Raw genomic sequence first — 110,255 nt, 5'->3', positions numbered from 1 at the left:
GAAGGTCGCCGTCGTCGGCTACGGCAGCCAGGGGCACGCCCACTCGCTGAACCTGCGGGACTCCGGTGTGGACGTGCGCGTGGGTCTGCGCGAGGGGTCTGCCTCGCGGAAGAAGGCTGAGGACGAGGGCCTGCGCGTGCTCACCGTGGCCGAGGCCGTCAAGGAGGCGGACGTCGTCGTGGTGCTGGCACCGGACCAGGTGCAGCGGCACGTGTACACCGACGAGATCGCCCCGAACCTCGCCGACGGCGCCACGCTGGTGTTCGGTCACGGGTTCAACATCCGCTTCGGCTACATCAAGCCGAAGGAGTCGGTGGACGTGATCATGTGGCCCGAAGGGACCGGGCACCTGGTGCGTCGCGAGTACGCCGACGGTCGTGGCGTGCCGGTGATCGTGGCGGTCGAGCAGGATGCGTCCGGTTCCGCATGGCGCTGGCCCTCTCCTACGCCAAGGGATCGGCGGACTGCGCGCTGGCGGGATCAAGACCACCTTCACCGAGGAGACCGAGACCGACCTGTTCGGTGAGCAGAGCGTGCTCTGCGGTGGCGCTTCGCAGCTGGTGCAGTACGGCTTCGAGACCCTGACGAGCCGGCTACCAGCCGGAGGTTGCCTACTTCGAGTGCTGCACGAGCTCAAGCTCATCGTGGACCTGATGGTGGAGGGTGGTCTGGCGAAGCAGCGCTGGTCCATCTCCGACACGGCCGAGTACGGCGACTACGTCTCCGCCGCGGGTGATCGACCCGAACGTGAAGGAGAACATGAAGGCGGTGCTCGCGGACATCCAGTCCGGTGCCTTTGCGAGCGGTTCATCGCCGACCAGGACGCCGGAGCCCCGGAGTTCAAGGAGCTGCGTGCCAAGGGTGAGCAGCACCCGATCGAGGCCACCGGTCGCGAGCTGCGGAAGATGTTCTCCTGGATGAAGGAGACGGATGCCGACTATGTCGAGGGAAGTGCCGGACGCTGACCCTCGACTGACTCACTCTCGGCAGTCCGACCTACCACGCCACGGTAGGTCGGACTGCGAAGTCGTCTCAGGCGCCCTGCGGCTACGATCGCGCTATGACCGACCCTGCAGAACAGCCGGCCGAGATCGTCCCGGGCCGGTGTCCGAGCCTGGCGAGGCCCGCGAGACGCTGATCTCCCGCGGCACCCGGGCCTCGGTGGGCACGCTCGCCCCGGTGCTGCGGCGCGCGGTGCGCATCCTGCGGTTCCGGCCTACGCCGTCGGGCTGGTTCCGGTGCTCCCGCTGCTCGGCACGGCGGTGGTCGCCGCCACGGTGACGGGTGGGAGCGGATCGTGCTGCTCCTGCTCGTGGCAGCAGGCGTGGCGGTGGTGGTGCTGTGGTGGATCCGGATCCACCGCTACGTCAGCGCGTGGACGACCCGGACGCGCTCACCGCCGAATTCGTGCAGTTGGTGGATCTGCTGGAGATGCGCGACGAGGTGCTGGACCGCCTGAAGAACCTGGCGGAGAAGGGTGGTCTGCGGTTCTTCCGGCGGCTGCGGTCGCTGTGGCGGTGGTGACGATCCGGACTACTGACGGGCGGATCGAGGACCTCGGCCGGGCGCGCTGGTTCGTCCGCGCCGTGGGCACCACCGTGCTTCGAGCGACCGCCTTGCTCTGGACGGCGATCGTCTCCTGGCTCGTGTTCCTGCTGGTGCTGGGTTGCGCCTGTCCGGAGGCTTCTGAGCCGTTAGTGCAGGATCCGGATCTGGAACGGGTAGGAATAGACCTCGCCGCGCTGGCTCGCACCGCGCCGATGATCGAGAAGATCAGTTGGATCAGCCCGGGGATGAAGATCAGGAACAGCCCGAGCGGCAGCAGGATCACGGTGAAGACCATGATCCAGCGACCACCATCGCACCCAGACGGTGAGGTGGAAGTTGAACGAGCTGGCGCGGCGTTGCGCACCAGCGGCCCCGGTCGCGCCAGATCAGCCAGACGAGCAACGGGCCGGCGATCGAGACGAACCCGATGCTGACGATCATCGCGATGATGGGGGAGAGATGCGCCAGGATCGCGATGGTTCGGTCGTCGCCGCGCGCCTGCTGAGGTAGGGCTGCTGGGTCATAGTTCCTCCGAGGTGTGCGGATCGCAGCCTGGTCCGAACGCCGGAGTGCGAGAATGGGCTCATGGACTCCGATGAGGTAGCTGCCTTCTGGAAGCATGCCAGAGTGCGCGGGAAAGTGGCCTGGCTTGAGGCATTCATCGGCCAGCATCGGGAGAGCACCCTGCCGCCCCCGGCGTTCTCCTTCGCTCCCGAGCCCCACGTGGCTCAGGACATGGCCGAGGCGGTGCTGGACGGGCGACGGACCGCCGTCAGCACGCTCCGTTCTGAGTTTCCTTCCGATGATGACCTGCCCCGGGTCGGTGACCTCGCCATCGTGCTGGACGGGCACGAGCACCCGGTCGCGCTGATCCGCACGGTCGAGGTGCGCGTGCGGCCGTTCGCGGAGTGGACGAGCAGCACGCCGCGGGAGGTGAGGAAAGCGTGCAGGCCTGGCAACGGCGGTACTGGACGAGCCTCGGTGCGGACGAGGGGAGCGAGGTGGTGCTCGAGCGCATCGCCCTCGTCTTCCCGCAGGTGGCGGAAGCGACCGGTCAGGTGCACCAGTACACCTGACCCAGCCGCTCAACATTCGAGACTGGTTGTCCGTCAGGTGGGATCCGACGCTACGCTGCGAGGCATGGCACGCACGATCAAGCTCGCAGTCGTCGGTGGAGACGGAATCGGTCCGGAGGTGACCGCCGAAGGTCTCAAGGTGCTCGATGCCGTCCTGGTCGGCACCGACGTGACCGTGGAGCGCACCGACTTCGAGCTCGGGGCCGCCCGCTGGCACGCCACCGGTGAGACCCTCACTGACGACGATCTCGCCGCGATCAGCACCCACGACGCGATCCTGCTCGGCGCCGTCGGCGACCCGACCGTGCCCTCCGGGGTGCTGGAGCGTGGCCTGCTGCTGAAGCTGCGGTTCGCCCTGGATCACTACGTGAACCTGCGCCCTCCAAGCTCTTCCCGGGCGTGCCCAGCCCGTTGGCGAACCCCGGCGAGGTCGACTTCGTCGTCGTGCGTGAGGGTACCGAGGGCCCTACGTCGGCAACGGAGGTGCGCTGCGGGTGGGCACCCCGCACGAGATCGCCACCGAGGTCAGCGTGAACACCGCGCACGGGGTGGAGCGGGTGGTGCGGGACGCCTTCGCCCGCGCCCAGGCGCGTCCGCGCAAGAAGCTCACCTGGTGCACAAGCACAACGTGCTCGTCCACGCCGGGCACCTGTGGCGCCGTACGGTCGACGCCGTGGCGCCGGAGTTCCCCGATGTGAGCGTCGACTACCTGCACGTGGACGCGGCCACCATCTTCATGACCACGGACCCGTCCCGGTTCGACGTGATCGTCACCGACAACCTCTTCGGTGACATCATCACTGACCTGGCCGCCGCGATCACCGGTGGCATCGGCTGGCCGCCTCCGGCAACGTGAACCCGGACAAGACCTTCCCCTCGATGTTCGAGCCGGTGCACGGCTCGCCCCGGACATCGCCGGCCAGCAGAAGGCCGACCCGACTGCGGCGGTCCTGTCGGTGGGGCTGCTACTGGATCACCTGGGCCTCACCGAGCAGGCCCAGCGGATCGAGGCGGCCGTCGAGGCGGACATTGCTGAGCGCAGCGGCCCACGTTCCACCAGCGAGATCGGCGACGCCCTCGCTGCACGAGTAGCCGGCTGAGCGGGCGCCCGGCCAGCGAGACACCGCCAGCCCCAGCGCCCGTTCCCCACCTGCCCGCGAGGGCATCGGAATCGAAGACCAGGTGGAAGGGCCATGACCACAACAACGCACCCCCGCTCCGGCGCCACCCACGACGGCGTCCCGCACTACCCGTGCACCGGAACCTCTCCCCGTGCCCTGCTGAGCAACGCCAGCAGGTGCTCGATGCACCGAGATTCGGCACCCGGTTCACCGACCACATGGCGCGCGCCCGGTGGACACCGGACACCGGGTGGGCCGACCGCCGGGTGGAGGCGTACGGCCCGTTGCGGCTGGACCCTGCGGCCGCCGTGTTGCACTACGGCCAGGAGATCTTTGAAGGCTTGAAGGTCTACCGGCACGGGGACGGTTCGGTGTGGGCATTCCGGCCGGCGCTGAATGCCGCACGGTTCGCCGCCAGTGCCCGCCGGCTCGCCCTGCCGGAGCTCGACACGGACGACTTCTTGGCGTCGATCGCCGCGTTGGTGAACGCGGACGTGGACTGGGTTCCGACCCTTCCTGGCTCCAGCCTGTACCTGCGGCCGTTCATGATCGCCTCCGAGGCTTTCCTCGGGTGCGCCCCGCCGCCCAGGTCGACTACCTGGTGATCGCTTCCCCGGCGGCCTCGTACTTCGGCGGTGGTTTCGAGCCTGTCTCCATCTGGGTGGCCGACGGCCAGCACCGGGCGGGACCGGGCGGTACGGGCGCGGCCAAGTGCGGCGGCAACTACGCCGCCAGCCTGCTCCCGCAGCAGCAGGCCGCCGAGCATGGATGCGACCAGGTGTGCTTCCTGGATGCCGCCACGAACACCCTGCTGGAGGAGATCGGCAGCATGAACGTGCTGGTGGTCACCGACGACGGCACCGTGCACACGCCGGAGCTGTCCGGGACCATTCTGTCCGGGGTGACCAGGCGTTCGGTCCTGGACTTGTTGCGTGAGCAGGGCCGCACCGTCTCCGAGCGGCCGATCCCGCTGGCCGAGGTGCGGGAGGGACTGCGCGAGGGCACCGTGACCGAGGTGTTCGCCTGCGGCACGGCGGCGGTGATCACCCCGATCGGACGATTGGCCGGTGCCGGGTTCGACCTGACGGTCGGTGATGGTTCACCAGGCCCGATCACCAGTGCGCTGCATGCGACGCTCACCGGGATCCAGTACGGTACGTCGGCGGACGTGCACGGCTGGATGCGCCGGCTGGTGTGAGCAGGATCCGGTCCGTCCGTGCGCGTGCGGCGTGCCCGGGGCGGTACCGTCAGGGGAGACATCACGGTATGAGGGACATCACATGAGCAGCGATCTATCCAGTCCGTCGGGCGCTCCGACGTTCACGGTCCGCCCGTCCGCGCACCCGCGATCGCTGGCGGAGCGCGAGCAGGCGTTGACCGACCTGGCATTCGGCACTGTCTTCACCGATCACATGGTGCGGGCCACCTGGACGGCCGAGAACGGATGGCACGACGAGCGCGTCGTGGCGTATGAACCGATCAGCCTGGACCCGGCGGCGGCGGTGCTGCACTACGCCCAGGAGATCTTCGAGGGGTTGAAGGCCTACCGGCACGCCGACGGTTCCGTGTGGGCGTTCCGCCCGGACGCCAATGCGAGCCGGTTCGCCGCGAGCGCGCACCGGCTCGCTCTGCCGGAGCTGCCCGCCGAGCACTTCCTCGGCTCGATCGAGGCGCTGGTGAGTACGGACATGGAGTGGGTGCCGGACTCGTCCGGATCCTCGCTCTACCTGCGGCCGTTCATGTTCGCCTCCGAGCCGTTCCTCGGCGTCCGCCCGTCCAAGCAGGTCGACTACCTGCTGATCGCGTCCCCCTCCGGGCCGTACTTCACGTCCGGCTTCCAACCGGTGTCGATCTGGGTGGCCGAGGACTACCACCGGGCGGGACCCGGGGGTACGGGCGCGGCCAAGTGCGGTGGCAACTACGCCGCCAGCCTGCTCCCGCAGCAGCAGGCCGCCGAGCACGGATGCGCACAGGTGTGTTTCCTCGACGCGGCGACCAACACGTATCTCGAAGAACTCGGCGGGATGAACGTCTTCCTCGTGACCGATGACGGCGCCGTGCACACTCCCGAGCTGAGCGGCACGATCCTGGAGGGCGTCACCCGCCGATCGATTCTGCAGTTGCTGCGCGACGACGGTCGCGAGGTGCACGAGCGGCCGATCACCCTGGCCGAGATCAAGGAGCAGGTGGACTCGGGGCGGATCACTGAGATCTTCGCCTGTGGCACGGCTGCTGTGGTCACCCCGGTCGGCCATCTCAAGGGCACCGACTTTGATCTCACGGTGGCAGACGGTGAGTCAGGTGCGATCACGCAGTGGCTGTACCAGCATCTCACCGACCTGCAGTACGGGCGGGCGCCCGATCCGCACGGGTGGATGCGCCGCCTTGCTTAGATGGCGGCACCCGTGCCGTGGGCCACGCTTCTGACGCCGACATGCATCGCTCACTATGAGCGAATATCGCTCATAGTGAGCGCATATGTGTGTACAGTAGGGTGACCGTTGTCGAGGAGCAACAGCGTAGACGGGGAGGGTGCGGCTGACGTGGCACTCACCGGCGATGCCCCCGCGGTTCCGGAACACAGTTGTCGGACCGGCAGCGGGACGTGCTCGCTCTCGTCGAGCGGCGGGGCACCATCAGGGTCTCCGATCTGGCGCACGAGCTCGGTATCTCCTCAGCAACGGCCCGGCGAGACGTCACCGTACTGGCGGTCGCTCAGCTCGTTCAGCGCACTCACGGTGGGGCGCGTGTGCTCGAGCCTCAGCAGTCGCTGCGCCACGTCGAATCCCTCCGGCCCGGCGACGCCGGGGCGATCGGAATGCTTGTCCCGTCGCTCGAGTTCTACTGGCCCGACGTCGCTCGAGGCGCAGAAGCGGCCGCTCGCGAACGCGGATTCAGCATCATGCTCCGTGAGTCCGAGTATCGGGCCGTCGACGAGCTGGGCGATGTTGACCGTCTCATCGCAGCCGGAGCGCGCGGCCTGCTACTCGCGCCGACGCTGGACGGTTCCACTGGGGAGCGAATGCTCGCCTGGCTCGCCCGATCGCCCGTACCCATCGTTCTGCTCGAACGTGACGCCGCTGCGAGTGAGCTGCACGAGGGTATCGACACCGTCGTCACCGATCACACCCATGGCGTCCAGAAGGCCGCACGACATCTCGCTGATCGTGGGCACCGGAAGGTCGGCGTCGCGCTCTCACAGAACTCGCCGCACACCTCCGCGATCCGTCGCGCCTGGGTCGGTGCGTGCGAACGGCTCGGCCTCACACTGCCCGCCGTGGACGCGACCGTGCCCCCACGGACCGATCCCGATTACCACACAGTCATCGACCAGGTTCTCGACGCCACTCGTGCCAGCGGCACCTCCGCTCTGCTCGTCCATTCCGATATCGATGCGATCCAGCTGGTTCAGCATGCCGACGACCGCGGTGTCGCCATCCCCGGCGATCTGAGCGTGGTGTCCTATGACGACCAGGTCGCCGCCATGAACCACCCGGCACTCACCGCGATCCGTCCGCCTCGCGAGGCCATCGGACGCACGGCGTTCGAGCTGCTGGCCGCGCGTCTCGCGGACACCGAGAGGCCGGCGCATCGCGTCGCCATCGGCCCGGCGCTCTCTGTCCGCGAGACCAGCGGACCCGCGCCCACCTCTGCTGAAACAGATCAGCCCATCCCGTCACACGAATAGCTGAAGGCCCCGCCAGGCATCTGACGGATCCGCGATTCCGGCCGTCGGGGACCACATCGGGCAGGTCCCGCGTTCGCATGACCTGAGACGCCACCCGATTCCGCGCGTCGGTGGAGCGCGTCGATCCCTTGACAGGTGATCGACGCGTGCCCTATTTTGCTCATATAAGAGCGAACGGGCCCAATTGATCGACTTTCGCTCATATCGGACTCGAGGAGGAGTGGGACAGGGGGTCCCGGAGGCCGTGTGGGTGGAACTTTGTGGTTGTGATGCGTCGGCGGATGTGGATGCCGGTCGGCGCCGGGTCCCAGTTTGTTCGCATGATCGCCACGCTCAACGAGGAGGAACGTTCCATGACGTCACGCGATATCTCCAGGCGCAGCGTGCTTGCGCTCGCTGGAGCGGCGGCGGCCCTGTCAGGTGGCCTCGGCCACGTCAGAGCATTCGCCGATACGGGAAGCATCGTCGACCGGCTTCAACCGGCACACCCGCGACTCTGGCTCGGGCCGGGAGGATTCGCTTCTATTCAAGCATCGATCGACTCCGATCCTCGAGCGGCCGACTGGTATGAGAATCTCGTCGGACTGGGCCAGCGAATTCTCAACCAATCGCCCCAAGAATACGACCCAGATTCAAACCTTCTCTCGATCAGCCGGCGGGTGCGCAACAGCGTCTTCCGCATGTCGTTGCTGCATGGCCTGACCGGAGAGGACCGCTATGCAGAGCGGGGTATAGCGGAACTAGAAGCCGTGGCCAACTTCCCCGACTGGTCTGACACCTTCCTGAGTACTGCTGAATTGGCTCATGCCTGTGCGATGGGATATGACTGGCTGTATCATCGCCTCTCCCATGACCAGCGAGATCTGATTCGTGGTGCGATCGTTGAGCTGGGGCTCAAGCAAGGGCTGGTGGAGTATCGCGACTCGGACCGGCACGGCAACAGCCCGCCATGGTCAACGGTGACGGGCAACTGGAACTTCGTGGGCAATGCCGGCATGGCTGCGGGGGCTCTGGCGATCGGCGACGAGGAACCTGAGGTGGCCGAAGAGGTCCTGCGTAGCAGTCTCGACTCTGTGGCCATTGCCGCTGCTGAGTTCGCTCCCGATGGGGCCTGGCCGGAAGGGATGGGCTATTGGGGATACACCATGCGCTATTGGGTGTCCTACCTCAGGGCCTTTGAGTCCGCGGTCGGCACAAGCTTCGGCCTGTCCGACTCGCCCGGCTTCAGTGAGACGGGATACTTCCCGATCTACATGACCAGCCCGCTGGGGATGAACTTCAACTATTATGACACTGACCTCGTGGGGCGCCCGTATATTCCGGAGATGTTCTGGATGGCGAGCCGGTATGAGAAGCCGTCATTCTCGTGGTGGGGGAATCTCGACCAGTCGGTCAGCCCCGAGCGTAAGTTGCTCTACTTCGATCCGGAGGTCGAGGACAAGAACCCCATCGAGCAGGATTTGCCGTTCGACAAGTTGTTCCGCACGAGCGAAGCGGTGACACTGCGAGCAGCATGGGAACAGCCATTGACCACCTTTGCGGGATTCAAGGGAGGTTTCAATGACACCAGTCACGCCGATCTGGACCTGGGCACCTTCGTCTTCGATGCGTTGGGGCATCGCTGGGCCTCGGATCTCGGGAAGGACGACTACAGCCTTCCCGGCTACAACAATCGACGCGACGGCTCGCGCTGGACCTATTACCGCAAGCGGGCGGAGGGAAACAACACGCTGGTGGTCAACCCCGGTGCGGGTCCCGAGCAGGATCCGATGGCGAAAGCCGACATCGTGGAGCACGGGTTCGGCCCGCTGAGCGCGTTCGCCATCGCCGATCTGACGGCGGCGTACGCGAACCGTGGGGTCACCAGCTGGCGCCGGGGAGTCTCCCTGAGGGACCATCGGCGACAGTTGGTGGTCCGGGACGAGTTGCAGGCCTCAGAGCCGGCCGAGGTGTGGTGGTTCATGCACACCGAGGCTGAGGTCGACGTGGCGGCCGACGGCTTGTCGGCGGTGCTGAGCGTTGGTGATGACCGGGTCGCGGTCCAGATCGTCGAACCGGCCGAGGGTGTGCGTTTCTCGGTGCGCCCGGCGACTCCGCTCCCGTCATCGCCTGATCCGGAAGGTCAGAATCCCAACACCGGCGTGCAGAAGCTCACCATCGAGGCATCAGGTGTGACGGATCTGCAGTTGGCTGTGGTGTTCACGCCGCTGCGGCACTGGGAAGAGGTACCGGCCGGCACCGATCTGGATGAGATCGAGCCATTGGCGCAGTGGGCGATCCCGGCGTCCAAGCGTGAGGTGCCCATGCTTGCTGACCTGACGATCGACGGGGAACCGTTGACCGGCTTCGTTCCCGAGGTGTTCACGTACGACCTGCGCGGGATCGTCGCCGACGCCGTGGGGCAGCCGGTGCTCGAGGCACGCGCCGATGATGCTCGGACTCGTGTCAACGTGCGGCAGGCCAGTTCGGTCCCCGGGACCTCACGAATCGATCTGATTGCGCCCGGCTCGCCGCGGGTCCGCTATGAAGTCCACCTGGATTGGACGGTGCTGCAGCCGTTTGCGGATGCCTGGGACTTCCGGGACCAGGATCCCGCGCAGAGTGTGGCGGGGTCGGACAACGGAACGCTCGCAGTCCTGGGCCAGAGCACTGACGAGGAGCCGGGGGAGCCCGCATGGGTGAGCGCCGATCTCCCGGGCGGCGAGGCCACCGTCCTGTCACTTGAGCCTCGCGGACTGCCGGTGTCAGTGCCGGAGACGGCCGACGTGGACCTGTCGGCGGGCTTTGCCTTCGAGGCCATGATCTTTCAGCACAGGCGCACGACTCTGCCGCGGATCATGGCGAAGGGCGAGGGGGCGCAGCTGTGGATCTACGACGACGGCAGCCTGCGTGTTCGCGCGCACAGCGCCACTGGTGCGCGGTACGGGTGTACGTCAAACCCGGGGATGCTCCCGCTCGAGACCTGGGTCAACGTCCGGTTGACGTACTCGGCGGGTGAGTCCGGCGATCGGGAGTTCCGGATCTTCGTGGACGGTCAGGAGGTGAGCTATCAGTCGCAAGGAGACGCGGTACCTGCTCATGTGCTGCTCGGCGGCACGGGCAGTCCCTTGCTGATCGGGAATGCGGAATCGACGGTTCGCGGTCTCGATGGGCTCCTTGCCCAGGCGAGCCTGGCTGTTCCCGGAACTCCTTAGTCGGCGTCGCCGTAGTTCTCGACGATCGCCACGTCCAGCGGGAATGCCACCGGGGTCCGGCCGAACAACAACCGGCCGGCCTCGGTGGCGCTCGCCCGCACCTCCTCGGCAACATGTTCGGCCACGGGCTCCGGCGCGTGCACGATCACCTCGTCGTGCAGGAAGAACACCAGGTGCGGTCGCTCGCCGAGGTCGTCGTAGCGAATGAGCCGACGGCGGATCTCACCCATCCAGCACAGCGCCCACTCCGCGGCCGTGCCCTGCACCACGAAATTCCGGGTGAACCGACCCCAATCCCGTGCACCCTGGCGGGCACGGCGTTCGACGGCGTCCGTCGCCTCCGGCTGGCTCGCTGCGGCCTGGCGTTCGTGCCAGGACTCCGGGGGTGGGGGAGAGGTACGCCCCAACCAGGTGCGTACCGTGCCACCCTGCTCACCGGTGCGTGCTGCCTGCTCCACGACGCCCGTTGCCCGTGGATAGGCCCGCATCAGGCGCGGCATCAGCAATCCCGCCTCACCGGTGGTAGCCCCGTACAGGGCGCCGAGCATCGCCACCTTCGCCTCCGCGCGGGTGCCCATGACCCCGCGGTCGACAAGACCCTGATAGAGGTCGCCGGCCTGCCCCGCGGCGGCGAGTGCGTCGTCGGAGGCCACCGCGGCGAGCACCCGCGGTTCGATCTGCGCGGCGTCCGCCACGACGAGCCGCCAGCCGGGGTCGGCACGGACCGCCGCCCGGATCTGCTTGGGCAGCTGCAGCGCACCACCGCCGCTGGTGGCCCACCGCCCGGTGACCACCCCACCGGGGACGTAGTCCGGCCGGAATCGAGGACGCCGGCTCGCCGTCGCTGTGGGGTCCGGGTGCACCCAGGAGTCCAACCAGGCCCAGCCGTTCGCGCTGAGCAATCGGGCCAGTTTCTTGTATTGCAGCAACGGGCCCACCACCGGGTGCTCCAAACGACCGATCTCCCACTTCGAGGTGGTGGTCAGGTCGAGCCCGGCGCGGCGCAACGCACGCAGCAGCTCGACCGGGGAGTCCGGGTTGAGGGCCGGCGCGGCCAGGAGTTCGCGGATCTGTACGGCGAGTTCCTCCAGCCGCGCCGGCCGCGTGCCGGGTGCGGGTCGCGGGCCCAAGGCCTCGGTGAGCAGGTCCTCGTGCACTGCCCGGTCCCACGGCAGGCCGTCGGCCGCGATCTCGGCCGCGATCATGGCGCCGGCCGACTCGGCGGCGAGCAGCAGACGCATGCGAGCCGGCTCTGGGCATGCCGTCACCGCCACCTGCTGCCGCGTCCGTTCGGCCAACAGTGTCTCGAGCTCGTCCGAGGGTGCGTCGGGGACGTCGTCCCAGAGCGTCGGCACGGCCGGGTCCGCCGGGTGAGCTGCCACGACGGGGGCGGTGCGCCAGCCCAGGTCCGGCCAGTCGTGATCGGGAACGGCGTGCTGCAGGATGGCACGGCACAGCCGCAGGTCCAGGCAACGGTTCACCCGCACGCCCGCAGTGATGAGCTCTGGTGCGAGCGCAGCTGTGTCTGCCCACACCCAGCGTGGTGCGGAATCCTGGTACGCGGCCAGCACTTGCGGGAGCTCGGCGCGGGTGCAGGTGCGAGTGGCTCCCGGGGTGAGCTCCGCCGTCAGCTCGCACAGTTGCACCTGCTCGCCGTCGGCGCACACGAGGATCTCCACTCGCCGAGCGTACGGCTCGGGGCCGACAGCCAGGTGCGGTGAATTGTGCGATGATGGGGCCCATGACGCCCACCAGCGCTCTGATTATCGGCTAGCGCGTTCGCCACCACGGCGAACGCGCAGACCTCCCGAACCCGGGGGGTCTTTTTGTTGCCGGGCTCACCCCGCCCGACCGGTTGAGAACCCTGCTGCCAGGAAGTCACCACCATGAGCACCACCACCACACCCGCGGACAACCACGGCGACGACGCCGTGCACGTCTACGACACGACCCTGCGTGACGGCGCCCAGCAGGAGGGGATGAACCTCACTGTCGCCGACAAGCTCGCCATCGCACCGTTGCTGGACGAGCTCGGGGTCACGTTCATCGAGGGTGGCTGGCCGGGCGCGATCCCGAAGGACACCGAGTTCTTCGCACGCGCCACCAAGGACCTGGACCTGAAGCACGCCGAGCTGGCCGCCTTCGGGGCGACTCGCAAGCCCGGTACCAGCGCCCATCACGACACCCAGGTGCGTGCCCTGATCGACTCCGAAGCACCCACCGTCACCCTCGTGGCCAAGAGCGACATCCGGCACGTCGAGCGTGCCCTGCGCACCACCGGCGAGGAGAACCTCGCCATGATCGCCGACACGGTCTCTTACTTGGTCGGTGAGGGGCGCCGGGTGGTGCTCGATGCCGAGCACTTCTTCGACGGCTACCAGTACGACCCCGCGTACGCGCTGCGCGCCGTCACCACCGCTTTCGAGGCGGGCGCCGAGGTGGTGGCCCTGTGCGACACCAACGGGGGCATGCTGCCCGAGTGGGTGCACGAGATCGTCTCCGCCGTCCGCGCTGAGACCGACCCAGGCCGGCACGTGCTCGGCATGCACGCCCACAACGACTCGGGCTGCGCCGTGGCCAACTCGATGGCCGCCGTCAGTGCCGGCGCCCGGCACGTACAGGGCACCGTGAACGGCTACGGCGAGCGCACCGGTAATGCGGACCTGATGGCCGTCGTCGCGAACCTCGACCTCAAGCTCGGCCTGCGCACGCTCAGCAACGGGGGCCTGGAGGAGGTCACCCGGATCGCGCACGCGATCAGCGAGATCACGAACATCGCCCCGTTCGCCCGCCAGCCCTACATCGGTGCCAGCGCGTTCGCGCACAAGGCCGGGCTGCACGCCAGTGCCATCCGGATCGACCCGGACCTGTACCAGCACATCGACCCGCGCAAGGTCGGCAACGATATGCGAATGCTGGTCTCGGACATGGCCGGCCGGGCGAGCATCGAGCTCAAGGGGCGTGAGCTCGGCTTCGATCTCACCGGGCAGTCCGATGTGCTCGGCCGGGTGACCTCCCGGGTGAAGGACGCCGAGGCCAACGGGTACACCTACGACGCCGCGGACGCCTCCTTCGAGCTGCTGCTGCGCGAGGAGATCACCGGCGAGCGCCCCGCCTACTTCCGCACCGAGTCCTGGCGGGCCATCGTGGACCACTCCGCCGGCCCGGACGGGGTGATGCGGGATGTCGCCGAAGCCACGGTGAAGATCCACGCCGGGAACCAGCGGGTGGTCTCCACTGGCGAGGGCAACGGGCCGGTGAACGCCCTTGACCACGCCCTGCGTCAGGCGTTGGCCACTGCCTACCCGCAGATCGAGGACATCGAGCTGATCGACTACAAGGTGCGGCTGCTGGACTCCGCGCACGGCACCGACGCGATCACCCGGGTACTCATCGAGCTCACCGACGGTCACCACTCCTGGAGCACCGTCGGGGTCGGTGCGAACCTGCTCGAGGCCTCCTGGGAGGCGCTCGTGGACGGTTTGGTGTTCGGGCTCCTGCACGCGGGCGTCGAGGCGCTGTAGGTCTCGGCTGGTGCGGTTTGCCGGTCAGCCCTCCTGGGGGCTGTCACTGACAGAAGGCGGCCCGCCGCTGGTGGCCCTGGTGCTGCGGCAGATGCTCGCGCTCGACGTGGCACCGGAACCTGTGGTTCCGCCGGCCCTTGAGGCGGATGTGCCGATCCGGCACGGTGCAGCCCCCGACGGCGTCCGGGCGGCCTGGTCGAAGCAGTGGCCCCTGGTCTTCGCCGACGTCGTGCGACGTGAGGGAGACAGCTCCGGGCTCGGGAGCGAGGTCGTCCGCACCTGGGCGTCGACGATCGACGATGGCCTCTGGGAAGCCGCGGATCGTCAGGCGGACGTCATCGAGGCCGACGATCGGTTCCGGACCGACCCGGGCGCCACGCACACCCGCGCGATCGGAGAGGTGGCGCGCGAGATCATCGCGACCCGCGGCATCGACCCCGAGCGGGTGCAGGGTTCGCTGGTGGCGGTCCCCGTGCGGGGCCCGTGGTGGCACCTGATCGATCCCGGGCGGGTGGTGTGCTCCTGGGCGGCGCTCACGGAGCCGGAGTCCGCACGGGGCGTCATCCGGATGGCCGTCGAATCGGGCCTGGACGCAGAACCCGGCCCACCGACGTCGTAGGCTCCGACAGACCTACGACGGCGGCGGCGGGCGATCGCTCAGTGGAACGCGATGGTCTCCACCGCACGGATCTGGTCGCGGATGAAGCGGTTCGCGTGGGCAGCCAGGTCGGCCGGGTCGTCCCACAGGTTGCGCCAGATGCCGAGGGTGTTCGACAGCGAGGCACTCACCACCGCGCTGGAGAAGGACTCGAAGACGATCGGCCCGTCGTAGTCGATCCGGCCCAACGCCCGGAAGAACGAACCGAAGTCCACCGACCCGGTCCCCAGGTAGCCCCGGTGGCTCTCCCCGATGTGCACGTACCGGAGCCGGTCGGCCGAGTCGAGCACCGGTTCGACCATCCCGGACTCCTCGATGTTCATGTGATACGTGTCCAGGTGCAGGTGCACGTTGTCGTGCCCGATCTCGTCGAGGAAACCGAGCCCGGCGCGCGCGGTGTTCACGATGTTGGTCTCGTACCGGTTCACGATCTCGATCGCCAGCTCCACCCCGCTGGCCTGAGCATGGTCGGCCAACCGAGCCAGGGCGCGAGCCGAGTTCGCCCGACCGGCCGGGGTGGCCGGCGTCATGTACTTCTGCATCGCCGAGTAGATCACCCCGCACAGGTGCCTGCCCCCGGCCTCGGCCACCACGTCCACCGCCCGCCGCAACAGGTCCTCACCGCGAGCTGAGACGCCCGGCTCCTCGCTGGAGAGATCGTGCGCGGCGTCCAGCCCCAAGGAGGCGGTCATCGTGATGCCGTGATCGTCGAGGATCCGCTTCACCGCAGCTCCGTCGATGGAGAACGGGTCCATCAGCGGCAGCTCAAGGAAGTCGAACCCCGCCTGCTGGGTGCCGGAGATGGCTGTGACGAGGCCGGGTTCGTCGAACTCGCCGGTAAACACGAGCCCGTGGACGCCGATCTGCATGGATGCTCCTTCGTGGGGGATGGGTCGGAGGGACTACTGCGTGGTCGGGGTCTCCTCGGCGTCCGCGCCACCGGTCTCCTGGCGGCGGCGTCGCAGTGACACGCTGCCGAACAGCGAGGCACCGAGCAGAACAGCGCCGAGGGCGAGCAACTGCACCTGGGTGCCGACGTTGCCGGGGATCACGAGCAGGATCGAGGCGTTCAACCACACGATCAGCAGCGCGGAGAGCAGGATCCCGCTCAGCCTTCCGATTCCGCCGGTGATCGCCACCCCGCCGAGCACCGCAATCGTGATGGCCGGCAGCGCCATCCCGGAGCCGCTGGTGCCCGCATCGGGCCGGGCGGAGGCGAACTGGGCCACCGTGTACACGCCGACGAGGCCGCAGATCGCGCCCCCGTAGACGAACGCGAGTAGCCGGGTGCGTCGGGTGTTGATGCCCGCCCACCGTGCTGCTGTCTCGTTCGTGCCGAGTGCATAGTGCCGCCGCCCGTAGGTGCTGCGGTTCAGCACGAACCACGCGAGCACGGCTACCGGAAGCAGGAAGGTGAACACCCCGAGCGGCACCAGTGGCACGTACGCACCGATCAGGGGGAGCTCCACCTCGCTCGTGGCACTGTAGAACGCGCTGATCGACTCACCGGAGATCGGTCGCTGGCCGCTGACGACCAGGGCGATGGAGCGATAGGCGTAGTACGTGGCAAGGGTGGTGATCAGTGCCGGGAAGCCGGCATACGCCGTCAGGAGGCCGTTGATCGCGCCCAGCAGGGCGCCGAAGGCGACCGCCAGCACCACTGAGAGGAACAACGGCACGCCCCACTGCTGGTAGAGCATCCCGAACGCGATCCCGGTGAGGGAGACCATCGACCCCACCGAGAGGTCGATCGACCCGCGCCCGGACATGATCACCAGGAGTTCGGCGAGCGCCAGTAGCGCGAGCGGTACATAGGCGATCAACGCCGAGGCGAGATAGTCGGTGGTGAACCGGCCACTGGTGAGGCCGGCGGCGTCGAGCACCGTCATTGCCACGACCAGCACGATCAGCAGAGCGCCCAGCAACACGGCCCGGTCGCGTAGCCCGCCGGTCTCGATCCACCCGCGCACGCCGTCCACGATCCCGTTCTTCATGATCGCCTCCTCGCTCGCTCACGGACGAGGTCGGTGCCCACCGCCACCAGGATGAAGATCCCCACGAACAGGAAACCGACCTCGGAGGGCCACCCGAGCTGGGTGACCCCGGTGATCACGGTCTGGACGAGGATCGCGCCGAGCAGCGTGCCCACTACGCTGCCCCGGCCGCCGATGATGGAGGTTCCGCCGATCACGACGGCGGCGATCACCTGCAGCTCCTTGCCGGAGCCGACCGACTGGTCGAGCGTGGACGTGCCGGTGGCGATCACCATGCAGGCCGCCAACCCCGTGAGGGTGCCGGTGACGGCGTAGACGGTCATCAGCCGGGGCCGTACCTTGATCCCGGCGAGCCGCGCTGCGTGTGCGTTGCCACCGATCGCGTAGAGGTTGCGCCCGGCTCGGGTTCGGCGCAGGAACCACCAGGCGATCGCGACGGCGATCAGGGCGATCACGAACGAGTGCGGGATGCCGAGGGTCTGCCCGCCCGCGCCGCGACCGAAGAACGCCAGGGTGCCGGGGATGCCGTTCACCGTGGAGGAGTCGAACACCCGGTACCCGATGAACAGGAACACGTTCCAGGTGCCGAAGGTGATGATGATCGGGTGCACTCCGCCGTAGGCAACCAGCACGCCGTTCAGTGTGCCGAGGGCGAGCCCCACCACCATCGCGAGCAGCACCGCCACGATCGCCGGGATCTCTACCGCCACCAGCACGCGGGCGGTCACCACGGCGCACACCATCACCATGCCGGCCACGGAGACGTCGATACCGGCGGTGATGATCACGAAGGTCATCCCGACGCCGATCAGGGCGATCGGTGCCACCTGCACCAGCAGCGGGCCGATCGATCCCGCGCTGAGGAAGGCGGGCGTGGTCAGTCCGAGCAGCACCCAGAGCGCGGCGATCACAACGATCAGTACGGCCTCCTGGCCGGTGAGTACCGGGGGAAGGATCTTCCGGAGGGAGAGCTGATCGGCCCGTTCCGTGGTCGTGCTCATGAGGTGCCCTCACTGACGATGTCCCCGGCCGCCGCGGTGAGCACCTCGGCCTGGGTGGCCGTGGGTGGGAACTCCTCGGCGATCTTCCCGTTCCGGAACACGACCACCCGGTCGGCGATGCGCAGCACCTCGGCGAGGTCGGTGGTGATCACCAGAATCGCCGTCTCGGCGTCGGCCAGGTCGGAGACGATCTGGTGGATCTCCTCCTTGGCTCCGACGTCGACGCCCTGGGTGGGCTCGGCCAGCACCAGCAGGTCCGGTCGTTCCACGAGCTGGCGGGCGAGGACGACCTTCTGCGCGTTCCCACCGGACATCGCGCTGACCGGCTGTCGCTGACTGGGTGTCTTGACCGCGAGCCGGTCGATCAGCGAGCCGGCGATCGTGCGTTCCGCGGCGGGGGAGACCCACCCGGCCACCTTTCCGAGGAGGCCGAGCGAACCGATCGTGATGTTGAATGCGATGGACTGGAAGGAGAACGTGCCCTGGGCGGAACGGTTCGCGGGCAGCATCCGGATTCCGCGCTGCTTCGCCGCCTCGGGGGTGGACACCCGGGCATCGCTGCCCATGACCTCCATCCGGCCCGACGTCGGCTGGCGCATCCCGTAGATGGCGTCGCCCACCTCGGCGGCACCGCAGCCCACCAGCCCATACAGGCCGACGATCTCCCCGGCCCGCACACTGAGCGAGACGTTCTCGAAGTGTCCCTCCAGGCTGAGCGAGTCCAGCTGGAGGCGCACCTCACCCGGCGGGTTCGGTTCTCGAGCCCCTTCGGTGAGCTCTCCGCCGACCATGCGCTCCGCGATCTCGCGGACGGTAAGGTCGGCCAGCGGCTCGGTGTCCACCGTGCGACCGTCGCGCATGATGGTCACCTCGTCGGCGATCCGGAACAGTTCGTCCAGGCGGTGGCTGATGTAGATGATCGCCACCCCCTGCTCGGCGAGCCGCCGGACCACCCCGAAGAGCACCTCGATCTCGGTGTCGGTGAGGATCGCACTCGGTTCGTCCAGGATCAGGATCCGGGCGTCGTCCAGGAGGGCCTTGGCGATCGACACCTGCTGCTGGGTGGCGATCGAGAGGTGCCCGATCGGTGTGGCGGCGAGGTCGCGGTCCAGCCCGACGAGCTCGAGCAGCTCGAACATCCGGGGGGCCTGCCGGCGCCAGTCGATCACCGGACCGCTCGTGATCTCCCGCCCCACGAAGAAGTTCTCCGCCACCGTGAGCTCGCCGAAGAGTTGCGGCTCCTGGTACACGGTCTGCACGCCGAGGTCGAGGGCCGCGCCGGTGGATTCGATGGTCACCGGGTCGCCATCGATCTCGATCGTGCCGGAATCGGCGTGCTCGGCCCCGGCGAGGATCTTGATCAGGGTGGACTTCCCGGCACCGTTCTCGCCCACGAGGGCGTGCACGGTGCCGGGGCGGACCGTCAGGTCGGCGTGCCGGATCGCCCGCACACCGCCGTACCGCTTCGAGATGTCCCGCATCCGCAGACGCGGTGTGGACTCACTCATCAGTAGTCGTAGTCGCCGGCGTTCTCCGCGGTGAAGACCGTGGGCGGCCCGAGCAGCAGCACCCCGGTGCTGTCGTCGTACTCCACGGCCGTGAGGTCTTCGTTCACCGCGTTCGTCGCCTCGAACTCGACCTCGTTCTCCAGCTGAACCCCGGCCCACCCGGTCAGGTAGCCCAGGGCCTCCACGTCCCACAGCACCGAAGCGCTCGACGAACCGGTCTCCAGGTACGGCAGCATTGACTGCGGGGTCCCCAGGCCGACCGTGAACACCTCGCCGACGCGGTCGGCGTCCTCCACTGCCTGCGCCACACCGGGTGCACTGGAGGTGCACTCGCCTACGAGCCCGGTCAGGTCCGGGTTGGCGAGCATCAGGTCGGTGGCCATCTGCGTGGCGCGTGCCTGGTCCTCACCGGCGTAGACGATGTCGACGATTTCCGCGTCGGGGTACTCCGAGGCGGTGTAGGCCTCCTGCACCTCGATCCAGGCGTTCAGGTTGGCTGCCGTCTCACCGCAGGAGACGATCGCGTACTCGCCCTCGCCGCCCATCGCTTCCATCAGGGAGTCGGTGAGCTGCTGGCCGATGCCCTCCACGGAGGCCTGCGAGATGAACACCTCGCGGACCGAGTTGGGCGCGTCGGTGTCGGTGGTGGCCACGTGGATGCCGGCGTCCTGAGCTTCCTGCAGCAACGGCGCCATCGAGTCCGGGTCGTTCGGTGCCACGAACAGCACGTCGACCTCCTGCTGGATGAACGAGCGCACGATGTCGGCCTGGGCGGCGGCGTCGGCCGTGGTCGGCCCCTGGTAGAGCCACTCGAACCCGAGCTCCTCGGCGGCGGCCATCCCGCCGGTGTTCATCGCCTCGAAGTACGGGATGCCCTGGAGCTTGGGCACGAACGCGATGGTGATGTCATCGGCTGCGCCCTCGCCGCCCGTGCCCGGATCCGGGTCATCGTCGCGGGTGGTGCACCCGGCGAGAGCCAGGGTCGCAGCCAGGCCGAGGCTGAGTACGCCTGTGGTTGCCTTGGAGATCGTCATTGAATGCTCCTTCGTCGAGAGAATCCGATGGGTGGCCGGAACGTTGACACCCCCGTCGTGCAACGATTCAGCCATCCTGTCATTACACGTAGCGTCTGTCAGCCCCGTTGCCAGATTGAGACCTGACCGTCGGCGCATCGGCGTCGGGAGGGCAGCGCATAGGCTGAGACAGTGAGCAGAGGCGAGTACAAGGTGCCCGGCGGCAAGCTGGTGGCGGCCGAGGTGGAGGTGGCCGACGGCCGCCTCGCGCAGGTGCACATCAGTGGCGACTTTTTCCTGGAACCGGATGAGGCGCTGGAACGCATCGACGCCGCGTTGACCGGGCTGCCGGTGACGGCCAAAGTGCAGCAGATGGCCTCGCTGGTGGAGGCGGCAACGGCGGATGCGCACATGGTGGGCTTCACCCCGCAGGCGGTCGCGATCGCCGTCCGGCGTGCGCTGGGCAAGGCCACCGGCTGGCACGACCACACCTTCGAGGTGGTGCATCCGGGTCCGATGGAGCCCACGATGAACCTTGCCCTGGACCAGGTACTGCTCGAGGAGGTCGGGGCCGGTCGGCGCGGCCCGACGCTGCGCATCTGGGAGTGGTCCGGCCGGTGCCTGATCCTGGGCTCGTTCCAGTCCTTGCGCAACGAGGTGGACACGGCTGCTGCGCAGGAGCTCGGAATCCAGGTGGTGCGGCGCATCTCCGGCGGGGGAGCGATGTTCGTCGAGCCCGGGAACGCGATCACCTACTCGCTGTATGTGCCCGGTTCACTGGTGGAGGGCTTGAGTTTCGAGCAGTCGTACGCGTTCCTCGACGACTGGGTGATCGGCGCCCTGCGTGAGCTCGGCATCGAGGCCAAGTACGTACCGCTGAACGACATCGCCTCACCGGCCGGCAAGATCGGTGGAGCCGCACAGAAGCGGCTCGCGAACGGCACCGTGCTGCACCATGTGACGGCGAGCTACGACATCGACGCGGTGAAGATGCTCAAGGTGCTGCGGATCGGCCGGGAGAAGCTCTCCGACAAGGGCACCACCAGCGCGAACAAGCGAGTGGACCCGCTACGCAGCCAGACCGGCATGTCGCGCGAGGCCATCATCGAGTCGTTGAAGAACCACTTCCGGGCCCGCTACGCCACAGTCGACGGTGACCTGCATGAGGAGGAGATCGCGCGCGCCGGTGAGCTGGCCGTCGGCAAGTTCTCCGATCCGGACTGGATCGCCCGGGTGCCGTAACCCGGGCGATCCGTCCTGGGTGGTGGAGCTAGCCCTGCTCGGTGTGCCCCGCCTCGTGTGCGGCCTGTTGCTCGGCCACCTGAGCCTTGACCTCGTCCATGTTCAGGCCCTTGACGCCGTCGATGAGCTCCTCGAGGGACTTCGCGGGGAGCGCGCCGGCCTGGTTGAACACGAGCACGCCCTCACGGAACGCCATCAGGGTGGGGATCGCCTGGATCCCGGCCTGCCCGGCGAGCATCTGCTCGGCTTCGGTGTCCACCTTGGCAAAGGTCACGTCGCCGTGCTGCTCGGAGGCCTTCTCGTAGACGGGTGCGAACTGCTTGCACGGTCCGCACCACTCGGCCCAGAAGTCGATCAGCACGATGTCGTTCCCGGTGATCGTCTGCTCGAAGTTCTCGGCGGTGATGTCGATGGTGGGCACTGCTACTCCTTGATCGGGGGATGCTCTCCCAGGCCCAACACAGCATGTCGCCAGGTATTCCCGGGGGTCTCACACCGCCCGTGTGCCGAACACTCCGGTGCCCACCCGCACCATGGTCGCGCCGGCGGCGATCGCGATCTCCAGGTCGCCGGACATCCCCATGGAGAGCTCTCGTGCCTCGCCTGTACCTGCCTCACCCGAGCCCACGACAGCGCGGGCCACCTCAGCCAGCCCCGTGTAGCTGGCCCGCACCTCGCCGGCGTCCGAGGAGTTCGCCCCGATGGTCATGAAGCCACGCAGGTGCAGGTGCTCCAGCGAGCCCACGACGGCGGCCAGCTCGCCCGCTGCTTCGGGTGTCACTCCCGCTTTGGTTTCCTCGCCAGAGGTGTTGACTTGGATGAAGACGTCCAGATCCCGTTCCCGGGTCTCGGCGGCGCGGTCGAGCCGTCGGGCCAGCTTCGCCGAGTCCACGCTCTGCACGCAGTCGGCCCAGCGCATCACCTGGTTCACCTTGTTCGACTGTAGGTGCCCGATGAAGTGTGTCTCGTGGGGAACGTCGACGAGGTCGGGCTCGGTGGCGATCAGTTCCTGGGCACGGTTCTGTCCGATCAGGGTGGCACCCGCGGCGAACGCCTCCTGGATCCGCACTGCTTCCACCCGCTTCACCGCGAGCAATAGGCGCACATCGTCCGGATCGCGCCCAGCTGCCTCGGCGGCGGTGGCAGTACGGGACCGGACGGCCTCGAGGGAGGCCGCGACCGCCGTCATCGGCCCTCCTCGGTGAGCGTGATGCCGAGGTGCTCGGCGAACGAGCCGAGCCCACTCACCGCGTCCCCGTGGGTCATCGACACCCCGCGCAACGCGTCCACCCCGGAGATCCGTTCCAGACGGCAGCCGGTCATGGTCACCTGCTCGGCCCGCAACCCGGCGAAGCGCGCCTCGGACAGGTCGCAGTCGATGAATCGGACCCGCTGCAGCCGGGCGCCGCTGAGGTCGATCTGGCGCAGGGTCGCGTCGGTGAACGTCACATCGGTCCAGGTGGCGCTGTGCGCGGAGAGCAGGTCGGCGACGACCTCGGTGGCCCTCACCTCCCGCATCCGCGACCGCAACCAGGAGGACCCGGTGAGCCGGGCGCCGTCGAGGGTGCACCGGACCAGTCCGGTGTCCCGGGTGGTCAGTCCCGCGAGGTCGGCACCGGTGAGGTCGCAGTCGGTGAAGGTGCAGCGCTCCCAGGTGCCCTCGGCTGCCCGGAGCCGCCGCAACGAGGAGCTGTCCAGCTCGAGCTCGTCGATCTCGGCACCGATCCACACCTCGCCGGTGAGGTCGTGATTGGTCAACGTCGCGCCGCACAACTCCTCAGGTCCCACCGTGCCAGCGTAGCCCGCCGGCATGCACGGCTCAGGGCGGGCAGGTCGTGACCCGGAGCTGGGCCCCGTCGGTCAGTTCGAGGTGGCCACGCGTTGCTGTCGAGGTACGCAATGCCTCCTCGAGGTGGACGAGCAAGAGGTTCCATCCGGCATGGGAGCGTCCGAACGCCGCTCGCGCGCTTCGGTTCAGCCTGACGGCTGCGCGCGACAGGTCCGCAGGGTCGACATCCCAGGTCACGATCTGTGGCGGCGTGCCGACGATCGTGAAGGTGAAGCGGCCGCCGGCGTAGACAACCTCGATGCCGTCACACTCGTCGATGAACTCCAACACCCGGAGCGCGCTCGGGGGAGTCTGCGTTGCGGCCACCCTAGCCAGCCTAGACTGGAACCGTGCGCACCCTGCTGAATCTCATCTGGCTTGTCTTCGCGGGCTTCTGGCTGGCCGTCGGCTACGCAGTCGCTGGGGTGATCTGCTGCATCCTGATCGTCACCATCCCGTTCGGGATCGCCTCGTTCCGGATGGCCAACTATGTGCTGTGGCCGTTCGGACGTGAGGTCGTGCGCAGGCCGGACGCCGGTGCGGGGTCGACGATCGGGAACATCATCTGGTTCATCGTTGCCGGATGGTGGCTGGTGATCGAGCACATCGTCACGGCGATCCCGCTGTTCATCACCATCATCGGCATCCCGATGGGCTGGGCGAACCTCAAGCTCATCCCGATCTCACTCACCCCGTTCGGGCGCGAGATCGTGGAGACGCATCGGCCGTTCGCGAGCTGACTCGTCGCGCCGTTCAGTCCCAGCTGCCGTGCATCAGTAGGCTGAGGAACTGGGTATTGACGAAGAGCCGCTCACGACCGGCCTTGACGTCCCGGATCAACCCCGCATTCACCAGCTCGGTCAACCATCGGGTGGCGGTTGGTCTGGAGATGCCACACCTGTCCATGACGACTGCGATGCGGGTGTAGGGCTGTTCGAACAGCACCGCCAGCAGTTCTGCATCGGCGCCACCCTTCGATGCGCTGCGAGCCTGGGTTGCGAAACTCGCTTGCAGGTCCTGGATGGCGGCGATCTGCCGCGTGGTGGCGAGCGATGTTCGCTCGATGCCGGTGAGGATGTAGGTGATCCACTCCTCCCAACGGCCCTTCGTGGTCACGTCGAGCAGGAGCCGATAGTAGTCCTGCTTGGTGCCGATGAGGTATCGCGAGAGATAGAGCAGCGGCTGGTGCAGCAAGCCAGCCTCGACCAGCATCAGCACGTTCAGGATTCGCCCCGTGCGACCGTTCCCGTCGGCGAACGGGTGGATCGCCTCGAATTGATAGTGCGAAGCAGCCATGCGGACCAGTGGATCCATACCATCGTCTGTGTGGACGAAGGCTTCCCACTCTGCGAGTTTGTCCCGGATGAGGTCGTGACCTTCTGGAGGTGAGTAGATGACCTTCCGGGTCGAGGGGTTGGCGATGCGTGTCCCGGGCAGCGACCGGATCGTCACCTCGTGTCCCTGGACCACGCTGCATATCTTCTCGGCGGCACTGGCTGTCAGGCCGCGCTGCTGAACAAGTTCGGAGCCGACTCGTAGCGCGGTACGGTATCGGAGCGTTTCGCGAGTGGCGGGATCAGTGGCCGTATCGGCCACGTTGACCTGACGAAACAGTTCGTCCGTCGTGGTGACGATGTTCTCGATCTCCGAGCTTGCCTGAGCCTCAAGCAGTGGAATCGTGTTGATCAGGACCGCCGGGTTGGGCATCGAGCGCCCGGCTTGGTCGAGCTGAGCGAGGGCAGTTCGTGCGCCGATCGTCGACTTGAGGACCCGCCGGGTCTCGAGGCTGCCGGCGTCAGGCGGAGGGGGTAGCTCGTTGAAGGGGCGGTCTGCCTGCCAGTGCGTCATGACACAGAATTTGTCACATCGGGCTGACATGTAAAGATCACGACGAAAACTTTACATGTTCTCGTGGCTCATGGTGCCTCCGATCGGTCAGCGACCGGGCAGCTCGACCTCGCGCAGCGGGTCGCCGCCGTCGATAAAGAGTCGCCCGGTCGGCGTGAGCGCAGCCGCGATCCGCTCCTTGGCCAGTGCACCGGCCCGGGGGTGGCGGCCGTCGAGTGCTCCGACCCGGACGGCGAAGGCGAGGTCGAACGGTGCCTCGGACGTGAGCAACTCGAAGTGTTCGGCCGCGACCTGGCGTGTGCTGAGCACACCGGTCTCGATCTGTGCTGCGGCGTTGCGGCGAATCTGGGCCACACCGGTGGCGGAGCGGTCGATCACCAGGATGTGGCCGTTCCCGATCCGCTCGGCGACCGCTCGTGCCGCGGCGCCCGGCGCACCGCCGATCTCCAGGACCCGAAGCCCTGGCCGTAGCGGCAGCGCGGCAACGATTGCGGCGAGCCGGGGTGACAGCGCGTTCATGCTGCCCTGTGGCACCGACGGCACATCATCGGCTCCGGTTCAGGTGGGTGGTGATCGGCTCGAACCTCCCATGCGTCACCTGGGCCAGGTCCTGCGGCGCGAGGGAGATGTCGAACCCGCGGCGGCCGCCCGAGACGTACATAAGCGGCAACTCCTGGGCGGTGGCATCGATCACTGTGGGCAGGGCCGTGCGTTGACCGATGGGGGAGATGCCCCCGGTCACGTATCCGCTGGACCGTTGCGCCGCGGCCGGGTCAGCCATCGTTGCCTTCTTCTGCCCCAGCGCCTGGGCGAGCGCCTTGAGGTCGAGAGTCTCGGCCACCGGCAGGATGGCCACCGCGAGGCCCTGTCCGGGTAGGCCGTCCACCCGGGCCACCAGTGTCTTGAACACGACCTCCGCAGGCACCCCGAGCGCAGCCGCCGCTTCCAACCCGTAGCTCAGCTCGCTGGCCGGGTCGTGGGCGTAAGGGTGCGTGCCGAAGTCGATCCCAGCATTCGCCAGCGCCACGGTGGCCGGGGTGCCGCCGGAGGCGGTGCGCTTCCTGCCCATCAGGCCGGACCCGTCACGTCGATCGTCACCGTCGTCTGGTCGCCGTGCCACTCGGAGACGAGCAGCAGCAGGTCACCCGCGGGCAGGTCTGCCTCGATGAGTGGATCGAGCTCGTCGTTCTCGTAGTCCCGGTCGTCGTTGGAGCGGTCCCGGCCGTCCGAGTCCACGGACACGAGGGTGGGGTCTTTGCTGCCGGTGTCTCGCACGTCGATCGTGTACGCACCGTCCTCGGGGACCGTCGCTACCCCGACCCAGTACCCGTCGTCGGGCACCTCCGCCGTGTACCGCTCGCCGACTGTCACCGTCTCGGTGACTGCGGTCGCGATGAGCTCGAGGCCGCTCTGCTCGCCCCGCACCTCATTGACCAGCACGGTGTATTCGCCCTGCGGGAGCCGGACCATCGCCAACGGGTCCAGGGACGTGCCACCCACGACGTCGGCCAGCTCCCGGCCCCGGTCGTCCTGTTCGACGATCTCGGAACCGGAGGAGTCCTGCACGCTCAGAAAAAGGTCCTCGCCGTCCTCGGACCGCACGTCGAGCAGCACGACCGTTTCCGCGGACACGCTCACCGTGCCCTCCCACTGGCCGGCACGCTCGACCTCTCCCGTGGTCGACTCGTCCAGAGTCACCGTCCCGGTGGTGGTGGTGCCACCACCGGTCGGACCGCCGGTGGGATCGGGGTCGTCGCCGCGCAGGCCCGAGACTGCCCACCAGCCGAGCCCTGCCACCAGCAGCACGGCCAGGACCACGAGGGAAGCCACCGCAGCCACTCCGCCGGGAGTCTTGCGGACCCCGTCCCCGAACACTTTCGTGCCGGAGTCGTCCTTCCCCGGCGCAGGGGTGCCCCACGCCGTTGACGTGGACCAGGCCCCCGGCGTTCCGGGCGTGACCATCACATCGGGACGTTGGTGCGTGACGCCGGCCAGATACGGGTAGTCCTCGTGCGCGGTCTGCGGCCCGGTCGGCTCCTCAGCGGTGGGCAGTGCCGGGGCGTAGTAGTCGGTCCAGGAGTCCCCGTCCCAGTACCGTTGCTGGTTCTCCCCGGAGGGGTCCGGGTACCAGCCCGCCGCCTGATCGCTCACTCGATCATCGTAGAGGGCCCGACGGCGTGTGGCCGGGTGCCGGAGTGGGGAGCGCTCACCATCGACGTCACCCTTGAGCGGTGGCCGGTCCGAGCTCGAGTTCGGTGAGCACCACCCGGCCCGCCTCGGCGCTCGCGGCCAGGTCGACCCGCACTCGCAGCCGCCAGTCGCGGTCGCCCTCGGGATCGTCCAGCACCTGCTCCACCTGCCACTCCTGGTCGCCGGCGGTGATGCGCACCATGGAGCCAGACCGGGCCTCCGGCCCGATGCCCAGGTGGTCGTACTCGTCCCAGTACCCGTCCATCGCCTCGGCCCACCGGGACGCGGTCCAGCCGGCGGCACCGTCCAGCGCACCCAGGGAGTCGTACGCCTCCCTGGCAGCCAGTTCCACCCGATGGAAGACGGCGTTGCGCACCAGCGCGCGGAACGTACGTGGGTTCGCGGTGATCGGGGCGTCCGGGCCCGGACCGAAGCGCGCCTCCTCGCCCTCTGTTGCTTCGCCGTCGGGTGTGACGTCCGGATCGGGGGTGAGGCCCTGCTGCAACGCCTCCCACTCGGCCAGCAGGGACGAGTCCACCTGCCGCACGGCCGTCCCGAGCCACTCGATCAGCTCGGCGAGCTCCTCGGTGCGCATCGTCGCTGGGACTACTTGCCGGAGCGCCTTGTACGCGTCGGTCAGGTAGCGCAGCACGACCCCTTCGCTGCGGGCGAGCTGGTAGCGGGAGATCAGCTCGGAGAACGTCATCGCGTGCTCGGCCATGTCCCGGACCACAGACTTCGGCTTGAGCTCGTAGTCGTCCACCCACGGGTTCGTGGTCCGGAACTCGGCGAGGGCCGCGGTCAGGAGCTCGGCGAGCGGGCGCGGGTAGGTGACCTCCTCGAGGGCGTCCATCCGGTCGGGGTAGTCCATCCCCTCGGCCTTCATCGCCGCCACGGCCTCCCCACGGGCCGCCTTCTCCTGGGCGATCAGCACCGGCCGCGGGTCCTCCAGGGTCGCCTCGATCACCGAGACCACGTCGAGTGCGAAGTCCGGATGCTCCTGATCGAGCAGCTCGAGCGCGGCGAGCGCGAACGGGGACAGGGGCGCGTTCAGGGCGAAGTCGTCCGGCACCTCACCGACCAGCCGGACCATCGGCCCGTCCGCACCGTCCACCCGTTCCACCAGCCCCGCCTGGCGCAGCGTGCGGTAGATGGAAATGGCCCGGCGCACATGCGGGTTCCGCTCGGTGGGAGCGTCGTGGTTCTCGACGAGCAGACGGCGCATCGCGGCCAACGGGTCGCCCTCGCGGGCCAGCACCCCGAGCACCATGGCGTGCGAGACGGAGAACTGGGAGGTGAGTGGTTCGGGGTCGGCATCGCGGAGCCGCTCGAAGGTCTTGTCGGTCCAGTTGACCACCCCGGCCGGGGCCTTCTTGCGCACGATCTTGCGCTTCTTCTTCACGTCGTCGCCGGCCTTGGCGAGCGACTTCGCGTTCTCGATCACGTGCTCGGGCGCCTGCACGATGACCTCGCCGATGGTGTCGAAACCGGCCCGCCCGGCGCGTCCGGCGATCTGGTGCATCTCGCGGGCGCTCAGGTGCCGCGCGCGGACGCCGTCGAATTTGGTGAGCCCGGTGAGCACGACCGTCCGGATCGGCACGTTGATGCCCACGCCGAGGGTGTCGGTGCCGCAGATCACCGGCAACAGACCGGCCTGGGCGAGCCGTTCCACCAGCCGCCGGTACCGAGGCAGCATGCCGGCGTGGTGCACGCCGATCCCGCTGCGCAGCAGGCGGGAGAGGGTGGACCCGAACCCCTTCGCGAAGCTCACGTCTCCCAGGGCCTCGGCGATCCGTGCCTTCTGCGCCTTGCTCGCCACCGCGACCGAGGTGAGCGCCTGCGCCTGCGCGACGGCGGCCGCCTGGGTGAAGTGCACCAGGTAGGCAGGAGTACGGTGCGTGCCGAGCAGTTCGGTGATCAGCTCGTTCAGCGGCTCCACCGAGTAGGTGAAAGTCAGCGGCACCGGGCGTTCGGTGTTCGCGATTACCGCGACCGGGGCGCCGGTGCGGCGGGTGAGGTCCTCGGCGAAGAAGCTCACGTCACCGAGCGTGGCACTCATCAGCAGGAACTGAGCGCTGGTCAGCTCCAGCAACGGCACCTGCCACGCCCAGCCCCGTTGTGGGTCGGCATAGAAGTGGAACTCGTCCATCACCACCTGGCCGGCGTCGGTGTCCTCACCGGTGCGCAGGGCGCGGTTGGCGAGGATCTCGGCGGTGCAGCACACGATCGGGGCGTCGGCGTTGATCGAGGAGTCCCCGGTGACCATGCCCACCTGGTCGGCTCCGAAGATCTCCACCAGGTCGAAAAACTTCTCGCTCACCAGGGCTTTCAGCGGGGCGGTGTAGACAGTGCGGATCCCGCGGGCCAGCGCCACGTAGTGCGCGGCGACGGCGATCAACGACTTCCCCGAGCCGGTGGGCGTGGAGCAGATCACGTGCGCCCCGGTGACCAGCTCCAGGAGAGCCTCCTCCTGATGGGGGTAGAGGGGCAGCCCTCGCTCGGCGGCCCACTCCGTGAAGGTCTCGACGAGCGCGTCGTCGTCGGTCGGGTCCGTGGGCAGGGTGAGAGTCATTGCGCACCATTGTCTCCTGCCGTGGCTGGCGCAGACGACGGGTATGTGTACTCACCTGGGCCTATGCTGCGAGGCTCGACGCATGCCCGTCGATTGCGTAGGCGTTCGCACTCCGAGACGCTCTCGGCAATCCGGCCAGGGAGCCGATCGGGTGCTGAGATGATGCGGGCATGAATCGCCCGCTCTGTTTCCTCGCCTCACGTGCGGAGGACGTCGCCGCCGACGCCGAGTACGCGAGCGTGCTGGCGCACACCGGGCTGAGCGAGACCGAGCTGGTGCGGGTGCGCCTAGATCGCGGCGACCGGGTCGGCGATATCACCGGCTATGCCGGGGTGATCCTCGGCGGGAGCCCGTTCACGGTGAGCACACCCGAGCTCGAGAAGTCACCGGTACAGCGGGCCGTGGAGGCCACCCTGCTGGATGTGCTCGACGACGTCGCCCGCCACCAGGTTCCGTTCCTAGGGCTGTGCTACGGCGTTGGCGTCGTCGGCCGGTGGGCCGGCGGTGAGGTGGACTCCACCTACGCGGAGAACACCAGCGCCGTGGAGATCACCCTGACCGAGGCAGGCCGGACGGACCCGCTGCTGGCGGACCTGCCGGACCGTTTCGACGCCTATGTCGGGCACAAGGAGGCGTGCACGACCACGCCACCGGGCGCCGTCGTCCTGGCCTCTGCACCGGAGTGCCCGGTGCAGATGTACCGGTTCGGGCCCGGGCAGTATGTGACCCAGTTCCATCCGGAGATGGACGCCGACGCCGTCCGGCTCCGGATCGAGGTGTATGCGAACTCCGGGTACTTCGCCCCGGACGCGGTGGCCGAGGTGATCGAGCGCACCGCACAGGCGGATGTATCTGCCGCGCACCAGGTGCTGCGGGCCTTCGCGCAGTGGTGCGGTGCAGGTGCCGACTCAGGTCGCCGCGAGGATCTCGCTGTTCAAGCGCGGCCACAGCTGCCCGTGTAGGTCTGCCTGGAACGGCTTCTCACTGAGGAACGCCGCGACCAACTGAGCATCAGGATCGACCCACAGGAAGCTTCCGGATTGCCCGAAGTGGCCGAACGTGGCGGGGTTCGCCTCCGGGGCTGTCCAGTGCGGCGACTTGTCGCCGCGGATCTCATACCCCAGCCCCCAGTCGTTGTGCGACTGGTTCCCGAAGCCGGGCAGCACGCCGCTCAGTCCTGGGAAGTGCACGGTGCGTGCGATCCGGCCGAGCTCGGGGTCGATGAGGGTGGGGGTGAGTAGCTCCAGACCCAGGGCGAGCATGTCGAGCACGTTCCCGGACGCCGCGTGCGCAGCGCTCCCGTGGAACTCGACGGTGCTCATCTCCAACGGCTCCAGGATCACGTCGTGCACCCACACGGAGAAGTCGGTGTCCACCGCGTCGGAGACATGCCCGGCGAGGGTCTCGAACCCCACGTTGGAGTACACCCGCCGCTGGCCCGGGCGCTGCTCCGGACCGCCGTTCTCGAATGGGAGGCCGGAGGCGTGTGCCAGCAGGTGCCGCACCGTGGACCCCTCCGGACCGGCGGGGGAGTCGAAGCCCACGTACCCGCGGTCGACGGCGATCAGGGTCGCCAGCGCCGTCAAGGGTTTCGTCACCGACTTCCAATCGTGGACCGCCTCGGTGTCGCCGTCGAGGCTGGCCACCTCGGTGGAGGTGGAGACGGCGAGGGTCACCGGGAAGTCGAAGGAGTCCAGCGTGGGGTAGGTGCTCACCCGTCCAGCCTGCCAGAGTGCGGGCCCTGCCCGGGTGGCAAGACGGCGGTGGCGAGGAAGAACTTCCGGCGTGGGAAGTCTCGTACCTCGATCAGCGTGTGCGCCGGATCATGCTGCGCCGACACCGCCAGATACACCTGCGCGTGTGACCGTGGCAGCCATCCTCGATCCGATCCGGGGGCGGTCGACTCGACCATGAGCGGCCCGTCCGGGGCGTGCACCTGCGCGACGAGGCGAGTGGACGCGTGGTCCTGCCCTGCGGCATGGGCGGCCACGATCTGCCCCGTCAACCGCACTCCGGCCGGGCCGCTCCCCAGGCGGTACCTCCGGCCAACCTCCCTGAGGTGCGCGCGGCACTGCCCGATCCCGTGCCTACCGCGTAGCACCAGCACCAGACCGGTGGCAACGAGGGCCACCTGCAGCGCTGCCGGCGCGAGATAGGCCACCCACTGCACGCCGGTCCACGGCTCGCTGACGGTGCGCCCCACCACGATCGGGGTGTCCTGCAGCATCGCCCGGAGTGAGAACAACCCGAGCCCGAGCGCCAGGCCCAGGCACAGCGCGCCGTCGAACAGCGATTGCAGGGGTGGTCTGTCCAGGTTCGGTGTCATCGCATGTGCCAGCAGATGGGCGGAGAACACCCACAGCGCCGTCAGGAGAACAGCACCCACGAGGGCGATGGCAAGGATGGGCGCGGTGCCACCCGAGCCGGAGACGAGGAGGTGGTGGCGTGCATCTGCGGTGAGTGCTGCCACGCCTCCGGCGATGCCGCCACCGACGAACAGGATCAGCGCGCCGAGGCTGATCAGGACCGCGCTGTGGTCACGTGTAGGCATGCTGGCTCACCGCACGAGGGCACGCGCTGGCCATCAGGTACGTCGCATGCGGGAACCGGCGGGCCTCGATCAGGGTCTGCGCGGAGTCGTAGGGGGAGGAGGTGGACAGGAAGACCTGAGCCTTCGCGCCCGGCAGCCAGTCCCGACGGGTGCCCGGTACGGTCGCCTCGATGGTGCGCAGCCCGTCCGGCGCCTGGACCTGGGCGACGACCAGGGTCTGGTCGAGAGCGCTCGGGACGGCCTCGGCCCTGACGATCTGACCGGTCAGACGCATCCCTGCCGGGCCTTGGCCGTGTCGGCGCCTACGCCTCGTTTCTGCCACGAAGGCCAGATCGCCCTTCACGTCGCGCCCACCGCGAACCATCAGCATGATGCCACCGATGAACACGACGATCTGCACGACCGGCGGAGCGAGAAAGACGACCCATTGCAGCATGTCCCATGCTTGTTCGGCCGAGCCCCAGGACGGGTTGCTCATCCGCCCGACGGTCAGTTCGTCGGAGCCGATCATCGACCACAGGTAGACGCTGCACAGGCCGAGCGCGATACCGGCGCCGTGGGCGCCGTAGAAGAGCAGCCTGACACGCGGAGTCCCCAGTCGAGGTGTGATCTCCCCGGCCTTCGTGCGGGCATGAAGGACACTGAGCCCGATCAGGACGAGCGGCACGGCGAGCGCGACCACGATCGTGGGCGCCGTGTACGTGGCCTCCCCGCGTACGAGCAGATCGTGTCTCGGAAGGCCCCAGGAACCGATCAAGACGCCGGCGAAGGCCCCGCAGAAGAACAACCAGGTCGACCACAGCTCGACCGTCCTCATCGCTGTCTCCCACGTCGTTCGAATGGCATCAGAACCTGATAGCCACCCTAGTGACGCGCCGTGACATGTCGATGGGCAGAACTCACCTGGCCGGCGGAACGCCCTCGATCCCTACCTCGATGCCGTACAGGGTGCGCATCGCGGCGACCACCTCGTCCAGCCGTCCACCGGCGGCCGCCTCGCGGGCGCGCGTGGTGGGTGTGTGGATGAGTACGCTCGCGAAGTGCCGCAGGGCGCGCTCGGTCTCGTCGTCCTCGTCGCCGCGGGCGCGTGCCCGCGCCAGCTCGGCCTCCAGCACCTGCTCCACATGCGTGCGATAGGCCACGATCGCTGGGGCAGCGGCGTCCTCGGCGCTGCGCTGCTCGAAGTCCTTCGCCGCCTGGTCCACCAGGTCGAACGCCTCAGCACTCGCATTCAGCTCCTGCACCGGCGCGTGCAGGCTGATGGTCTCCAGGTCCAACAGGTCCACACCGGTCACGTGGGCCACGTCCTTGTCCACGTTGGCAGGCAGGCCCAGGTCGACCACGAGCAGCGGGTGCGCCGGGTCACGTCCCGCGGCGCTCAGGTCACTCGCATCGAGGGCGACCACGTTCGTGGAGGTGATCACCAGGTCTGCCGCGGCCAAGGCGTCCGGGCGCCCGTCGGCGGAGACCGGCCGGACGCCGTCACGGACCGCGAACCGCCGCTCGCGCCCGGAGGGGGAGGCCACGTCCACGACCCCCACGCCGCGATCGCGCAGCGCCGCGAGCGTGGTGCGTGCATAGGCGCCAGTGCCGATGATCAGCACCGACGTCTCCGACCACGCCGGTAGCCGGGTCTCGGCCAGGTCGAGCGCGAGCCGTACCATGGACCGCCCGGCCGCATTGATCCGGGTGGTGTTCTTCACCCCGCGGGAGGTGGCCGACGCCATCTGGAACAGCCGCTCCAGGGAAGCGGTGGTGGTGCCCTGCTTGCGGGCGTCCGCGAGCGAACGGCGCACCTGACCGGCGATCTCGTCCTCACCGAGCACCACCGAGTCGAGCCCGCTGGCCACGGCGAACAGGTGGGCGGCCACCCGGCTGGCTTTCATCGTGCGGGTCCGGGGCCGCAGCTCAGCCGCACTCACCCCGGTATCGGTGGCGATCCGGTCCAGCGCCCGGTCCATCGCGCCCTGCACGTCCTCGTCGGAGTCGGCGGCGACGTCGAGATAGGACTCGTACCGGTTGCAGGTGGCCACGACGACGGCGCCGCGCACCCCCGGGTCGGTCAGGTGCGTGGCCGCTCCACCGTGGGCGGCGGAGAGTCGTTCGAGGAGCGAGAAGTCAGCCGTACGGTGACTGGCGCTCACGCAGACAAGCACGCCGTCCATCGTAAGCGTGGCGCCGGGCGCGGGATCGGACGGGGCGTCAGTTCCCGAGTGCTGGACGCGGGGCAGGCCCGTGATGGTGCGGTTCGGTGAGTGGCCGGTCTCGCTGGGGTGTGGCGGAGGCCACGCCTGGAGGCGTGCCGTGGGACGTCGTCGTGGAAGCTCAGCGTCACCTGCCCGGTGCGGTAATCGGCCGTCGGCGGCCGCTGCGTGCCAAGATGAAAGGACGGCGACGGCAGGAGAGCGATGAGTACGCAGGACGAGGGTGTGCCCACCGTGGTGGCCTTGGCGATCGCGCCCGGGTCGCGACTGCCCACGAAGTACGTGGACTCGGTCCAGGTCGAGGCGGGGGCAGGAATCGTGGGCGATCGGTACCACGGCACCCGGCACCGCCACGTCACGGTGCAGTCGGCCGAGGCGCTCGCTGCGGCGTCGACGGACCTGGGCACACCGATCGAACCGGCGGGAACACGGCGGAACGTGACCATCTCCCACGGTGATGTGCCCGCCCGCCCCGGCGATCGCGTCTGCATCGGAGCTGTGGAGCTCGAGGTAGTCCGCATCGCCGCACCGTGCCGGTTGCTGGACGACTGGATCGGTGACGGCGCCCGGATCGTGCTGCGCGGCCGTGCCGGCTCGGTCTTCCGGGCGCTCACTTCGGGGTCGATCAGTGTGGGTGACCCGGTCCAGCTGTTCCCCGCGGACGGCGCGGACGCCTCCTAAGATCCGCCGCAAGGAGGACGCAGATCCGCCAGGCGGGCGATGCGGGAGGCCCCGGCGGCTCCCTACGGTGGAAGGACCGAGGGAGGAGACGGATCATGGCGGAACAGGACGCTGGGACGATCCAGGGGGCGAACGGACTGCCGGCAGCGAGCCCGGCGCCCGTGGCGCCGACCGGCACTGGGCACGGGACGCCGTCGGGGGATCGGGTGGCGCAGCAGCGCGAACGCAACGCACGGTTCGCCCCGATCACCCCTGAACGGGTGCCGTGGCGGGCGGTGGCGGTGTTCGTGGTGCTCGCGATGGGGCTCGCCTGGGCCGCGTGTGCCCCCCTGTGGGCGTCCGGCCTCGGTCTCGAGCACCCGCAGTTCGCTGTGCTCGTGGCCGCGATGATGTACAGCCCCACCGTGGCCGCCCTGGTGACGGTCTTCCTCGTGGACCGGCCGCGCAGCATCCCCCGGTTGCTGGGGCTCGGCCCGATCCGGCCGCTCGGCAGGACCATCGGATTCGGTGTGGCGGGGCTGGCCGGGTTCTGCGTGCTGCCGTTCCTCGCCCTCTTCCTCGGCAGCGCGATGGGGATGGTGGACCTCGACCTAGAGAATCTCTCCGGGATCGAGGCGACCCTGGATCCCGAGATGCTCGCCCAGATGAACGCGCAGACCTTCCTGATGGTGAGCATCCTCGCGCTGCCGGTGAACACGCTGGTGTCCGCGTTCGCGACCTTCGGGGAGGAGCTCGGTTGGCGGGGTTGGCTGCTGCCGAACCTGCTGCCCCTCGGGACGTGGCCGGCGCTGCTCGCCTCCGGCCTGATCTGGGCGCTCTGGCACGCGCCGATCATCCTGCTCGGCTACAACTACGGGTACACCGATCTGCGTGGGATGGCGCTGATGATCGGGTTCTGCGTGCCGCTCGGGATCGTGTTCGGGTGGTTGCGGCTGCGCACGGCGTCGGTGTGGCCGGCGGTGCTCGCCCACGCCGCGGTGAACACGGCCACGAATGTGACGGTGCTGATGATCCATGCTGACGCGTTGGACGACGTGCGCGCGCTTGGTCTCGGCACGTTCCTGGGAGCACCTGGCTGGATCGTGATGGGCGCGTTGATCCTGGCGCTCGTCCTGGCTCGCCAGTTCCGTCACCGGGCGCAGCCGGGGGTGCCGTCGGGGCAGGAGCAGGCGGACGAGGTGGGCGCTTCCGTCAGTCGATGACGGCGTCGGCCAGCTCTGCCGGGTGGCTCACCATGCCCATGTGCCCGCCGGGCACCTGTTGGACCGGGCCGGCGAGGCTACCCACCCGTTCTGTGGCCAGGCGGGCGACGAACGTGGGCGGGAACAGGCGGTCGTCGGCGAAGGCGAGCACCGTCGTCGGGGTGCTGGGCCAGGCCGTTCCGGGCCACGGCTGAGTGAAGGCGGCCTCCGCCTGGTCGCGGTCCCAGGCCGCTGCGGCTCGGCGCTGGTCGGAGGTGAAGTCGTTGTAGAAGAGGTCGTCCATCCCGAGCGGCAGGCTGAGGCCGGCGGACGTGGCGGCTTCCTGGTGTGCGGCTTGCTGCCCGGTGGCACCCCACCAGTCGGAGCCGGACTCGCCTGGGATCGGGATCATCGGGCTGATCAGGGTGAGGTGCTGTACCGGCAGGAGTTCCGGCACCAGGCCGGCGGTGAATGCGCCGAAGGAGTGGGCCAGGAGATGGAAGGGGCGCCCCTGGGCGGTGGGGTCGCGCTGCACGGCATCCACGACGGCGTTCGCGTAGTCCTCCAGGAGTGCTTGCTCGTCCGTGCACGCCAGATCGACGGCGGTGCTCGAGCAGCCGCGAGTAGTGAGCTCAGCGCGGAGAGCATCCCAGTAGGCCTGGTCGCTTCCTGCTCCCGGGATCAGGACGATATGGGGGCTGGGGGTGGCCATGAGGGCAGGCTACGCCCGCCTGAGTGAGGGCGGCCGACCCGGAACTCGGAACGTCACCAACAGTTCGACCGGGCAGTGATCGCCGACCCGCTGGCGGGCCACATCCGGTGGGCAGTGTCCGACGTTGCAGATCGGCCCGATTGATCCGGAATTGTCGTTGTTCACAGAGGCTGGCTCGGGAAGGTCGAATGTCAGTGGTGCCTGGGAGGATCTGGGTATGTCATCGATCGCCACCGGTTCCGTGTCCTCGGTCCCGGCTGGGATGTGGGTGGCAATGGTGCGGGGAGGTGTTCCTGTGTTGCGAATTGACCGGTCCCACATCGGCATTTCAGGTGCCTCTGGCCTATGTGCCGGTCAATGCGAGAGTTTTCCACAGGTGCCGATGCTGTCCTGCGCAATGTCAGTTCCTTCTGGGAGAATAAAGCCATGACCTCGACAGCTACTGGTTCCGCGTTCTCGGCTTCGGCCGGGAATGCGGTGTTGGCTGCGATGCGGGAGAACCGGACCGCTGCCCGGGCAGTGGATATCGAGTGCGCCGAGCTGGCGGTCGCATGGGTGGGTGAGCGGGCGATCGACCCGGCCACCCTGGACACCACGGCTGGTGGACCGGTGTTCGACCCTGATGAACACGCGGGCATGCCGGTTCCGGACGAGCACGCGGGCCTGCCGGGGACGGAGCACCCGATGCGGTTGGCTGGGGATGGTGCCCCGTTGGTCTCGGACCTGGAGTTCACTCGGTTGGCGACCGCGTTGGGGCAGTCGAACGAAGCAGCCCTGGCCTATGTGGGTGTGGTGGTCGAGCTCGCCTACCGGCTACCCCAGTTGTGGTCCCGGGTACGGGCCGGGCAGGTCAGCATCCACCGGGCCCGGACAGTGACCCGGATGAGCAAGAGACTCCCGTTCGCCGGTGCCGCCTGGGTGGACGCCCAGGTGGCCTGGACGATCGGGTCCTGCACGGTGGCGCAGATTGAGCGGACCGTGAGTGCGGCGATGGTGTCGTTTGATCCTGAGCAGGCTGCCAGGGATGAGGAAGCGGCGTTGGAGGGGCGCCATTTCGATATCCGTCTCGATGAGGCAGGCACCACCGCGGCACCAGGACCGGGACTGGGTGTGGGGTCGGTGGTGCGGGTCGAGGGCGGCCTCGACCAGGCTGACGCGTTGGATCTTGAGGCTGCGGTGTCCGACCAAGCACGTGCGCTGGCGGGGTTCCTTCCCGGCACCAGTGAGGATGTGCGTCGTTCCATCGCCGTCGGTGACCTCGCCCGCGGACACACCACCCTGCCCATCCCCACCGCTGACACCAGCAGCGGTGGCGGTGGCGGTGGAAGGGCTGCTGGCGCCGCCGGCGCACGGCCGACCGCGACCGCGGGGCCCAGCGCGACCGAGACCGGCGTGAGCGGCGCGGGTCTCGACCCGATGACCGGGCCTACCTCCCCGACGGGGGCACCCGGTGGTGCGGGTGGGATGGGTCGGACCGTGATGCTCTACCTGCACCTGCCCGCTGACGCCCTCAACGACCACGCCGGAACCGGCACGGGTGAGAGCTCCGGTACCGGTGAGGGTGCGGGTAACTCTGGTGAAACGGGCCCTGTGTTCGGATCCGGGATCGTGGGCCGGTGCGAAAACACCAAATCACCGGTCTCGAAAGAACAGGTTCGTCAATGGTGTTCCACCGCCGGCCGAATCCTGGTCCGCCCGGTGATCGATCTGGCCGGGCACACCGATGCCACCACGTATGAGGCCAGCCCGAAACTCCGCGAGCAGATCATTCTTCGTGATGGACGGTGCCGGTTTCCCTATTGCCGTCGCTCCGCTCGTTCTGCCGATCAGGATCATAGTGTTCCCTACGATCAGGGCGGCCGAACCAGTTCGGTGAATATGGCCGCTTTGTGCCGACGTCACCATCGGGCGAAAACCCATGCCGGGTGGTCGTATTCGATGATCACGCCGGGCGTGTATTACTGGGCTGCACCCGATGGTGTGCATTACCTGGTCACACCCACCGGCACGTATCCCATCCCGAGCGCTGGGACACCCCGTCAACCAGGGAGCAGTCCGCCCGGTGGTCACAGGCATCCCCCACATGGTGCGGCTGAACCTCCCGGTGGTCTCGGTGATGCCGGCCGTCACGCCGGCAACTCCACGCACTCGGAGCCACCCGGCCACACCGACCCACCACCGGTCTGACCACCCCGCCCCGAACCCCGCCGACACCACCCGTCGACGGGGACCTCGGCATGTCCGGATGCCTGGCGGGATGACGCCGCGGCTCCGTAGCGGGACCGTCGTATCGTCGGTCAATGATCACGATCGAGCGCGACCAGGACGCTGACGCGACCTGCACCATCCTGGAGAGCCTTCCGGACTGGTTCGGTGACCTCGAGGCGGTCGACTCCTACGTGGCGGACGCCTCCTCAACGCAGTTCACGCATCTGGTCGCGCGTTCCACGAATGCCCGCGCCACGGCGTCGCGCACCCGCGCTGACAACCATGGATCGGACCCGGACCCGGACCCGGACCCGGACCCGGACGCGACGGGAAGGACAGTCGGCATTGCCCAGATCGAACGACACTTTCCGGAGTCCGCCGAACTGCACCTCATCGCTGTGGCACCTCAGGCACGCGGTGAGGGAGTGGGCCGCGCCCTGGTCGAGAGTGCCTGCGCTGATCTCGTGGCCGACGGGTGCTCCATGCTGACCGTCCACACCGTCGGTCCGACGTTCGAGCATGAGCCCTATGCCCAGACTCGCGCGTTCTACCGCAGGCTCGGATTCGTCCCGCTCGAGGAACACACGAACCTCGACTGGCCCGGGCCCACGGTCATCATGGTCCGCCCCCTACGCGTGCAGGTGTCAGAATCGAGCGCGTGAGTCCCTCTTCCGCCCAGCCCGGATCCCCTGTCCCGCCCGCCGAGAACCACGTGCCGGCCGCGGACCACCAGTCCCTCCCGGAGCAGCACCCGCTCAACGGCCCGACCGCCCACGCTCCGCTGATCCGTGCCTACCGTGGCCAGCGCGCCGAGACCACGCCGGTCTGGTTCATGCGACAGGCAGGCAGGTCCCTGCCCGAATACCGCTCCCTGCGCACCGGCACCCGGATGCTGGACGCCTGCCTCGACCCCGCCCTGGTCACCGAGATCACCCTGCAACCGGTCCGCCGGCACGGCGTCGACGCCGCGATCTTCTTCAGCGACATCGTCGTCCCGCTCAGACTCGCTGGCGTCGAGGTGGACATCGTCCCCGGCAAGGGACCCGTGCTCGCGAACCCCGTCCGCACCGCAGCCGACGTCGCTGCTCTGCGGGAACGGACCCTCACCGACGACGCATTCGACCCGATCATCGAGTCCGTCCGGCTCCTCACCGCCGAGCTCGGCACCACCCCGCTCATCGGGTTCGCGGGTGCACCATTCACCCTCGCCGCGTACCTCGTCGAAGGTGGACCGTCGAAGGACCAGCTCGCCGCGCGGGCCCTGATGCACGCCCAGCCCGACGTCTGGGCGGACCTGATGGACTGGCTCGCCGACCTCACCGGCAGCTTCCTCACCGCCCAGATCCGCGCCGGAGCGTCCGCAGCGCAGCTCTTCGACTCCTGGGCCGGTGGCCTCTCGCTCGCCGACTACCGCGCCTCGGTCGCCCCCTACTCCGCTCAGGCCCTCACCGCCGTCCGTGCCCTCGGTGACGTCCCCACCGTGCACTTCGGCGTCGGCACCCGGCACCTCCTCGGCGCCATGCACGAGGTGGGCGTGGACGTCGTCGGCGTGGACTGGCGCACCCCCCTCGACGAGGCCGCGGCCGTCCTGCCCGACGTCCCCCTGCAGGGCAATATCGACCCCGCGCTGCTCTCCGCCGGCTGGTCGGCCCTCACGACGCATGCAACCGGGGTGCTGGAGGCCGGCCGGGCCGCTCCGGCGCATGTGCTGAACCTCGGCCACGGCGTCCCGCCCGACACCGACCCCGAGGTGCTCACCCGACTCGTCGCGTGGGTGCACGAGCAGCAGCCGTGACTGAGCCGTCCACCGTCGACGTCGTCGTGATCGGCGGGGGAGTGGCGGGCCTGGTGGCCGCCCGGGCAGCAGCGATTGCCGGTGCCGCGGTGACGCTCCTCGAGGCAGCCGACACCCTCGGGGGACTCGTCGGCAGCCACCTCCTCGCGGGCACCACCCTCGACTCCGGGGCGGAGAGCTTCGCCACCCGCGGAGGCGCCGTGGCTGCCCTCGCCGAGGACCTCGGCCTGCCCGTCGTCACACCAACCCCGGTGCCCGCCCGCGTGCTGCACCAGGGCACGCTTCACCCGCTCCCGGCAGCCGGCGTCCTCGGGATCCCCACCGATCTCGACGCCCCCGGTCTCGCCGATGTGCTCGGCACCGACGGCCTCGCCCGCGCCCGTGAGGACCTCACGCTCGGTGTCACCGAACCCCAGGCAGGGACCAGCCTCGCCGACCTCGTCCGCACCCGGATGGGCAGCGCCGTGCTGGACACACTCGTGCGCCCGATCGTGCGAGGCGTGCACTCCGTCGAGCCCGAGGACCTCACCGCCGAGGTGCTCCTGCCGCGCATCCACGAGCGCCTCGCCACCCACGGCTCCCTCGCCGCCGCCCTGGCGGACCTGCGCGCCGCCGCCCCCGCCGGCAGCGCCGTGGCGGGCATCGACGGCGGAATGCACCGCTTGGTCACAGCCCTCACCGAAGACCTGCGCTCGCGTGGTGTCACCCTCCTGACGGCGGCCCCCGCCCAGGCCGCGCACCGCACAACAGCTGGTGGGTCCGCTAGTCGGTGGCTGGTTCGCCACGGTGGTACGGGCACCGATGGCACCGGCAATGTCCTGACCGCCCGGCACGTGGTCCTCGCCACCACCCCGCCGACTTGGCACTTCCTCGCGCCCGCGGAGGAACCTGCCACGGACGCCGACGCAGACGTCGACCTCCTCGAGTTGCAGCGACTCGCCTCCACCTGGCCCCCGCGCACGAGGTCGACCTGCTCACCCTCGTCGTCCGCACGGCTGACCTGCCATCCCATGAACGAGCCGGCACCCTCGTGGCCGAACCCGGCCAGGGCGCCAAGGCGCTCACCTACGCCAGCGCCAAGTGGGACTGGGTGGCCCGGGCCGTGAACGAGGGGAGCCCACCGGAGGAGGCGAGGGCCGTCGTCAGGCTCTCCTACGGACCAGGCATCGTGCCCACCGGGGACGCCACCGCTCAGCGTGCCCTCGCCCTCCGTGACGCCGGCGTGCTCACCGGCACGGCCCCTTGGCCCGAGGCCGCACTCGAGGCACTCGCGCACACCCGCCTGCACCCACCCGCACCGGTGCTCTCGTGGGCAACGTCACACGCCGTCGGCCCGCTGCGTGAGGCGGTCCGCCGCACCGGGACGCTCAGTGTGACCGGCGCATGGATCTGCGGATCCGGGCTCGCCTCCGTGGTCCCCGATGCCACCACTGCCGGGCAGGAGGCAGCGGCCGGGCTGGCGAGGTGACGAGGCGTCGCAATCGGCGAGAGCGTGCCGGTTTATGGTGATGGGATGAACCCTGCGAACCCCGGCCACGACGAGAGCGCAGCACCCACCGCGACCTTCGAGCAGCCGCACGCCTACACGCTGTGGGCCGTGCTCCGCCGCGACGCCGGCGCCGCGCCTGCCGCACCGACCGCCGAGTCCGTCGCTGAGCTGGAGCAGACCCTGACCGCCACGCCCGGCGTGACGGTGCGCGGTCTCTACGACGTCTCCGGTTTCAAGGCCGACTCCGACGCGATGATCTGGCTGCACGGGCCCCGCGCCGAGGACCTCCAGGCCGCCCTGCGCACGTTGCGCCGCACCGCGCTGCTGCGCCCCCTGCTGCCCACCTTCAACCTGATGGGGATCCACCGGGAGGCCGAGTTCAACGCCCGGCACGTCCCCGCGTTCCTGCGGGACAAGGAGCCACAGCAGTGGCTCACCATCTACCCGTTCGTGCGCTCCTACGAGTGGTACCTGCTGCCTGAGGAGGAGCGGCGCGCCATGCTCGCCGACCACGGACGGCGTGGGGCCGCCTTCCGCGGCGTACTCGCCAACACCGTCGCCGCCTTCTCCCTCGGTGACTACGAGTGGATCCTTGCCCTCGAGGCCGACGAGCTCACCGAGCTCGTGGACCTCATGCGAGACCTGCGCTACACCGACGCTCGGATGCACGTTCGCGAGGAGGTGCCGTTCTACACCGGACGGCGCGTGAGCGCGGCCGAGCTGGCCGAGGTGCTCTCGTGAGTGTCGGCACCGGCCAGAAGCCACCGCCCGCCACCGACGTCTTCCTCGCCCCCGGTGCACTGGTCCCCGCCGCGACCCTCGCCGCCCAGCAGGGACCGGAGCACGTGGTCGAACCGGTGGCCTACGACGCGATCCTGCTCGCCGGGTTCGGCGGCCCGGAGGGGCAGGACGACGTGATCCCGTTCCTGCGCAACGTCACCGCCGGGCGTGGCATCCCCGACGAACGCCTCGAAGAGGTGGCGCACCACTACCGGCACTACGGCGGCATCAGCCCGATCAACGAGCACAACCGGCAGCTCCAGGCGGCCCTGCAGACCGAGCTCGCCGCCCGGGGCATCGATCTGCCGGTCCACTGGGGCAACCGGAACTGGGCCCCCTACGTTCCCGACGCCCTGGCCGCCGCGCACGCCGCCGGCCACCACCGCCTCCTCGCCATCCCGACCAGCGCCTATTCCTCCTACTCCAGCTGCCGTCAGTACCGCGAAGACATCGCCGACGCGCTCGAGGCCACCGGCCTGGGCGCTGAGCTGGTGGTGGACAAGGTGCGCCAGTACTTCGACCACCCCGGGTTCGTCACCCCGTTCTGCGACGGCCTCGCCGAGGGCCTCGCGGAACTGCGTGGCCGCGGCGCCACGGCGATCGAGGTGCTGTTCACCACGCACTCCATCCCGACCGTCGACGCGGAACGCTCCGGCCCGGCCGATCGTGACTTCGGCGACGGCGGAGCGTACGCCGCGCAGCACCATGCGGTGGCCGAGGTGGTCATGGAGGCGATCGGGGAGCAGGACACCCCTTGGCAGGTCGTCTACCAGTCGCGTTCCGGGCCGCCGAGCCAACCGTGGCTGGAACCTGACATCAATGATGCGATGGCGGAGCTGCCCGGTCAGGGGCGGGACGGCGTGGTGATCGTGCCGCTCGGCTTCCTCTCCGACCACATGGAGGTGCTCTGGGACCTCGACAACGAGGCCATGGAGACCGCCGCCGAGCACGGGTTGGCCGCGGTCCGGGTCCCCACCCCCGGGGTTCACCCGGCCTTCGTGGCCGGGCTGGTGGACCTGGTCGTGGAACGGCTGCAGGGCACCCCGGTGGCGCAGCGCCCCGCGAGGACCGGCCTCGGCCCCTGGTATGACGTGTGCCGGCCCGGCTGCTGCGAGAACGTCCGTCGCGGGTTCCGGCCCGCCGCTGCTGGGCTGCAGCCATGAGGATCGGCACTCGCGCCTCCGACCTGGCCCGCACGCAGGCCGGCACCGTCGCCGACGCCCTGATCGCCGTCGGGCTCGACTGTGAGCTGGTGCCGATGACGAGCGACGGGGACAAGACCCGCGCCTCCCTGGCCAGCCTCGGCGGCACCGGAGTGTTCGCCGCCGGGCTGCGCACCGCGCTGCTCGAGGGCCGCTGCGACGCCGTGGTGCACTCGCTCAAGGACCTGCCCACCACACCGCACCCCGGCCTGACCGTGGTGGCCGCGCCGGTGCGGGAGGACCCGCGCGACGCCCTGTGCGCTCGCGACGGCCTCACCCTCACCGAACTGCCCCACGGGGCACGGATCGGCACGGGCTCCCCGCGACGGGCCGCCCAGCTGCGCACCCGGCGCCCCGACCTGGACGTGGTGGACATCCGCGGCAACGTCGGCACCCGACTGGGGTTCGTCACCGACGGTGAGCTGGACGCTGTGGTGCTCGCCGCCGCCGGGCTGCACCGCCTCGGCCTGGACCACGTGGTCACCGAGCACCTCGATCTGGCCGACTGGCCCACCGCCCCGGGACAGGGCGTGCTCGCCGTCGAGATCCGCACCGACACGCCGCCGGACTCCCCGCTGCGAGGCGCCTTGGCCACGATTCACGACGACGCAGCCTGGGCATGCGCACAGGCCGAACGGTCCGTGCTGGCCACCCTGGAGGCCGGGTGCGCGGCACCCGTCGCCGCCTACGCCGACATCCGGCAGGACGGGGGCGCAGACATCCTCGAACTGCACGCCGTCGCCTACCGTCCCGGCGGAGGGGACCAGATCGAGCACCGAGCCAGTGGCGCATGCGTCGACGGCATCGACGGCGCCATTGCCCTCGGGGCCGAGGCAGCTCGCTACCTGCTCGACGCCGGTGCGTCCGCGTGGATCCATGACTGACCTCACCGGCACAACCGTGCTCGTTCCGCGCGGCGGCGCGTGGGGGGAGCGGGTCAGCGCCCGGGTGCGCGCGCGTGGCGGCACCCCGTGGGTGGTAGCCCTGCTGGAGACCACCCCGGTGACCGGGCCGGACGTCGTCACCGCGCAGCGCCGGCTGGCTACCGGTACCTACGACTGGCTCGTCGTCACCTCTGCTGCCACCGTAGACCTGGTGCGTGGCTGGGACCTGCAGGCGAAGGTGGCGGCTGTGGGGCCGGCCACGGCGAGCACCCTGACCGAGGCGGGGATCGTCGTCGATCTGGTGCCCGACCACACCTACTCGGCCACCGGTCTGCTGCAGGTGTGGCCGGACGAGCCAGCCGGATCCTCGGTGCTGCTGCTGCGTTCGGACCTGGCCCGTGCCTCCCTCGCGGACGGCCTGCGCGAACGCGGCTGCGAGGTGACTGACGTGATCGGCTACCGCACCACCGCCGCGCCCGTCGATGACACCGACGCCGCGCGGATCCGTGCCGGGCACGCCGATGCTGCGCTCGTCACGAGCGGCTCCATGGCGCGGGCTCTCGCTGCCCTGTGCCCTGCGCCCGATACGGTGGTCGCCAGTATCGGCCCGGTCACCACCGCCGATGCCCGCGATGCGGGCCTGCCGGTGCACGCCGAGGCGAGCGAACGCACGATCGATCACCTGCTGGACGCCCTGTGTGATGCGGTGGGCCAGGCAGCACGGGAGGAACAGTCATGAGGATCCGACCCCGCCGATTGCGGCAGACCCCCGCGGTGCGCCGCCTTGTCCGCCAGACCCGGTTGCACGCTGCCGAGCTGGTGCTGCCGATGTTTGTGCACGAGGGCGATGAGCCCCGCCCGATCGCGTCGATGCCCGGGATGGTGCAACACTCCCTGGACTCCTTTCGCGGGGCGCTCGCCGAGGCTGCCGGCGCCCGCGTCGGGGGAGTGATGCTCTTCGGCGTCCCCAGCCGTCGAGACGCCACCGGAACCGGCGCCACCGACCCGGACGGCATCCTGAACCGTGCGACCGAGATCGCCGCCGCCGAGGTCGGAGACGCCCTCGTGGTGCAGACCGACCTGTGCCTCGACGAGTTCACCGACCACGGGCACTGTGGCGTGCTCGACGCCGACGGCCGGATCGACAATGACGCCACCCTGGTCCGCTACGCCGAGATGGCACTCGCCCAGGCGCGAGCCGGGTCCGCGCTGCTGGGCCTGAGCGGCATGATGGACGGGCAGGTCGCTCACGTGCGGGACGCCCTGGACGCCGAGGGATTCACCGACGTCGCCCTGCTCGGCTACGCCGCCAAGTACGCCTCCGCCTACTACGGGCCGTTCCGCGAGGCCGTGGACTCCCAGCTCAGCGGTGACCGCCGCACCTACCAGCTCGACGCCGGCAACCGGCGCGAAGGACGGCGCGAAGCGGAGCTGGACGCGGCCGAGGGGGCGGACGTGGTGATGGTCAAGCCGGCCTCCTCCTATCTGGACGTGCTCGCCGACGTCGCCCGCACCAGCGAGGTGCCGGTGTGGGCCTACCAGGTCTCCGGGGAGTACGCCATGGTCGAGGCGGCCGCCGCGCAGGGCTGGCTGGACCGGGAAGCCGTGATCGCCGAGAGCGTGCTCGCCATCCGCCGCGCCGGCGCCGACGCCGTGCTGACCTACTGGGCCACCGAGCTGGCCCAGCGCCTGACCACCGAGGAGCTGTGATGACATCCCCGTACGAACGCGCGAGCACTGCTATTCCTGGCGGCGTGAACTCCCCGGTGCGGGCGTTCGCAGGCGTCGGTGGCGACCCGGTGTTCATCGACCGGGCCGCAGGCCCGTACGTCTACGCCGGCGACCGTGAGTACGTGGACCTGGTCGGCTCGTGGGGCCCGGCGATCCTCGGGCACGCCCACCCCGAGGTGGTCCGGGCCGTGCAAGAGGCCGCCGCCCGTGGACTCTCCTTCGGCGCGCCCACGCTCGCCGAGGTGGAGCTCGCCGAGCTGGTCCGGGAACGGGTCCCGGTGGCGGAACTCGTCCGGTTGGTCTCGACCGGCACCGAGGCCACCATGACGGCGTTGCGCCTCGCCCGCGGGGTGACAGGGCGTGACCTGATCATCAAGTTCGCCGGGCACTACCACGGCCATTCCGACGGGCTGCTGGCCGACGCCGGCTCGGGCGTGGCGACGCTGTCCCTGCCCGGCTCCGCCGGAGTGCCCGCCGCGTTCGCCGCCCAGACCATCGTGCTGCCCTACAACGACCTCGACGCCGTACGCGCTGCGTTCGAGGCGCACCCGGGCCAGATCGCCGCCGTCATCACCGAGGCCGCTGCCGCGAACATGGGCGTGGTGGCACCCGAGCCCGGCTTCAACGCCGCAGTCAGTGAGCTGGCGCGTGCGAACGGTGCGCTCTTCATCGCCGACGAGGTGCTCACCGGCTTCCGCACCGGCCCGGCCGGCTGGTGGGGCGTCGAAGCCGACTGGACCCCCGACCTGCTCACCTTCGGCAAAGTGATCGGCGGCGGTATGCCGGTGGCCGCGCTCGCCGGACGGGCCGAGGTGATGCGTGCTCTCGCACCGACCGGGCCCGTGTACCAGGCAGGAACCCTCTCCGGGAACCCGGTGGCCGTCGCCGCCGGACTGGCCACCCTGCGGCTCGCCGATGACGAGGTGTACGCCCGGCTGCAGCACGTGGCTGACACCATCGCGGCCGCGGTGGAAGAGGCGCTCGCGGCCGAGGGAGTCCCCGTGGCGGTGCAGCGGGCCGGGACACTGTTCTCCTTCGCCTTCGGGTCCGCCGACGCGTGCGGGTGGACGGCGGATCGCCCGCACAGCTACGCCGAGGTGCAGGCCGCGCAGGCCTGGCGGTACCCGCCGTTCTTCCACGCCATGCTGGAGGCGGGCGTCAGCCTGCCCCCGTCGGCGTTCGAGGCATGGTTCGTCTCCGCGGCGCACGACGATGCGGCCGTGCAGCGGATCCTCGACGCCCTGCCCGCAGCGGCGAGCGCGGCGGCGGCCGCGGAGCCGCCGGCCTAGTCCCGCGTCAGGACTCCGCAACCTTCTTGATCTGGGCCAGACGGCGATCCCAGCCGCGCCCGATCGTCTCCAGCTGCTCGGCCAGCCGGGAGAGCGGGGCGCCCAGGGCGCGGTACTCCACCGCACGTCCGGTGCGTCCCGCGCCCTCGGAGGTGGCCTCCACCAGGCCGACCGCCTCCAGCACGCTCAGGTGCCGGGCGATCGCCTGGCGAGTCACCGGCAGTTCCCGGGCGAGTCCGCTGGCCGACGCCTCGCGCGTGCCGAGCGCAGCGAGGATCTGCCAGCGGGTCTCATCCGCCAGTGCCGCGCACACGGCCACCAGCTCGCCCGGGGCAGTGCCGGCAGTCTCGGACGACCGGCTCACAGCTGCGCACCTGCCGCCTGTTCCGTGGGCGTGGTGACGAACGTGGTCAGCGAGTCCAGCACCGTGTTCCAGCCGCCGGTGTTCTCCGCCATCGCCGCCCGGCGCTGCGCGGCCGGCTTGTTCAGGAAACCGGACTCGTGCACACGAAGGCGCGTTCCGCCGTCGTGCTCGGTGAGGGTGAACTGGACGGTGGTGGAGGTGGCGTCGATCTCGCCACCCAGGTCACCCCAGGTGAAGGCGAGCTGCACCGGCGGATCCACCACGTCCAGCCGCACCGGGTATGGCGTGCCCTCCCAGAAGAACGAACCCAGCGAGCCGGCGTGCCACCCGTCCGGGAGCTGGACCGGATCCCACCAGATCCCGAGCTGCTCCGCGGTGGTCAGCGCTGCCCACACTCTTTCCCGGGGTGCGTCGATGGTGATCGTCCGGGTGATGGTGCCGGCGTCCGGATCGGCCACCGCTGCGTTCTCGCTCATCCCTACCTCCTGGTGCAATCGATGCGTTGCACCCACAGTAGGTCACCTGGCGTCGAGGTGCAACTAAACTGTTGCACCTCGCAGGGCAGGGACCACGTGCCGGACGAGCAGGGGAGCGAGATCGGTGGGAGTGTCCCTCAGGTCGGTCCAGCGCAGCTCGGCGATCTCCCGCGCCGCCCGCGGTTCACCGGGAAGCGCCGCGGTGAAGATCGTGGCGTCCACCCGGGTGTCCGCCTCATTGGCGGCCGCCTCCTGGTAGGCCCCGAGCGGGCGCAGCGCCGACTCGGGCACCTCCAGCCCGAGTTCCTCGGCCACCTCTCGCACCGCTGCCTGCGCGGCCGTCTCGCCGGGGTCTACCTTGCCGCCCGGGAGCATGAACCGGGTGGTGCCCTGCTTGCGCACGGTGAGCAGGTGCTGGTCGGCGCGGACGAAACAGACCGCGGAGATGATCAGGACGGTGGTCGACGTTGTCACGACTCGACGTTAGCCGCTGTCAGATGCCCGTCGTGCAGCTGCACCACCCGGTCTGCCCGCCCGATCAACAACGGGTCGTGCGTGGAGACCACGGCGGCGATGCCACGCTCGGACGTCAGCTCCGCCAGGAGATCCATGATCGTGGCCGCCGTCGCGGAGTCCAGCTGCCCCGTGGGCTCGTCGGCGATGAGCACCTGCGGGTCCGTGACGAGCGCCCGCGCGATCCCCACCCGCTGCTGCTGCCCGCCGGAGAGCTCGTACGGGCGCTGGTTCGCGTGCGGGGTGAGCCCGACCGCCGCCAGCGCCGCGGCCACCCGTTCCTCCCGCTCGCCTCCGGCAATCCGGCGCAGCCGCAACGGCACCTCCACGTTCTCGGCCGCCGAGAGCACCGGCACCAGCCCGAAGGACTGGAACACGAACGCCAGCGTCGCCTGGCGCAGCTCGAGGGCTTCCTTCTCGGCGAGGGCGCTGAGTTCGGTCTCGTCCAGGAACACCGCCCCCGACGACGGCCGGTCCAGTCCGCCGAGCAGGTTCAGCAGGGTGGTCTTGCCCGATCCGGACGGGCCGCGCACCACCACCAGCTCACCGTCGTGGACCTCCAGATCGGCCTCGACCAGCGCATGTACATCGCCTGAGCCGGTGGGGTAGGTGCGGGAGAGCCCGCGTGCGGTCAGCGTGGTCATCGCTCGCCTCCCTCGTGGCGCTGCCGTTCGCGCGTCTCGTCCCGCCAGACCCCGACGTGATCGGGCTCGAGCGCCAGGCGCACCCGGTCCTTGAGGTCGAGCGCGGCCACGAAGTCCTGCGGCAGCTGCATCCGGCCCACTCGGTCCAGTACGGCGAACTCCTCGGCCACGTGCCGCTCCGCTCCGTGCTCGTCGGTCTCCCGGCGGCGCAGCACCTCGGTGGAGGTGCGGCCGTCGCGGATCTGCACGGTGCGCCGCACGTGCTCGGACACGGTCGGGTCGTGGGTGACGATGAGCACCGTCATGCCTAGCTCGGCGTTCACGTGCCGCAGCGTCTCCAGCACCTCGGCGCTGGTCGCCTCGTCCAGCTCACCGGTGGGCTCGTCGGCGAGCAGCACCTGGGGGGTGTTCGCCGCCGCCACCGCGATCGCCACCCGCTGCTGCTCCCCGCCGGACATCTGCTCGGGGCGTTTGTCCCCGCAGTGGGCGACACCGAGCAGATCCAGCAGCTCCTCGGCGCGTGCCGAGTCCACCGGCCCGGCCAGCGCCATCGGCAGGCAGACGTTCTCCGCCCCGGTCAGGTAGGGGAGCAGGTTGCGTGAGGTCTGCTGCCACACGAACCCCACGGTGCGGCGTTGATAGTGCACCCGTTGCGCCTGGCTCATCGTGAGCAGGTCGGTCCCGGCCACCCGGGCGCGCCCCGCCGTCGGGGTGTCCAGACCGGAGAGGATGGTCAGCAACGTGGACTTGCCCGACCCGGAGGCGCCCACCACGGCCACCAGGTCCCCGGCCGCCACGTGCAACGTGAGGCCCTGCAACGCCTGGACCTCGATGCCCTCGGCGGAGTAGATCCGCACCAGGTCCTCGCACTCGATCGTGCCGCCCGGTACGCCGTCGACAGTGGATGTACTCATGATTCTCCGATCCGCAGCACGGATGTGGACAGACGGCGCGCGATCACGCCGGCGAGCAGGACACAGACGGTGAGCACCACGGCCAGAGCGGCCACCACACCAGTGATCAGGAGCGGATCGCTGCGGAGCTCAGGGGCGGTGTCGGCGCCCGTGAACGGGCGCAGATCGACGGTGCCCGCCACTAGGTACGGCAGCACCAGCCCGAGACCGGTGCCGACCACCAGCGCAGCAACCACCAGCGGCACGCTCTCCCACGCCACCAGGCGACCCGCCATCGCCCGGCTCACCCCGAGCGTGCGCAGCACCCCGAGCAACCGGCGGCGCTCCGGTGCCGCCAGCAGCAGCCCGAGGATGATCGCCAGGCACGCCAGCACCAGGCTCACCACGAGCGCGATCACGAACCCCGCCTGCAACGAGCGGGCGCTCGGAGATGCGAGGAACTCCGCTGTACTCTCGGCCGGGGAGACGATCGTGCCGCGCCCGGCCATCCACTCCGACAATGCTCTGACGGCGTCCGGCCCCGCACCATCGTCGAGGTCCACCAGCACATCGCGAGGCACGAGATTCTGCCCGGTGGCCTCCCGGACCAGTTGCAGGTCTACGATCACCCAGGCCCCCGGCCCGACCACGCCCGGCGCCGCAGCCGGCTCACCCACCACGTCGAGCACCACCGAGGAGTCCAGCACCAGGCGGACCTCCTCCGAGGTGTCCACCTCATGTCCGGACCAGACCAGCGCCGGGACCCCGGTGGGGGAAAGCTCAGAGAAGCCGCCCGGCACCGTCACGGCGCCCGGAACATCGGTCTGCACCTCAGGCAGCGTGGCAGAGTCCACGGCGTAGACGGTCACCCGCCGCGAGGTGTCGTCCTCGGCCAACGCGACAGCGGGAATCGTCGTCACTGCGCTCACCGCAGCCACCCCGTCCAGGCCGGCGATCTCGGTGAGGTCGCCTTCGGAGAACGTCGGGCCGTTCAGCCGGACGTCCGCCCCGGCGTCAGCGCGAGCGCCGTCGTCCACCCCGCCGCGCAGGGTGGTCAGCATCGTGGCGGCGAGCACCGCGATCGCCACCCCGGTCGCCAACGCGAGCACCGGGATCAGGGGAGTGGCTCCGGACCGGAGCAGCCGCGCGGAGCCGAGGAACGCCGTCAGGCCGCGACCCCGGCGAGCCGCACCATGGACCACATGCACGACCAGCGGAAACAGGCGCAGGGTCAGCAAGCTCACCGAGATGGCGAGCAACAGCGGCGCCGTCACCGCCAACGGGTCGGTGCCCCCACCCGCGCCGGTGACGCCTTGGCCGGTCACCAACCACAGGGAGGCGGCCGTGATCAGGAGCACCGCCACCTCGACGACCCAACGCCAGCGACTCCTCGACCGGATCGCCACGTCGTCCCGGCTCGGACGCAGCCGCGGGAGCGGCATCGCGGCCAGCAGCACCGCCGGCGCCAGTGCGGTGGCCGCAGGAAGCAGCAGGTTGGTCGGTGCCGGGGCAGCGCCGGGGACGGGCACCGCCAGGATCGCGACCGCTGCCCCCAGCACGGCCGCCGGGATCCCGAACGCCAGACCCTCCACGGCGAGCAGGGAGCGCAGTTGCCGACCCGAGCCTCCGCGCGCGGCCGCCAACGCCAAGGACGCCGCTCGCCGGGTCAGCGCGAGTCGGGCGCCGAGGGCGAGCACAGCGAACGTCACCCCGATCGGCCCTGCTGCCACCATCGCCAGGACGGTCGAGGTGCTCCGCCAGCGCCCGATCGCGCTGTGCAGCACCTCGGTCAGGCCGGTGTCGAACCGGACCTGCGGCGGGTCTGACGGTCCGGACAGCTCCAGGGGGTGCTCCACAGCGGTGAACGCGCGCAGATCGGCGAGCAGCCCGGCCGCCCCCTCGGCCTCGGCGCGCACCGGCACCCAGATCTCCGCCTCAGCGCTGCGGGCCATCCACGCAAGAGAAGCGGGATCGATGTACACGGTCGCGGTGGCCGCGTCGCCACGGTTGAAGTCGGAGTCGATCCGCGGCGTCAGGGTGTTCAGCTGGTGCTGCCACTGGTCGGCAGCCGGGTTCGTCGCCTCGAACACGCCGACCACGACGAACTCGGACCGCGTCGATGAACCGGCCGCGTACGAGTTGGTGGTCACCGGCGCGGTGAACCGCTCGCCCAGGCCGAGCTCCATCCGTTCCGCCGTCCCGGCAGCGAGCATCACCTCCACAGGTGCGAGCGCCCCGCCGTCGGACGCCTCCGCGGGCGGCCCGGGTGCCGTCCCCTCCACCATCTCGACGAGCGAGGAGATCCCCCGATCCACCCGGAACCGCACCGACGTCTCGAAGAAGTCGTCGCTACCTCTGTCCGCGGCGGACATCGAGACCCGCGTCGTGGTCACGGACACGCGAGGATCGCCCGTCGTCCGGGTCATGTGCTCCCCGGCGCCGGTGAACGTCTGCGCGAGGACACTCTCGAGCTCGGCCAGGCCTGCCTCGTCGCGGACCGGGGGATCGGGCAGCGTGGCCGTGAGTGCCCGCAGCGTGGGCGGGGTCTCGGCGATCGCGTAGTTCACCTCGTCGGTGAACGTCTGCCGCTCCAGGCGGGGCCAGGCAGTGAAGATCGCGGACGCGACCGCCACCAGCAGGGCCAGTGCCACCGTCGCCCCGATCGAGCTGCGCACCATACGCAGCAGCAGCCGAGTCTTCACCGCACCTCCTCCCGCCAGGTGGTATCGAGCACCTGAGCACGCACGCGGCGGCCGTACCAGAGGGCCACCCCCACCACGACCGCGATGATCACCGCGAGGAGGACGGCGGCGGTCGTGACGTGCAGACTCAGCGGCAACGGGATCGCCGAGGAGGTCTGGCCGGTGGCGGCCCGCACGAGGTCGGGCATCATCAGCAGCGCCGTCCCCAGCCCGGCAGCCACCCCGGCGACCACGGCGCCCAGCTGCAGCCACAGCAGCTCAGCCCGCCGGGACGCTGCTTGCTGCGCCGAGCCCACGCCGACCGCGCGCAGCACGACCACCTCACCGCGCCGGGCTGCTGCCTGGGCCACGGCCACCGCCACCACGGCCGGCACTGCGAGCAGCAGCGCCCCCACCGCCGCCAGCACGAACACCACCCGAGCCGGCGCCGCCACCGGGTCCGCGATGCTGCCGGTCTGCGCCGTGGTGACGACCGCACGTGGGCCGGCCAGCGCGGCGGCGGACTCAGCGATCGCCGGGGTCTCGGAACCATGCGCGGCCAGCCAGATCTCGGTGACCGCCACCGGTGAACCACCCTGGCGGAGCAGCGCTGCTTGCAGGGTGGCCAGGTCCACCAGCACCCCGCGCTGTAGTTGCGCCCCGGGAATCACGGCGATCTCGCCCGCCGCATGCATCCGCAGTTGTGTTCCCGCGATCGTCACGTCCGCCCCGGAAGGCAGCACCACCTCCGACCACGCCGGAGTCACCAGAGCAGGGATGCCCTCCTCGGGCGTGGCAGGCGGCGGTGGCATCGACCGAATCGTCTCCGTGCCCGCCATCACGAAGTTGCCGCTGTAGAGGAGACCGACCTGGGCGGAGATCTGCAGCGGGGTCGCCTCGGCATCGAGCTCGGAGCCGCCGGCGCGCATCGGAACCGTGTGCGGGTCCCACGAGGCGACAGCCTCGGTGAGGTCGGTCGCCCCAGCGTGAAGCGTACTGACCTCGACGTCGTAGCGCGTGTCCTCGAACCCGGTGTCGAGCTGCACATCGACCGCCACGAGCTGCCACGGACCATCCGGCAGGGGAACAGTCAGCTCGGCCGTGGTCGGGGGAGCACCGGGCTCCGAGGACACGTTCACCGGGTCCGATGCCACCGTCACCGCTTCGGCGCCGTTCCACAGGACGAACGCCATCGTGACCGTGCGCCCGGGCGGGCGCGCAAAGGTCGGCTGGGCAGCCGCCCAGTCGGCGGCGACCGACACCTCCGCCTCGATCGCCTCAGCCTCGATCTCCGGACCGGTGAGGACCTGCTGATCGGGAGCCAGCAGCCCGGCGACCGCGGCAGGATCCACGATCGCCTCAGGTGCGGACATCACACCCGTCTCTGCGGCCGGCAGTGCGGTGACCGACCCGGACGAGCCGTCCACACGAACCCCCGGTGTGGCCACCCCGGTCCCGCGTTCCACCCCGTCGAGCCCGACGTAGTCCGGCACCCCGGCCGGCTCACCAGTGATGCCTGGACCGAGACGCACGCGCACGTCCGCACCGTTGGCCACCCCGGCGGAGAGCGTGCGGAGCGACTCCGCCGTACCCGCGTACGCCGACGCCAGCGTGCTCACGGCGCTCGCGAGCATCACCAGAACCACGGGCACGGCGAGGACCGGCAGGTGCCGAGAGACCTGCCGGGCCTCCGTCACCGGCGAGTAGCCAGGGCCGCGAGCGGTGCTCCGGGCCCACCACCGGGTGAACGGAACAGCCAGCGCGATGGCGAGCAGCGCCGTCGCCACCAGCACCAGTGCCGGTGCACTCACCGCCAACGGGTCCACCCGTGCGGTGCCCGGCACCAGGGGAGAGCCGTTCCGGGTGATTCGCCACGTGCTGAACGCGGCAGCGGCGAGAAGCAGGATGACGGCACTACCAGCCAGCACGGGTCGACGGCGACCGCTGACGGCAGCGGTGTCGTCCGTGGCGATCTGCGGAACCGCGCGCAGCTGCACGCTGGTGAGCACCGCCGTCAGGACGATGATCACTCCCGCGGCGACGACCGCCACCAGCGCCGGCGCGGCGCCAGGTCGACCGGCGGAGAGGGCGATGGTTCCCAGGGCGCCCACCACCCCGCCGATGCCTGCCAGGGCGACCGATTCGGTGGTCGCCGCCCGGCGGAACTGACGCCTGGACGCGCCGCGGGAGAGGAGGATGCGGGTCTCCCGGGCGCGGAGCAGGGTGAGCAGGCGAGCGATCTGCCACGTGGCCACCAGGGACACCACAGCGACGATCACCAGCGGCACCGCGGCGGCTGCGCGGACCGACGCCAGCCCTGCCGAGGTGCTCGCGACCGTCTCGGCCAGCGTGCCCTCGATGATCAGGCCGCGCACCGGCACGTTCGCGGCTTCCACTGCCTCGGGCAGCGCGGCCAGTCCAGACTCCCAGACGGGCAGGTCGGCCGGGGCGAGGTCGGCCGGTGGTTCGATCACCCAGCGGGCGAAGGGCGCCAGGTCGAGACCGTCCCACGTCGTCACCAGCAGAGGGCCGACCGTGCTCGGCTGGAACGGATCCATCCCCTCGGCGGCGAGCGGGCTCCCCGTCCACCGCGGTGCCGTGGCGTCGTCGGGCCGCCACAGCCCCGTGATCTGAATGTCCAGGCCGTCGTCGCCGATCGTGAGCCGATCCCCGGCGTCCACGCCCAACGCCTCGGCCGCGGCGGCGTGCAGGGCCCCCTCACCGGGGCCGGCCGGCCACGCACCGTCCGCGAGGGTGGCCGCCTCCTCGACGTCGGCATCGCGCAGGAGAACCACGGCGGCACCGTCGAGCGCCGTGGCGTCCTGCAGATCGAGGGCAGGAGTGGTCTGGCGCCCGTGCACGGTGACTCCGGGGAGCAGATCTGCCACGATCTCGCGGAGTGCACGGTCTTGTGCTGCGGGGTCGTCGGCGACCCGGGTCTGCACCACCACGGTCGCTGCCTCGGCCGGGGCGTCGGCCAGCACGGTACGGACCGCCGTGGTCGACGCGAGGGAGAGGTAGCTCAGCGTGCCGGCGATTGCGACGGTGACCAGTGCCGCCATGGCAGCCAGCAGGATGACCAACGGTGCCTGAGCACGCGTGCGTCGCCGCACCCAGGATGCGCGCTGCACCGATCGGCCCCCCCTCGTTGGACGTGGCGTCACTCTACTCAGGCGGCATACAGGCCGTGAGCGTTGCGGTCACGGCGAGCAGCCGGTCCCGCAGACTGTTCGCCCGCTCGGCAAACTCCCGCTGTGCCGCCACATAGGTGGCCTTGCCCTCCGCCGTCTCGATCGGCACCGGGGTGTACCCCCACGCGGTGAGGTCGTAGGGGGAGGCGCGCATGTCCAGCTCACGGATGTCCCGGGCCAGCTCGAACGCGTCCAGCAGCAGCTCGCCGGGCACCGCCGGCCCGAGCTTGCTCGCCCACTTGTACACATCCATTCCGGCATGGAGGCAGCCCGGTTGCTCGAGCTCCGGCTGATCGGCGCGGGTCAGCCGGAGCTCGTTCCGCGGTTCGGCCTCGTCGGTGAAGAACCGGAACGCGTCGAAGTGGGTGCACCGCAGCGGATGGCTGCGCACCACCTCATCCGTACCTTCGGCCCCGAGGCGCAACGGCACCGGGTGGCGCACCTCCTGCTGCTCCGCTCGGTACACCATCGCCCACTCGTGCAGCCCGAAGCAGCTCAACCGGGCCGGGCGGGCCCGGGTCGCCCGGACCAGGTGGTGGATATAGCCGACGGCGTCGCCGCGGTCGGCCAGGAAGCCCGGCACGTCCAGCGTGACCGAACCGTCCCTGCGTGAGGTGTACCACCGCCGTCGGGCGTGCTCCGCCGCGCCTTCCAGGGCGACTGATACGCCCGGGTGCCACACCCGCAACTGCCCCGGCTTCGTGGGGTAGTAGGTGTACAGGAAGTCCTCGACCGGGTGGCGGCGATGCTCAGCCCGACGCTCCCGGTGGGCGCGGGTGAGGGCATCGGCCCGCTCGGCGTGTGCAGCCTCGCGCGCGGTCCAGACCGCGGCCGGCAGAGTCGGGACAGGTCGGAGGGCGGGTGGAGCGGTCATGACGGTGGTGGTGCAGGCGGGTAGGGCGGCGTGACCGTGGCAGCCGGCGGGGCGGCGGCCGGTGCGGGACGCGCCTGGGGTGCGGGGTAGAACTGCTGGGGGTTCGGTGGAGGTGGGACCGGTGGCCCGCCCGGCGTGCCGCCGCGCTCGGCCCTGGTGCGGATCATCGCGCTCATCGCCCGCTCGAAGGGTCCCTTGCCGAGGGTGAGCTGCCAGAGGGTGGCGAAGGTGAAGGTGGCCACGATCAGCCAGATCAGCGGCCAGTTCGACTGTGGGTACCACACGGCCTCGTCACCGAGGATGCGGATGTAGACGATGTGCAGGCTGTACACGGTCAGCGACATCGCCCCGGTGGCGCTGATCGGGGTCAGGATCACCCGCAGCACGGTCGGCTGGGTGAGCAGCAGCAGCAGGCCGAGCACGCCGATCGCGACACCGACATTGCCGAGCATCTCCGGCCCGGAGTGGGCGTGCGGCTGCGTGCTCACCAACAGCTCGGTCAGCGAGCTCTCGGCGGGGTCGAGCACCTGGGTGAGCAGGGTGCCGGCCGAGTAGCCGAGCAAGGCCAGCGCGGCTCCCACCACGATCATGCCCGCCTGCACCCCGATCCTGCGCAGGTCCAGCCGCCCGCCGGCCAGACCCACCAGCAGGTACGCGATCCAGGCGATCGCCGGGTAGTAGCCGGTGAGCAGCTCGCCCACGCCGGGCATCACCCGCCATCCGGAGGTTTCCCCGGTGACGTGGCGGACCGCGAGCACCGGGATTGGCGCCACAGCGAGCACAGCAGCTGCCACTGCGATCAGCGCTGGGATGCGCAGCCGCAGGAACGGCAGCACCAGCACGAACATCACCGCGTAGGCCGGCAGGATCACTGCCACCGGGGTCATCAGGAAGGTCAGCATCCAGCCCAACGCGTACAGGATGCCGGAGCGCTTCAGGATGCGTACCCGCTGCCGGCGCCACTCGGCTGGGTCGCCGGAGGTGAAGGCGCGGCGGGTCATGAACGCGAGCCCGGTGCCCGCCAGCATGGCGAACAGGGCCGAGGGACGCCCGTCCGCGACGAAGAACCACCCCGTCGGCGTGAGCATGCCGACGTGCTGCTCGAGCCCGAGGTGGGCGACGAACATCCCCAGCACGGCGAGGCCCCGGGCGGTGTCCACCCCGACGATGCGCTTCTTGGCTCCGGTCACCTGGTCAGGCTAACCAACCCGCGCCCCTGCCCGGGCGAGCAGTGATGGGGAGCACTACACTCCCGATATGGAGCGCGTCGACACCTACACGCACGGGCACCATGAGAGCGTGCTCGCCTCGCATGGCTGGCGGACGGCCGAGAACTCGGCCGGCTACCTCCTCCCACTCCTGGAGGAGAACACCGACCTGCTGGACGTCGGATGCGGCCCTGGGACCATCACGGTGGGCCTGGCGCAGAAGGTGTTTCCCGGTCGGGTGATGGGGCTGGACCGCTCGACGGACGTGCTGCTCAAAGCCTCCGAGCTCGCCGAGGCGCACAGTGTGGAGAACGTGCAGTTCGAGCAGGGCGACGTCTACGACCTGCCCTACGCCAAGGGCGCGTTCGACGTGGTGCACGCCCACCAAGTGCTGCAGCACCTCTCCGACCCGGTGGCCGCGCTGCGAGAGATGGCCCGGGTCACCCGGCACGGCGGGATGATCGCCGTCCGGGACGCCGACTACGCTGCGATGAGCTGGTACCCGGAGGTGCCGGGGCTGGACCGGTGGCGTGAGCTCTACCACCAGGTGACCCGGGCGCACGGGGCGCAGGCCGATGCTGGACGACGGCTGGTGGCCTGGGCCAACAAGGCAGGATTCACCGACACCAGCCCCAGTGCCGGGGTGTGGTGCTACGCCGGCGAGGACGATCGCCAGTGGTGGTCGCACACCTGGGCCGAACGGGTGGAGAAGTCCGCCTTCGCGCGGCACGCCCTGGACGGCGGGTTCAGCACCACCGACGAGCTCGCCGAGATCGCGACCGCGTGGCGCGAGTGGGGGGCCGACGAGGACGCCTGGTTCGCCGTCGTGCACGGCGAACTGCTCATCCGCGTCTGACCCCCCGTCACGTCACGCCGTGGCGAGGCGCAGCATCGACCAGGAGACCGGCGGCAGCTCGGCGCGCAGCTGCCCGTCGGTCACGACTGCGGAGTCGTTCGGCTCGGGTGCCACCGAGGAGTCGTCGTCGGCACTGGCCTGCCAGGTGTGGTCCGGGTTGGCCAGCGTGACCGCCTCGACCACCTGCAGCCCGCCCAGGCTGGAGAGGTCCACGTCCAGGGTGAGTGCATCGGTCGTGGAGCGGTTCACCACGAAGACGGCGACCTCCCCGGTGTCGGCGTCGCGGGTGGCGACCGCGTCCAGGGCGGCAACCTCCCCGAACTTCGCGGTCTCGTGCACCGGAGCGTCGATCGCCAGCTGCAGCACCTCGCCCTTGGCGTGGGCCGAGGTGAGAGCGAACGGGTGGAAGATGGTCTGCTTCCAGGCCCGGCCGCCCGGCTCGGTCATCATCGGGGCGATCACGTTCACCAGCTGCGCCTGCGAGGCGGCGTGCACCCGGTCGGTGTGCCGCAGCAGCGAGATGAGCAGGTTGCCCACCACCACCGCGTCGGCCACGTTGTAGTGGTCCTCGAGCAGCACCGGCGCCACCGGCCAGTCGTCGCCGGTCGGCGGGCGGGACTCGGCGCGCTTCTGGTACCAGACGTTCCACTCGTCGAAGGAGATGTGAATCTTCTTGGCGAGCTTGCGGGCCGCGCCCACGGCGTCCGCCGTGGCGGCCACCGAGTCGATGAAGTGGTCCATGTTGACGGCGGAGGCCAGGAAGGAGGCCAGGTCGCCGTCCTCCTCGTAGTAGTAGGCGTGCGCCGAGATGTAATCCACGTGCTCGTAGGTCTCGGTGAGGACGATCCGTTCCCACTCACCGAAGGTCGGCATTGACGAGCTGGAGGACCCGCAGGCAACCAGCTCGATGTCCGGGTCGATCATCCGCATCGCGCGAGCGGTCTCGGCGGCCAGGCGCCCGTACTCCTCGGCGGTCTTGTGCCCGATCTGCCACGGGCCGTCCATCTCGTTGCCCAGGCACCACATCGTGATCCGGTACGGCTCCTCGGCGCCGTGCTTGCGGCGCAGGTCGGAGAAGTGGGTGCCACCGGGCACGTTGCAGTACTCGAGGATGTCCAGGGCCTCCTGCACGCCGCGGGTGCCGAGGTTGACGGCCATCATCGGCTCGGTGCCGGAGGCCTTGGACCACTTCAGGAACTCGTCCACGCCCACGTGGTTCGGGTCGGAGGAGTGCCAGGCAAGGTCGAGCCGAGTCGGGCGGTCCTCGAGCGGGCCGATGCCGTCCTCCCAGCGGTACCCGGAGACGAAGTTCCCGCCCGGGTAGCGCACGGTGGACACGCCCAGCTCACGGGTGAGGTCGATGACGTCCTGGCGGAACCCGTCCGCGTCGGCGGTGGGATGGTCCGGTTCGTGGATGCCGGTGTAGACGGCGCGGCCGAGGTGCTCCACGAAGGAGCCGAAGGTGCGCCGGCGCACCGGGCCGACGGTGAAGGCGGGATCGAGGGTGATGCGGGCGTTGGCCATGATTCTCCTGGTTGGGGTTCTGGATTCTCAGGTGCTGCGCAGCAGCGCGGTGCCGTGGGCGTCGAGGTCGAGCTCGAGCACGGCGTAGGGATCACTGGGGTCGACGTCGAGCACGCGTGCGGTCCACAGCTCGGTGACGGTGCCGGGGGAAGTGAGCCCTGGTGAGGCGAGTCCTGTGGAGGTGAGGGGCAGACGAACGGTGCGTGCGCCGTCGGAGGTGTTGAACACCGCGGCCCAGCGGGTGCCCTCCCGTGGACCGGTGCCAGTGGCGCCCCAGACGACGAGATCCCCCTCGCGGACGAGCTCGGTGTTGCCGCGGGAGTGCTTGCCGATGTCGAGCACCTCGGTGTTCACCAGGTCGGTCAACGTGTCGTCCTCGGAGCTGGGCAGGTCGCCGCCGACGAACAGCGGGGACCGGCCGAGGTTCCACAGCGTGAGCATGGTGCGGCGTTCGGCGGCGGTGAGCAGGCTGTGCCGGGGCTCGCCCCGTTCGGCGCGCACCCCGATCCGCCCCAGCGGCAGCATGTCGGCATCGGCCCACCCGTGCGCCTGCTGGTGCGGCGCCCACCGGGCGAGCCGGGTCAGCTGGGCCTCCAGGTCGTCCCACCGGTCCCACAGGTCGTCCGAGATGCGCCACATGTCGGCGTGTGCGCGCAGATGGTCCAGGTGCGCCACGGAGAGGTGGGTGCCGGGGGAGAGGGAGACGGTGACGTCCCGTCCGTGCCGCTCCTCGGCCTTCCCGACGGCGGAGTGCAGCGCCTCGATGGCGTCACCGTGGTACGGGTACAGCATGTCGTCGACCTTGAGGAAGTCGACGCCCCAGCCGACGACGCGATCGATCTGCAGGTCGAGCCAGGCCTGGGCCGCCGGGTGGGAGAAGTCGAGCCCGAGATTGTCGCCGTTCCAGGGGCAGCGAGCAGCCGGGTGGTCGGCGGGTAGGGCGATGTCGGCCGTGGTGGCGTCGGTGCCGGGCACGGGGCGGGGGTCGGCGACCGCGCGGCGCGGGATTCCGCGCATCAGGTGCACGCCGAAGCGCAGGCCCAGGTCGTGCACCCGGGCGGCGAGCGGTGCGAACCCACGACCTCCGGCGGAGGAGGGAAACCGTGTCTCGACCGGCATCTGCACACCGTCGGCGTCCAGCAGCAGCGGGGCGTCGTCGTTGTACCCGCCGGCCCGTGCGGTGGGCTCGTACCACTGGATGTCGACCACCACGGTGTCCCACCCGGCGGGCAGCATCCGTTCGGCCATCACCTGGGCGTTCGCGAGCACCTCATCTTCGGTGACGGTGGTGCCGAAACTGTCCCAGGAGTTCCACCCCATCGGCGGGGTCAGGGATGCGGAGCGGTGCACGCAGGGCCTTTCGTGAGTGCTTTACATCGATGTAGAACAATAGTGCACGGTGATCGGGTGGTGGTCAACCACTGGTGCGGTCAGACCACCCCTCAGACCGGGGCGTCGGCCGGCACCTGCGAACCTGGCTGCACCGAGATGACCTGCTCGTCGGCCGATCCGGTGGACTGGCGAGCCACCACCCGGGCCTCGCTGATCACGCGAACGTACGGGCCGCCGTCGCCGGCTAGACGGGAGCGAAGCAGAGCCACGGCCGTGCGGGCGATCTCGTCCCGGCCGGGCGCCACGGAGCTGATGGTGGGCGTGGCGTACCGGACGTCGTCGACATCGTCGAAGCCGATCAGGGCCACATCGCCGGGCACATCCACCCCGCGTGCGTGCAAGGCGTAGAGCGCGCCGAGGGCGAGTGCGTCGTTCATCGCGAACACGGCGTCCACTCCGGTGCCGCCGTCCAGGAATGCACCGAGGGAGTCCGAGCCCGCTGAACGGTGCCACGGAGCCGCAGGAACCACGAGGTCCGGAATGAAGGCAAGGTCGGCCGCCGCGAGGGCTTCGCGGTAGCCGTCGAGCCGGAGCCCGGACGAGCCGGTGGCGGTGTCGTCCGGATGCGGCCCGAGCACGGCGATCCGGCGGCGCCCCAGCTCGAGCAGGTGGCTGGTCGCAGCTCGGGCGGCGGCAACGTTGTTCATGGTGACGTGATCGGCGGCCGCTCCGAACACCCGCTCACCCAGAAGCACCAGGGGTGCGTCGATATCGAGTGCCGCGCGGTCGGCCGGTTCGAGGCCGAGCGGAGAGAGGATGACCCCGTCAGTGAGCTGTCGTCTCGAACCGGACAGCACCGCCAGCTCCCTGTCCCGGCGCCCGCCGGTCTGCTCGATCAGTACCGTGAGCCCGTGGGTGTCGGCCTCCCGGATCACCGCGTCGGCCAGCTCGGCGAAGTACGGCAACCGCAGCTCCGGCACCGCCAGGGTGATCATTCCGGTGCGACGGGTGCGCAGCTGCCGGGCGGAGAGGTTCAACCGGTACCCGAGCTCGGCGATCGCCGCCTCGACGCGCTCCCGGGTACCGGGGCGGATGTGTGGGTAGTCGTTGATGACGTTCGAGACGGTCTTCACCGAGACCCCAGCACGCCGGGCGACGTCGGCCATGGTGACGGCACGCAGTCCTCGGTCGCTCACCCCGCACACCTTAGCGGCGCGCTAGCGTGGGGTTCATGAAGATTGCGCGATTCACCACCGGGGACGACCCGCGATACGGCGTCCTGGACGGCGAGGACCTCGTCGTCCTCACCGGCGACCCGCTGTACACCACGCCCACTCCGACCGGGGCGCGGGTGCCGCTGGACGACGTCCGGCTGCTCGCCCCGGTGATCCCACGTTCGAAGGTGGTGTGCGTGGGGCGGAACTATGCCGAGCACGCTGCCGAGCTCGGCAACGACGTGCCCGAACGGCCGCTGCTCTTCATCAAGCCGAACACCACGGTGGTGGGGCCGGACGACCCGATCGTGCTGCCGGCCTGGACGAACGAGGTGCACCACGAGGCCGAGCTGGCCGTGGTGATCTCCCGCATCTGCAAGGACATCCCGGCTGAGCAGGCCGACCGGGTCATCCTCGGCTACACGGCGGCCAACGACGTGACCGCCCGGGACGTGCAGGCGGAGGACAAGACGTGGACGCGCGGCAAAATGTTCGACACGTCCTGCCCACTCGGACCGTTCCTGGTGACCGGCCTGGACACCTCCGACCTGCGAGTGCAGGCACGGGTCGACGGCGAGACGCGCCAGGACGGGTCCACCGCCCAGATGGTCCGTGGGATCGCCGAGCTGATCGCTTACGCCTCGTCCATCTTCACCCTGCTCCCGGGCGACGTCCTGCTCACCGGCACCCCGGCCGGGGTGGGCCCGATCGACGTCGGTCAGCGCGTGGAGGTCGAGATCGACGGCATCGGGACCCTCGGCAACCCGGTGCTGCGCCGCTGACCGGACACTCCACCAGGTTCACCCGCCCCGTTCCCAGTCGCGGACGTTCGGCTGGGGTGCGAATCCGGCGGCCACATAGGTGGAGACCGCGGCCGTGTTCGTCGTCTCGGCGCACACGACCGCGCTGGAGGAGCCCATCTCACGGAGGGCGGCGGCAGCGGCCGTGGTGATCGCGGTGCCGTAGCCCTGGCCCCGGTGGTCCCGATGGACGCCCATCGGCTCGATCAGTCCGGGGCGGCCGACGCCCGCGCTCCACACGGCGGTGACGGCGACGGCCTGTCCGGTGGCATCGTGCGCCGAGATCACACGTGCGGAGTCGAAGAACGGCGTCCGGGCTGCTGCTTGCCATCCGTCGACGAGATCCCGCAGGCGCTCGGCCGGCAGGGGTGTGCCGCGAAACGCGGACCAGTGCACCCGGACCCAGTCGGCGGTGGCATCCGGCTCGTGGCATTCGAACCGGAGATCCGGGCTGTCCACGTGGTCGTTCAGGTCTCGGCGCAGAGGCGTCCATGGTTCGCCGGGCGACCAGCCCCGAGCGGCGAGTACGTCCCCCAGAGCGCCGGCGCCCCGTGCCTCGATCGCAGCGGCCCCCGAATCGAGCACGCCCGTGCGCGGTTCCCCCACGTCGTCGGCGATGCGCTGTGCCAAGGCGTCGTCGTGACGGAACTCCGGATCCATAGCGAATCGCAGCAACTGAGGGCCGTCCAGGAGTGAGAGGGCCACGCTGCGCTCGTTCGCCGACCAGACCCGCAAGGCGTCGGCGGTCGCTGGCGCACCTCGCAGTGCGAACCAGCCCAGGTCTCCTGGATGCACATGGACGGGGCCGTCGTCGTGCTGCCACTGGTCGAGCGCGGAGCGAATCCGCGGGAGCTCATGGACGGTGGGAGTGCTCAGTGCGAAGGACATCGGCGTCGCTCCATCACGACGAACGTCGCGGGGCCGTGGACTGACCCGGTTCGAAGGCGCAAGGCACCAGCCGGGGCGGCAGCGGTTCGTCCTTCTCCAGATCCCGGATCAGGGCGTCCGCGCCGAGCCGGCCGAGCTCGGGCCCGGGGGCGCGCATCAGGGTCAGCGGTGGGTCGCACACCATCCCGCTCTCAGCCGCGGCGAGCAGGCCCATCACGGAGATGTCCCCGGGCACTTTCCGACCTGTCCGGCGCAGCCCGGCCACAAGCCGTAGTGCGGTGTGGTCGTTCAGCACCAGGATGCCGGTTGCTGCCGGGTGGGACGCGACGATCCGGTCGGCGAGCGCGGTGGCGTCCTCCGTCTGGTTCACCTCAATCGTCCGCCCGGTCAGGGTGCGCTCGGGCAGCAAGGCGTCGAAGGCGGCGCGGGTGCGTGCGAACGGCCCGTAGTCGCGATCGCCGTGGTCCACGCCGGAGCCGAGTACCAGGGTGAGGTGCTGGTGACCGAGAGCGGCCAGATGGTCGACGGCGCCGGCCACGGTGGCCTCGAAGTCGATGTCCACGTAGCGGTATCGGTCCGGCTCCCGGGTGCGACCGATCAGAGCGAACGGGGTGCCGGACCGCTCCAGCACCTGCACGCGCGAGTCGTCGAGCTGGACCTCCATCAGGAGCACCCCGTCCACCAGTCGTTGGCCGAGCAACTCACCCAACTCGCGACCGTCGTTGCTGACCGGCCAGATCACCAGGTGGTATCCGCGAGCGCTTGCGGCAGCGGCGGCACTGGTGAAGAACTCTACCGAGGAGGTGTTCAACGGACGCTCGAAGACGGGGTACACGAGGGCGAGGATCCGTGTGCGTCGGCTGGCCAGGGCCCGTGCCACGGCATTGCGGCGGTAGCCCAGTTCGACCATGGCGGCTTCGATCCGGGCGCGGGTGGCAGGCGTGACAGGTTTGGTGTCATTCACCACGAAGGAGACGGTGGCGATGGAGACGCCGGCATGCTCGGCGACGTCCTTCATGGTGACCATCGCAGTTCCTCCTCGCGGGTGGTCGTGCGCCGTGAGCGACGCCTTCTCGAGATCCATCCTTGACAGCGACCGAGCGTACGCCGCACAATCGACATCACATCATTTAAGCGCTTAACCAGCGAGCTCACAAGAGGGGCACCGGGGCGGCGCACCGAATGACCCACACATCGAAAGACAGCAAGGGAGCTGATCGTGAGACGACGCATCGTGACGACTGTGGCCGGAGGGCTCGGGGCGGCTTTGGCCCTGGCAGCATGCTCGAGTGGTGGGGGAGGAGGCGAGGCGGACACCGGGGACGTGTCCAGCTTGTCCGTCCTGGACTACTACAACAACGACCCGGACAACTCCCTCATCCAAGCCGGCCTGGACAGCTGCGCCGAGGAGCTCGGGATCACCCTGGAGCGGGAGACGGTGCCCGGCGCCGATCTGATTCAGACGGTGCTTCAGCAGGCGTCGTCCCAGACCCTGCCGGACGTGCTCATGCTCGACAACCCGGACGTGCAGCAGATCGCGGAGACCGGGGCGCTCGTCCCGCTCGACGAGAACGGGGTCTCCACCGACGGATTCGCACAAGGCGTGATCGATGCCTCCACCTATGACGGGAACGTCTACGGACTGCAGCCGGTGGCCAACACCCTGGCGCTGTTCTACAACACCGACGTCCTCGCTGAGGCCGGGGTCGAACCGCCGACGACGTGGGACGAGCTGCGCGAAGCCGCTGCCACCCTCACCGAGGGTGACCAGTACGGGATCTCCTTCAGTGCGATCAATACCTACGAGGGCACGTGGCAGTTCCTTCCGCCGATGTGGACGAACGGCGGCGACGAGACCGATCTGACCAGTCCGGAAGTGGCGGAGGCGCTGCAACTGTGGGTGGACCTGGTGGAGTCGGGTTCGGCGTCGGAGAGCGTCATCAACTGGTCGCAGGGGGACGCGAAGGATCAGTTCATGGCCGGCCGCGCCGCCATGATGGTGAACGGCCCGTGGAACATCCCGTCGATGAACGAGATGCCGGACGTGAACTGGGACGTCGTGCAATTTCCCGTCAACGACCCGAGCCAGACCCCCGTCGCACCGCTCGGCGGTGAGGCGTGGACCGTGCCCGTCACCGGGGACGAGGCCAGCCAGGCGGTTGCCGTGGACTTCGTGGAGTGCCTGAACACGCCCGAGCAGCAGCTCGACTGGGCAGTGTCCCGGTACACGATCCCCACCCGGACCGACCTCGCCGAGGACTTCCTCGCCGAACGGCCGGAGATGGAGGCATTCGCCGAGCAGGTGGCCAACGCCCGGTCGCGGACCGGCGAGCTCGGACCGGAATGGCCCGACGCCGCGACCGTGATCTACGAAGCGATCCAGCTGGCGCTGACCGGCCAGGCGAGCGCCGACGAGGCCTTCGCACAAGCCTCCGCTCGCTGAGGTTGACATCATGAGCTCCCTCACGCACGTCCCGGCGGAGGCGCGGCAGGCATCGCCTGCCCCGCCCCGCCGGCGGCCCAAGCTCCGCGGGGACGACATCGGGAAGATCCTGTTCGTGCTTCCCGCCGGTATCGCCATGGCGCTGCTGTTCGGCTACCCGGTGGTGAAGAACCTCACCATGAGCCTGCAGGAGTACAGCCTGCAGACCTTCTTCACCGGGGAAGCGCCCTGGGTAGGGCTCGCCAACTATGTGGACGTGGTCACCGACCCGATCTTCGGCAAGGCCATGCTCAACACCGGGCTGTTCACCGCCGGATCCATCCTGTTCCAGTTCGTTATCGGCCTGGCGCTCGCGCTGTTCTTCAAGCAGCATTTCCCGCTCTCGGCGACGTTGCGTGGGCTGTTGCTGCTGCCGTGGCTGCTGCCACTGATCGTCTCTTCGGCGACGTGGCGCGCGATCCTGGAGCAGGACTCCGGGATCCTGAACCGGTTCCTCGGGGTGTTCGGCGTGGAGCCGATCGGCTGGCTCGTCTCACCCTCGATCGCGCTGATCGCCGTGATCGGCGTGAACATCTGGATCGGGATCCCGTTCAACACCACGCTGCTCTACAGCGGCGTGCAGGCCATCCCGGACGAACTCTACGAGGCCGGGTCCCTCGACGGCGCCACGCACTGGAAGGCGTTCCGGTACATCACCTGGCCCAGCCTTCGGCCCGTGGTCTCAGTGGTGCTGATCCTCGGTGTGGTCTACACGTTGAAGGTCCTCGACATCATCCTCGGTCTGACCGGCGGGGGACCGGCGAACGCCACCCAGACACTGGCTACGCAGTCCTACCAACGGTCCTTCGTGGACTTCGAGTTCGGTCACGGGGCCGCGCTCAGCAACATCCTGATCGTGATCTCGATGGCGTTCGCCGTGGTGTACCTGCGCCGCGGGCGCCACGCGGCGGACGAGTGAGGAGGCAGGCATGACAACCACGACCTCCGCTCCGGCGGAACCGAACCGCCGCACCGGCGACGACATCGACCTGCGAAAAGTAGCCCTGACGGCGGCCGGAGTGCTGATCCTGGCAGTGATGCTGTTCCCGGTCTACTGGATGGTCAACGCGTCGCTGCAGCCCTCGGGCAACACTCTCAACGCGGATCTGATCCCGTTGCAGCCCAGCCTCGACAATTACGCCCGCGCCATCAGCGAGCAGGGCGCCAACTTGGTGACGAGCCTCATCATCGCGCTCGGCACCGTGGCGTTCAGTCTGGCGTTGGCCGCACCGGCATCCTTCGCCCTGGCACAGTTCCGGTTCCGCTGGGTGGGTCTGGCGTTACTGGCCATCCTGGTCTCCCAGATGATCCCGGGCATCGTGATCGCCAACGCGCTCTACAGCGCCTACGAAGGACTCGGGCTGCTGAACTCCATCCCCGGGCTGATTCTCGCCAACTCCACCAGTGCGATCCCGTTCGCGATCCTCATCATGCGTTCGTTCATGCTCGGTGTACCGCCGGCGATCATCGAGGCCGCCCGGGTGGACGGTGCCGGGCTCATGCGGACCTTCGTCTCGATCGTGGTGCCGGTGAGCCGGAACGCGATCATCACCGCGGGGCTGTTCACGTTCCTGTTCGCGTGGAGCGACTTCCTGTTCGCGCTTACCCTCACCACCACCGACGAGATTCGGCCGGTGACCCTCGGTATCTACCAGTACCTGGGCACTCAGGTACAGAACTGGGGTGCGGTGATGGCCACTGCCGTGCTCTCGGCGATCCCAGCGATCGTGCTGCTCGTGGCCGCTCAGAAGTACATCGCTGCCGGGGCCACCGGCGGAGCGGTGAAGTAGACGGACGACTCAGAAGGGGACCATGATGACCAACCTTGAGAATGCCGACGCTCTGCGCGTGCTCGTCTGGGGCGAGAACCGGCACGAACAGATCGAGCCGCACGTGGCCGAGATCTACCCCGACGGTATGCACGCGACCATCGCCGAGGGCATCCGGGAGAACCTCGGCGACGCCGTCCAGGTGAGCACGGTGACCCTGGACGACCCGGAGCACGGCCTGACGGAGGAAGTGCTGGCCGCCACCGACGTGCTGGTCTGGTGGGGGCACGCCGCCCACGGCGAAGTGCGTGACGACGTCGTGGACCGCGTGCACCGGCACGTGCTCGACGGCATGGGACTGCTGGTGCTCCACTCGGGTCACTGGTCGAAGATCTTCGGCAAGCTGATGGGCACCAGCTGCACGCTGCGCTGGCGCAGCGAGGAGGACCGTGAGCTCGTCTGGACCGTCGACCCCACCCACCCCATCGCTCAGGGCGTGCCGAACCCGATCATCATCGACCAGCAAGAGATGTACGGGGAGTTCTTCGACATCCCGGCACCCGATGAGCTGATCTTCATCTCCTCCTTCACCGGGGGAGAGGTGTTCCGTTCCGGCTGCACGTTCAAGCGTGGCCACGGCAAGATCTTCTTCTTCTCCCCGGGCGACCAGGACTTCCCCGTCTACCACCACGAGCACGTCCGCACGGTGATCGCCAACGGCGTCGCCTGGGCGCACACGGTGCGGCCGAAACGCACCACACCCACGTTGCTGCGCTACGAGTCCGGTGAGTTCTTCACCGGGCACGGGTACACCGGACCGATCGAGAGCGCCGAATGAGCGTGACTGGCGATCCGGCTGCCCCGCTGCGGCTGATTCAGGTCGGCGCCGGCGGGATGGGGCGAGCCTGGCTGCGCACGATCACCGCCAATGCGGACGTCGAGCTGGTCGGCCTCGTGGACCTGGACGTGGAAGTGGCACAGGCTGCCTTGGCGGAGACCGGAGCCGGACCGGCCCCGGTGAGCACCTCGATCACGGAACTGGTTGCTGCCACGCCAGCGGACGCCGTCGTGAACGTGACAGTGCCGGCAGCGCACAGCCCGGTGAACCGTGAGGCGCTCGCCCTGGGCCTGCCGGTGCTGTGCGAGAAGCCGATGGCGGAGTCGGTGGCCGAGTGCCTGCCCATCATCGCGGCGGCCGACCGGGCCGAGCAGCTGCTGATGATCTCCCAGTCCCGGCGCTACTACAGCCAGCTCGCGGCGCTGCGTGCGGTGCTCGACGAACTGGGCCCGGTGGAGACCGCACGGTGCGAGTTCGCCAAGGCCCCGCACTTCGGCGGGTTCCGTGAGCAGATGGCCGAACCATTGATCGTGGACATGGCCATCCACCAGTTCGACCTGGCGCGGGACCTGATGGGTGCCGACCCCGTGAGCGTCTACTGCGAATCCTCCAACCCGAGCTGGTCATGGTTCGCCGGGAACGCGGTGGCCACGGCGGTGTTCACCTTCGACGGCGGAGCCACCTTCTCCTACACCGGCACCTGGTGCGGGCCGTTCCCGGAGACGTCCTGGAACGGGGTGTGGAATCTTGGTGCGGCCAGCGGGGGAGTGCGCTGGGACGGCGATCACCCCCCGACGGCGTACGGTCCGGACGGTGCATCGCTGCCCGTTCCCGAGCGCGAAGTGCCCGAGGAGATCGCCGGGTCACTGGCCGAGTTCGTCACCTGTGTGCGCACGGGGACCGAGCCGGCGACGGCGGCCCGCAGGAACGTGGTCAGCATCGCCATGGTCGAGGCTGCCGTACGGTCCTCGGCCGAGGGGCGCGTGGTGACCATCGCCGAGGTGATGCAGCGGGCGCGGGAGGCCGTCGGAGCGCACTGATTCGACAGACAGGGGGCGTTGCCGGGCCGGTCGTGCCCGGCTACGGTGCGTGGAGGGACGAGGACCTGGGGGACGCATGATTGCCACGTACGACTTGGCGTACACGCTGGTGTTGCTCCTGCCACTGGTGCTGATGGTGGTGGCGCTGGTCAGTGCCGTCCGTCATCCGGGGCTGCGAGGTCTGCTCCAGGTGGCATGGTTCGCGCTGATCGTGCTGGCGCCGGTGGTCGGGCCGGTCCTGTGGTTCGTGGCCGGGCGGAAGACTGAGGCCACTCACCAGTAGGCTGGGAGCCATCATGACGACTCCCGTTTCCGGCGCCGATGTGCGCGTCCGCTTCTGTCCCTCGCCCACCGGTACCCCGCACGTCGGGCTGATCCGCACGGCCCTGTTCAACTGGGCGCAGGCCCGCCACCACGGTGGCACGTTCGTGTTCCGGATCGAGGACACCGACGCCGCTCGCGACAGCCAGGAGAGCTACGAGCAGCTCCTGGACGCGCTGCGCTGGCTCGGCCTGGACTGGGACGAGGGCGTTGAGGCCGGCGGACCGGACGGACCGTACCGGCAGTCCGAGCGTGCGGCGATCTACGCCGACGTCGCCGACAAGCTGCTCAGCTCCGGGTATGCGTACGAGTCGTTCTCCACCCCGGAGGAGATCGAGGCACGCCACCGCGCGGCCGGGCGCGACCCCAAGCTCGGCTACGACGGTTTCGACCGCGACCTGTCCGAGGAGGAGAAGGCCGCGTTCCGGGCCGAGGGCCGCACCCCCGTGCTGCGGCTGCGGATGCCCGCCGAGGACATCACCTTCACCGACCTCGTGCGGGGCGAGGTGACCTTCGCCGCCGGCTCGGTGCCGGACTTCGTGATCGTGCGCGGCAACGGCCAGCCGCTCTACACCCTCACCAACCCGCTCGACGACGCGTTGATGCGGATCACGCACGTGCTGCGCGGGGAGGACCTGCTCTCCTCCACCCCGCGGCAGATCGCCCTGCACCGGGCCCTGACCGAGCTCGGGATCGCCGAGGGAGTGCCCTCCTACGGGCACCTGCCGATGGTGACCGGGGAGGGGAACAAGAAGCTCTCCAAGCGGGCGCCCGAGTCGAACCTCTTCCTGCACCGCGAGCGCGGCTTCATCCCGGAGGGGCTGCTCAACTACCTGGCACTGCTCGGCTGGAGCATCTCCCCGGACAACGACATCTTCACCCAGGACGAGCTGGTCGCCGCCTTCGACGTGACCGATGTGAACCCGAACCCCGCGCGCTTCGACCAGAAGAAGGCGGAGGCGATCAACGCCGCCCACCTGCGGCTGCTTCCTGCTGAGGACTTCCGCGCCCGGTTGGTGCCGTACCTGCACCAGGCCGGAGTGGTCCCCGCAGGCACGTACGAGGAACTGACGGCGGAGCAGCAGCGGCTGCTCGAGCTCGCTACGCCACTGGTCCAGGAGCGGATGACGTTGCTCGGCGAGGCACCCGGGATGCTCGGGTTCCTGTTCGTGGCCGACGACGATCTCGTCGTGGACGAGGAGGCGCGTGCGGCGCTGCGCGCGGAGGCCGCCGACGTGCTCGATCGGTCCATCGAGGTGCTCGAGGGTCTGGACGACCTGAGCCCCGAGCCGCAGCAGGCGGCCCTCAAGGCCGTGCTGGTGGAGGAGCTGGGCATCAAACCACGGTTCGCGTTCGCCCCGCTGCGGGTGGCGATCACCGGACGGCGGGTCTCACCTCCGCTGTTCGAGTCCATCGAGATCCTCGGCAAGGACTCCGCGCTCACCCGGTTGCGGGCGCTGCGGGCCAGCTTGTAGCCAGCCCGCGCGATGGGGTCTCGATCGGCGTACCGTGAGGGGTACGTCGATCGAGGAGGATCTGACATGCCTGTTCCCCTGCCCTCCGCTGGCCGTGCCCGTCGTGGCGCCGCCGTCGCAGCCCTCGCTCTCGGACTGACCGCCGTGGCCGCACCCGCCGGCGCGGCACCGAACTTCGTTCCTCTCAACGTCGGTCAGGAGACGACCGGTTCGAACACGGGGGCGAGCGGATCGTTCACCTACACCATCGAGGGCGATCAGCTCTGCTTCACGCTCAGCGCCCGGAACCTCTCGGTGTCGGCTGCCGCCGCCCACATCCACGTCGCTCCCCGCAATGCCGCCGGTCCTGTGGTGGTCCCGCTCAGCGTCGGGGACGGGACGTCGTTCAGTGTCTCGGACTGTGTCACCGCCGATGCCGAGGTGCTCGGCGCTATCGATGACAACCCCAGGTCCTACTACGTGAACGTCCACACGCCGACGTTCCCGGGTGGGGAGATCCGGGGGCAGCTCACGCACTGAGGGTCAGCGGCGATCCCCGGGCCGGGCCACGCGCCGACCGCCCGCTGGCGGCCGGCGCGAAGCCCTGGCCATGTCTCACTCGATCGAGACGGTGGAGAAGTAGGGCCGGTTGTTCGGAGGTAGCTCCAGTCCACGCACCTGCGAGCCGTAGGCCAGGTTGTTCTGGATGTCCGCCGGGAAGATGCCCGGGGCCTCCTCCCACATGATCTCGTTCGCCTGGTCGTAGAGTTCGCTCCGCTCGTCCGGGTCCAGCGATGCACGTGCCTGGGCGAGCAGGTCGTCGAGTTCCGGATTGCAGTAGCCGAGGCGATCGGCCTCGCACGTGTACAGGCGGTTCAGCGTGAAGTCTGCGTCACCAGTGGCGGTGGTGTTGGTCTGCAGGTTCAGGTCCCAGTTCATCGACCCGAAGTCCTCCAGCCAGCTGGCGCGTTCCTTCTCGAGAGGTTCCACGTCGATGCCCACCTCGGCCCACGCCGAGATGAAGGCTTGGCCGAGCGAGCGGATGTTCGGACCACCTTCTCGCGGCCACTGCATCGAGGTCTCGAAGCCATCCGGGAATCCGGCGTCCGCGAGCAGCTCCCGGGCCCGCTCGGGGTCGTGCTCGTACAGTCCGTTGTCGGCCGCACCGAACGCGGCTTGCGGGATCGGTGCTGTTGCCGCCGTGGCGCCCTCGCCGTAGAGGTCGGAGACGATGCCCTCGACGTCGACCGCGTGCCACATCGCCTGGCGGACGCGCTGATCGTCGAACGGTTCCTCGTTGTGGTTGAACCAGATGAAGTAATAGAGATAGCCGGCGTCCTGGATGAACTCGACTCCGTCCTGATCCTGAACGCCAGCGACCTGGTCGGGCGGGATCGACGAGATCACATCGACCTCACCGGTTCCCAACGCGGTGATCCTGGCGGCGACCTCAGGCATGCTCACCATCTCGAGCGTGTCGAGCTGGGCGGCCTCGCCCCAGTAGTCGTCGTTGCGTGAATAGGTCACGTGATCGTCGGCGACATAGTCGTCGACGATGAACGGGCCGGTGCCCACAGGGGCCCGCCAGTAGGAGTCCTCGCCCATGGCACCGGCCTGGCCGATGAAGACCAGCGACATCGATGCGAGGAGGGTTCCGAGCGGTTCGCTCGTGACGATGGAGAACGTGTGGTCGTCGTCCGCGCGTGTCTCGGTGACCGCGGCGAACAGCGGCGCGAGTGCCTTGTCGAGCTCGATCAGCCGGTCCAGGGACGCCTTCGCATCCTCGGCCGTGAACGGCGTGCCGTCGCTGAACGTCACGTCGTCGCGCAGCTGGAAGGTCAGTGTGAGCTCATCGTCGGAGTACTCCCATGACTCCGCGAGTAATGGTTGTGCCTCACCGTCGTTGTAGGTGACGAGTGTCTCGAGTGTCTGCTGAGCGGCGACCTGGGTGCCTTCCTCAGCCGGGAAGTTGTGCGGATCCAGGGACACGGGAAAGAACGCAGGGACGTAGGTGAGCTCCTGCGGAGCCGTCTCGCCGTCACCTCCCTCGGTGGTCGTCGTACAGCCGACAACGGTGAGTGCCGTGGCCAGCACGGCCGCGGCGACACCGCCGTGACGTCTGGTGATACCCATCTTGCATCTCCTTCGATCAGACTCGGGACCAGCGCTGTGCGTTCAGTCCCGGGTGAGGGTGAGCGTGGCGGCCACCGGGTAGTGGTCGCTGGGGGCGACGCCTCGGTGGAAGAACTCGACCACCTCGGCGGCACGTGCACGGACAGGGCCGCGCAGAAAGATCCAGTCGATCGCCTTCCTCGGCGAGGCGAGCGGGGACAGGCGGGTGCCGACTGACTCCTCGAAGCCACTGGGAACGACGGGATGCGTGACCGGTGAGTGCCGGCCCAACGCGGTGAACGAGTCGAGGAAACCGTTGTTGCCGAACTCCCAGTTCGGTGGGCCGATGTCGTTGATGTCGACGGCGAACAGACACGCGGCCCCATCCGCGAGCTCGGCGAGCCGGCGCGCGATGGCGGCCGCTTGCGGCGTTCGCTGGTTGGTGCCCGTCTCCTGCTCCTTGGGATGGCCCGACCACGTCAGGTGGGCCACACTGAACAGGATCGGTCCGTCGGCGGTGGCCAGGCGCACCCAGAACAGCCGGGCGTCCGGCGCGAGGATTCCGACGTCGTCCGCGCCGTGCTCGACATACTCGAACAGATCACGACGCCACCAGAGACAGCTCTGCGTCGCCCATCCCGGAAACTCGTCGTTGACCCGGGAATGCTCGGGCATGGCGTCATCGATCAGGTCCCGCGACCACGGCCGCTGTTCCTGGGTCGCCAACAGATCGGGTTGCCGGTGGCGATACATCGCGTCCAGCGGCGCTCGACGCTGCTCGGCGACGTGATCACCCCAGAGGTTGTGCGTCTGGGCGACGAAGGTGGTGGAGGTCAGGGGCATCGGGTCTCCTGGTCTGTGGTGGTGCTCGGTGCCGACCGGGTGCCGACGGTCTGCTGGTTGAAGGCGAGGAGTCGTCCCGGGTTCCAGGCAAGGGTGGTGACCGAGCAGTTGTCCGGTGAACCGATCGGGTAATGGCCGGGCGCGGGCAAACTCAGGGCAGCGGCGGTGGCGACCCGGATCGGACCGCCGTGGGTGAACACCACGAGGGTGGCTCCCGGCGGGTGCGACGCGGTGATCTCGTCCAGTGCTGCGACCACCCGCCGGCGCAGTTCGGCGAAGGTCTCTCCGCCACCACGGCGCACGTCCGCGCCGCTCGCCGCGGCGGCGACGGACGCCGGTTCTGCAGACGCGATCTCCTCGAAGGTCCGGCCCGCCCAGGATCCGACGTCGATCTCCCGCAGCCGCGCGTCGACCAGCGGATTGTGCCCCGTCGCCGTCAGGAACGGGGCCGCCGTATCCCGTACCCGGGGCAGGTCACTGTGTGCGACGCCGTCGACGTGCGGGAACGATGCACGCAGCCACGCGGCGGCGCGGTGGGCTTGCTCGTGACCCAGGTCGGTGAGCCCGGAATCGGCTTGCCCCTGGTACTTGCCCTCGGCGTTCCACACGGCCTCGCCGTGTCGGACCAGATGGATCGTCGTCATCGCGTACTGCCCTCCAGCCAGGGGCGCACCACGGGTACCGCGGCCAGCAGGGCCTTGGTGTAGTCGTGCTGCGGATGGGCGAACAGGTCCTCGGTGGGCGCGTGCTCCACGACCGATCCGTGATTCATCACGATGACGTCGTCGCTGATGTGCCGGACGACGGAGAGATCGTGGGCGATGAACAGGTAGGTGAGGCCGAACTCCTGCTGCAGGTCGTCGAGGAGGTTGAGCACCTGGGCCTGGACGGAGACGTCGAGTGCGGAGACCGCCTCGTCGCAGACGATGAGCTGGGGCTTGACGGCGAGCGCCCGGGCGATGCCGATGCGCTGGCGCTGGCCACCGGAGAACTGGTGCGGGTAGCGGTCGGCGTACTGTGCGTCGAGGCCCACGACATCGAGGAGCCGCACCACCTCGGCGTCCCACTCGTCCTCGGCGAGGAGGTCGGGATGGATCCGCCAGGCCTCGGACAGGATCTGCCGCACGGTGAGGCGAGGATTGAGCGCCGTGTACGGGTCCTGGAAGACCATCTGGATGTCGCGCCGCAGCGGCCGCATCTGTGCTGCGGACAGCCGGACGAGATCCCGGCCCTGGAACTCGATCGATCCCGATTCGGCGCGTTCGAGGCCGACGATGGTGCGTGCGAGCGTGGACTTGCCGGAGCCGGACTCGCCCACGAGGCCCACCGTCTGTCCGCGCTCCACATCGAAGGTCACCCCGTCGACGGCGCGCACCTCACCGACCTTGCGTCGTAGCAGTGCCGACCGGATCGGGTAGGTGGTGACCAGGTCGCGGACGCGCAGCAGGGGTTCAGCCATGCTGGAGCACCTCCTCGGTGAAGTGGCATGAGGCGGCCTGATCCGACGCCCAACCCGTGGGATGGCGCAGTTCGGGCCGCTCGTCACGGCAGCGTTCCTGCGCGTAGGGGCACCGCGGATGGAATCGGCACCCCTGCGGGAACGCGAGCGGGTTCGGTGGCGCTCCCGTGATGGAGCGGAGCTTCCCTCCGCCCTGGTCGGCCTGCGGGATCGAGGCGAGCAGTCCCTCGGTGTACGGGTGTGCGGAGTTGTCATAGACGTCACGGATCCGCCCCTCCTCGGCGACCCGTCCGGCGTAGAGCACCACGGCGCGCGAGGCCGCATCAGCGACCACACCGAGATCGTGCGTGATCAACAAGATCGCCATCCCGTGCTCGGCCTGCAGGTCGCTCAAGAGCTGCATGATCTGTGCCTGCACGGTCACATCGAGGGCGGTGGTGGGTTCGTCGGCGATGAGGAGGTCCGGATCGAGGGCGAGTGCCATCGCGATCATGATGCGTTGGCGCTGACCACCCGAGAACTGGTGCGGATAGTGGTGCATCCGGCGCTCGGCGTCGGGGATGCCGACGCGCCTGAGCAGCTCCAGGGCACGCCGCATCGCATCCTGTTGGCGCATTCCGAGGCGCCGCCGGAGCGGTTCGGCGACCTGGGCGCCGATGCGGAAGACCGGATTCAACGAGCTCAGCGGATCCTGGAAGATCATCGCGATGCGGGTACCGCACAGGGCGCGGACCTTCTCCGGTGACATCGCGGTGAGCTCGTCGCCATCGAAGGTGATCCGACCGCTCGTGATCCGACCAGCGGGCCGCGGGAGCAGACCCATGATCGCTTGGGCCGTGACCGACTTGCCGCTGCCCGACTCGCCCAGCAGGGCCACGGTCTCACCCCGAGCGATATCGAAGGTGATCGCGTCGAGCGGGCGGACGGACCCGGCCCGCGTGGAGAACTCGACGGTGAGACCGTCCACGGCCAACAGCGGTGATGCCGACTCGGCGTTGCCCATCACAGGCTCCTCATCTTCGGGTCGTAGCGGTCCCGCATCGCATCACCCAGCACCCCGCAGGTGAGGACCAGAGTCGCGAGGGCGACACCGGGGAGTGTGGAGATCCACCAGGCGTCGCCGAGGTACGAGCGGCCGTTCGCGATCGTGGTGCCCCAGCTCGGCACACCGGTCGGTACGCCGAGTCCGAGGAAGGACAGTGACGCCTCCGCGAGGATGACCTGCCCGAGCTCGACGGTGGCCACGACCAGGATCGGCGCGAGGCACGCCGGGAAGATGGTGCGCAGAACGAGGTGCAGATGCCGGGCACCGAGGGTGCGCGCCGCGTCGACGTACTCACGATTCTTCACGGTCAGCACTTGCCCCCGGGTGACGCGTGCGAAGGTCACCCAGTTCGTGATCGCGAGGACGACGATGACGTTCACGACGCTGGGGCCGACAACCGCTGCGATCAGGATGGCGAGCAGGATCGACGGGAAGGAGAGCTGGATATCGGCTAACCGCATCAGCACCGAATCGAGCCAGCCGCCGCGATACCCGGCCAGGAGCCCGATGGTGACGCCGATGAAGCCGGCCAGCGCCAGGGTGCCGGCGCCCACAGTGATCGAGACGCGTGCGCCGAGCATCATCTGAGCCAGGATGTCCTGGCCCACCTGGTCGGTACCGAACAGTGCGACAGTCCCCTGGGAGGTGGTGCTTCCTGGAGGGAGGAGCCGATCCTCGGTGAACGTGCGCACGGGGTCGTACTGCATCAGCAGCGGCCCGATCAGCGCGATGAGGACATAGCAGGCGATCACGATCAGGCATCCGATGATGCGTTTGCGGCCCACCGTGTTCGATCGGCCACGGCGCGTGGCGGCACCGGATGCTGCAGGGGCAACCTGGGCTTCAGTGGTTCGCACGGTCATCGGGACACCAACCTCACTCGTGGATCGAGGTAGCCGTAGAGCACATCGACCACCAGGTTCGCCACCACGAACCCGGCTGCGATGACCAGGACGGACGCCTGCACCACGTTGTAGTCACGCTGGCCGATCGACTCGATGAGCAGGCGGCCGATGCCAGGCCAGCTGAACACCATCTCCACGATCACCGATCCGGCGAGCAGCCCGCCGAACTGCAACCCGACGATCGTGACGATGGGAATCAGAGCATTGCGGATCGCGTGCGGGAAGATCACGACCCGCTCGCTCAACCCCTTGGCTCGTGCCGTCTGGATGTATCCCTCGTGGATCACCTCGAGCAGTCCGCTCCTGGTCATCCGGATCAGGATCGCGAGCATCGGCATCGCCAGGGTGATGGCGGGCAGGACCATGTGTGCGGGTGAACCGGTGCCACCGCTCGGGAGGACTCCCAGCCCACGGGCGAAGATCAGGATGAACACGATGCCGATCCAGAACGAGGGCAGCGACTGAGCCAACAAGGAGCCGACCGAGATGATCCGGTCGCTGAGCCGATTGACTCGCAGGGCAGCGAGCACGCCCAGCAGGATGCCGATCACAAGCGCAATGACCATCGCCACCAGGGCGAGTTCCAAGGTGGCGGGGAGTCGCTCCATCACCAAGCCGAAGGAATCGCGCTGCTGCCGGTAGGAGTCTCCGAAATCGAGGCGGAGCAGATCGCCCAGGTACGTCCCGTACTGGGTGATGAGCGGGTCGTTCAGGCCCATCTCGTCACGGAGAGCGTCGACTTCCGCCTCGGTGGCGTCGGATCCCAGGATCAGGCGTGCCGGGTCCGAGGGGACGAGTCGAAGCACTACGAAGATGATCGAGACGGCGCCCCACAGGATGAAGACCGAGAACATGAGTCGTCGGGCCAGGTAGGCGCCCATCACTCGTCCTCGAGCGGGCAGATCGGCATGAGCGTCATGTGTTCTTCCTCGAGCACCCTTCGTGTGTGTTGCTCACCAACATTAGCGTTCATGCAGTCTTGCAGGGCGAAGGGATGCGGTCAACAGTGAGTTGAGAGCAGTTCATGGCGAAGGTTGTGCGCATGGAACATTAACGCTAATGTGCCGATACCGGCGGACGCCGGCGACCCTACGCCTGTACGGCAAGCAAGGAGTGAATGGTGACCTCGGTCGATACCGACTCGCTGCGCGCGGCGATGCGCGATGCGATCCGCGCCAGCGATGTCCGTCTGTCGAAGTACAACCCGCTGCCCCGCATCCTCGCCCTCGATGACTTCAATGAGGGCACCAACGGATGGACCGAACTGATCGGCAACTTCAATGGCCGGGGCGACCTGGACACGGTCGACGCGCATATGCGCGACTTCCGCACGCCACAGTTGTCGAACGCGACGTTCTTCGACACCGGTACCCACGGTGCGATGACGGGCACCTACTCGCTCAAGCTCGCCACACGTCCGTACCCGGGGCACACGGCGACCGCGATTCGGCGCCTCACCATGGCCGGTCGCGGCTTGGTGCAGATCGAGGCCTACCTGACCTACAAGGCGGAGGCTCAGCTGGGCGGCGATGAGGAGCGTGACCGGTACGGCGAGGTCGCCTGGGACGGCAACCTGCATCCGTCCGAGGCGCAGTTCGGCGCCTTCACGGTGGCGACCGACCTCTGCGGCGATGGGGGGACGAGGTATCACACGGTCGCTCGGTTCCAGAACACCGATGCCGACGGCAACCTCGTGCGTCGTCTGTCCTACCCGGTCGTCCCGGAGCCCACGCCGAAGGAGCACCTCGAGGGGAAGTTCGCGCTGCCCTACGCCGCCGACTTCACCGCCCCCGATCCGAGCGACTGGCGCTATATCGGTGATCCGATGGAGATGTGTTTCAACGAGGTTCCGACCAAGGTCAACTGGCACTACGTGCGGTGGCTCGTCGACACCGAGAAGCGTTGCAACGTCGAGTTCCAGCTGAACGACCGGCTCATCGACATGAGCGACGTTCCCGTCCCTGTCTACGACGAGCCGTACGAGTCCCTGGATAACTTGCTGAACTTCTACTTCTCGGTCCGGACCCTCTCCGGTGTCCGCAACTTCCTGTTCCTCGACTCTGTCGTCATCTCAGCCGATTGGTGATCTCTGATGTTGCAATCCCAGACCGCGATTCTCGAGCGGAACACGACCTTCTCCGGCGACTTCGCCACCGAGCCCTTCGAGACGGGATGGACGCGAGAGGCACGCTGGTTCTTCCAGATCCTGTCCACCGAGGGGGAGCCCCAGGTGGACCTCACCACCCAGGTGTCTCCGGACGGGCTCACCTGGGTCGATCTCGACGATCCGCGGCAGGCGTCCGGCGAGCTGACCACCTGGCCGGTCCGCGAATACGGCCATTGGCTGCGCATTCGCGGCACAATGACCGGGGGCTCGGTGAAGGTGCGGATCTACCTGGCCCTGAAGAGTTGACGTAGCCGCCGAGGCTCGCCTCGCGTGAGCCGTGATACTGAATCGGACGTGCTCAGTGGACGATGACGAGATCAGAACGGGTGCGCCGCGCAGGCGGCGCACCCTACGAGACGTGGCCGACGCCGTCGGAGTATCGGTCAACACGGTCTCGCGGGCGCTCCGCGGCGAGTCCGGCGTGAGCGCAGAATCGCGCGAGACGATCCGACGTGCCGCCGAGCAGCTCGGCTATGTGCCCAACGTGCATGCTCGCTCGCTCGTCCTCGGTGGCCCGCGCACCATCGGTCTGGTCATCACGAACGTCTCGAACCCGTTCTACGCCGAGCTCATCAGCGCGATCGAGCAACGCGCGGCCGACGAGGGCTATCACATCGTCCTGTTCCTCAGCGAGGAGTCGACCGCCCGGGAACAGGCTGCCGCCGAGAATGTGATCCGGTCCGGGCTGGACGGCGTCATCGTGGTCCCGGTGCAGGGGGAGACGAACCCCTGGCAGGCGGTCGAGCGTGCAGGGATCCCGCTCGTCGTGGTCAATCGGCGCCTGGACGATCTCGACGTCGATACCGTGGCCACCGACAACCATGCGGGTGCGTATGCGGCGACCTCCCATGTGATCGCGCAAGGGGCGCGGTCGATCGTGATGCTCGAGGAAGACCTGCCCATCACCACGATCGATCAACGCATCCAGGGGTTCCGGGATGCTCTCGAGGACGCCTCGCTCCCGCTCGACGAACGCCAGGTGCTCATGGTGCCGACTCGGCGCAGTGATCGCGCTGCTCTCCCGTGGCAGGCCGGGGACGCCTATCGCGTGACCGTCGACCTGCTCGCGCGTGGCCACCGGCCGGACGGGTGTGTCGTGGGCAACGACTACTTCGCCTTGGGGCTCTACCGCGCCCTCCGCGAACGGGGTCTGCGATGCCCGGAGGACACGCTGGTGGTCGGGTTCGGGGACTACCCGTTCGCGGAGTTCTTGGAGCCGCCGTTGTCGACGGTGCGGCTGCCTGCTGGAGAGGTCGGTCGCGCCGCGGTCGACCGGCTGCTGCACCGGGTGAACGGTGCTGAGCCCAGGTCACGTGAGGTCACGCTGGTGCCGCCGGAGCTGGTCACCCGGAGATCGACCGGATCCTGACGCCGATCGACCAACGGCCGTCTCAGCGACGGATCTCGAACGAGGAGAGACCCTGCGGGTCCTCCTCGGTGATCTGGGTGCCGGTCACCTCGGCGTTTCGTGGCCCGGTGGCCAGCCAGTCGAGCAGGCTCCCGACGGCGTCCGGTGCGCCTTCCACCCACGCCTGTACTGCGCCGTCGGGAAGGTTGCGCACCCACCCGGCCACGCCCAGCCGTTCGGCGGTCCGGGAGCAGTGCATCCGGTACCCGACACCCTGGACGTGCCCGGCGACGTGCACGCGCCGGGCAATGCGATCGGTCGACGGGCGACGGCTCGAGGGCAGGTCCTCCGGCTCGAGCGTGTCCGGCTCGAGCGGCATCCCGGCGGTGCGATCGGCGTCCAGGCGGGACTGCGCCCGTTCCCAGCGCTTGCCGAGCACGCGGTCGTGCTCGACGCCGTACCACTGTGTGCCACCTGGCCGGGTGGTGTACTCGCCGAAGCAGATCCCGTCCGCCGTCTCGTAGAGGTCCACCCGGATGAATGGCACCTTGGCCGCCTTGGAGAGCGTGCGGGCGGCCTGCACGACCTCCTCGAAAGCCTCGGGAAGTGCCAAAGTCGGGTCGATCGTCCGGGAGGGGTCGATGGCTCCCAGGTCAGTCCCGTCGGCGTCGACGAACTTGGACACGACCGAGGAGTTGTCCGCGTGGCGGCCCACGGCGCGCAGGTGCACGTGCCCGATCTCGCCGTAGAAGGCGTAGACCTTGATGTCGGGCGGGACCTCGCCGTCCTCGCGTCCGTGCAAGTACTGTTCCGCGAAATAGGGCGCTGGTGCGCGGCGGGCCTCCTTGGCCTCCCGGAGCCTGTCGAGCACCTGCTCGGCCGTCACGGGCTCAGCGATGCCGGCGATCTGGTACCGGTCCCCGGCGCGTACAATCGGGAAGACGCCCTTGGAGTTCGACCCGCGGTCGGACTTGAGCACGAACTCCTCCGGCAGCGCGGCCAGATCGATCTCCTCGATGGAGTTCCAGATGCCATAGATCGCGGGAACCCGGACCCCGGCGGCACGGGCGATCGACTGCGAGTACAGCTTCCCGGCCAGGGAGATCCGTAGCGGCGCCGGCCCGTCCTTGCGCCGCACCACGGCGATGCGGCGCTCCGACTCGAGCATGTACTGGAAGGACGGGCCGCCCGCGGCCTCCGGGAGCCCTTTCGGTCCGGTCCGCGGTGCACCCACGCCGTCGCGACGAGGCTCTTCCTCCGCGCGGGCGCGCCACTCGGCGAGTTCCGCCGACAACGCTTCCAGCCTCGCCTTCTGCGTCCGGTTCGTCGCCCGGAGCTCACGGATCCGTTCGTCACGCCACCGCAACGGCGGAAGTTGTCGAATGAGCTGACGCACGCACACCCTCCCGTTGTTCCCCACCACACTCCTCCGGCGGTACCGCCGGTCCGAGGTCAGCGTAGCGGCGGGTCAGGCGAACCGGTGCGGTCGGAACGGCTCCAGCTCGTCGCGTCGAGTGCCGGCCAGGATCTCCTCGGCGAGTAGTTCGCCGAGGATGAGTCCCAGCGTCGCACCGCTGTGCGTGAAGGCGACGTGGTACCCGCGCACGTCGTCGAGCTCACCGACGACGGGGCGCTCATCGCCCGGGATGGGCTTGAGGCCGACGCCGTGGGAGCGCACGCGCAACTCCGGGTTCCCCGCGAGGACGCGCGTAGCGTCGGCGAGGAGTGTGGTGACGGCATCGTCGGGGACGGTGAAGCTCCCGTCAGGGTGGGCGACGGCGGCGGCGTTCCCCGCGGCCGAGTCCATCACCAGCGAACCGTCCGGCGCCGGGCGCAGCGCCACCCGTGCCGTGTTCAGCACGGCAGCAAGCTCGGTCTCGACCGGCTCGGTGCGAACCAGGGCGGCGACACTGGTGGCGTCCGGGATCCTGACACCGGCCTCGGCGAGCATCGACGGCACGCGCGCACCCGTGGCCAGCACCGCCGCATCCACCTCGATGGTGGATCCGTCCGCCAGGCGCACCCCGGTGACGTGGTCCCCGTCGTGAGCGATCGCCGCCGGACCGACCTCGGTCCGGATCTCGCCCCCGGCTCGCTCCATTTCGCCAGCGAGCGTCTCGACCAGGTCCGGCACGTGGACCCACCCCTCGGTCGGGTTGTAGACCGCGCCGGTGTCCGGGACCGACGTCGGATCGACGCCCGGAACACGTGCAGCGACGTCCGCGTGGTCGAACCATTCGGCCGGGTACTCGGCATCGAGCATGTGCTCGTAGGCCGCGATCAGGCCGTCGTGCTGGTCCGGTGGACGCCAGGCGAGACCGCCCGCGAAAGTGATGGCCTCCCGGGTCGCCGGATCCGCTGCCCGTCGCCGGTACCTGTCGATGCCGAGCAGGCGCAACCGGTGATAGTCGGGTGCGATGCGACCGAAGGAGTTCAGCCAGGAGAGGGTCCGGCCCGAGGCCTCGCTGCACAGTCCGCGCTCGGTCAGCAGCGTCACCGTGGCACCGCGCCGCGCGAGTTCAGCGGCTGTGGCCGCACCGAGGATACCGCCCCCGACGACGGCCACCCGGGCGCTCATCCGACGACCTTGCGGTAGGCAATCTTCTCCGCGACGAGCCCGTCAGTGAACCGGTAGAAGTCCGCGCCGTGCACCACGGCCGTCGTGCCGTCGGGTTCGGTGCGTTCGGAAGTCCATTCGGAGAAACCGCGGTCGCCGAGCAGGAACCGATCCCCATAGATGTGCCTCGATCGCCGGCTCGGGTCACGCCACATCTCTTCCAGTGCGGCGCGGATCGTCTCCCGCCCGACATGTCGAACACCCCATGGCTCCGGGCCGAACGATGCCTCGTACACACCGTCCGGAGTCATCATGGACACGATGCCCTCGATATCGCACTCGCTCCAGGCGCGTTGATAGCGCGCGAAGAAGGAGTCCTCAACCTGAGGTCGCTCTATCGGATCGGATGTGCTGACCATCCTCGTGCCCTCCCGAGTGTCGAACCTTGGCGGTGTGCCGACGATCGTAGCCATCCCGTGAGGGCAATTGTCAACAATTTCGGCGAACTCTTGTCAACAATCTTCTCTCTCGCTACCGTTGCAATTGCAGTGAAACTGCGTGACGCAGAGTCGCGTTGGAATATCGTCGACAATCGACGATGGGCACATCCGGGTGCGTGCGCGGCGCGTGCCGACATGACGGGCGGAGGCTGGGCATGGTGCAACATCGATGGTGGATCGGCGGTGCGCTGGTGGGTGCCCTCGGGCTCACCGGGTGCGGTTTCTCCGGAGGTTCGACCGACACCGACGGCGAGACCGGCGGTGAAGGCGACGCCGAGAGAGCGACGATCGGCTACGTGGAGGCGTTCTCGCCGAGCTCCGGTTTCGCGATCGGCAGTGACGATGCGTTCATCCTGACCAGGATCGGCTGTCTGGAGACCCTCTTGCGGTACACCCCGGACGGTGAGGTGGTGCCGGAGATCGCAACCGAGTGGGTCCAGAGCGAACCGACCACCTGGGAGTTCACGGTGCGCGAGGCCAGCTTCCAGGACGGCAGCGCCGTGACGGCTGAAGCTGTGGTGACTGCGCTCCAGGATGTGATCGACAGTGACACACCGCCCAGGTCGTTCAACCACGAGACGATCGCCGGCATCGAGGCGGCGGACGAGGCGACAGTGCGGATCTCGACCCCGGAGCCGGACCCGCTTCTCCCGCTTCGAGTGACAAGCCCGACCACCGGGATACTGGCACCGTCCGCGTACGGGGGTGAGCAGGTGGACCCGGTCGGCACGTGCACCGGGCCGTTCGAGATCACCGACATCGCCTCGGGTGTGTCCATCTCGTTGGAGGCCTACGACGACTACTGGGGTGGGACACCAGGGCTGGATGGGGTGGAGGTCCAGCACATCAGCGACGGTGAGGCACGCGTCACGCAGCTGCGCACCGGGGAGACCGATATCTCCGCGAACCTGCCGGCAGTGGCAATGACCCAGCTCGAGGGCGACGAGAGCATCGTCGCGGAGCCGTTCGAGCTGCCCCGCACCACCGGCATGCTGTTCAACCTGGACCAGGAACCGTTCGACGAGGAGGTGGTGCGCGATGCCATCAGGACGGCCCTCGACCTCGACGAGATCGTCGATGCCGTGTACGAGGGGTTCGCTGCCCCCGCGGTGGGTCCGTTCGCTTCGTCCGCGCCGTGGGCACCGGAGGCCGCCGCACCGGTCGAGTCCGACCCGGATGCGGCCGTGGCCATGCTCTCCGGCGCCGGCATCGACCCGGCCTCGATCGACTTCGAGCTGATCGCCTACACCGACCAGGTCGCCTTCGCCGATCTCTCCCAAGTAATCCAGGCCCAGCTGGCCGAGATCGGGATCACCGTGACGATCCGGTCCGGAGCCTACGCGTCCGTCGAGCAGGACCTGCTCGACGGCAATTACGACGCCACCCTGCTCTCCCGCAGCACGCTGACCGATGTGCCCGACCCGGGCGGCTTCCTCAGCTCGGACTACGGTTGCGACGGAGGGTACAACCTCTCCAACCACTGTGACCCGGACGTCGAGGCCGTGCTTCAAGAAGCGCTGGCCACGTCTGACGATGACACCCGCTACGGGCTCTATGCGGAGATGGCCTCGATGTTGCAAGAACGCGCCGTGACTGCGTTCCTCGTGCACGAGTACAACACCTACGGCGTCTCGGCTGACATCGCCGGGTATGTCGACGATCCCCTCGGCCAGCGCGTGATCACGACGGACCTGACGATGGAGGCACCATGAGCACCCGACCTCGCTACCTCACCTTTGACTGCTACGGGACCCTGACGGCGTTCGGGATGTCCGCCGCAACGCGCGAGATCTTCGCCGGCCGCGTGCCCGGAGAGCAGATGGAAGAGTTTCTCGAGTGGTTCAGCGTGTACCGCGGGGACGAGGTGATGGGGGACTGGCGGCCGTACCGGGAGATCATCACCCGTGCCCTTGTCCGGGCGGCGCGTCGGGTCGGGGTCGAGGCCACCGACACCGACGCCGACCAGATCTACGAACAGGTGCCGACCTGGGGACCGCATCCGGACGTGCCGGACGGGCTGGTCACACTCGCCGAGCAGTACCGGCTGGTCATCCTCACGAACGCCGCTGATGAACAGATCAGCGGCAACGTGGGCCAGCTCGGCGCTCCCTTCCACGCGGTCATCACCGCGGAGCAGGCCCGCGCGTACAAACCACGGCTCCAGGCGTTCGAGCACATGCTCACGGAGCTGGACTGTGCTCCGTCGGAGGTGGTGCACGTCTCGGCCAGCCCGCGCTACGACCTGCAGCCGGCCACCGACCTGGGCATCACCCAGACCGTCTACCTGAACCGCGGCTACGAGCCGAGCGCCCCGTACTACCACCGGTACGAGGTATCGAGCCTGACCGAGCTCGCGGAGGTGCTGGAGGGATGACCCGCATCGCGCAGATCGCCGGGGACGGGATCGGCCCGGAGGTGATGGCGGTCGCCCGTCGTGTGCTGGATGCCGCGGGTGTCACGGACCTGCAGTGGACCGAGCTGGACTGGTCCTGCGAGCGATACGCCCGGGAGGGGTCGATGATGCCTGCGGACGGCATGGACCTGCTCGCCGAGCACGAGGCCGTGCTGCTCGGGGCCGTCGGATGGCCGGGGGTGCCCGACCACATCTCCCTGTGGGGCCTGCTGATCCCGATCCGGCGGGCCTTCGATCAGTACGTGAACCTGCGCCCGATGCGTACCTTCGACGGCGTTCCCACCCCGGTGCGGGCAGATCTCGCCGAGGGTGTCGACATCGTGGTGGTCCGGGAGAACACCGAGGGGGAGTACTCCACCCTGGGTGGACGGCACGGCAGCGGCGCCGCCGAGACGGCCCTGCAGACCGCGATCTTCACCCGCGCCGGGATCGAGCGGATCGCCCACGTCGCCGCCCGGCACGCCGCCGAGCGCGGCGGGACGCTCACGGTCGCCACCAAGTCCAACGGGATCATCCACTCCATGCCGTTCTGGGACGAGGTGGTCCGTGAGGTGGCTCAGGAGTATCCGATCGAGGTGCACTTCGAACTGATCGACGCACTCGCCGCGCACCTGGTGATGCGCCCGGCTGACTACGACGTGGTCCTCGGTAGCAACCTCTTCGGTGACATCCTCAGCGACCTCGTAGGTGGGGTGTGCGGCAGCATCGGCATCGCACCGTCGGCGAACATCGACCCCACCCGGACCCACCCGTCCATGTTCGAACCGGTGCACGGATCCGCACCGGACATCGCTGGCCAGGGCCTCGCCAACCCGGTGGGGATGGTGTGGTCGGCCGCGATGATGCTCAAGCACCTCGGCAAGGAGAAGGAGACGAACCGGATCATGGCTGCCATCACCACCACCCTGGCCGACCCGGCCACCCGCACACCCGACGTGGGCGGCCTGGCCGACACTGAGACCGTGGCGGACGCACTCGTCGACCATCTGCGCTCCACAGCACCCCACGTCGAATCGGCGGTGGCGTGATGAACGCGAGGATCGCCGTCATCGGCCTCGGCACGATGGGCAGTATGGCACTGTGGCGCCTCGCTGCGAGGGGCGCCCACGTGGAGGGGTTCGAGCAGTACGGAATCGCCCACCCACGCGGCGCTGCGGGCGGACAGACCCGGCGCTTCTCCGCGCTGAGCCAGAGCGAGGTGCAGAACACTCCGCTCGCCCTGGACGCGCTCGAGCTCTGGCGAGGCCTGGAATCGACCTCCGGACGAGACCTGCTCACGCTCACCGGTGGGCTGGTGATCGGTAGGCCCGGCACCCCGGCGCTCGAGCAGGCGCGGGAGAGCTTGACCGCCCACGGCCTCGACCGCGAGGACCTGGGCACCAAAGAACTGCGCCACCAGTACCCGCAGCATGGGTTCCGCGACGGCGAGGAGGCCGTGCGGGATACCGTCACCGGCTACGTACGCCCCGAGCTGTCCGTGATGACGGCGATCGGTGCGGCCCGCGCGCGCGGCGCCATCGTGCACGAGTACACCCCCGTGCTGGAGGTCAGTGAGCGGCACGGCGGGGGAGTGCAGGTACGGACGCACGCCGGAACTCACGAGTTCGACCACGCGATCGTCGCCCCAGGGGCGTGGGCGCGCCGAGTGCTGCCGGAGGCCGCCGAGGTGGTCCAGCCGCGCCGTGTGGTGCAGTCCTGGTACCTCCCACGCGACGTGTCGGCCTACCAGCGCGAGGTGTTCCCGGTGTTCGAGCGGGTCGGGGACGTGCGTGCCTACGGGTTCCCGACCCTGGACCAGGCCACCGTCAAGATCGGTGCCTACCTCGGCCGCGAACACCCGCCGGTGGCGGACCCGGACAACCTGGACCGCGAGATCACCACCACGATGGTCGCCCAGCTGCGGGAGATCGTCACGACCTTCTTCCCGGGGCTGCACCCCGAGCCCGTCACGCTCAGCGCGCACCAGGAGGGGTACACCCCGGACAAGCGGTGGATCATCGGCACGGCGCCTGATCAGCCGAGCGTGATCACGGCGTGTGGGTTCTCCGGTTCGGGCTTCAAGTTCGCCCCCACGATCGGGGACATCCTCGCCGACCTGGCATTGGACGGCGGCACCTCCAGGGACATCGCGCGATTCGCTCCGGACAGGTTCGTCGGGGCGCGATGATGGTGCGATGACGTTCGTCCTGCGCACGGCCGACCCCACGAATGCACGAAGCATCACCGCACGTGCCCAGATCTTCAGCGACCGCTTCGCCCGAGACCTTCCGGACGTGCCGTGCATCACCGCCCCCGATGCGGTGGACCCTACTCAGGTGCGCTACCTGCTGACCTGGGACGCGCCACCGGACCTGGATCGCTACACCGGTCTGGAGGTGCTGTTCAGCATCGGTGCGGGGGTGGACCAGCTCGACCTGGACGCGGTGCCGCCGCACGTCGCGGTGGTGCGCATGATCGAGCCCGGGCTGGTGGCCACCATGCAGGAGTACGCCACGATGGCGGTGCTGATGCTGCACCGGGAACTGCCTCGGTACCTGGAGCAGCAGCGTGCCGGACAGTGGAACAACCACCCGGTGCGGCCCGCCCGCGGACGCCGGGTGGGCGTGCTCGGTCTCGGCATGCTCGGGCAGGCGGTGCTCGCCTCACTCGCGCCGTTCGGGTTCGAGCTGGCCGGCTGGAGCCGGTCGGCCAAGCAGGTCGACGGCGTGCGCTGCCTGCATGGGGAGGCAGCCCTGCCCGGCTTCCTCGCCGAGACCGACATCCTGATCTGCCTGCTCCCGCTGGTGGAGTCGACCGCGAAGATCTTGGACGCGGACCTGTTCGCTGCGCTGCCCCGTGGCGCCGGGCTGGTGCACGTGGGTCGTGGTGGTCACTTGGACCAGGCGGCGCTGCTGGAAGCGCTCGACAGCGGGCACCTGGCCGGTGCGGTGCTGGACGTGACAGACCCGGAGCCGCTTCCCGCCGATGACCCGCTGTGGCATCACCCGCGGGTGGTGCTCACCCCGCACGTGGCCGGTGCCACGCAGGCGGAGACGGCCGCCGATGCGGTCATCGCCAACATCCGCCGGATCCAGGCGGGGGAGCGGCCGGAGGGTTTGGTGGACCGGGCTCTCGGCTACTGAGGAGCCCGGTCCGCCAGCTACCCGAACGCGGGTACCGCCACGTACTTCATGTCGAGGTACTCCGCGATGCCTTCCGGCCCGCCCTCCCGGCCGAGACCGGACTGCTTGGTCCCGCCGAACGGTGCCGCCACCGAGGAGACCAGGCCGCGGTTGATCCCGACCATGCCACTGCGCATCCGGCCGGCCATCCGGCGGGCGCGGTCCAGGCTCGCAGTGATGACGAAGCCGGCCAACCCGTGCTCGGTGTCGTTCGCCCGGGCCAGCGCCTCGGCCTCGGTGCTGAATGTGCTGATCGCCGCGACGGGTGCGAACACCTCCTCGGAGATGATCGCCGCGTCGGCGGGCACCTGGTCCAGCACCACCGGGGCCAGGTAGCAGGAGCCCTCCGGGGCCTCGGCGCGGGCCACCTCGCGGGCGCCGCGCTCCAGGGCGTCGTCGGTGAGCCGCTGTGCCTTTGCCACCGCCCGCTCGTCGATCAGCGGGCCGAGGTCGACGTCCTCGTCGAACCCGGAGCCCACGCGGGTGGCCGCCATTCGCTCACCGAGCCGGGCCGCGAAGGCGTCGGCGATGCCCTCCTGTACGAGGAACCGGTTCGCGCCCACGCAGGACTGCCCACCCATCCGCATCTTCGCGATCATCGCCTGCTCGACCGCAAGGTCGAGGTCGGCATCGTCGAAGACCACGAATGGAGCGTTCCCGCCGAGCTCCATCGAGGTACGGAGCACCCGCTGACCGGAGCGTTCCAGGAGCAGGCGACCCACCGCCGTCGACCCGGTGAAGGACACCTTGCGGAGCCGTTCATCGGCGAGCAGCGCGGCGCACACCTCGTCGGCGCGGGTGGTGGTGATCACCGAGACCACCCCCTGCGGGGCCCCGGCGTCCTCCACGATCCGCGCGAAGGCGAGGGTCACCAGCGGAGTCAGCTCGGCAGGCTTCACCACGGCGGTGCACCCGGCCGCGATCGCCGGGGCCAGCTTGCGGGTCACCATCGCCAACGGGACATTCCACGGGGTGATCAGCAGGCAGGGTCCGACCGGCTCGGCGACGGTGACGATCTGGAAGTCCCCTGTGGGGGCGGTGCTGGAGCGGCCGTGCACGCGCACGGCCTCCTCGGCGTACCAGCGCACGTAGTCGGCTGCGTAGATCACCTCTCCGCGTGCCTCGGTGAGCGTCTTGCCGGTCTCCAGGGTGATCAGGTGAGCGAGGTTCTCCTGGTCGGCGCGCATCGCGGTGTCGACGCGGTGCAGCAGGGCGGCACGCTCGGCCGGGGTGCTCGCTCGCCACTCCTCGGCAGCGGCGTCGGCGGCGGAGAGTGCCGCGAGGCCGTCTGCCACGTCACAGTCGGCCACCGACGCGACGACCGCACCAGTGGCGGGGTCGGTGACGTCGAAAGTGCTGGCCGCCTCTCGCCAGCTGCCGGCCAGATAGCCGGAGCGGAGCTCGGCAGCGAGGGTCAGGGCATGGTCGCGCCGTGCCGCTGCCGGATCAGTGGTGCCCTGTACCTGGTCGATCGTCTGAGTCATCTCACCTGCTCCGTTCCGGGGGGCCTGCTAACAGCGGTGCCCCGGCCGCGTGGGCCGGGGCACCTGGGGCTCATGCGGTCGCGAACGCGTCGACCTCTTCGGCGTGCACGTGCAGCATCCGGGCCAGCCGCCCTGAGCCGCGGTTGAAAGTCAGCGGGTTCGCCTCGCCGCCGGCGATCTTCTCCTTCGTGTCGTCGAAGAACGCGGGTGCCTGGTCGGGGCGCTTGTCCGACTTGTCATCCGGGTAGAGCGGGTTCACCGTGTCCTGGATTTTCGGCCACAGGGCTCGTGCGGCCTCCGTGGACTCGAACTCCAGTGCGAGCACGTAGGTGTTCGGGAGCAGCTCGCCGGAGGTCTCCCGCAGCACAAAGCCGCCCAGATAGCCCGGATGACCGTCCAGCTCACGCAGCCAGTTGCTCAGGTACTCCCGGGCGTCCTCCGGACGGTCCGGGTCGGCGACGTAGATAAACAGGTCGCGGCGCTTGGTCACAGTGAATCTCCTTCGATGTGGTGTGGGTGGTGCAGGATCAAGGAATGCGAGCGAGTGCCGGGAACTCGTAGTACATGGCTTCGGAAGGGCCGTAGGTGTCGTCATGCACCAGCTCGGCGCCCATCGCGGTCCAGAACGCCACGGCTCCGGGGGAGCTGAGCAGGGTGTGGAACGCGATGCGTTCGTAGTGCCCGTCCCGCGCGGCCTTGTCGAGGACGTTCCGCACCAGTGCCTTGGCGATGCCCCGACGGCGGTGCTCGCGCAGCGTATAGACGCGCACCACTTGACCGGTGCTGCCGTCGTCGTAGCGCTCGACGAGGTCCTCCGGCGTCACGCCAGGTCGGAGTCGCCCGTCCCGCATGCCGCCGGTCGCGACGATCTGATCGGTGACCTCGTCCACCACCACCAGCATGAACGGGCCGTCGGCACGGTCGTAGGTACCGAGCAGATCATCGATGTCGGCGTGGATCACGGCGTCGTGCTCGGCGCCGAAGTCCTCGACGACGGAGCGCATCATCACGGCCTGCGCTGCCGGCACGTCGGCCGGGGCGAGCGGGCGGATCGTGAAACCGGGCATGGTCTCCTCCCTTCCTCTACAGTTCCGGCAGACCCTTGGCCGCGCGGTAGGCGGCGCGGGCCTCTGCGTTGGCGTGATGGGCGGTGAGTTCGTGCAGCTGTGCCGGCTGCTGGCCGTCCACGACGGGGTTGATGTGAACGACGACGTTCTCGATGTGAGCCACCTTGTGGATCACGTCGTGCTCAGCAGTCTCAGCGATCGCGTGGGACTCGAGCGTGCTGAGGGTGGAGTCGACGGCGAGGTTGGCGTCGGCCTCTAGCCGGTGACCGGACCAGCGTGCCCGCACTCGGTCCACGGAGACGACGCCGGGAACCGCCTCGAGTACAGCGGTGATCTTCTCGATGGTGCCGGGCTCGACTCCGTCCATCAGGCGCCGCATCGTGGTGCGCACGGACTGGACGAGGATCCACAGGATGGCCGCGGCGATGACGAAGCCGATGAGGGCGTCCGCCTGCGGGAAGCCCATCCACACCCCGATCACGCCGATGACCACGGCGATGGAGGTGAGGCCGTCCGCACGAGCGTGCTGGCCCTCGGCGATCAGGGCTGCGCTGCCGATCCGGCGGCCGGTACGGATCCGGTAAATCGCGACGATCTCGTTGCCGGCAGCGCCGACGAGGCCGGCGGCGAAGACCCACCACAGGTTCGTCAGCTCGCGCGGTTCGACGAGCGCGTCGACCGACTCCCAGATGATGACCGCGGCAGAGACCGCGATGATGAGGGAGATGAACAGCCCGACAATGTCCTCGGCGCGCCGGTAGCCGTAGCTGTACATCTTCGAGGCGGCGCGCTGGCCGATCCGGAACGCGATCACCAAGGGGATCGTGGTGACGGCGTGCCCCACGTTGTGCAGAGTGTCGGCCAGCAGGGCGATCGAGCCGGAGATGGCCACGATCACGATCTGCAGGATGGCGGTGGCCGCCATGCCGGCCAGTCCGATCCAGGCGGCTCGGATGCCCTCCTTGCTGGACTCCTCGGCTGACTGGATCGCCTCGTTCGAGTCGTGCGAGTGCGGCACGACCATGTGCTTGATCTTGCCCCACAGGCCGTGCCCGTGGTCGTGATCGTGGTCGTGGTCGCCATGGCTGTGCCCGTGCCCGCCGTGCTCGTGGTCGCCGTGATCGTGATCGCCATGGTCGTGCCCATGGTTGCTGTGGTCGTGCCCGCTGTGGCTGTGCTTGCCGTGGCCGTGCTCGTGGTCGCCGTGCGGTTGCTCGGTGGTTGTCGACGAGTCGGTCGGGGAGTGCTGGGCCATCGTGGCGTCCTCACTACTGGGCTGTTGTGACGGTCGGGACACTACTCACGTCAGCACCGTCGGTCAAGATTGTTAACAATAATTCTTGGATCGTTTGGAGGGCCGCGTGGCGCATCGATCAGTGCCGCTGGGTCCCTGTGATTAGGCCATATCCGCACCACAGTGCGCCTCGCGCTGTGCCCTCAGTCACACCTACGGGGTGTCGACCGAGGGCAACTTTCCACGAGACTGTTGACAATGAGGTGAGGCTTCTCTAGCGTTCCAGAAACCCGGCGGCCAAAGGCGGTCGCTCCCCACGACGCAGAGGTGGTCATGATGCGATCTGGTGCACGAGTCGCGGCTACGGTCGCGACACTCGCCCTGGGCCTGTCGGCCTGTGGATTCGACGGAGGCAATTCGGGCGAGGACGGACCCTCTTCCTCCGACGACCAGTCGCTCGTCATCAGCATGCAGTTCACGCCCACGCGCGGCTTCGCCATCGAGACCGACGACGCGAACATCCTCACCCAGCTCGGGTGCATGGAGACCCTGCTGCGGTACAACGACCAGACCGGAGAGCTCGAGCCCCAACTCGCCACGGCATGGGAGAAGGTCGAACCCACGGTCTGGGAGTTCACCCTGCAGGAGGGCGTGATCTTCCAGAACGGCACCGCCCTGACCGCTCAGGCAGTCGCGGACGCCTTGCAGCACCAGCTCGAGGTCGAGGCCCCGGCACGAGCCTTTGGCCCTTCCCACATCGCTGGTATCGAAGCGGTCGACGAGCAGACCCTCCAGGTCACGACACCGGAAGAGAGCAGACTCCTGCCCTTCCGGATGGCCAGCGTGAACACCGGCATTCTCGCCCCGGAGGCGTACGCGGACAGCGGTATCGACCCGATCGGGACGTGCACCGGCCCGTTCGCCATCACCGACTACCAACCGAGCCAGTCCCTGACGCTGGAACGCAACGAGGACTACTGGGGCACTCCCGCCGCTCTGGACTCGGTCGAGGCGCTGTTCGTCCCCGAGGGAGCGACGCGCGCCACCCAGGTGCGAGGCGGCGAGGCGGACATCGCGATGGCCGTCCCATCCACCTCGCTGACCGATCTCGAAGCGACGGAGGGCCTCACTGTCACGCGCGAGTTCACCCCGCGGACCACCGGCCTGTACCTGAACAGCTCACGCGAGCCCTTCAGCGACGTCCGCGTGCGTCAGGCGGTGCAGCTCGCCCTCGACCTCCCGGCGATCGCTGCCACGGTCTACAACGAGACGGCGCAGCCCGCGATCGGGCCGTTCGCCCCGAACGAGGCCTGGGCACCTGAGATCGAGCCCGCGCAGCAGGACCTGGACGCGGCGCGTGACCTCCTCGCCGAGGCCGGTTACCAGGAGGGCGACCTCAGCCTCACTCTCCTCGGTTACACCGAACGCCCCGAGTTCGGCGACCTGGCCGCCGTCGTGCAAGCCAACCTGGGTGAGATCGGGATCGAGGTGGAGGTGAACATTCCCGACTACGCCGCCATCGAGCCCGACCTGCTCTCCGGCGACTACGACATGACGCTGCTCTCCCGCAACCACCTGGTCGATATCGCCGACCCGAGTGGCTTCCTCACCGCCGACTACACCTGCGACGGCGGGTACAACATCTCCCATTACTGCAACGAGGAGTTCGACGCGATGCTCGCCGAGGCGGGGTCGCACGAGGACGAGACCGAGCGGCAGGCCGCCTACGCCGACGTGGCCCAGTTCCTGCAGGAGGAAGCGGTGACCGTGTTCATGGTGCACGAGCAGACCCTGGCCGCCGTCAGTGACGACGTCACCGGATTCCGGGACGACCCGCTGGTGCGGTACGCCATCACCCCCGACGTCAGCCTGAACTGACACCACCGACGACGAGACGAAAGAGAGACCCATGGACCTGACCGGCTTCCGCCCCCGCTACATCACCTTCGACTGCTACGGCACGCTCACCAACTACCAGATGAACGACGCGGTCACCCCACTGGTCACCGATCGCGTGGCGCCGGAGGACCTGCGGGTGTTCCTGAAGGACTTCCGCGCCTACCGGATCGACGAGGTGCTCGGCGCCTACCAGCCGTACCGGGAGGTGCTGCGGCATTCGTGGCAGCGGGTGTGCAACAGGTGGCGGATCCCGTACCGGCACACCGATGTCGAGGTGATCACCGCGGCCCTCGCGTCCTGGGGGCCGCACCCCGACGTTCCCGAGGCTCTCGCGGCCCTCGCATCGGAGTATCCGCTGGTGATCCTGTCCAACGCCGACGACGACCTGCTCGCCGGGAACGTCGAGCAGCTCGGCGTGGACTTCCACCGTGTGTTCACCGCCGAGCAGGCGAAGGCCTACAAGCCCCGCTATCAGGCCTTCGACTACATGCTCGACCAGCTCGACTGCGGGCGGGACGAGATCCTGCACGTGAGCTCGCACATGTGGTACGACGTGATCCCCTGTCACGAGCAGCGGATCACGCACAAGGTGTACGTCAACCGCGGGTACGACCCGTCCACCCCGTTCTACGAGTACGCCGAGACGCCGGATCTGACCGGTGTCCCCGAGCTGCTCGGCCTGACCGTCGGAGCCGCTCGATGAAACTGCGTTCCTACTGGCTCGACACGGCGACGCCGGCCGGAGACTTCCGGCGCACCCCCTTGCCCAGGCGAGCGGACGTCGTCGTGATCGGTGCCGGCCTGACCGGACTCTCCACGGCGCTGCACCTGGCCCGGGACGGCGCCCAGGTGGCGCTCGTCGAGGAGCACACGGTCGGGTGGGGTGCGTCGGGCCGCAACGGCGGCATGGCCACCACCGGCCTGGCGATCGGATACCCGACGGCGGTCAAGCGGTATGGGCAGGCACGTGCGGGCGCGATGTTCCACGCCTACAACGACGCGATCGACACGGTGGAGAAGCTGGTCGCCGAGGAGGGGATCGATTGCCACTTCGACCGGGTCGGCAAGCTCACCGTGGCGAGCAAGGCGTCCCATTACGACGGCTACCAGCGTGCCGCCGACATGCTGGCCGACATCGGGCACGAGGTCCGGTTGGTACCGCCGGAGCGGATCCACACCGAGATCGGCAGCGATGCCTTCCCGGGCGGCCTGGTCGACCCGTTGGGGGCGGCCGTGCACGTGGGGGAGCTGTGCGCCGGGCTCGCCCGGGCCGGCGTGCGGGCGGGGGTGAGCATCCACGAGGACTGTGAGGTGACCGAACTGCGCAAGGCCGGCGGGGCTCGCCATGATGTGCACACCTCCCGCGGTGTGATCCGCGCCGATCGCGTGGTGGTCGCCACCAGCGGCTACACCGGTGGTGCTCTGCCCTGGCTGCGCCGCAGGATCGTCCCGATCGGGAGCTACATCATCGCTACCGAACCGCTCTCGCAGGAGCTGGTGGACGAGATCATGCCGACCCGTCGGGTCGCCTCTGACACGAACCGGGTCTGCTACTACTTCCGGATCACACCGGACAACCGGCTCCTCTTCGGTGGCCGGGCCCGGTTCGCCGTGTCGGTGCGCGAGTCGGACGCGAAGAGTGGACGCATCCTGCACCAGGGCATGCTCCGGATCTTCCCGCAGCTGAAGGGCAAGCGGATCGACTACTGCTGGGGCGGCCTGGTCGACATGACCATGGACCAGATGGTGCACGCCGGTGAACGGGACGGCGTCATCCACTCCGTGGGATACAGCGGTCACGGCGTGCAGATGGCCACCCACATGGGTTCGGTCATTGCCCGGATGATCGCGGGTGACGAGGACGCGAACCCGTGGCGCGGACTGCCCTTCCCTGCAGTACCCGGGCATGTCGGGCCGCCCTGGTTCCTTCCCCCGGCCGGTGCGTTCTTCCGGCTCCTGGACAAGATCAACTGATCGGAGGTGGCGCGGCGATGTTCTTCCTGCTGAGACGACTCACGGTGCTGGTGGTCACCCTGCTGCTGGTCTCCTTCCTGGTCTTCCTCGTACCGTTCATCACCCCGGGAGACCCGGTACGCAAGATCTTGCGCGCCCGCACCGGACAGCTCGACCTCGACCCGGCGCAGGTGGAGCGACTGCGAGTGGAGTACGGGCTGGACCGGCCGATGCTCGAGCAGTACGTCGAATGGCTCGGCCGTGCCTTCACCGGCGACCTGGGCATCTCCTACACCAGCCGGGCGCCGGCACTGGACATGATCGGCGGCGCACTCGGGGTGACAGCTACCCTCGCGGTCGTTGCCCTGCTGTTCGCGCTCGCCGTGGCGCTTCCACTCGGGGCGCTCGCCGCCGCCCGCCGGGGCCGGACCGCCGACACCGTGGTCACCTCGATCAGCCAGGCGTTCGTGGCGATCCCGGAGTACTGGATGGGACCGGTGCTCGTGCTGATCTTCGCCCTCGGGATGGGGGTGCTGCCCTCGGCCGGGTGGGCAGGACCATCATCAATGATCCTGCCCTGCCTGGTGCTCTCGCTCCGGCCGATGAGCTACTTCACCCAGGTGGCACGTGCCTCGATGGTGGACGTGTTGGAGTCCCCGCACTTCCTCGCCGCACGCAGCCGCGGGCTGAGCTTCGCCCAGACGATGCTGCACCACGGCCTGCGCAACTCGTTGCTTCCGGTGGTCACCCTGTTCTCCATCTGGCTGGCCGGCCTGCTCGGCGGCTCGGTGGTGATCGAGGTGATCTTCGCGATCCCCGGGATGGGCCGGCTGCTGTTCGAGTCCGTCACCAACGGGGACACCCCGGTCATGCAGGCCGCCATCGTGATGATCGTCGGACTGACGGTCCTCATCACCACCCTGACCGATGTGCTCTACGCGCTGATCAACCCGACGGTGAGGTCCGCCAATGTCTCTTCTTGACAACCCGGCTTCCAAAGCGCTCGACGGGACCGATGACGCCATCCCGTTGCGCGGCGGTGCTGCCGTGCGCGGCTGGGAGCAGCTGCGCACCTGGCCGTTCGTCCTGCGCGTCGGTGTCGGCGCTCTGCTGACGATCGTCGTGATCCTGCTGCTCACACCGCTGATCGCACCGTACGACCCGGCCACCCAGGAGTTGGGGGAACGGCTCTCCGGCCCCACCTCCGAGCACCTGCTGGGTACCGACCAGCTGGGCCGCGACGTGCTCTCCCGCCTGATGTGGGGCGGCCGCTTCTCGGTGTCCATCGCCGCAGTGACCCTCGTCATCTCCTCCGTGGTCGGGACCCTCATCGGACTGATCGCGGCACGGGTGCGCGGCCCCTTCGACGAGTTCGTGATGCGCCTGTCGGACATCCTGCTGGCGTTCCCGGAGATGATCGTGGCGATGTTCCTCGTGGCCGTGATCGGCCCGAGCTACGGCACGCTGATCCTCGCCCTGGTCATCGGCGGATGGACACCATTCGCGCGACTGGCGCGCAGCCTTGCGCTGGAGATCAACGCCCGCGACTTCGTCGAGGCGGCCGAGAGCCTGGGGATGTCGCGCCGGTACATCATCATGCGACACCTGCTGCCGAACGCGCTCAGCCCACTGCTGGCGCACGCGGCGCTGCGGTTCGGACACAAGCTCATCACCGTCGGCGGGCTCTCCTACCTCGGTCTGGGGGTGCAGCCGCCGGACAGCGACTGGGGCTCGATGCTCGCCGACGGGCAGCCCTACATGACGCAGGAGGCCGGTCTGGTGATCTACCCGGGCCTGGCGATCTTCCTGGCGGCGCTCGCTGTGACGCTGATTGGCCAGGGCATCAATGTACGTCGCGCACGGCAAGAGTGAGGGCACGATGGTCGAGAGATGGTCATCACCGAGAGGGGTCGCAATGAAACAGGCACAGCCGAACGGACACGTGCGTAAGAGGACGCTGTCATCGGTCATCACCTCCCAGCTGCGGCAACGCATCACCGACGGGACCTACCCGCCTGGGTCCCAGCTGAACGAGGTGGAGATCGCGAAACAGTTCTCCACCTCGCGCGGCCCGGTCCGCGAAGGGATGCAACGCCTCGTCCAGGAGGGACTGCTCGTCTCCCACCCGCACCGCGGGGTCTTCGTTCCCGTGCTCACCTACGACGACGTCAAGGACCTGCTGCTGGCCCGTGCCGCCATCGAGCGAGCCGCGATGCTGGAGCTGAGCCGTCGAGGGCTGCCGGCCGCCACGATCGCCAGCCTGGAGCAGGTGCTCGGGCAGATGGCAGTCGCGATCGACAACGGTGACTGGTCCGGTGTGGCCTCTGCTGACCTGCAGTTCCATGAGGAGATCGTGCACGCAGCCGGCAGCCCTCGGCTGAGCCGGATGTACGGCGCTCTGATCGGGGAGGCCCGGCTCGGGATCAACATCCTCGTCTCGAGCATGGACGGGCGCTCGGACTATCTCGAGGAGCACCGGCGCATCTTCGACATGCTCACCAATGGCGACCGGCAAGCCCTGCTCGCCGAGCTCGACCGGCACATCGGGGTCGGCCTGCGGACCATCCGGCACGAACTCGGTGCCGATCAGGAAGGTCCGGAGGCAGACCTGGAGCCGTACGTCGGCACCGAACCCAGCACACGATAAGGAATCGCCCGATACACGGGAGGCATCATGACGGCATTGCTCGAGATCGAGGACCTCACGGTCGCCTTCAACGGCGCGCGACCAGTGATCGACAACCTCTCGCTCGAGGTCGCTCCGGGAGAGGTCGTCGCGCTGGTGGGCGAGTCCGGGTCCGGGAAGTCGATGACTGCGATGTCGGTGACCCGGCTACTGCCACCGGCAGCGCGAATGTCGGCGAGCACTCTCCGGTTCGATGGGACGGACCTGCTCACCGCCCCCGACGCCCGGCTGAACAAGATCCGTGGTGACCACATCGGCATGCTGTTCCAGCAACCGAAACGGATGCTCGACCCCACGGCGACCGTCGCCCAACAGGTGGGCGAGCCGCTCCGCCGTCATCTGGGGATGAGCAGGAAGGCCGCGCACGAACATGCGGTCGAGCTGCTCGCCGACGTGGGGATCGCCGAGCCGGAGCGGCGCGCCGGGTCCTACGCACACCAGCTCTCCGGTGGGATCGCGCAACGGGTGATGATCGCGATAGCCCTGGCCGGTCGGCCCGAACTGCTCATCGCGGACGAACCGACGACAGCCCTGGACGTCACCGTCGAGGTGCAGATCCTGCAGCTCCTGGCTGCCAAGCGCGCGCAGTACGGGATGGCGATGGTGTTCATCTCGCACGACCTGCGGGTGGTCGCCTCGATCGCCGACCGGATCGCTGTCATGTACGCCGGCCGGATCGTGGAGACGGGAACCGCCGACCAGATCCTGAACGCTCCCCAGCATCCGTACACGAAGGCGCTCACCACCTGCTCGACGTTGTGCTGCAACGACGACGGCTCGCTCTACGTCATCCCCGGTGACGTGCGTTCGGCCCAGGAGATCACCGCTGGGTGCCGGTTTCAGCCGCGGTGCGAGGTGGCGCGTGAACACGGGATCCAGGCGAAGTGCCGGGGAGAGGAACCCGCACTCGAGCCCTGTGGGGACGGCAGTGCATCCCGCTGCTGGGTGACCATCGACCGCAAGGGCCCTGAGCGATCCGACGACTCCGGCAAGGGAGCAGCGGCGTGAGTGCGATGACGAAGCCTGAACGGACCGAGTCGACGGTGTCGGCCCAGCGCGACATGGTGGTGCTCACCGATGCGGTCAAGTATTTCCCACTGCCCCGGCAGCGGCTGTTCGGACCGCGCGAGCAGGTGCATTCAGTGGACGGGGTCACGCTGAACGTGCGTGCCGGTGGCGTGCTCGGTCTGGTGGGGGAGTCCGGCTCGGGGAAGAGCACCCTCGCCCGGGTCATCCTCCGACTGCTCCGGCTCAGCTCCGGCACCGTCGAGGTTGACGGGAAGGACGTCACATCCCTGAGCAACGGCGAACGGGCGGCACTGAGCCGCGTCGTGCAACTGGTGTTCCAGGACCCGCACGCGGCCATGGATCCCCGGATGACGATCGGGGAGAGCCTGATCGGCGTCCTGACGCAGCACGGCATCGGTGATCGTGAGTCCCGACGTGGTCGGGTGCTCGCGGGCCTCGACGAGGTGGGCCTGGACGAGACCTACCTGGACCGCTACCCGGGCGAGTGCTCCGGTGGTCAGCTGCAGCGCGTCGGCATCGCACGAGCACTCCTGCTCGACCCCAAAGTCCTCGTCTGCGACGAGCCCACCTCCGCACTCGATGCCTCGGTCCAGGCCCGCGTGCTCAACCTCATCGGTACGTTGCGCCGCGAGCGCGACCTGACGATCGTGATGATCTCCCACGACCTGCGTGTGGTGCAGTTCATCTCGGACCGGGTCGCCGTGATGTACCTCGGTCAGATCGTCGAGGTCGCCGACCGGGACGATCTCTTCGACGGAGCCATGCATCCCTACACGATCGCCCTTCTCGAGGCGGGAATGGGCGACGGTGTCCGGGACGAGTCCGGGGCCGTCGCGGTGGGAGACCCACCCTCGCCGGTGAACCCACCGACCGGCTGTCGGTTCGCGGGCCGCTGCCCGCTGGCCACCCAACAGTGCGAGGACGAACAGCCCGACCTGGTGGAGATCGCGCCTGGTCACCAGGTGCGGTGCCACCGGTGGAGCGAGGCCCGGACACTGCTCTGCGACGAGGAGCCGCTCGAGGTCGGCGCAACGCTCACCGCTCCGGAGCTGTCGTGACCACCCTGGCCCCGCACGGGTCGCGGGTCGACGCACTCGTCCCCGGCGGCGGCTACTGGTCTGGCACCTGGCAGGACGGGTCGCGGCGTCGGACGATCCGGGACCCGCAGGACGGTGCCCAGGTGGGGGTGGTCGCTGAGGTCAGCGCGGCAGAGACCCATGCGGCCGTCACCGACCTGCTCGATGCCTGGCAGCAGACCCCCTGGCCGGTGTGGCGCCGTCGGGAGTGCCTCGACCTGGCCGCCGCACGGGTGGAGGCACGGGCGGAGAGCTTTGCCCGGCTGATCAGCGCCGAAGGCGTCAAGACGCTCACGGAGGCGCGCCGCGAAGTCACCCGCACTGCCGAGACGCTGCGCCTGTCCGCCCGTGCGGCAGCCCGGCTGACCGGCACGACAGTGCCGTTCCAGGACAGCCCACGGGGCGCGGAGTGGCTCGGCTGGACCACGCGGGAGCCGATCGGGCTGGTCGCTGCGATCACCCCCTTCAACGACCCGCTGAACCTCGCCGCACACAAGGTGGGTCCGGCACTGATAGCCGGGAACCCGGTGGTGCTCAAGCCCGCCGAGCAGACGCCGCTGACCGGACTTGCCCTGGCCCAGGTGCTCCTCGATGCGGGGGTACCGCCCGGCCTGCTGGCGGTGCTTCCGGGGGCGGAGGCGGGCCCGGCGCTCGTCGCGGACCCGAGGGTCGCCGTCGTGTCCTTCACCGGTGGGTCGGTCACGGGTGATCGGATCGCCGCCGGCGGGCGTGCGCGCAAGCTGCTCATGGAGCTGGGCGGGAACAACGCCGTCATCGTGTGCGCCGACGCGAGCGTGCCGCAGGCGGCACGACTGATCGTCGATGCCGCGTTCGGCGTGGCCGGGCAGAACTGCCTGTCCGTGCAGCGGGTGTTCGTCGCGGAGGCGATCGCCGACGAGCTGCGGACCAGGATCGTCGAGCTCGCCAGAGCGCTGCGGGTCGGCCGTAAGGAGGACCCGGACACGGACATCGGCCCGATGGTCTCCGAGGTTGCGGCCCGGCGGGTGGAATCGGCGATCGGGCAGGCGGTGGCGACTGGTGCCGTGCTGCACACCGGGGGAGGGCGCAGCGGGACGTTTGTCGAACCCACGGTGCTCACCGCGGTGCCGGCGGCTGCGCAGGTGCGGACCGAGGAGATGTTCGGCCCTGTCGTGCTCGTCGATGCCTTCGCCACCATCGACGAGGCGATCACCGGGGCGAACGCCACCGAGAACGGGATGCAGGCGGGGGTGCTCACCCATGACCTGGACCAGGCGCTCCGGATCGCGGACGGGTTGCGGGTGGGAGCGGTGCTCATCAACGACAGCTGTGACTTCCGTGCCGACGGGATGCCGTTCGGCGGGATGAAGCGTTCGGGGATCGGGCGCGAGGGTCCGGACTGGGCGGTCGAGGAGCTGACCGTCCCCAAGATCGTCGCCGTCCACCGTTCGACCGGGTGAGGGCCGAGCGATGGACGGCGGACGTGTGGCGATCAGAGGCGGGATGCCTCGTAGCCGGCCTCCTCGACGGCGGCGAGCACGGCGGCATCGTCCACCTCGGCGGAGGACTCAACCTCGAGACGCCCAGCGTCGACATCCACGTTGAGGACGCGGATGCCCTCGACGGTCTCGACCTCAGCGGTGACCGAGCCGACGCAGTGCGTGCACGTCATGCCCTTGACCTCGTAGGTGGCAGTGGTCATGGTCCATCTCCTTCGCTCTCGGTTCATGCCACAGGTAACCCTGGAACAGTTCCATCATAATACCCCCTAGGGGTATGCTCGACAAGAGGAGGATCGTCGATGAGCACACCGGAAGTCCTGATCGTCGGATGCGGCCCTGCCGGGGTCGCTGCGGCTGCCGAGCTCGGTTCCCGGGTGAGTACCACCGTGCTCAACGGTGAGCCGAGCGCTCCCTACAACCGCACCGCGGTGAACAAGGGCGTGCTGCTCGGAGCCGCCGAGCTGGAGAGCCTCACGCTGCCCGAGGCGGCTGCGCTCGAGGAGGTGACCGTGCGGCACGGACGAGCCGTGCGGCTCGATCACGGCGCACGCGTGGTCCACGACGACCAGGGCCTCGCGCACGGCTTCGACGCCGTGCTGGCGACCACCGGTGTGCGGCCGATCCTGCCTCCGTCGTTACCTCGGAGCCCGCGCGTGCACGTGCTGCACTCGCCCGAGGACGGGCTCCGGCTGCGCCGGCGGGTGGCCGACGGCGGCCGGCACGTCGCCGTCGTCGGTGCCGGTCTGATCGGGGGTGAGACCGCCGGCGTCCTCACCGACCTGGGCAACCGGGTGACAGTGATCAGCAGGTCCGAGCGTCCGATGGCCGACCGGTGGGGGAGCCTGGTCGCCGACTGGCTGGTGGCCTCGCACGAGGCGAATGGCACCGAGCTGCTCCTCGGACGATCGGTGACCACGGTCGAGGAGGCGGAGGCCGGGGTCCACCTCGTCCTCGACGACGGTCAGACGGTCGACGCCGATGAGGCGGTCATCGCGATCGGCTCCCGGCCGAACCTGGAGTGGCTCGCCGGGGGAGTCCCCGGCACCAACGGGGTGCTGACCGTTGATCGGGACGGACGGACGGCGGCGGCCGGCGTGTACGCCGCGGGCGACGTCGCGGCGATCGAGGGCAGGGCCCGGGAACACTGGGGTGCGGCCTTCCACCACGGCAGGCACGCCGCCCGGGTGCTGCTGGCCGACCTCGGGCTGGGCGAGGAGGTGCCCGAGAACCCGTGGCTACCCTCGTACTCCGGCTACCTCCGGGACGCCAAGCTCACCATCCTCGGCGACCCGCACGGGTTCAGCCGGGAGGTCGTGCTGGCCGGAGTGCCGGGGGAGGGCCGGTGGACCGTCGCGCTCACCGACGAGGCCGACCGTATCCTCAGCGTGGTGGGCGTGCGGGGCGCGCGGGTGGCCAACAAGCTGCGCGACCTGGTGCGCCACCGCGGCACGGTCGCCGAGGCGGAGGCCATCATCGGTGCGTGAGGCGGCGCCTCACAGACCGGCCCGCACCGCACCTTCGAGGAGGTCGAGCGCCACCGGCAGGGCGGACTCGTCGATGTCGAACCGGCTCGTGTGGTGCGGGGCCGGGCTGCCGCCCCCGACCAAGACGAAGGTGGCCTGGCCGCCGGTGCGCTGTACCTCGGCCATGAAGAGGGTGACGTCGTCGCTCGCCGTCATCGGTGCCGTCCGCCGGGCCTCCTCGATAGCGGGGACGTCGGCGGCCGCACTGAGTACCGCCTCGACGACCTCGGCATCGCACCGGGCGACCGCCGATGCACCGGTGACCTCCACCTCGGCCGTGAGGCCGTGCGCGGTGGCCGCTCCGTCGATCACCGCATGCCCGCGGCGGGACAGGTCCGCCAGCACGCCGTCGTCGCTGGCCCGGATCTCAGTGTCGAGCACCGCCTCCGCAGCGATGACGTTGGCGCTCGTCCCGGCGACGAGCCGGCCCACGTTCACCCGCGTGACGGCCCCGGAGACGGGCGGGAGAGCATGCAGGCCGAGCGTCGCAGTCGCGGCACCGAGTAGCGCATTGCGCCCCTCGTGCGGAGCCAGGGCGGCGTGCGAGGGGCGTCCGGTGAAATGGCAGCGCCACTTCTCGGTGGCCAGCACGCCCTCGGCGGCGGCGGCGACGGTCCCGGCGGGCAGATCGATCCCGACGTGCATCCCGAGCATCACGTCCACACCGTCCGTCGCCCCAGCGGCCACCATCGCCCGGGCTCCGCGCACACCTTCCTCGGCCGGCTGGAACAGGAGCACCACCTCACCCGGGAAGTCCCGGTTCGCGGCCAGGCGGCGCCCCAGGGTGATCCCCACCGCGACGTGACAGTCGTGCCCGCAGGCATGCATCAGGCCCGGGTTGGCGGAGGCGAACCCGAGTGCGGTGGGGACGTGCGCGTCGTCGTCGGACTCGGTCACGGGCAGGGCGTCCATGTCGAACCGGATGGCGACCACGGGACCGGGCCGGGTGCCGCGTACCCGGGCGAGTACCGCCGTCGCCCCGTACCCCAGGTCCTCGATCAACGGATCCGGCACGCCGGAGCCGCGGGCGCGCTCCCGGGCGGTAGTCAGGTCGTCCGGACTCGGTAGGCCCGCCAGGCCGGCGAGGTCGCAGACTGGCTCGCCCCACTGCAGGTCGTCCACGTGCCCGTCGAGCTCCGCGATGACCCGGGCGGCGGTCTCGATCTCCAGGAAACCCAGCTCCGGCCGGGCGTGGAACGTGCGGCGCAGCTCCACCAGGTCGGTGGCGCGCTCAGGCATGGATGGAGTGCTCGTGGCGGGTGTGCCCTGCCGGCTCGAGCTGGAACGTGCAGTGCGAGACGTCGAAGTGTCCTTCGAGGCACTCGCCGAGCGCGTCGAGCGTGGCGCACTCGAGCTCGGGGTCGAGCTCGTCGACGTCCAGGACGATGTGGGCCGACATTACCGGGACGCCGGACGTGATCGTCCAGGCGTGCAGGTCGTGCACGTCGCTGACGGCGGGCAGTTCGAGGATGTGCTTGCGTACCTGCCCCAGGTCCATTCCCCGTGGGGTGGACTCCAGGAGTACGTCCGCCACGTCCTTGAGCAGGGAGATCGCCCGAGGCAGGATCAGGGCTCCGATGGCGAACGAGGCGATCGCGTCCGCACGTACGTAGCCGGTCGTCATGATCACGATGGCGGCGGCGATCACGGCCAGGGAGCCGACCAGGTCGCCGAACACCTCGAGGTAGGCGCCGCGCAAGTTCAAGCTCTCCCCGCGGGCCTTGACCAGGATCAGCAGGGAGGCGGTGTTCGCGAGCGCACCACCGACGGCCACCCACAGCATCACCCCGCTCTGGATCTCCGGTGTGTCGCCCCACCGCAGGAATGCCTCGCGGATCACCAGCACGCCGACGGTGCACAGGATCGTGGCGTTGACCAGGGCAGCGAGCACCTCGGCGCGCTGCCATCCGAAGGTGCGGGTGTCGGTGGAGGGGCGCTGGGCCAGGGTGGCAGCGAGCAGCGCGATGGCGACACCCGCCGAGTCGGTGAGCATGTGACCGGCATCGGCGAGCAGGGAGAGGGAGCCGGAGATCCACGCACCGACGGCCTGGGCCAGCATCACGGTGAACGTGATCCCGAGAACGAGTTGCAGGCGTCGCTTGTTCTCGTTGGTCGCCGTCACGGCGTGGTCGTGCCCGTGTCCGCCGTGGTCGTGCCCGGGTGATTCGGGCTTGTCTTGGTGTCGTCTCGCCATGAGTTCGCCTCCTCGGGGTCGTGCGTCGAATATACCCTAAGGGGG

General features: G+C 69.2%; 106 protein-coding genes and 3 pseudogenes. 58 read left to right on the top strand and 51 right to left on the bottom strand.

Annotated features, from left to right (window positions below; all coding sequences use genetic code 11):
- The 12 genes and pseudogenes from BLU77_RS22605 to BLU77_RS10400 all read left to right on the top strand — a co-directional run.
- The coding region (locus tag BLU77_RS22605; RefSeq protein WP_245708759.1) for an NAD(P)-binding domain-containing protein at positions 1 to 526 on the top strand (526 nt) is incomplete at its 5' end.
- The gene (locus BLU77_RS22600; protein WP_245708758.1) at positions 411 to 965 is read left to right on the top strand and encodes a hypothetical protein; all 555 of its coding nucleotides are present in this window, start codon (positions 411 to 413) and stop codon (positions 963 to 965) included. The genes BLU77_RS22605 and BLU77_RS22600, both read left to right, overlap by 116 nt.
- A 139-nt stretch (positions 966 to 1,104) precedes the next feature.
- Positions 1,105 to 1,281: a hypothetical protein gene (locus BLU77_RS22055; protein ID WP_175477031.1), complete on the top strand. Its 177-nt coding sequence runs from the start codon at positions 1,105 to 1,107 to the stop codon at positions 1,279 to 1,281.
- Positions 1,282 to 1,344: 63 nt separating this feature from the next.
- Positions 1,345 to 1,524, top strand: a complete 180-nt coding sequence (locus tag BLU77_RS21760; RefSeq protein ID WP_139177726.1) for a hypothetical protein — start codon at positions 1,345 to 1,347, stop codon at positions 1,522 to 1,524.
- 62 nt (positions 1,525 to 1,586) lie between these two features.
- Positions 1,587 to 1,982: a hypothetical protein gene (locus BLU77_RS23315; RefSeq protein WP_139177723.1), complete on the top strand. Its 396-nt coding sequence runs from the start codon at positions 1,587 to 1,589 to the stop codon at positions 1,980 to 1,982.
- Positions 1,983 to 2,133: 151 nt separating this feature from the next.
- Positions 2,134 to 2,412: pseudogene (locus tag BLU77_RS23185) on the top strand (ASCH domain-containing protein); the annotation flags it as partial.
- A 44-nt stretch (positions 2,413 to 2,456) separates the two neighbouring features.
- Positions 2,457 to 2,624, top strand: a complete 168-nt coding sequence (locus BLU77_RS22045) for a hypothetical protein (protein WP_175476873.1) — start codon at positions 2,457 to 2,459, stop codon at positions 2,622 to 2,624.
- Positions 2,625 to 2,688: 64 nt separating this feature from the next.
- A pseudogene (locus tag BLU77_RS10420) lies at positions 2,689 to 3,724 on the top strand (3-isopropylmalate dehydrogenase).
- Positions 3,725 to 3,876: 152 nt separating this feature from the next.
- Positions 3,877 to 4,943, top strand: a pseudogene (locus BLU77_RS10415) (branched-chain amino acid aminotransferase).
- A gap of 82 nt (positions 4,944 to 5,025) precedes the next feature.
- The gene (locus BLU77_RS10410; protein WP_089772864.1) at positions 5,026 to 6,138 is read left to right on the top strand and encodes a branched-chain amino acid aminotransferase; all 1,113 of its coding nucleotides are present in this window, start codon (positions 5,026 to 5,028) and stop codon (positions 6,136 to 6,138) included.
- 191 nt (positions 6,139 to 6,329) lie between these two features.
- Positions 6,330 to 7,433 carry a LacI family DNA-binding transcriptional regulator gene (locus tag BLU77_RS10405; protein ID WP_089772863.1) on the top strand — a complete coding sequence of 368 codons (1,104 nt, stop codon included), beginning with the start codon at positions 6,330 to 6,332 and terminating at the stop codon, positions 7,431 to 7,433.
- 680 nt (positions 7,434 to 8,113) lie between these two features.
- Positions 8,114 to 10,627 carry a LamG-like jellyroll fold domain-containing protein gene (locus BLU77_RS10400; protein WP_175477029.1) on the top strand — a complete coding sequence of 838 codons (2,514 nt, stop codon included), beginning with the start codon at positions 8,114 to 8,116 and terminating at the stop codon, positions 10,625 to 10,627.
- On the opposite strand, the gene BLU77_RS10395 is transcribed toward BLU77_RS10400, so the two are convergent.
- Positions 10,624 to 12,306, bottom strand: coding sequence for a bifunctional 3'-5' exonuclease/DNA polymerase (locus BLU77_RS10395; protein ID WP_175477028.1), 1,683 nt, complete (start codon positions 12,304 to 12,306; stop codon positions 10,624 to 10,626). The genes BLU77_RS10400 and BLU77_RS10395 overlap by 4 nt on opposite strands.
- A gap of 207 nt (positions 12,307 to 12,513) precedes the next feature.
- On the opposite strand from BLU77_RS10395, the gene cimA reads away from it, so the two are divergent.
- Positions 12,514 to 14,151: a citramalate synthase gene (cimA, locus tag BLU77_RS10390; RefSeq protein WP_089772860.1), complete on the top strand. Its 1,638-nt coding sequence runs from the start codon at positions 12,514 to 12,516 to the stop codon at positions 14,149 to 14,151.
- Positions 14,152 to 14,161: 10 nt separating this feature from the next.
- Positions 14,162 to 14,770, top strand: coding sequence for a hypothetical protein (locus BLU77_RS10385; protein ID WP_139177722.1), 609 nt, complete (start codon positions 14,162 to 14,164; stop codon positions 14,768 to 14,770).
- A gap of 38 nt (positions 14,771 to 14,808) precedes the next feature.
- Here BLU77_RS10385 and BLU77_RS10380 read toward each other — a convergent pair whose 3' ends face one another.
- Genes BLU77_RS10380 through BLU77_RS10360 form a run of 5 tightly spaced genes read right to left on the bottom strand, consistent with a single transcriptional unit; the run spans position 14,809 to position 20,346 of the window.
- Positions 14,809 to 15,678 carry a sugar phosphate isomerase/epimerase family protein gene (locus tag BLU77_RS10380; protein WP_089772858.1) on the bottom strand — a complete coding sequence of 290 codons (870 nt, stop codon included), beginning with the start codon at positions 15,676 to 15,678 and terminating at the stop codon, positions 14,809 to 14,811.
- Positions 15,679 to 15,711: 33 nt separating this feature from the next.
- Positions 15,712 to 16,803 carry an ABC transporter permease gene (locus tag BLU77_RS10375; RefSeq protein WP_089772857.1) on the bottom strand — a complete coding sequence of 364 codons (1,092 nt, stop codon included), beginning with the start codon at positions 16,801 to 16,803 and terminating at the stop codon, positions 15,712 to 15,714.
- Complete coding sequence (locus BLU77_RS10370) at positions 16,800 to 17,804, bottom strand: ABC transporter permease (RefSeq protein ID WP_089772856.1); 1,005 nt, start codon at positions 17,802 to 17,804, stop codon at positions 16,800 to 16,802. Before BLU77_RS10370 ends, BLU77_RS10375 begins: the two co-directional genes overlap by 4 nt.
- A complete protein-coding gene (locus BLU77_RS10365) occupies positions 17,801 to 19,312 on the bottom strand; it encodes a sugar ABC transporter ATP-binding protein (protein WP_089772855.1) in 1,512 nt (503 codons plus the stop codon). The genes BLU77_RS10370 and BLU77_RS10365 overlap by 4 nt, the downstream gene beginning before the upstream one ends.
- Positions 19,312 to 20,346 carry an autoinducer 2 ABC transporter substrate-binding protein gene (locus tag BLU77_RS10360; RefSeq protein ID WP_089772854.1) on the bottom strand — a complete coding sequence of 345 codons (1,035 nt, stop codon included), beginning with the start codon at positions 20,344 to 20,346 and terminating at the stop codon, positions 19,312 to 19,314. Before BLU77_RS10360 ends, BLU77_RS10365 begins: the two co-directional genes overlap by 1 nt.
- Before the next feature lie 171 nt (positions 20,347 to 20,517).
- Between BLU77_RS10360 and lplAB the strand changes: the two genes are divergently transcribed.
- Positions 20,518 to 21,567: a lipoate-protein ligase LplAB gene (gene lplAB / locus BLU77_RS10355; RefSeq protein WP_089772853.1), complete on the top strand. Its 1,050-nt coding sequence runs from the start codon at positions 20,518 to 20,520 to the stop codon at positions 21,565 to 21,567.
- 28 nt (positions 21,568 to 21,595) lie between these two features.
- Here the strand turns inward: lplAB and trxA are convergent, their stop codons facing one another.
- The 4 genes from trxA to BLU77_RS10335 form a co-directional block, all read right to left on the bottom strand.
- Positions 21,596 to 21,988 (bottom strand): thioredoxin, encoded by a 393-nt coding sequence (gene trxA, locus BLU77_RS10350; protein ID WP_089772852.1) that lies wholly within the window; start codon positions 21,986 to 21,988, stop codon positions 21,596 to 21,598.
- A 69-nt stretch (positions 21,989 to 22,057) separates the two neighbouring features.
- On the bottom strand, positions 22,058 to 22,756 hold the full coding sequence (locus BLU77_RS10345; RefSeq protein ID WP_089772851.1) for a YggS family pyridoxal phosphate-dependent enzyme: 699 nt from the start codon (positions 22,754 to 22,756) through the stop codon (positions 22,058 to 22,060).
- On the bottom strand, positions 22,753 to 23,355 hold the full coding sequence (locus BLU77_RS10340) for a pentapeptide repeat-containing protein (protein ID WP_175477027.1): 603 nt from the start codon (positions 23,353 to 23,355) through the stop codon (positions 22,753 to 22,755). Before BLU77_RS10340 ends, BLU77_RS10345 begins: the two co-directional genes overlap by 4 nt.
- Before the next feature lie 31 nt (positions 23,356 to 23,386).
- A complete protein-coding gene (locus BLU77_RS10335) occupies positions 23,387 to 23,722 on the bottom strand; it encodes a hypothetical protein (RefSeq protein ID WP_139177720.1) in 336 nt (111 codons plus the stop codon).
- A 23-nt stretch (positions 23,723 to 23,745) separates the two neighbouring features.
- Between BLU77_RS10335 and BLU77_RS10330 the strand changes: the two genes are divergently transcribed.
- Complete coding sequence (locus tag BLU77_RS10330; RefSeq protein WP_089772848.1) at positions 23,746 to 24,135, top strand: YccF domain-containing protein; 390 nt, start codon at positions 23,746 to 23,748, stop codon at positions 24,133 to 24,135.
- A gap of 13 nt (positions 24,136 to 24,148) precedes the next feature.
- Here the strand turns inward: BLU77_RS10330 and BLU77_RS10325 are convergent, their stop codons facing one another.
- The 5 genes from BLU77_RS10325 to BLU77_RS10305 all read right to left on the bottom strand — a co-directional run bounded on the left by BLU77_RS10325 (position 24,149) and on the right by BLU77_RS10305 (position 30,005).
- Positions 24,149 to 25,243, bottom strand: a complete 1,095-nt coding sequence (locus tag BLU77_RS10325; RefSeq protein WP_089772847.1) for a Fic family protein — start codon at positions 25,241 to 25,243, stop codon at positions 24,149 to 24,151.
- Between the two features lie 87 nt (positions 25,244 to 25,330).
- On the bottom strand, positions 25,331 to 25,762 hold the full coding sequence (locus BLU77_RS10320; protein ID WP_089772846.1) for a methyltransferase domain-containing protein: 432 nt from the start codon (positions 25,760 to 25,762) through the stop codon (positions 25,331 to 25,333).
- A 25-nt stretch (positions 25,763 to 25,787) separates the two neighbouring features.
- On the bottom strand, positions 25,788 to 26,312 hold the full coding sequence (ybaK, locus tag BLU77_RS10315; RefSeq protein WP_089772845.1) for a Cys-tRNA(Pro) deacylase: 525 nt from the start codon (positions 26,310 to 26,312) through the stop codon (positions 25,788 to 25,790).
- A complete protein-coding gene (locus BLU77_RS10310) occupies positions 26,312 to 27,394 on the bottom strand; it encodes a DUF2510 domain-containing protein (RefSeq protein WP_089772844.1) in 1,083 nt (360 codons plus the stop codon). Before BLU77_RS10310 ends, ybaK begins: the two co-directional genes overlap by 1 nt.
- Before the next feature lie 67 nt (positions 27,395 to 27,461).
- Positions 27,462 to 30,005 (bottom strand): DEAD/DEAH box helicase, encoded by a 2,544-nt coding sequence (locus tag BLU77_RS10305; protein WP_089772843.1) that lies wholly within the window; start codon positions 30,003 to 30,005, stop codon positions 27,462 to 27,464.
- 170 nt (positions 30,006 to 30,175) lie between these two features.
- On the opposite strand from BLU77_RS10305, the gene BLU77_RS10300 reads away from it, so the two are divergent.
- Positions 30,176 to 30,967 carry a glutamine amidotransferase gene (locus BLU77_RS10300; RefSeq protein ID WP_089772842.1) on the top strand — a complete coding sequence of 264 codons (792 nt, stop codon included), beginning with the start codon at positions 30,176 to 30,178 and terminating at the stop codon, positions 30,965 to 30,967.
- On the opposite strand, the gene BLU77_RS10295 is transcribed toward BLU77_RS10300, so the two are convergent.
- The 4 genes from BLU77_RS10295 to BLU77_RS10280 all read right to left on the bottom strand — a co-directional run bounded on the left by BLU77_RS10295 (position 30,914) and on the right by BLU77_RS10280 (position 34,700).
- Positions 30,914 to 31,720, bottom strand: a complete 807-nt coding sequence (locus tag BLU77_RS10295; RefSeq protein ID WP_089772841.1) for a serine hydrolase domain-containing protein — start codon at positions 31,718 to 31,720, stop codon at positions 30,914 to 30,916. The two genes, BLU77_RS10300 and BLU77_RS10295, sit on opposite strands and share 54 nt — an antisense overlap.
- Positions 31,717 to 32,556, bottom strand: a complete 840-nt coding sequence (locus BLU77_RS10290) for a hypothetical protein (protein ID WP_089772840.1) — start codon at positions 32,554 to 32,556, stop codon at positions 31,717 to 31,719. Before BLU77_RS10290 ends, BLU77_RS10295 begins: the two co-directional genes overlap by 4 nt.
- Positions 32,543 to 33,373 carry a hypothetical protein gene (locus BLU77_RS10285; RefSeq protein ID WP_089772839.1) on the bottom strand — a complete coding sequence of 277 codons (831 nt, stop codon included), beginning with the start codon at positions 33,371 to 33,373 and terminating at the stop codon, positions 32,543 to 32,545. The genes BLU77_RS10290 and BLU77_RS10285 overlap by 14 nt, the downstream gene beginning before the upstream one ends.
- Positions 33,374 to 33,455: 82 nt before the next feature.
- Positions 33,456 to 34,700: a glutamyl-tRNA reductase gene (locus tag BLU77_RS10280; protein ID WP_245708756.1), complete on the bottom strand. Its 1,245-nt coding sequence runs from the start codon at positions 34,698 to 34,700 to the stop codon at positions 33,456 to 33,458.
- A gap of 264 nt (positions 34,701 to 34,964) precedes the next feature.
- Between BLU77_RS10280 and BLU77_RS10275 the strand changes: the two genes are divergently transcribed.
- The gene (locus tag BLU77_RS10275) at positions 34,965 to 35,441 is read left to right on the top strand and encodes an MOSC domain-containing protein (protein WP_089772837.1); all 477 of its coding nucleotides are present in this window, start codon (positions 34,965 to 34,967) and stop codon (positions 35,439 to 35,441) included.
- 95 nt (positions 35,442 to 35,536) lie between these two features.
- A complete protein-coding gene (locus tag BLU77_RS10270; RefSeq protein ID WP_089772836.1) occupies positions 35,537 to 36,643 on the top strand; it encodes a CPBP family intramembrane glutamic endopeptidase in 1,107 nt (368 codons plus the stop codon).
- On the opposite strand, the gene BLU77_RS10265 is transcribed toward BLU77_RS10270, so the two are convergent.
- Positions 36,633 to 37,334: an alpha/beta hydrolase gene (locus BLU77_RS10265; RefSeq protein WP_089772835.1), complete on the bottom strand. Its 702-nt coding sequence runs from the start codon at positions 37,332 to 37,334 to the stop codon at positions 36,633 to 36,635. The genes BLU77_RS10270 and BLU77_RS10265 overlap by 11 nt on opposite strands.
- Before the next feature lie 426 nt (positions 37,335 to 37,760).
- Here BLU77_RS10265 and BLU77_RS10260 point away from each other — a divergent pair, with 426 nt between their 5' ends.
- The 11 genes from BLU77_RS10260 to hemL all read left to right on the top strand — a co-directional run bounded on the left by BLU77_RS10260 (position 37,761) and on the right by hemL (position 48,712).
- Positions 37,761 to 39,521: an HNH endonuclease gene (locus BLU77_RS10260; RefSeq protein ID WP_089772834.1), complete on the top strand. Its 1,761-nt coding sequence runs from the start codon at positions 37,761 to 37,763 to the stop codon at positions 39,519 to 39,521.
- A 113-nt stretch (positions 39,522 to 39,634) separates the two neighbouring features.
- A complete protein-coding gene (locus tag BLU77_RS10255; RefSeq protein WP_089772833.1) occupies positions 39,635 to 40,204 on the top strand; it encodes a GNAT family N-acetyltransferase in 570 nt (189 codons plus the stop codon).
- Between the two features lie 50 nt (positions 40,205 to 40,254).
- Entirely contained in the window at positions 40,255 to 41,337 is a 1,083-nt protein-coding gene (gene hemE, locus BLU77_RS10250) for a uroporphyrinogen decarboxylase (protein ID WP_089772832.1), read from the top strand.
- A complete protein-coding gene (locus BLU77_RS10245; protein WP_175477026.1) occupies positions 41,334 to 42,443 on the top strand; it encodes a protoporphyrinogen/coproporphyrinogen oxidase in 1,110 nt (369 codons plus the stop codon). Before hemE ends, BLU77_RS10245 begins: the two co-directional genes overlap by 4 nt.
- Positions 42,368 to 42,805, top strand: a complete 438-nt coding sequence (locus tag BLU77_RS10240) for a hypothetical protein (RefSeq protein ID WP_089772830.1) — start codon at positions 42,368 to 42,370, stop codon at positions 42,803 to 42,805. Before BLU77_RS10245 ends, BLU77_RS10240 begins: the two co-directional genes overlap by 76 nt.
- Positions 42,806 to 42,850: 45 nt before the next feature.
- Positions 42,851 to 43,567: a hydrogen peroxide-dependent heme synthase gene (gene hemQ / locus BLU77_RS10235; RefSeq protein ID WP_089772829.1), complete on the top strand. Its 717-nt coding sequence runs from the start codon at positions 42,851 to 42,853 to the stop codon at positions 43,565 to 43,567.
- Positions 43,564 to 44,769, top strand: coding sequence for a ferrochelatase (locus BLU77_RS10230; protein WP_175477025.1), 1,206 nt, complete (start codon positions 43,564 to 43,566; stop codon positions 44,767 to 44,769). The genes hemQ and BLU77_RS10230 overlap by 4 nt, the downstream gene beginning before the upstream one ends.
- Positions 44,766 to 45,692: a hydroxymethylbilane synthase gene (gene hemC, locus BLU77_RS10225; protein WP_089773130.1), complete on the top strand. Its 927-nt coding sequence runs from the start codon at positions 44,766 to 44,768 to the stop codon at positions 45,690 to 45,692. The genes BLU77_RS10230 and hemC overlap by 4 nt, the downstream gene beginning before the upstream one ends.
- Positions 45,685 to 46,431, top strand: coding sequence for a uroporphyrinogen-III synthase (locus BLU77_RS10220; protein WP_089772828.1), 747 nt, complete (start codon positions 45,685 to 45,687; stop codon positions 46,429 to 46,431). Before hemC ends, BLU77_RS10220 begins: the two co-directional genes overlap by 8 nt.
- On the top strand, positions 46,428 to 47,402 hold the full coding sequence (hemB, locus tag BLU77_RS10215; protein ID WP_089772827.1) for a porphobilinogen synthase: 975 nt from the start codon (positions 46,428 to 46,430) through the stop codon (positions 47,400 to 47,402). The genes BLU77_RS10220 and hemB overlap by 4 nt, the downstream gene beginning before the upstream one ends.
- A complete protein-coding gene (gene hemL, locus BLU77_RS10210; protein ID WP_089772826.1) occupies positions 47,402 to 48,712 on the top strand; it encodes a glutamate-1-semialdehyde 2,1-aminomutase in 1,311 nt (436 codons plus the stop codon). Before hemB ends, hemL begins: the two co-directional genes overlap by 1 nt.
- Positions 48,713 to 48,719: 7 nt before the next feature.
- Here the strand turns inward: hemL and BLU77_RS10205 are convergent, their stop codons facing one another.
- The 9 genes from BLU77_RS10205 to BLU77_RS10165 all read right to left on the bottom strand — a co-directional run bounded on the left by BLU77_RS10205 (position 48,720) and on the right by BLU77_RS10165 (position 59,538).
- Positions 48,720 to 49,076, bottom strand: a complete 357-nt coding sequence (locus tag BLU77_RS10205; protein ID WP_089772825.1) for an ArsR/SmtB family transcription factor — start codon at positions 49,074 to 49,076, stop codon at positions 48,720 to 48,722.
- Positions 49,073 to 49,552: an SRPBCC domain-containing protein gene (locus BLU77_RS10200; RefSeq protein WP_089772824.1), complete on the bottom strand. Its 480-nt coding sequence runs from the start codon at positions 49,550 to 49,552 to the stop codon at positions 49,073 to 49,075. Before BLU77_RS10200 ends, BLU77_RS10205 begins: the two co-directional genes overlap by 4 nt.
- Positions 49,553 to 49,615: 63 nt before the next feature.
- On the bottom strand, positions 49,616 to 50,026 hold the full coding sequence (locus tag BLU77_RS10195) for an NUDIX hydrolase (protein WP_089772823.1): 411 nt from the start codon (positions 50,024 to 50,026) through the stop codon (positions 49,616 to 49,618).
- A complete protein-coding gene (locus tag BLU77_RS10190; RefSeq protein ID WP_089772822.1) occupies positions 50,023 to 50,709 on the bottom strand; it encodes an ABC transporter ATP-binding protein in 687 nt (228 codons plus the stop codon). The genes BLU77_RS10195 and BLU77_RS10190 overlap by 4 nt, the downstream gene beginning before the upstream one ends.
- Positions 50,706 to 51,623: an ABC transporter ATP-binding protein gene (locus BLU77_RS10185; RefSeq protein ID WP_089772821.1), complete on the bottom strand. Its 918-nt coding sequence runs from the start codon at positions 51,621 to 51,623 to the stop codon at positions 50,706 to 50,708. Before BLU77_RS10185 ends, BLU77_RS10190 begins: the two co-directional genes overlap by 4 nt.
- The gene (locus tag BLU77_RS10180; protein ID WP_089772820.1) at positions 51,620 to 54,304 is read right to left on the bottom strand and encodes an FtsX-like permease family protein; all 2,685 of its coding nucleotides are present in this window, start codon (positions 54,302 to 54,304) and stop codon (positions 51,620 to 51,622) included. The genes BLU77_RS10185 and BLU77_RS10180 overlap by 4 nt, the downstream gene beginning before the upstream one ends.
- Positions 54,301 to 57,414, bottom strand: a complete 3,114-nt coding sequence (locus BLU77_RS22040) for an FtsX-like permease family protein (protein WP_175477024.1) — start codon at positions 57,412 to 57,414, stop codon at positions 54,301 to 54,303. Before BLU77_RS22040 ends, BLU77_RS10180 begins: the two co-directional genes overlap by 4 nt.
- Before the next feature lie 34 nt (positions 57,415 to 57,448).
- Positions 57,449 to 58,348 (bottom strand): 3-methyladenine DNA glycosylase, encoded by a 900-nt coding sequence (locus BLU77_RS10170; RefSeq protein WP_089772819.1) that lies wholly within the window; start codon positions 58,346 to 58,348, stop codon positions 57,449 to 57,451.
- Positions 58,345 to 59,538: a heparan-alpha-glucosaminide N-acetyltransferase domain-containing protein gene (locus tag BLU77_RS10165; protein ID WP_089772818.1), complete on the bottom strand. Its 1,194-nt coding sequence runs from the start codon at positions 59,536 to 59,538 to the stop codon at positions 58,345 to 58,347. Before BLU77_RS10165 ends, BLU77_RS10170 begins: the two co-directional genes overlap by 4 nt.
- Before the next feature lie 67 nt (positions 59,539 to 59,605).
- On the opposite strand from BLU77_RS10165, the gene BLU77_RS10160 reads away from it, so the two are divergent.
- On the top strand, positions 59,606 to 60,412 hold the full coding sequence (locus BLU77_RS10160; protein WP_089772817.1) for a methyltransferase domain-containing protein: 807 nt from the start codon (positions 59,606 to 59,608) through the stop codon (positions 60,410 to 60,412).
- Between the two features lie 12 nt (positions 60,413 to 60,424).
- Here BLU77_RS10160 and arfA read toward each other — a convergent pair whose 3' ends face one another.
- From arfA to BLU77_RS10145, 3 genes are all read right to left on the bottom strand, one after another.
- Entirely contained in the window at positions 60,425 to 61,936 is a 1,512-nt protein-coding gene (gene arfA, locus BLU77_RS10155; RefSeq protein WP_089772816.1) for an arabinosylfuranosidase ArfA, read from the bottom strand.
- Positions 61,937 to 61,963: 27 nt separating this feature from the next.
- Entirely contained in the window at positions 61,964 to 63,286 is a 1,323-nt protein-coding gene (locus tag BLU77_RS10150; protein ID WP_245708755.1) for a glycoside hydrolase family 27 protein, read from the bottom strand.
- Positions 63,287 to 63,378: 92 nt separating this feature from the next.
- Positions 63,379 to 64,434 (bottom strand): LacI family DNA-binding transcriptional regulator, encoded by a 1,056-nt coding sequence (locus BLU77_RS10145; protein ID WP_089773128.1) that lies wholly within the window; start codon positions 64,432 to 64,434, stop codon positions 63,379 to 63,381.
- Between the two features lie 65 nt (positions 64,435 to 64,499).
- Here BLU77_RS10145 and BLU77_RS10140 point away from each other — a divergent pair, with 65 nt between their 5' ends.
- Entirely contained in the window at positions 64,500 to 65,264 is a 765-nt protein-coding gene (locus BLU77_RS10140; RefSeq protein ID WP_089772814.1) for a fumarylacetoacetate hydrolase family protein, read from the top strand.
- Between the two features lie 18 nt (positions 65,265 to 65,282).
- On the opposite strand, the gene BLU77_RS10135 is transcribed toward BLU77_RS10140, so the two are convergent.
- The gene (locus tag BLU77_RS10135; protein WP_089772813.1) at positions 65,283 to 66,170 is read right to left on the bottom strand and encodes a GNAT family N-acetyltransferase; all 888 of its coding nucleotides are present in this window, start codon (positions 66,168 to 66,170) and stop codon (positions 65,283 to 65,285) included.
- A gap of 13 nt (positions 66,171 to 66,183) precedes the next feature.
- Positions 66,184 to 67,197 (bottom strand): LacI family DNA-binding transcriptional regulator, encoded by a 1,014-nt coding sequence (locus tag BLU77_RS10130; RefSeq protein ID WP_089773127.1) that lies wholly within the window; start codon positions 67,195 to 67,197, stop codon positions 66,184 to 66,186.
- 192 nt (positions 67,198 to 67,389) lie between these two features.
- Between BLU77_RS10130 and BLU77_RS10125 the strand changes: the two genes are divergently transcribed.
- The 8 genes from BLU77_RS10125 (at position 67,390) to BLU77_RS10090 (ending at position 74,614) form a co-directional block, all read left to right on the top strand.
- On the top strand, positions 67,390 to 68,613 hold the full coding sequence (locus BLU77_RS10125; protein WP_245708754.1) for a sugar ABC transporter substrate-binding protein: 1,224 nt from the start codon (positions 67,390 to 67,392) through the stop codon (positions 68,611 to 68,613).
- A 10-nt stretch (positions 68,614 to 68,623) separates the two neighbouring features.
- Entirely contained in the window at positions 68,624 to 69,571 is a 948-nt protein-coding gene (locus tag BLU77_RS10120; RefSeq protein WP_089772811.1) for a carbohydrate ABC transporter permease, read from the top strand.
- A 10-nt stretch (positions 69,572 to 69,581) separates the two neighbouring features.
- Complete coding sequence (locus BLU77_RS10115; protein WP_089772810.1) at positions 69,582 to 70,442, top strand: carbohydrate ABC transporter permease; 861 nt, start codon at positions 69,582 to 69,584, stop codon at positions 70,440 to 70,442.
- Between the two features lie 25 nt (positions 70,443 to 70,467).
- The gene (locus tag BLU77_RS10110; RefSeq protein ID WP_089773126.1) at positions 70,468 to 71,259 is read left to right on the top strand and encodes a ThuA domain-containing protein; all 792 of its coding nucleotides are present in this window, start codon (positions 70,468 to 70,470) and stop codon (positions 71,257 to 71,259) included.
- A complete protein-coding gene (locus BLU77_RS10105) occupies positions 71,256 to 72,299 on the top strand; it encodes a Gfo/Idh/MocA family protein (RefSeq protein WP_089772809.1) in 1,044 nt (347 codons plus the stop codon). Before BLU77_RS10110 ends, BLU77_RS10105 begins: the two co-directional genes overlap by 4 nt.
- Before the next feature lie 76 nt (positions 72,300 to 72,375).
- Entirely contained in the window at positions 72,376 to 72,582 is a 207-nt protein-coding gene (locus BLU77_RS10100; protein ID WP_089772808.1) for a PLD nuclease N-terminal domain-containing protein, read from the top strand.
- A gap of 13 nt (positions 72,583 to 72,595) precedes the next feature.
- The gene (gene gltX / locus BLU77_RS10095; protein ID WP_089772807.1) at positions 72,596 to 74,095 is read left to right on the top strand and encodes a glutamate--tRNA ligase; all 1,500 of its coding nucleotides are present in this window, start codon (positions 72,596 to 72,598) and stop codon (positions 74,093 to 74,095) included.
- Between the two features lie 66 nt (positions 74,096 to 74,161).
- The gene (locus BLU77_RS10090) at positions 74,162 to 74,614 is read left to right on the top strand and encodes a CHRD domain-containing protein (protein ID WP_089772806.1); all 453 of its coding nucleotides are present in this window, start codon (positions 74,162 to 74,164) and stop codon (positions 74,612 to 74,614) included.
- A gap of 75 nt (positions 74,615 to 74,689) precedes the next feature.
- Here BLU77_RS10090 and BLU77_RS10085 read toward each other — a convergent pair whose 3' ends face one another.
- Genes BLU77_RS10085 through nikB form a run of 7 tightly spaced genes read right to left on the bottom strand, consistent with a single transcriptional unit; the run spans position 74,690 to position 81,319 of the window.
- Complete coding sequence (locus tag BLU77_RS10085; RefSeq protein ID WP_089772805.1) at positions 74,690 to 76,207, bottom strand: ABC transporter substrate-binding protein; 1,518 nt, start codon at positions 76,205 to 76,207, stop codon at positions 74,690 to 74,692.
- A gap of 42 nt (positions 76,208 to 76,249) precedes the next feature.
- Complete coding sequence (locus BLU77_RS10080; protein WP_089772804.1) at positions 76,250 to 77,029, bottom strand: exonuclease/endonuclease/phosphatase family protein; 780 nt, start codon at positions 77,027 to 77,029, stop codon at positions 76,250 to 76,252.
- Positions 77,020 to 77,673 (bottom strand): histidine phosphatase family protein, encoded by a 654-nt coding sequence (locus BLU77_RS10075; RefSeq protein ID WP_089772803.1) that lies wholly within the window; start codon positions 77,671 to 77,673, stop codon positions 77,020 to 77,022. The genes BLU77_RS10080 and BLU77_RS10075 overlap by 10 nt, the downstream gene beginning before the upstream one ends.
- Positions 77,670 to 78,488 carry an ABC transporter ATP-binding protein gene (locus tag BLU77_RS22340; RefSeq protein ID WP_089772802.1) on the bottom strand — a complete coding sequence of 273 codons (819 nt, stop codon included), beginning with the start codon at positions 78,486 to 78,488 and terminating at the stop codon, positions 77,670 to 77,672. The genes BLU77_RS10075 and BLU77_RS22340 overlap by 4 nt, the downstream gene beginning before the upstream one ends.
- On the bottom strand, positions 78,481 to 79,491 hold the full coding sequence (locus BLU77_RS22335; protein ID WP_089772801.1) for an ABC transporter ATP-binding protein: 1,011 nt from the start codon (positions 79,489 to 79,491) through the stop codon (positions 78,481 to 78,483). Before BLU77_RS22335 ends, BLU77_RS22340 begins: the two co-directional genes overlap by 8 nt.
- Entirely contained in the window at positions 79,491 to 80,396 is a 906-nt protein-coding gene (locus tag BLU77_RS10060; RefSeq protein WP_089772800.1) for an ABC transporter permease, read from the bottom strand. The genes BLU77_RS22335 and BLU77_RS10060 overlap by 1 nt, the downstream gene beginning before the upstream one ends.
- Positions 80,393 to 81,319 (bottom strand): nickel ABC transporter permease, encoded by a 927-nt coding sequence (nikB, locus tag BLU77_RS10055; RefSeq protein WP_089772799.1) that lies wholly within the window; start codon positions 81,317 to 81,319, stop codon positions 80,393 to 80,395. The genes BLU77_RS10060 and nikB overlap by 4 nt, the downstream gene beginning before the upstream one ends.
- A gap of 239 nt (positions 81,320 to 81,558) precedes the next feature.
- Here nikB and BLU77_RS10050 point away from each other — a divergent pair, with 239 nt between their 5' ends.
- The 3 genes from BLU77_RS10050 to BLU77_RS10040 all read left to right on the top strand — a co-directional run bounded on the left by BLU77_RS10050 (position 81,559) and on the right by BLU77_RS10040 (position 83,974).
- On the top strand, positions 81,559 to 82,524 hold the full coding sequence (locus tag BLU77_RS10050; protein WP_217632399.1) for a DUF6772 family protein: 966 nt from the start codon (positions 81,559 to 81,561) through the stop codon (positions 82,522 to 82,524).
- Between the two features lie 6 nt (positions 82,525 to 82,530).
- The gene (locus BLU77_RS10045; protein WP_089772797.1) at positions 82,531 to 82,851 is read left to right on the top strand and encodes a hypothetical protein; all 321 of its coding nucleotides are present in this window, start codon (positions 82,531 to 82,533) and stop codon (positions 82,849 to 82,851) included.
- Positions 82,852 to 82,963: 112 nt separating this feature from the next.
- The gene (locus tag BLU77_RS10040) at positions 82,964 to 83,974 is read left to right on the top strand and encodes a LacI family DNA-binding transcriptional regulator (RefSeq protein ID WP_217632398.1); all 1,011 of its coding nucleotides are present in this window, start codon (positions 82,964 to 82,966) and stop codon (positions 83,972 to 83,974) included.
- A gap of 22 nt (positions 83,975 to 83,996) precedes the next feature.
- Here BLU77_RS10040 and BLU77_RS10035 read toward each other — a convergent pair whose 3' ends face one another.
- From BLU77_RS10035 to BLU77_RS10025, 3 genes are all read right to left on the bottom strand, one after another.
- Entirely contained in the window at positions 83,997 to 85,349 is a 1,353-nt protein-coding gene (locus tag BLU77_RS10035; protein WP_139177719.1) for an acylphosphatase, read from the bottom strand.
- A gap of 72 nt (positions 85,350 to 85,421) precedes the next feature.
- Positions 85,422 to 86,531: an NAD(P)/FAD-dependent oxidoreductase gene (locus BLU77_RS10030; RefSeq protein WP_089772795.1), complete on the bottom strand. Its 1,110-nt coding sequence runs from the start codon at positions 86,529 to 86,531 to the stop codon at positions 85,422 to 85,424.
- Positions 86,528 to 86,929, bottom strand: a complete 402-nt coding sequence (locus BLU77_RS10025; protein WP_175477023.1) for a nuclear transport factor 2 family protein — start codon at positions 86,927 to 86,929, stop codon at positions 86,528 to 86,530. Before BLU77_RS10025 ends, BLU77_RS10030 begins: the two co-directional genes overlap by 4 nt.
- 236 nt (positions 86,930 to 87,165) lie before the next feature.
- On the opposite strand from BLU77_RS10025, the gene BLU77_RS10020 reads away from it, so the two are divergent.
- Genes BLU77_RS10020 through BLU77_RS10000 form a run of 5 tightly spaced genes read left to right on the top strand, consistent with a single transcriptional unit; the run spans position 87,166 to position 92,545 of the window.
- On the top strand, positions 87,166 to 88,722 hold the full coding sequence (locus BLU77_RS10020; protein ID WP_175477022.1) for an ABC transporter substrate-binding protein: 1,557 nt from the start codon (positions 87,166 to 87,168) through the stop codon (positions 88,720 to 88,722).
- A complete protein-coding gene (locus BLU77_RS10015) occupies positions 88,719 to 89,384 on the top strand; it encodes a haloacid dehalogenase type II (protein ID WP_089772792.1) in 666 nt (221 codons plus the stop codon). Before BLU77_RS10020 ends, BLU77_RS10015 begins: the two co-directional genes overlap by 4 nt.
- Positions 89,381 to 90,451: an isocitrate/isopropylmalate dehydrogenase family protein gene (locus BLU77_RS10010; RefSeq protein WP_089772791.1), complete on the top strand. Its 1,071-nt coding sequence runs from the start codon at positions 89,381 to 89,383 to the stop codon at positions 90,449 to 90,451. The genes BLU77_RS10015 and BLU77_RS10010 overlap by 4 nt, the downstream gene beginning before the upstream one ends.
- A complete protein-coding gene (gene solA / locus BLU77_RS10005; RefSeq protein WP_089772790.1) occupies positions 90,451 to 91,590 on the top strand; it encodes an N-methyl-L-tryptophan oxidase in 1,140 nt (379 codons plus the stop codon). Before BLU77_RS10010 ends, solA begins: the two co-directional genes overlap by 1 nt.
- Positions 91,591 to 91,597: 7 nt before the next feature.
- Positions 91,598 to 92,545 carry a 2-hydroxyacid dehydrogenase gene (locus BLU77_RS10000; protein WP_089772789.1) on the top strand — a complete coding sequence of 316 codons (948 nt, stop codon included), beginning with the start codon at positions 91,598 to 91,600 and terminating at the stop codon, positions 92,543 to 92,545.
- A 17-nt stretch (positions 92,546 to 92,562) separates the two neighbouring features.
- On the opposite strand, the gene BLU77_RS09995 is transcribed toward BLU77_RS10000, so the two are convergent.
- The 4 genes from BLU77_RS09995 to BLU77_RS09980 all read right to left on the bottom strand — a co-directional run bounded on the left by BLU77_RS09995 (position 92,563) and on the right by BLU77_RS09980 (position 96,390).
- The gene (locus BLU77_RS09995) at positions 92,563 to 94,068 is read right to left on the bottom strand and encodes an NAD-dependent succinate-semialdehyde dehydrogenase (RefSeq protein WP_089772788.1); all 1,506 of its coding nucleotides are present in this window, start codon (positions 94,066 to 94,068) and stop codon (positions 92,563 to 92,565) included.
- A 70-nt stretch (positions 94,069 to 94,138) separates the two neighbouring features.
- Complete coding sequence (locus tag BLU77_RS09990; RefSeq protein WP_089772787.1) at positions 94,139 to 94,558, bottom strand: hypothetical protein; 420 nt, start codon at positions 94,556 to 94,558, stop codon at positions 94,139 to 94,141.
- A 37-nt stretch (positions 94,559 to 94,595) separates the two neighbouring features.
- Positions 94,596 to 95,135, bottom strand: coding sequence for a GNAT family N-acetyltransferase (locus tag BLU77_RS09985; protein ID WP_089772786.1), 540 nt, complete (start codon positions 95,133 to 95,135; stop codon positions 94,596 to 94,598).
- Positions 95,136 to 95,151: 16 nt separating this feature from the next.
- A complete protein-coding gene (locus BLU77_RS09980; RefSeq protein WP_089772785.1) occupies positions 95,152 to 96,390 on the bottom strand; it encodes a cation diffusion facilitator family transporter in 1,239 nt (412 codons plus the stop codon).
- Between the two features lie 315 nt (positions 96,391 to 96,705).
- Here BLU77_RS09980 and BLU77_RS09975 point away from each other — a divergent pair, with 315 nt between their 5' ends.
- From BLU77_RS09975 to BLU77_RS09935, 9 genes are read left to right on the top strand one after another with little or no spacing between them, the layout of a single operon-like run.
- Entirely contained in the window at positions 96,706 to 98,247 is a 1,542-nt protein-coding gene (locus BLU77_RS09975) for an ABC transporter substrate-binding protein (RefSeq protein WP_089773124.1), read from the top strand.
- A 31-nt stretch (positions 98,248 to 98,278) separates the two neighbouring features.
- Positions 98,279 to 98,971: a haloacid dehalogenase type II gene (locus tag BLU77_RS09970; RefSeq protein ID WP_089772784.1), complete on the top strand. Its 693-nt coding sequence runs from the start codon at positions 98,279 to 98,281 to the stop codon at positions 98,969 to 98,971.
- Entirely contained in the window at positions 98,968 to 100,242 is a 1,275-nt protein-coding gene (locus BLU77_RS09965) for an NAD(P)/FAD-dependent oxidoreductase (protein WP_089772783.1), read from the top strand. The genes BLU77_RS09970 and BLU77_RS09965 overlap by 4 nt, the downstream gene beginning before the upstream one ends.
- A 17-nt stretch (positions 100,243 to 100,259) precedes the next feature.
- Positions 100,260 to 101,204, top strand: coding sequence for an ABC transporter permease (locus BLU77_RS09960; protein WP_089772782.1), 945 nt, complete (start codon positions 100,260 to 100,262; stop codon positions 101,202 to 101,204).
- Positions 101,191 to 102,093 carry an ABC transporter permease gene (locus BLU77_RS09955; protein ID WP_089772781.1) on the top strand — a complete coding sequence of 301 codons (903 nt, stop codon included), beginning with the start codon at positions 101,191 to 101,193 and terminating at the stop codon, positions 102,091 to 102,093. The genes BLU77_RS09960 and BLU77_RS09955 overlap by 14 nt, the downstream gene beginning before the upstream one ends.
- Before the next feature lie 43 nt (positions 102,094 to 102,136).
- The gene (locus BLU77_RS09950; RefSeq protein ID WP_217632397.1) at positions 102,137 to 102,868 is read left to right on the top strand and encodes a GntR family transcriptional regulator; all 732 of its coding nucleotides are present in this window, start codon (positions 102,137 to 102,139) and stop codon (positions 102,866 to 102,868) included.
- 27 nt (positions 102,869 to 102,895) lie between these two features.
- Positions 102,896 to 103,915 (top strand): ABC transporter ATP-binding protein, encoded by a 1,020-nt coding sequence (locus BLU77_RS09945; RefSeq protein WP_089772780.1) that lies wholly within the window; start codon positions 102,896 to 102,898, stop codon positions 103,913 to 103,915.
- Between the two features lie 5 nt (positions 103,916 to 103,920).
- On the top strand, positions 103,921 to 104,994 hold the full coding sequence (locus BLU77_RS09940) for an ABC transporter ATP-binding protein (protein ID WP_089773122.1): 1,074 nt from the start codon (positions 103,921 to 103,923) through the stop codon (positions 104,992 to 104,994).
- The gene (locus BLU77_RS09935; RefSeq protein ID WP_089772779.1) at positions 104,991 to 106,451 is read left to right on the top strand and encodes an aldehyde dehydrogenase family protein; all 1,461 of its coding nucleotides are present in this window, start codon (positions 104,991 to 104,993) and stop codon (positions 106,449 to 106,451) included. Before BLU77_RS09940 ends, BLU77_RS09935 begins: the two co-directional genes overlap by 4 nt.
- Positions 106,452 to 106,483: 32 nt before the next feature.
- Here BLU77_RS09935 and BLU77_RS09930 read toward each other — a convergent pair whose 3' ends face one another.
- Positions 106,484 to 106,693, bottom strand: coding sequence for a heavy-metal-associated domain-containing protein (locus BLU77_RS09930; protein ID WP_089772778.1), 210 nt, complete (start codon positions 106,691 to 106,693; stop codon positions 106,484 to 106,486).
- 99 nt (positions 106,694 to 106,792) lie between these two features.
- Here BLU77_RS09930 and BLU77_RS09925 point away from each other — a divergent pair, with 99 nt between their 5' ends.
- Positions 106,793 to 107,977 (top strand): NAD(P)/FAD-dependent oxidoreductase, encoded by a 1,185-nt coding sequence (locus BLU77_RS09925; protein WP_089772777.1) that lies wholly within the window; start codon positions 106,793 to 106,795, stop codon positions 107,975 to 107,977.
- Between the two features lie 9 nt (positions 107,978 to 107,986).
- On the opposite strand, the gene BLU77_RS09920 is transcribed toward BLU77_RS09925, so the two are convergent.
- Complete coding sequence (locus tag BLU77_RS09920; protein ID WP_089772776.1) at positions 107,987 to 109,255, bottom strand: amidohydrolase; 1,269 nt, start codon at positions 109,253 to 109,255, stop codon at positions 107,987 to 107,989.
- Positions 109,248 to 110,210, bottom strand: a complete 963-nt coding sequence (locus BLU77_RS09915; protein WP_089772775.1) for a cation diffusion facilitator family transporter — start codon at positions 110,208 to 110,210, stop codon at positions 109,248 to 109,250. Before BLU77_RS09915 ends, BLU77_RS09920 begins: the two co-directional genes overlap by 8 nt.
- Positions 110,211 to 110,255: the final 45 nt, after the last annotated feature.

Origin of the sequence: Ruania alba (genome assembly GCF_900105765.1) — a bacterium.
Classification (GTDB): Bacteria; Actinomycetota; Actinomycetes; order Actinomycetales; family Beutenbergiaceae; genus Ruania; species Ruania alba.
The sequence above is the reverse complement of the archived record's forward strand: the minus strand, read 5'-3'. Positions and strand labels throughout refer to the sequence as shown.

What these genes read in the sequence shown, in the direction of transcription:
- BLU77_RS10275 (WP_089772837.1), top strand. Translation starts at nt 34,965, where the DNA reads ATGAGTACGCAGGACGAGGGTGTGCCCACCGTGGTGGCCTTGGCGATC.
- BLU77_RS10140 (WP_089772814.1), top strand. Translation starts at nt 64,500, where the DNA reads ATGAAGATTGCGCGATTCACCACCGGGGACGACCCGCGATACGGCGTC.
- BLU77_RS09995 (WP_089772788.1), bottom strand. Translation starts at nt 94,068, where the DNA reads ATGACTCAGACGATCGACCAGGTACAGGGCACCACTGATCCGGCAGCG.
- BLU77_RS10320 (WP_089772846.1), bottom strand. Translation starts at nt 25,762, where the DNA reads ATGAACGCGCTGTCACCCCGGCTCGCCGCAATCGTTGCCGCGCTGCCG.
- BLU77_RS10045 (WP_089772797.1), top strand. Translation starts at nt 82,531, where the DNA reads ATGTTGCAATCCCAGACCGCGATTCTCGAGCGGAACACGACCTTCTCC.
- BLU77_RS22340 (WP_089772802.1), bottom strand. Translation starts at nt 78,488, where the DNA reads ATGGCTGAACCCCTGCTGCGCGTCCGCGACCTGGTCACCACCTACCCG.
- BLU77_RS10400 (WP_175477029.1), top strand. Translation starts at nt 8,114, where the DNA reads ATGTCGTTGCTGCATGGCCTGACCGGAGAGGACCGCTATGCAGAGCGG.
- cimA (WP_089772860.1), top strand. Translation starts at nt 12,514, where the DNA reads ATGAGCACCACCACCACACCCGCGGACAACCACGGCGACGACGCCGTG.
- BLU77_RS10255 (WP_089772833.1), top strand. Translation starts at nt 39,635, where the DNA reads ATGATCACGATCGAGCGCGACCAGGACGCTGACGCGACCTGCACCATC.
- BLU77_RS10130 (WP_089773127.1), bottom strand. Translation starts at nt 67,197, where the DNA reads ATGGTCACCATGAAGGACGTCGCCGAGCATGCCGGCGTCTCCATCGCC.
- BLU77_RS09930 (WP_089772778.1), bottom strand. Translation starts at nt 106,693, where the DNA reads ATGACCACTGCCACCTACGAGGTCAAGGGCATGACGTGCACGCACTGC.
- BLU77_RS10160 (WP_089772817.1), top strand. Translation starts at nt 59,606, where the DNA reads ATGGAGCGCGTCGACACCTACACGCACGGGCACCATGAGAGCGTGCTC.
- BLU77_RS10190 (WP_089772822.1), bottom strand. Translation starts at nt 50,709, where the DNA reads ATGACCACGCTGACCGCACGCGGGCTCTCCCGCACCTACCCCACCGGC.
- BLU77_RS09965 (WP_089772783.1), top strand. Translation starts at nt 98,968, where the DNA reads ATGAAACTGCGTTCCTACTGGCTCGACACGGCGACGCCGGCCGGAGAC.
- BLU77_RS10200 (WP_089772824.1), bottom strand. Translation starts at nt 49,552, where the DNA reads ATGAGCGAGAACGCAGCGGTGGCCGATCCGGACGCCGGCACCATCACC.
- hemB (WP_089772827.1), top strand. Translation starts at nt 46,428, where the DNA reads ATGAGGATCCGACCCCGCCGATTGCGGCAGACCCCCGCGGTGCGCCGC.
- BLU77_RS09945 (WP_089772780.1), top strand. Translation starts at nt 102,896, where the DNA reads ATGACGGCATTGCTCGAGATCGAGGACCTCACGGTCGCCTTCAACGGC.
- BLU77_RS10410 (WP_089772864.1), top strand. Translation starts at nt 5,026, where the DNA reads ATGAGCAGCGATCTATCCAGTCCGTCGGGCGCTCCGACGTTCACGGTC.
- BLU77_RS10360 (WP_089772854.1), bottom strand. Translation starts at nt 20,346, where the DNA reads ATGACGATCTCCAAGGCAACCACAGGCGTACTCAGCCTCGGCCTGGCT.
- BLU77_RS10115 (WP_089772810.1), top strand. Translation starts at nt 69,582, where the DNA reads ATGACAACCACGACCTCCGCTCCGGCGGAACCGAACCGCCGCACCGGC.
- BLU77_RS10170 (WP_089772819.1), bottom strand. Translation starts at nt 58,348, where the DNA reads ATGACCGCTCCACCCGCCCTCCGACCTGTCCCGACTCTGCCGGCCGCG.
- BLU77_RS10260 (WP_089772834.1), top strand. Translation starts at nt 37,761, where the DNA reads ATGACCTCGACAGCTACTGGTTCCGCGTTCTCGGCTTCGGCCGGGAAT.
- BLU77_RS09975 (WP_089773124.1), top strand. Translation starts at nt 96,706, where the DNA reads ATGCGATCTGGTGCACGAGTCGCGGCTACGGTCGCGACACTCGCCCTG.
- BLU77_RS10265 (WP_089772835.1), bottom strand. Translation starts at nt 37,334, where the DNA reads ATGGCCACCCCCAGCCCCCATATCGTCCTGATCCCGGGAGCAGGAAGC.
- hemQ (WP_089772829.1), top strand. Translation starts at nt 42,851, where the DNA reads ATGAACCCTGCGAACCCCGGCCACGACGAGAGCGCAGCACCCACCGCG.
- BLU77_RS10220 (WP_089772828.1), top strand. Translation starts at nt 45,685, where the DNA reads ATGACTGACCTCACCGGCACAACCGTGCTCGTTCCGCGCGGCGGCGCG.
- BLU77_RS10085 (WP_089772805.1), bottom strand. Translation starts at nt 76,207, where the DNA reads ATGGGTATCACCAGACGTCACGGCGGTGTCGCCGCGGCCGTGCTGGCC.
- BLU77_RS10090 (WP_089772806.1), top strand. Translation starts at nt 74,162, where the DNA reads ATGCCTGTTCCCCTGCCCTCCGCTGGCCGTGCCCGTCGTGGCGCCGCC.
- BLU77_RS10345 (WP_089772851.1), bottom strand. Translation starts at nt 22,756, where the DNA reads ATGACGGCGGTCGCGGCCTCCCTCGAGGCCGTCCGGTCCCGTACTGCC.
- BLU77_RS10145 (WP_089773128.1), bottom strand. Translation starts at nt 64,434, where the DNA reads ATGGCCGACGTCGCCCGGCGTGCTGGGGTCTCGGTGAAGACCGTCTCG.
- BLU77_RS10365 (WP_089772855.1), bottom strand. Translation starts at nt 19,312, where the DNA reads ATGAGTGAGTCCACACCGCGTCTGCGGATGCGGGACATCTCGAAGCGG.
- BLU77_RS10135 (WP_089772813.1), bottom strand. Translation starts at nt 66,170, where the DNA reads ATGTCCTTCGCACTGAGCACTCCCACCGTCCATGAGCTCCCGCGGATT.
- BLU77_RS10380 (WP_089772858.1), bottom strand. Translation starts at nt 15,678, where the DNA reads ATGCAGATCGGCGTCCACGGGCTCGTGTTTACCGGCGAGTTCGACGAA.
- BLU77_RS10075 (WP_089772803.1), bottom strand. Translation starts at nt 77,673, where the DNA reads ATGACGACGATCCATCTGGTCCGACACGGCGAGGCCGTGTGGAACGCC.
- BLU77_RS09955 (WP_089772781.1), top strand. Translation starts at nt 101,191, where the DNA reads ATGTCTCTTCTTGACAACCCGGCTTCCAAAGCGCTCGACGGGACCGAT.
- BLU77_RS22335 (WP_089772801.1), bottom strand. Translation starts at nt 79,491, where the DNA reads ATGGGCAACGCCGAGTCGGCATCACCGCTGTTGGCCGTGGACGGTCTC.
- BLU77_RS10300 (WP_089772842.1), top strand. Translation starts at nt 30,176, where the DNA reads ATGAATCGCCCGCTCTGTTTCCTCGCCTCACGTGCGGAGGACGTCGCC.
- ybaK (WP_089772845.1), bottom strand. Translation starts at nt 26,312, where the DNA reads ATGGGCAGGAAGCGCACCGCCTCCGGCGGCACCCCGGCCACCGTGGCG.
- BLU77_RS10120 (WP_089772811.1), top strand. Translation starts at nt 68,624, where the DNA reads ATGAGCTCCCTCACGCACGTCCCGGCGGAGGCGCGGCAGGCATCGCCT.
- BLU77_RS09985 (WP_089772786.1), bottom strand. Translation starts at nt 95,135, where the DNA reads ATGCCCGGTTTCACGATCCGCCCGCTCGCCCCGGCCGACGTGCCGGCA.
- BLU77_RS10290 (WP_089772840.1), bottom strand. Translation starts at nt 32,556, where the DNA reads ATGCCTACACGTGACCACAGCGCGGTCCTGATCAGCCTCGGCGCGCTG.
- BLU77_RS09960 (WP_089772782.1), top strand. Translation starts at nt 100,260, where the DNA reads ATGTTCTTCCTGCTGAGACGACTCACGGTGCTGGTGGTCACCCTGCTG.
- BLU77_RS10080 (WP_089772804.1), bottom strand. Translation starts at nt 77,029, where the DNA reads ATGCCCCTGACCTCCACCACCTTCGTCGCCCAGACGCACAACCTCTGG.
- hemL (WP_089772826.1), top strand. Translation starts at nt 47,402, where the DNA reads ATGACATCCCCGTACGAACGCGCGAGCACTGCTATTCCTGGCGGCGTG.
- BLU77_RS10185 (WP_089772821.1), bottom strand. Translation starts at nt 51,623, where the DNA reads ATGAGTACATCCACTGTCGACGGCGTACCGGGCGGCACGATCGAGTGC.
- BLU77_RS09925 (WP_089772777.1), top strand. Translation starts at nt 106,793, where the DNA reads ATGAGCACACCGGAAGTCCTGATCGTCGGATGCGGCCCTGCCGGGGTC.
- BLU77_RS09950 (WP_217632397.1), top strand. Translation starts at nt 102,137, where the DNA reads ATGAAACAGGCACAGCCGAACGGACACGTGCGTAAGAGGACGCTGTCA.
- BLU77_RS10110 (WP_089773126.1), top strand. Translation starts at nt 70,468, where the DNA reads ATGACCAACCTTGAGAATGCCGACGCTCTGCGCGTGCTCGTCTGGGGC.
- BLU77_RS10305 (WP_089772843.1), bottom strand. Translation starts at nt 30,005, where the DNA reads ATGACTCTCACCCTGCCCACGGACCCGACCGACGACGACGCGCTCGTC.
- BLU77_RS10375 (WP_089772857.1), bottom strand. Translation starts at nt 16,803, where the DNA reads ATGAAGAACGGGATCGTGGACGGCGTGCGCGGGTGGATCGAGACCGGC.
- BLU77_RS10060 (WP_089772800.1), bottom strand. Translation starts at nt 80,396, where the DNA reads ATGACCGTGCGAACCACTGAAGCCCAGGTTGCCCCTGCAGCATCCGGT.
- BLU77_RS10285 (WP_089772839.1), bottom strand. Translation starts at nt 33,373, where the DNA reads ATGAGGACGGTCGAGCTGTGGTCGACCTGGTTGTTCTTCTGCGGGGCC.
- BLU77_RS09980 (WP_089772785.1), bottom strand. Translation starts at nt 96,390, where the DNA reads ATGGCCCAGCACTCCCCGACCGACTCGTCGACAACCACCGAGCAACCG.
- BLU77_RS10015 (WP_089772792.1), top strand. Translation starts at nt 88,719, where the DNA reads ATGAGCACCCGACCTCGCTACCTCACCTTTGACTGCTACGGGACCCTG.
- BLU77_RS10025 (WP_175477023.1), bottom strand. Translation starts at nt 86,929, where the DNA reads ATGGTCAGCACATCCGATCCGATAGAGCGACCTCAGGTTGAGGACTCC.
- solA (WP_089772790.1), top strand. Translation starts at nt 90,451, where the DNA reads ATGAACGCGAGGATCGCCGTCATCGGCCTCGGCACGATGGGCAGTATG.
- BLU77_RS09940 (WP_089773122.1), top strand. Translation starts at nt 103,921, where the DNA reads ATGACGAAGCCTGAACGGACCGAGTCGACGGTGTCGGCCCAGCGCGAC.
- BLU77_RS10270 (WP_089772836.1), top strand. Translation starts at nt 35,537, where the DNA reads ATGGCGGAACAGGACGCTGGGACGATCCAGGGGGCGAACGGACTGCCG.
- BLU77_RS10370 (WP_089772856.1), bottom strand. Translation starts at nt 17,804, where the DNA reads ATGAGCACGACCACGGAACGGGCCGATCAGCTCTCCCTCCGGAAGATC.
- BLU77_RS10105 (WP_089772809.1), top strand. Translation starts at nt 71,256, where the DNA reads ATGAGCGTGACTGGCGATCCGGCTGCCCCGCTGCGGCTGATTCAGGTC.
- BLU77_RS10325 (WP_089772847.1), bottom strand. Translation starts at nt 25,243, where the DNA reads ATGACGCACTGGCAGGCAGACCGCCCCTTCAACGAGCTACCCCCTCCG.
- BLU77_RS22600 (WP_245708758.1), top strand. Translation starts at nt 411, where the DNA reads ATGCGTCCGGTTCCGCATGGCGCTGGCCCTCTCCTACGCCAAGGGATC.
- gltX (WP_089772807.1), top strand. Translation starts at nt 72,596, where the DNA reads ATGACGACTCCCGTTTCCGGCGCCGATGTGCGCGTCCGCTTCTGTCCC.
- BLU77_RS09915 (WP_089772775.1), bottom strand. Translation starts at nt 110,210, where the DNA reads ATGGCGAGACGACACCAAGACAAGCCCGAATCACCCGGGCACGACCAC.
- arfA (WP_089772816.1), bottom strand. Translation starts at nt 61,936, where the DNA reads ATGGCCAACGCCCGCATCACCCTCGATCCCGCCTTCACCGTCGGCCCG.
- BLU77_RS09970 (WP_089772784.1), top strand. Translation starts at nt 98,279, where the DNA reads ATGGACCTGACCGGCTTCCGCCCCCGCTACATCACCTTCGACTGCTAC.
- hemC (WP_089773130.1), top strand. Translation starts at nt 44,766, where the DNA reads ATGAGGATCGGCACTCGCGCCTCCGACCTGGCCCGCACGCAGGCCGGC.
- BLU77_RS09920 (WP_089772776.1), bottom strand. Translation starts at nt 109,255, where the DNA reads ATGCCTGAGCGCGCCACCGACCTGGTGGAGCTGCGCCGCACGTTCCAC.
- BLU77_RS10000 (WP_089772789.1), top strand. Translation starts at nt 91,598, where the DNA reads ATGACGTTCGTCCTGCGCACGGCCGACCCCACGAATGCACGAAGCATC.
- BLU77_RS10010 (WP_089772791.1), top strand. Translation starts at nt 89,381, where the DNA reads ATGACCCGCATCGCGCAGATCGCCGGGGACGGGATCGGCCCGGAGGTG.
- BLU77_RS10020 (WP_175477022.1), top strand. Translation starts at nt 87,166, where the DNA reads ATGGTGCAACATCGATGGTGGATCGGCGGTGCGCTGGTGGGTGCCCTC.
- BLU77_RS10030 (WP_089772795.1), bottom strand. Translation starts at nt 86,531, where the DNA reads ATGAGCGCCCGGGTGGCCGTCGTCGGGGGCGGTATCCTCGGTGCGGCC.
- BLU77_RS10100 (WP_089772808.1), top strand. Translation starts at nt 72,376, where the DNA reads ATGATTGCCACGTACGACTTGGCGTACACGCTGGTGTTGCTCCTGCCA.
- nikB (WP_089772799.1), bottom strand. Translation starts at nt 81,319, where the DNA reads ATGGGCGCCTACCTGGCCCGACGACTCATGTTCTCGGTCTTCATCCTG.